99 protein-coding genes, 10 tRNA genes, 1 rRNA gene and 1 riboswitch (1 of these 111 running past the window's edge) are annotated in these 115,343 nt (G+C 71.1%); of the genes, 63 read left to right on the top strand and 47 right to left on the bottom strand.

The genetic code is table 11. The annotated features are described in order from the left end of the window. Positions 1 to 942, top strand: the 3' portion of a protein-coding gene (locus IE241_RS29325) for a M16 family metallopeptidase (RefSeq protein WP_190024868.1). Its footprint begins 354 nt before the window's first position; 942 of the gene's 1,296 nt are visible here — the last part of the coding sequence; its start codon lies beyond the left edge, outside the window; the stop codon is at positions 940 to 942. Beyond that, positions 939 to 1,925, top strand: coding sequence for a F420-dependent peptide dehydroalanine reductase LxmJ (lxmJ, locus tag IE241_RS29320; protein ID WP_190024867.1), 987 nt, complete (start codon positions 939 to 941; stop codon positions 1,923 to 1,925). The genes IE241_RS29325 and lxmJ overlap by 4 nt, the downstream gene beginning before the upstream one ends. Positions 1,926 to 2,000: 75 nt before the next feature. Here lxmJ and IE241_RS29315 read toward each other — a convergent pair whose 3' ends face one another. After that, positions 2,001 to 2,450 carry a hypothetical protein gene (locus IE241_RS29315; protein ID WP_190024866.1) on the bottom strand — a complete coding sequence of 150 codons (450 nt, stop codon included), beginning with the start codon at positions 2,448 to 2,450 and terminating at the stop codon, positions 2,001 to 2,003. Between the two features lie 176 nt (positions 2,451 to 2,626). Further along, the gene (locus IE241_RS29310) at positions 2,627 to 3,073 is read right to left on the bottom strand and encodes an ATP-binding protein (RefSeq protein ID WP_229899979.1); all 447 of its coding nucleotides are present in this window, start codon (positions 3,071 to 3,073) and stop codon (positions 2,627 to 2,629) included. Between the two features lie 151 nt (positions 3,074 to 3,224). Here IE241_RS29310 and IE241_RS29305 point away from each other — a divergent pair, with 151 nt between their 5' ends. From IE241_RS29305 to IE241_RS29295, 3 genes are read left to right on the top strand one after another with little or no spacing between them, the layout of a single operon-like run. Further along, positions 3,225 to 4,076 carry a helix-turn-helix domain-containing protein gene (locus IE241_RS29305; protein WP_190024865.1) on the top strand — a complete coding sequence of 284 codons (852 nt, stop codon included), beginning with the start codon at positions 3,225 to 3,227 and terminating at the stop codon, positions 4,074 to 4,076. Between the two features lie 3 nt (positions 4,077 to 4,079). Then, positions 4,080 to 4,277 (top strand): DUF397 domain-containing protein, encoded by a 198-nt coding sequence (locus tag IE241_RS29300; protein ID WP_308433760.1) that lies wholly within the window; start codon positions 4,080 to 4,082, stop codon positions 4,275 to 4,277. Continuing rightward, positions 4,274 to 4,504, top strand: coding sequence for a DUF397 domain-containing protein (locus IE241_RS29295; RefSeq protein ID WP_190024864.1), 231 nt, complete (start codon positions 4,274 to 4,276; stop codon positions 4,502 to 4,504). Before IE241_RS29300 ends, IE241_RS29295 begins: the two co-directional genes overlap by 4 nt. On the opposite strand, the gene IE241_RS29290 is transcribed toward IE241_RS29295, so the two are convergent. The 5 genes from IE241_RS29290 to IE241_RS29265 all read right to left on the bottom strand — a co-directional run bounded on the left by IE241_RS29290 (position 4,409) and on the right by IE241_RS29265 (position 7,183). Next, a complete protein-coding gene (locus IE241_RS29290; protein WP_190024863.1) occupies positions 4,409 to 4,789 on the bottom strand; it encodes a hypothetical protein in 381 nt (126 codons plus the stop codon). The genes IE241_RS29295 and IE241_RS29290 overlap by 96 nt on opposite strands. Continuing rightward, positions 4,786 to 5,310: a PH domain-containing protein gene (locus tag IE241_RS29285; protein ID WP_190024862.1), complete on the bottom strand. Its 525-nt coding sequence runs from the start codon at positions 5,308 to 5,310 to the stop codon at positions 4,786 to 4,788. Before IE241_RS29285 ends, IE241_RS29290 begins: the two co-directional genes overlap by 4 nt. 304 nt (positions 5,311 to 5,614) lie before the next feature. After that, positions 5,615 to 6,127 carry a DUF2505 family protein gene (locus tag IE241_RS29275; protein ID WP_190024861.1) on the bottom strand — a complete coding sequence of 171 codons (513 nt, stop codon included), beginning with the start codon at positions 6,125 to 6,127 and terminating at the stop codon, positions 5,615 to 5,617. 44 nt (positions 6,128 to 6,171) lie between these two features. Continuing rightward, positions 6,172 to 6,576, bottom strand: coding sequence for a pyridoxamine 5'-phosphate oxidase family protein (locus IE241_RS29270; RefSeq protein ID WP_190024860.1), 405 nt, complete (start codon positions 6,574 to 6,576; stop codon positions 6,172 to 6,174). A gap of 25 nt (positions 6,577 to 6,601) precedes the next feature. Beyond that, positions 6,602 to 7,183: a Uma2 family endonuclease gene (locus IE241_RS29265; protein WP_190024859.1), complete on the bottom strand. Its 582-nt coding sequence runs from the start codon at positions 7,181 to 7,183 to the stop codon at positions 6,602 to 6,604. A 373-nt stretch (positions 7,184 to 7,556) separates the two neighbouring features. Between IE241_RS29265 and clpB the strand changes: the two genes are divergently transcribed. Beyond that, complete coding sequence (clpB, locus tag IE241_RS29260; protein WP_190024858.1) at positions 7,557 to 10,217, top strand: ATP-dependent chaperone ClpB; 2,661 nt, start codon at positions 7,557 to 7,559, stop codon at positions 10,215 to 10,217. Positions 10,218 to 10,295: 78 nt separating this feature from the next. Then, entirely contained in the window at positions 10,296 to 10,829 is a 534-nt protein-coding gene (locus IE241_RS29255; protein ID WP_229899977.1) for a YbjN domain-containing protein, read from the top strand. A 207-nt stretch (positions 10,830 to 11,036) separates the two neighbouring features. On the opposite strand, the gene IE241_RS29250 is transcribed toward IE241_RS29255, so the two are convergent. After that, complete coding sequence (locus IE241_RS29250) at positions 11,037 to 12,251, bottom strand: putative hexosyltransferase (protein ID WP_190024856.1); 1,215 nt, start codon at positions 12,249 to 12,251, stop codon at positions 11,037 to 11,039. Between the two features lie 409 nt (positions 12,252 to 12,660). Here IE241_RS29250 and IE241_RS29245 point away from each other — a divergent pair, with 409 nt between their 5' ends. The 3 genes from IE241_RS29245 to IE241_RS29235 all read left to right on the top strand — a co-directional run bounded on the left by IE241_RS29245 (position 12,661) and on the right by IE241_RS29235 (position 16,457). Next, the gene (locus IE241_RS29245; protein ID WP_190024855.1) at positions 12,661 to 13,830 is read left to right on the top strand and encodes an aminotransferase class I/II-fold pyridoxal phosphate-dependent enzyme; all 1,170 of its coding nucleotides are present in this window, start codon (positions 12,661 to 12,663) and stop codon (positions 13,828 to 13,830) included. 393 nt (positions 13,831 to 14,223) lie between these two features. Beyond that, positions 14,224 to 14,802, top strand: a complete 579-nt coding sequence (locus IE241_RS29240) for a DUF2617 family protein (RefSeq protein ID WP_190024854.1) — start codon at positions 14,224 to 14,226, stop codon at positions 14,800 to 14,802. Positions 14,803 to 14,855: 53 nt separating this feature from the next. Continuing rightward, positions 14,856 to 16,457 carry a polyamine aminopropyltransferase gene (locus IE241_RS29235; RefSeq protein WP_190024853.1) on the top strand — a complete coding sequence of 534 codons (1,602 nt, stop codon included), beginning with the start codon at positions 14,856 to 14,858 and terminating at the stop codon, positions 16,455 to 16,457. Positions 16,458 to 16,506: 49 nt separating this feature from the next. Here IE241_RS29235 and IE241_RS29230 read toward each other — a convergent pair whose 3' ends face one another. Beyond that, the gene (locus tag IE241_RS29230) at positions 16,507 to 17,418 is read right to left on the bottom strand and encodes a helix-turn-helix domain-containing protein (protein ID WP_190024852.1); all 912 of its coding nucleotides are present in this window, start codon (positions 17,416 to 17,418) and stop codon (positions 16,507 to 16,509) included. A 115-nt stretch (positions 17,419 to 17,533) separates the two neighbouring features. Between IE241_RS29230 and IE241_RS29225 the strand changes: the two genes are divergently transcribed. The 13 genes from IE241_RS29225 to IE241_RS29165 all read left to right on the top strand — a co-directional run bounded on the left by IE241_RS29225 (position 17,534) and on the right by IE241_RS29165 (position 30,013). Further along, positions 17,534 to 18,169: a DsbA family protein gene (locus tag IE241_RS29225; protein WP_190024851.1), complete on the top strand. Its 636-nt coding sequence runs from the start codon at positions 17,534 to 17,536 to the stop codon at positions 18,167 to 18,169. A 62-nt stretch (positions 18,170 to 18,231) separates the two neighbouring features. After that, the gene (locus IE241_RS29220) at positions 18,232 to 18,882 is read left to right on the top strand and encodes an NAD(P)-dependent oxidoreductase (protein WP_190024850.1); all 651 of its coding nucleotides are present in this window, start codon (positions 18,232 to 18,234) and stop codon (positions 18,880 to 18,882) included. Positions 18,883 to 19,018: 136 nt separating this feature from the next. Then, positions 19,019 to 19,822, top strand: a complete 804-nt coding sequence (locus IE241_RS29215) for an SRPBCC domain-containing protein (RefSeq protein WP_190024849.1) — start codon at positions 19,019 to 19,021, stop codon at positions 19,820 to 19,822. A 352-nt stretch (positions 19,823 to 20,174) separates the two neighbouring features. Next, positions 20,175 to 20,921, top strand: a complete 747-nt coding sequence (locus IE241_RS29210; protein ID WP_229899999.1) for an aldose epimerase family protein — start codon at positions 20,175 to 20,177, stop codon at positions 20,919 to 20,921. Between the two features lie 24 nt (positions 20,922 to 20,945). Next, complete coding sequence (gene pyrE, locus IE241_RS29205; RefSeq protein WP_190024847.1) at positions 20,946 to 21,488, top strand: orotate phosphoribosyltransferase; 543 nt, start codon at positions 20,946 to 20,948, stop codon at positions 21,486 to 21,488. 207 nt (positions 21,489 to 21,695) lie between these two features. Further along, complete coding sequence (fbaA, locus tag IE241_RS29200) at positions 21,696 to 22,718, top strand: class II fructose-bisphosphate aldolase (RefSeq protein WP_058047511.1); 1,023 nt, start codon at positions 21,696 to 21,698, stop codon at positions 22,716 to 22,718. Positions 22,719 to 22,853: 135 nt separating this feature from the next. Continuing rightward, complete coding sequence (locus IE241_RS29195; RefSeq protein ID WP_190024846.1) at positions 22,854 to 24,365, top strand: MFS transporter; 1,512 nt, start codon at positions 22,854 to 22,856, stop codon at positions 24,363 to 24,365. Between the two features lie 117 nt (positions 24,366 to 24,482). Continuing rightward, positions 24,483 to 24,896 carry a DUF3151 domain-containing protein gene (locus tag IE241_RS29190; RefSeq protein ID WP_058047513.1) on the top strand — a complete coding sequence of 138 codons (414 nt, stop codon included), beginning with the start codon at positions 24,483 to 24,485 and terminating at the stop codon, positions 24,894 to 24,896. A gap of 213 nt (positions 24,897 to 25,109) precedes the next feature. Then, the gene (locus tag IE241_RS29185; RefSeq protein WP_190024845.1) at positions 25,110 to 25,937 is read left to right on the top strand and encodes a tryptophan 2,3-dioxygenase family protein; all 828 of its coding nucleotides are present in this window, start codon (positions 25,110 to 25,112) and stop codon (positions 25,935 to 25,937) included. Beyond that, positions 25,930 to 27,147 (top strand): kynureninase, encoded by a 1,218-nt coding sequence (kynU, locus tag IE241_RS29180; protein WP_190024844.1) that lies wholly within the window; start codon positions 25,930 to 25,932, stop codon positions 27,145 to 27,147. Before IE241_RS29185 ends, kynU begins: the two co-directional genes overlap by 8 nt. Next, complete coding sequence (locus IE241_RS29175; protein WP_190024843.1) at positions 27,144 to 27,911, top strand: alpha/beta hydrolase; 768 nt, start codon at positions 27,144 to 27,146, stop codon at positions 27,909 to 27,911. Before kynU ends, IE241_RS29175 begins: the two co-directional genes overlap by 4 nt. 108 nt (positions 27,912 to 28,019) lie before the next feature. Then, the gene (locus IE241_RS29170; protein WP_373300800.1) at positions 28,020 to 29,357 is read left to right on the top strand and encodes a sensor histidine kinase; all 1,338 of its coding nucleotides are present in this window, start codon (positions 28,020 to 28,022) and stop codon (positions 29,355 to 29,357) included. Then, a complete protein-coding gene (locus IE241_RS29165; protein WP_190024841.1) occupies positions 29,354 to 30,013 on the top strand; it encodes a response regulator in 660 nt (219 codons plus the stop codon). Before IE241_RS29170 ends, IE241_RS29165 begins: the two co-directional genes overlap by 4 nt. A 59-nt stretch (positions 30,014 to 30,072) precedes the next feature. Here the strand turns inward: IE241_RS29165 and IE241_RS29160 are convergent, their stop codons facing one another. Beyond that, positions 30,073 to 31,074, bottom strand: a complete 1,002-nt coding sequence (locus IE241_RS29160) for a hypothetical protein (protein WP_229899975.1) — start codon at positions 31,072 to 31,074, stop codon at positions 30,073 to 30,075. Positions 31,075 to 31,339: 265 nt separating this feature from the next. On the opposite strand from IE241_RS29160, the gene IE241_RS29155 reads away from it, so the two are divergent. Further along, a complete protein-coding gene (locus IE241_RS29155; protein WP_058047519.1) occupies positions 31,340 to 32,626 on the top strand; it encodes an adenylosuccinate synthase in 1,287 nt (428 codons plus the stop codon). Positions 32,627 to 32,737: 111 nt separating this feature from the next. Here the strand turns inward: IE241_RS29155 and IE241_RS29150 are convergent, their stop codons facing one another. Together IE241_RS29150 and IE241_RS29145 are read right to left on the bottom strand one after the other, a co-directional pair. Continuing rightward, the gene (locus IE241_RS29150) at positions 32,738 to 34,567 is read right to left on the bottom strand and encodes a serine/threonine-protein kinase (RefSeq protein WP_190024840.1); all 1,830 of its coding nucleotides are present in this window, start codon (positions 34,565 to 34,567) and stop codon (positions 32,738 to 32,740) included. A 132-nt stretch (positions 34,568 to 34,699) separates the two neighbouring features. Next, positions 34,700 to 34,903 (bottom strand): cold-shock protein, encoded by a 204-nt coding sequence (locus tag IE241_RS29145; RefSeq protein ID WP_030367030.1) that lies wholly within the window; start codon positions 34,901 to 34,903, stop codon positions 34,700 to 34,702. A gap of 392 nt (positions 34,904 to 35,295) precedes the next feature. Here IE241_RS29145 and IE241_RS29140 point away from each other — a divergent pair, with 392 nt between their 5' ends. The 3 genes from IE241_RS29140 to IE241_RS29130 all read left to right on the top strand — a co-directional run bounded on the left by IE241_RS29140 (position 35,296) and on the right by IE241_RS29130 (position 38,364). Then, a complete protein-coding gene (locus IE241_RS29140; RefSeq protein WP_190024839.1) occupies positions 35,296 to 36,660 on the top strand; it encodes an aspartate aminotransferase family protein in 1,365 nt (454 codons plus the stop codon). 254 nt (positions 36,661 to 36,914) lie between these two features. Next, positions 36,915 to 37,589 (top strand): GntR family transcriptional regulator, encoded by a 675-nt coding sequence (locus IE241_RS29135; RefSeq protein ID WP_190024838.1) that lies wholly within the window; start codon positions 36,915 to 36,917, stop codon positions 37,587 to 37,589. A gap of 124 nt (positions 37,590 to 37,713) precedes the next feature. Then, on the top strand, positions 37,714 to 38,364 hold the full coding sequence (locus IE241_RS29130; protein ID WP_168093063.1) for a putative DNA-mimic protein: 651 nt from the start codon (positions 37,714 to 37,716) through the stop codon (positions 38,362 to 38,364). 86 nt (positions 38,365 to 38,450) lie between these two features. On the opposite strand, the gene IE241_RS29125 is transcribed toward IE241_RS29130, so the two are convergent. After that, on the bottom strand, positions 38,451 to 39,182 hold the full coding sequence (locus IE241_RS29125) for an SLATT domain-containing protein (protein ID WP_190024837.1): 732 nt from the start codon (positions 39,180 to 39,182) through the stop codon (positions 38,451 to 38,453). Positions 39,183 to 39,456: 274 nt separating this feature from the next. On the opposite strand from IE241_RS29125, the gene purD reads away from it, so the two are divergent. From purD to IE241_RS29095, 6 genes are all read left to right on the top strand, one after another. Then, positions 39,457 to 40,707, top strand: a complete 1,251-nt coding sequence (gene purD, locus IE241_RS29120) for a phosphoribosylamine--glycine ligase (protein WP_190024914.1) — start codon at positions 39,457 to 39,459, stop codon at positions 40,705 to 40,707. 381 nt (positions 40,708 to 41,088) lie between these two features. Next, the gene (locus tag IE241_RS29115; RefSeq protein WP_190024836.1) at positions 41,089 to 42,780 is read left to right on the top strand and encodes a hypothetical protein; all 1,692 of its coding nucleotides are present in this window, start codon (positions 41,089 to 41,091) and stop codon (positions 42,778 to 42,780) included. A gap of 190 nt (positions 42,781 to 42,970) precedes the next feature. Further along, the gene (locus IE241_RS29110) at positions 42,971 to 44,488 is read left to right on the top strand and encodes a N,N-dimethylformamidase beta subunit family domain-containing protein (RefSeq protein ID WP_190024835.1); all 1,518 of its coding nucleotides are present in this window, start codon (positions 42,971 to 42,973) and stop codon (positions 44,486 to 44,488) included. A gap of 69 nt (positions 44,489 to 44,557) precedes the next feature. Then, complete coding sequence (locus tag IE241_RS29105; protein WP_190024834.1) at positions 44,558 to 45,457, top strand: phosphoribosylaminoimidazolesuccinocarboxamide synthase; 900 nt, start codon at positions 44,558 to 44,560, stop codon at positions 45,455 to 45,457. Positions 45,458 to 45,980: 523 nt separating this feature from the next. Further along, positions 45,981 to 46,679 carry a response regulator transcription factor gene (locus IE241_RS29100; protein WP_190024833.1) on the top strand — a complete coding sequence of 233 codons (699 nt, stop codon included), beginning with the start codon at positions 45,981 to 45,983 and terminating at the stop codon, positions 46,677 to 46,679. A gap of 5 nt (positions 46,680 to 46,684) precedes the next feature. Further along, on the top strand, positions 46,685 to 48,109 hold the full coding sequence (locus tag IE241_RS29095; RefSeq protein WP_190024913.1) for a HAMP domain-containing sensor histidine kinase: 1,425 nt from the start codon (positions 46,685 to 46,687) through the stop codon (positions 48,107 to 48,109). Positions 48,110 to 48,150: 41 nt separating this feature from the next. On the opposite strand, the gene IE241_RS29090 is transcribed toward IE241_RS29095, so the two are convergent. The 10 genes from IE241_RS29090 to IE241_RS29045 form a co-directional block, all read right to left on the bottom strand. Then, positions 48,151 to 48,226: transfer RNA gene (locus tag IE241_RS29090), tRNA-Gly, on the bottom strand. 35 nt (positions 48,227 to 48,261) lie between these two features. Then, positions 48,262 to 48,885, bottom strand: coding sequence for a response regulator transcription factor (locus IE241_RS29085; RefSeq protein WP_190024832.1), 624 nt, complete (start codon positions 48,883 to 48,885; stop codon positions 48,262 to 48,264). After that, on the bottom strand, positions 48,882 to 50,213 hold the full coding sequence (locus tag IE241_RS29080) for a sensor histidine kinase (RefSeq protein WP_190024831.1): 1,332 nt from the start codon (positions 50,211 to 50,213) through the stop codon (positions 48,882 to 48,884). The genes IE241_RS29085 and IE241_RS29080 overlap by 4 nt, the downstream gene beginning before the upstream one ends. Positions 50,214 to 50,247: 34 nt before the next feature. Beyond that, a complete protein-coding gene (locus IE241_RS29075; protein ID WP_229899973.1) occupies positions 50,248 to 51,024 on the bottom strand; it encodes an ABC transporter permease in 777 nt (258 codons plus the stop codon). Then, positions 51,024 to 52,040, bottom strand: coding sequence for an ABC transporter ATP-binding protein (locus tag IE241_RS29070; protein ID WP_190024830.1), 1,017 nt, complete (start codon positions 52,038 to 52,040; stop codon positions 51,024 to 51,026). Before IE241_RS29070 ends, IE241_RS29075 begins: the two co-directional genes overlap by 1 nt. Positions 52,041 to 52,237: 197 nt before the next feature. Next, positions 52,238 to 52,310, bottom strand: a tRNA-Gly gene (locus tag IE241_RS29065). Positions 52,311 to 52,388: 78 nt separating this feature from the next. Then, positions 52,389 to 52,460: transfer RNA gene (locus IE241_RS29060), tRNA-Gly, on the bottom strand. A gap of 45 nt (positions 52,461 to 52,505) precedes the next feature. Next, a tRNA-Gly gene (locus IE241_RS29055) sits at positions 52,506 to 52,577 on the bottom strand. 45 nt (positions 52,578 to 52,622) lie between these two features. After that, positions 52,623 to 52,694 (bottom strand) — tRNA-Gly (locus IE241_RS29050). Between the two features lie 89 nt (positions 52,695 to 52,783). After that, complete coding sequence (locus IE241_RS29045) at positions 52,784 to 53,101, bottom strand: histone-like nucleoid-structuring protein Lsr2 (protein WP_190024829.1); 318 nt, start codon at positions 53,099 to 53,101, stop codon at positions 52,784 to 52,786. A 315-nt stretch (positions 53,102 to 53,416) separates the two neighbouring features. On the opposite strand from IE241_RS29045, the gene purS reads away from it, so the two are divergent. Genes purS through purL form a run of 3 tightly spaced genes read left to right on the top strand, consistent with a single transcriptional unit; the run spans position 53,417 to position 56,585 of the window. Continuing rightward, entirely contained in the window at positions 53,417 to 53,662 is a 246-nt protein-coding gene (gene purS / locus IE241_RS29040; protein ID WP_058047533.1) for a phosphoribosylformylglycinamidine synthase subunit PurS, read from the top strand. Continuing rightward, complete coding sequence (purQ, locus tag IE241_RS29035; protein WP_190024828.1) at positions 53,659 to 54,339, top strand: phosphoribosylformylglycinamidine synthase subunit PurQ; 681 nt, start codon at positions 53,659 to 53,661, stop codon at positions 54,337 to 54,339. The genes purS and purQ overlap by 4 nt, the downstream gene beginning before the upstream one ends. Further along, the gene (purL, locus tag IE241_RS29030) at positions 54,336 to 56,585 is read left to right on the top strand and encodes a phosphoribosylformylglycinamidine synthase subunit PurL (RefSeq protein WP_190024827.1); all 2,250 of its coding nucleotides are present in this window, start codon (positions 54,336 to 54,338) and stop codon (positions 56,583 to 56,585) included. Before purQ ends, purL begins: the two co-directional genes overlap by 4 nt. Before the next feature lie 69 nt (positions 56,586 to 56,654). Here the strand turns inward: purL and IE241_RS29025 are convergent, their stop codons facing one another. Next, positions 56,655 to 58,118, bottom strand: coding sequence for an MFS transporter (locus IE241_RS29025; protein WP_190024826.1), 1,464 nt, complete (start codon positions 58,116 to 58,118; stop codon positions 56,655 to 56,657). 257 nt (positions 58,119 to 58,375) lie between these two features. On the opposite strand from IE241_RS29025, the gene IE241_RS29020 reads away from it, so the two are divergent. The 4 genes from IE241_RS29020 (at position 58,376) to purM (ending at position 62,592) form a co-directional block, all read left to right on the top strand. After that, positions 58,376 to 59,032, top strand: a complete 657-nt coding sequence (locus IE241_RS29020) for a TetR/AcrR family transcriptional regulator (RefSeq protein WP_190024825.1) — start codon at positions 58,376 to 58,378, stop codon at positions 59,030 to 59,032. Positions 59,033 to 59,042: 10 nt separating this feature from the next. Then, the gene (locus tag IE241_RS29015) at positions 59,043 to 59,852 is read left to right on the top strand and encodes a sterol carrier family protein (protein WP_190024824.1); all 810 of its coding nucleotides are present in this window, start codon (positions 59,043 to 59,045) and stop codon (positions 59,850 to 59,852) included. A gap of 115 nt (positions 59,853 to 59,967) precedes the next feature. Next, the gene (gene purF, locus IE241_RS29010) at positions 59,968 to 61,485 is read left to right on the top strand and encodes an amidophosphoribosyltransferase (RefSeq protein WP_058047539.1); all 1,518 of its coding nucleotides are present in this window, start codon (positions 59,968 to 59,970) and stop codon (positions 61,483 to 61,485) included. A gap of 39 nt (positions 61,486 to 61,524) precedes the next feature. After that, positions 61,525 to 62,592 (top strand): phosphoribosylformylglycinamidine cyclo-ligase, encoded by a 1,068-nt coding sequence (purM, locus tag IE241_RS29005; RefSeq protein WP_190024823.1) that lies wholly within the window; start codon positions 61,525 to 61,527, stop codon positions 62,590 to 62,592. Between the two features lie 170 nt (positions 62,593 to 62,762). Here the strand turns inward: purM and IE241_RS29000 are convergent, their stop codons facing one another. Both IE241_RS29000 and IE241_RS28995 read right to left on the bottom strand, forming a co-directional pair. Continuing rightward, the gene (locus IE241_RS29000; RefSeq protein WP_058047541.1) at positions 62,763 to 63,020 is read right to left on the bottom strand and encodes a DUF3073 domain-containing protein; all 258 of its coding nucleotides are present in this window, start codon (positions 63,018 to 63,020) and stop codon (positions 62,763 to 62,765) included. Between the two features lie 380 nt (positions 63,021 to 63,400). Next, positions 63,401 to 64,543 (bottom strand): Leu/Phe/Val dehydrogenase, encoded by a 1,143-nt coding sequence (locus tag IE241_RS28995; RefSeq protein ID WP_373300799.1) that lies wholly within the window; start codon positions 64,541 to 64,543, stop codon positions 63,401 to 63,403. Positions 64,544 to 64,745: 202 nt separating this feature from the next. Here IE241_RS28995 and IE241_RS28990 point away from each other — a divergent pair, with 202 nt between their 5' ends. Further along, the gene (locus IE241_RS28990) at positions 64,746 to 65,612 is read left to right on the top strand and encodes a DUF8083 family protein (protein WP_190024822.1); all 867 of its coding nucleotides are present in this window, start codon (positions 64,746 to 64,748) and stop codon (positions 65,610 to 65,612) included. A 468-nt stretch (positions 65,613 to 66,080) separates the two neighbouring features. Further along, complete coding sequence (bldC, locus tag IE241_RS28985) at positions 66,081 to 66,287, top strand: developmental transcriptional regulator BldC (protein WP_003949541.1); 207 nt, start codon at positions 66,081 to 66,083, stop codon at positions 66,285 to 66,287. 473 nt (positions 66,288 to 66,760) lie between these two features. Here bldC and IE241_RS28980 read toward each other — a convergent pair whose 3' ends face one another. From IE241_RS28980 to IE241_RS28955, 6 genes are all read right to left on the bottom strand, one after another. Next, entirely contained in the window at positions 66,761 to 66,991 is a 231-nt protein-coding gene (locus tag IE241_RS28980) for a DUF6274 family protein (protein WP_190024821.1), read from the bottom strand. 104 nt (positions 66,992 to 67,095) lie between these two features. Beyond that, a tRNA-Asp gene (locus IE241_RS28975) sits at positions 67,096 to 67,170 on the bottom strand. Positions 67,171 to 67,306: 136 nt separating this feature from the next. Continuing rightward, positions 67,307 to 71,263 (bottom strand): ATP-dependent RNA helicase HrpA, encoded by a 3,957-nt coding sequence (gene hrpA / locus IE241_RS28970; protein WP_190024820.1) that lies wholly within the window; start codon positions 71,261 to 71,263, stop codon positions 67,307 to 67,309. A 159-nt stretch (positions 71,264 to 71,422) separates the two neighbouring features. Further along, positions 71,423 to 71,496 (bottom strand) — tRNA-Phe (locus IE241_RS28965). Positions 71,497 to 71,520: 24 nt separating this feature from the next. Further along, positions 71,521 to 71,595, bottom strand: a tRNA-Asp gene (locus IE241_RS28960). A gap of 39 nt (positions 71,596 to 71,634) precedes the next feature. Further along, positions 71,635 to 71,707, bottom strand: a tRNA-Glu gene (locus IE241_RS28955). A 179-nt stretch (positions 71,708 to 71,886) separates the two neighbouring features. On the opposite strand from IE241_RS28955, the gene IE241_RS28950 reads away from it, so the two are divergent. The 10 genes from IE241_RS28950 to IE241_RS28905 all read left to right on the top strand — a co-directional run bounded on the left by IE241_RS28950 (position 71,887) and on the right by IE241_RS28905 (position 83,630). Continuing rightward, complete coding sequence (locus IE241_RS28950) at positions 71,887 to 72,237, top strand: metallopeptidase family protein (RefSeq protein WP_058047578.1); 351 nt, start codon at positions 71,887 to 71,889, stop codon at positions 72,235 to 72,237. Between the two features lie 218 nt (positions 72,238 to 72,455). Further along, a complete protein-coding gene (locus IE241_RS28945; RefSeq protein ID WP_190024819.1) occupies positions 72,456 to 72,965 on the top strand; it encodes a hypothetical protein in 510 nt (169 codons plus the stop codon). A 214-nt stretch (positions 72,966 to 73,179) separates the two neighbouring features. Further along, positions 73,180 to 75,480, top strand: a complete 2,301-nt coding sequence (locus IE241_RS28940; RefSeq protein ID WP_190024818.1) for a DEAD/DEAH box helicase — start codon at positions 73,180 to 73,182, stop codon at positions 75,478 to 75,480. Between the two features lie 132 nt (positions 75,481 to 75,612). Beyond that, positions 75,613 to 75,685: transfer RNA gene (locus tag IE241_RS28935), tRNA-Lys, on the top strand. A 568-nt stretch (positions 75,686 to 76,253) separates the two neighbouring features. Next, a complete protein-coding gene (locus tag IE241_RS28930; RefSeq protein WP_229899971.1) occupies positions 76,254 to 77,153 on the top strand; it encodes a DUF6227 family protein in 900 nt (299 codons plus the stop codon). A 283-nt stretch (positions 77,154 to 77,436) separates the two neighbouring features. Further along, the gene (locus IE241_RS28925; RefSeq protein ID WP_030367061.1) at positions 77,437 to 77,640 is read left to right on the top strand and encodes a cold-shock protein; all 204 of its coding nucleotides are present in this window, start codon (positions 77,437 to 77,439) and stop codon (positions 77,638 to 77,640) included. Positions 77,641 to 77,937: 297 nt separating this feature from the next. After that, positions 77,938 to 79,692, top strand: a complete 1,755-nt coding sequence (locus IE241_RS28920) for a DEAD/DEAH box helicase (protein ID WP_190024817.1) — start codon at positions 77,938 to 77,940, stop codon at positions 79,690 to 79,692. A 153-nt stretch (positions 79,693 to 79,845) separates the two neighbouring features. Continuing rightward, on the top strand, positions 79,846 to 81,150 hold the full coding sequence (locus IE241_RS28915; protein WP_190024816.1) for a PP2C family protein-serine/threonine phosphatase: 1,305 nt from the start codon (positions 79,846 to 79,848) through the stop codon (positions 81,148 to 81,150). A gap of 78 nt (positions 81,151 to 81,228) precedes the next feature. Beyond that, positions 81,229 to 81,359, top strand: a riboswitch (cyclic di-AMP (ydaO/yuaA leader). A 9-nt stretch (positions 81,360 to 81,368) separates the two neighbouring features. After that, a complete protein-coding gene (locus tag IE241_RS28910) occupies positions 81,369 to 82,640 on the top strand; it encodes a M23 family metallopeptidase (protein ID WP_229899969.1) in 1,272 nt (423 codons plus the stop codon). 45 nt (positions 82,641 to 82,685) lie between these two features. Beyond that, positions 82,686 to 83,630, top strand: a complete 945-nt coding sequence (locus IE241_RS28905; protein ID WP_190024815.1) for an aldo/keto reductase — start codon at positions 82,686 to 82,688, stop codon at positions 83,628 to 83,630. A 103-nt stretch (positions 83,631 to 83,733) separates the two neighbouring features. Here IE241_RS28905 and IE241_RS28900 read toward each other — a convergent pair whose 3' ends face one another. The 6 genes from IE241_RS28900 to IE241_RS28875 form a co-directional block, all read right to left on the bottom strand. Beyond that, on the bottom strand, positions 83,734 to 84,033 hold the full coding sequence (locus IE241_RS28900; protein WP_190024814.1) for a hypothetical protein: 300 nt from the start codon (positions 84,031 to 84,033) through the stop codon (positions 83,734 to 83,736). 89 nt (positions 84,034 to 84,122) lie between these two features. Then, on the bottom strand, positions 84,123 to 84,353 hold the full coding sequence (locus tag IE241_RS28895; RefSeq protein ID WP_190024813.1) for a hypothetical protein: 231 nt from the start codon (positions 84,351 to 84,353) through the stop codon (positions 84,123 to 84,125). Positions 84,354 to 84,500: 147 nt separating this feature from the next. Further along, positions 84,501 to 84,989 (bottom strand): hypothetical protein, encoded by a 489-nt coding sequence (locus IE241_RS28890; protein ID WP_190024812.1) that lies wholly within the window; start codon positions 84,987 to 84,989, stop codon positions 84,501 to 84,503. A 116-nt stretch (positions 84,990 to 85,105) separates the two neighbouring features. Next, positions 85,106 to 85,966 carry a hypothetical protein gene (locus IE241_RS28885; RefSeq protein ID WP_190024811.1) on the bottom strand — a complete coding sequence of 287 codons (861 nt, stop codon included), beginning with the start codon at positions 85,964 to 85,966 and terminating at the stop codon, positions 85,106 to 85,108. Between the two features lie 346 nt (positions 85,967 to 86,312). Next, positions 86,313 to 86,522 carry a DUF397 domain-containing protein gene (locus IE241_RS28880; RefSeq protein WP_190024810.1) on the bottom strand — a complete coding sequence of 70 codons (210 nt, stop codon included), beginning with the start codon at positions 86,520 to 86,522 and terminating at the stop codon, positions 86,313 to 86,315. Then, on the bottom strand, positions 86,522 to 87,367 hold the full coding sequence (locus tag IE241_RS28875; RefSeq protein ID WP_190024809.1) for a helix-turn-helix domain-containing protein: 846 nt from the start codon (positions 87,365 to 87,367) through the stop codon (positions 86,522 to 86,524). Before IE241_RS28875 ends, IE241_RS28880 begins: the two co-directional genes overlap by 1 nt. Positions 87,368 to 87,586: 219 nt before the next feature. Here IE241_RS28875 and IE241_RS28870 point away from each other — a divergent pair, with 219 nt between their 5' ends. Then, entirely contained in the window at positions 87,587 to 88,225 is a 639-nt protein-coding gene (locus IE241_RS28870) for an ATP-binding protein (protein WP_373300798.1), read from the top strand. A gap of 39 nt (positions 88,226 to 88,264) precedes the next feature. On the opposite strand, the gene IE241_RS28865 is transcribed toward IE241_RS28870, so the two are convergent. Next, positions 88,265 to 89,041, bottom strand: coding sequence for a hypothetical protein (locus tag IE241_RS28865; RefSeq protein ID WP_190024807.1), 777 nt, complete (start codon positions 89,039 to 89,041; stop codon positions 88,265 to 88,267). Positions 89,042 to 89,246: 205 nt separating this feature from the next. Between IE241_RS28865 and IE241_RS28860 the strand changes: the two genes are divergently transcribed. From IE241_RS28860 to IE241_RS28845, 4 genes are all read left to right on the top strand, one after another. Further along, positions 89,247 to 89,948, top strand: a complete 702-nt coding sequence (locus tag IE241_RS28860; protein ID WP_229899965.1) for a KpnI family restriction enzyme N-terminal domain-containing protein — start codon at positions 89,247 to 89,249, stop codon at positions 89,946 to 89,948. Positions 89,949 to 89,965: 17 nt separating this feature from the next. After that, positions 89,966 to 91,396, top strand: a complete 1,431-nt coding sequence (locus tag IE241_RS28855) for a ParB N-terminal domain-containing protein (RefSeq protein ID WP_190024806.1) — start codon at positions 89,966 to 89,968, stop codon at positions 91,394 to 91,396. Continuing rightward, positions 91,396 to 93,210, top strand: coding sequence for a DEAD/DEAH box helicase (locus IE241_RS28850; protein WP_190024805.1), 1,815 nt, complete (start codon positions 91,396 to 91,398; stop codon positions 93,208 to 93,210). Before IE241_RS28855 ends, IE241_RS28850 begins: the two co-directional genes overlap by 1 nt. 140 nt (positions 93,211 to 93,350) lie before the next feature. Then, positions 93,351 to 94,520 (top strand): DNA cytosine methyltransferase, encoded by a 1,170-nt coding sequence (locus IE241_RS28845; RefSeq protein WP_190024804.1) that lies wholly within the window; start codon positions 93,351 to 93,353, stop codon positions 94,518 to 94,520. On the opposite strand, the gene IE241_RS28840 is transcribed toward IE241_RS28845, so the two are convergent. Then, positions 94,437 to 94,913, bottom strand: coding sequence for a very short patch repair endonuclease (locus IE241_RS28840; protein ID WP_190024803.1), 477 nt, complete (start codon positions 94,911 to 94,913; stop codon positions 94,437 to 94,439). The genes IE241_RS28845 and IE241_RS28840 overlap by 84 nt on opposite strands. Positions 94,914 to 95,734: 821 nt before the next feature. Between IE241_RS28840 and IE241_RS28835 the strand changes: the two genes are divergently transcribed. Further along, complete coding sequence (locus IE241_RS28835) at positions 95,735 to 96,694, top strand: hypothetical protein (protein ID WP_190024802.1); 960 nt, start codon at positions 95,735 to 95,737, stop codon at positions 96,692 to 96,694. A 471-nt stretch (positions 96,695 to 97,165) separates the two neighbouring features. Here the strand turns inward: IE241_RS28835 and IE241_RS28830 are convergent, their stop codons facing one another. The 4 genes from IE241_RS28830 to IE241_RS28815 form a co-directional block, all read right to left on the bottom strand. Then, complete coding sequence (locus IE241_RS28830) at positions 97,166 to 98,518, bottom strand: PrsW family intramembrane metalloprotease (protein ID WP_373300797.1); 1,353 nt, start codon at positions 98,516 to 98,518, stop codon at positions 97,166 to 97,168. A 126-nt stretch (positions 98,519 to 98,644) separates the two neighbouring features. After that, a complete protein-coding gene (gene trmB / locus IE241_RS28825) occupies positions 98,645 to 99,481 on the bottom strand; it encodes a tRNA (guanosine(46)-N7)-methyltransferase TrmB (RefSeq protein ID WP_373300796.1) in 837 nt (278 codons plus the stop codon). 93 nt (positions 99,482 to 99,574) lie between these two features. Then, entirely contained in the window at positions 99,575 to 100,789 is a 1,215-nt protein-coding gene (lhgD, locus tag IE241_RS28820) for an L-2-hydroxyglutarate dehydrogenase (RefSeq protein ID WP_190024905.1), read from the bottom strand. 209 nt (positions 100,790 to 100,998) lie between these two features. Further along, the gene (locus IE241_RS28815) at positions 100,999 to 102,447 is read right to left on the bottom strand and encodes an NsdA family TPR-like regulatory protein (RefSeq protein ID WP_190024801.1); all 1,449 of its coding nucleotides are present in this window, start codon (positions 102,445 to 102,447) and stop codon (positions 100,999 to 101,001) included. A 748-nt stretch (positions 102,448 to 103,195) separates the two neighbouring features. Between IE241_RS28815 and IE241_RS28810 the strand changes: the two genes are divergently transcribed. Continuing rightward, positions 103,196 to 105,397 (top strand): asparagine synthase-related protein, encoded by a 2,202-nt coding sequence (locus IE241_RS28810; protein ID WP_190024800.1) that lies wholly within the window; start codon positions 103,196 to 103,198, stop codon positions 105,395 to 105,397. Between the two features lie 123 nt (positions 105,398 to 105,520). Here IE241_RS28810 and IE241_RS28805 read toward each other — a convergent pair whose 3' ends face one another. Both IE241_RS28805 and IE241_RS28800 read right to left on the bottom strand, forming a co-directional pair. Then, the gene (locus IE241_RS28805; protein ID WP_190024799.1) at positions 105,521 to 107,611 is read right to left on the bottom strand and encodes a sigma-70 family RNA polymerase sigma factor; all 2,091 of its coding nucleotides are present in this window, start codon (positions 107,609 to 107,611) and stop codon (positions 105,521 to 105,523) included. A gap of 286 nt (positions 107,612 to 107,897) precedes the next feature. Continuing rightward, positions 107,898 to 108,632, bottom strand: coding sequence for a TetR/AcrR family transcriptional regulator (locus IE241_RS28800; RefSeq protein ID WP_190024798.1), 735 nt, complete (start codon positions 108,630 to 108,632; stop codon positions 107,898 to 107,900). A gap of 358 nt (positions 108,633 to 108,990) precedes the next feature. Here IE241_RS28800 and IE241_RS28795 point away from each other — a divergent pair, with 358 nt between their 5' ends. Further along, on the top strand, positions 108,991 to 110,337 hold the full coding sequence (locus IE241_RS28795; RefSeq protein WP_268254437.1) for an NAD(P)/FAD-dependent oxidoreductase: 1,347 nt from the start codon (positions 108,991 to 108,993) through the stop codon (positions 110,335 to 110,337). A 266-nt stretch (positions 110,338 to 110,603) separates the two neighbouring features. Beyond that, complete coding sequence (locus IE241_RS28790) at positions 110,604 to 112,424, top strand: ATP-binding SpoIIE family protein phosphatase (RefSeq protein ID WP_190024796.1); 1,821 nt, start codon at positions 110,604 to 110,606, stop codon at positions 112,422 to 112,424. A gap of 81 nt (positions 112,425 to 112,505) precedes the next feature. On the opposite strand, the gene IE241_RS28785 is transcribed toward IE241_RS28790, so the two are convergent. Then, the gene (locus IE241_RS28785; RefSeq protein ID WP_190024795.1) at positions 112,506 to 113,795 is read right to left on the bottom strand and encodes an MFS transporter; all 1,290 of its coding nucleotides are present in this window, start codon (positions 113,793 to 113,795) and stop codon (positions 112,506 to 112,508) included. A 130-nt stretch (positions 113,796 to 113,925) separates the two neighbouring features. Here IE241_RS28785 and IE241_RS28780 point away from each other — a divergent pair, with 130 nt between their 5' ends. Together IE241_RS28780 and IE241_RS28775 are read left to right on the top strand one after the other, a co-directional pair. Continuing rightward, positions 113,926 to 114,474: a MarR family winged helix-turn-helix transcriptional regulator gene (locus IE241_RS28780; protein ID WP_190024794.1), complete on the top strand. Its 549-nt coding sequence runs from the start codon at positions 113,926 to 113,928 to the stop codon at positions 114,472 to 114,474. 631 nt (positions 114,475 to 115,105) lie between these two features. Beyond that, positions 115,106 to 115,343, top strand: a 16S ribosomal RNA gene (locus tag IE241_RS28775); the annotation flags it as partial.

Raw genomic sequence — 115,343 nt, 5'->3', positions numbered from 1 at the left:
TCGCCCGTACGGAGATCAGTGGCCGGCCATGTACCTGCGGCCGGTCCCCGGACCGTCCTGCGCCGCGCCGTCCTGACCCACGCCTTCGGCCCGCACCCGCTGGCGGCGGAGCCCGCGCCCGCGCCGCCGTCACCGGTGACGGCGGACGAGCTGTACGCCCTGCACCGCCGTGCCGTGGTCCCCGCGGGATCGGTGCTCCTGGTGATGACGGGCGCGGCCCCTGACCACGTCCTGCAGCTGGTCACCGAGCACCTCGGCCCGTGGACAGGCGGGCCGTCCGGCCTGGTCCTGCCGCCCTTCCGGCGCGCGGAGCCCACGCCCGGCCGGCTGGCCCTGCAGCACCCGGGCGCCGGACAGGCCCTCCTCCTGACGGCGGGCCCGGCCGCACCGTCCACCGACCCCGGTCACGCCGCGCTCCACCTCGCCCGGCTCGTCCTCGGCGGCCACTCCTCGTCCCGGCTCACCCGGCGGCTGCGGGAGCGGCACGCGCTGGCCTACGCGGTCTCCGCCGACCTCCGCGAGAACGCCGCGGGCAGCTGGCTGGAGATCGAGTGCGCGGGCGCCCCGGGCACGGCGGACCGTATGGCGGCGGAGGTCGGGGACGTCCTGCGTGAACTCGCCGACGACGGCCCCACGCCCCGCGAGACCGAGCGCGTCCGCCGCTACGCCGCCGGGTTCACCCGCTTCGCCCTCGCGACGCGGGCGGAGGAGGCGAGCGCGCTCGCCGGGTTCGTGGCGAGGGGCCTGGACGTGGACTGGCTGCCGGAGTACGCGGAGGCGCTGGGCGCCGTGACCCACTCCCAGGTGGCCGAAGCGGCGGCGGGCTTCCTGCAGCCGGCGCGCACGCTGACGGCGACGATCGACGACACGGCCACGATCGACGACACGGCCACGGCCGACGACACGGCCACGGCCGACGACCAGGAAGGAACGGCCCGGTGAGCGTGAACACGGGCAAGAGCACGACCCCTGCGGTCCTCTACCCCCTCCAGCCGGACCACCCGGACCTGGTGACCCCCTTCGCCGCGCTCGTGCAGCGCTCCGGCGCCCGGCGCCTGTGGCTGTGCCAGTCCTTCAAGGCCGAGCCGCACCAGGTGCTGGCGTACCTCGCCGGAGCCGGGTACGGCGACGTGTCCGTCGGTACGAGCGTGGGTGTCATGCCGCTGCGCCATCCGTACGAGGCGGCGCACCAGGCCCGTTCGCTGGCGCTGCTCACGGGGCGGCCGGTGGTGGCCGGATTCGGCATCGGCACCCCCGACTTCGTGGCCGCCCTGACCGGCAGCCCGTACAAGAGTCCCCGCACGGCCGTCCGCGACTACCTGACCTCCGTACGGGCCCTGCTGGACGGCGAGGCCGTCGACCACGACGGCCCGTACCACCGCCTCGACGCGAGGCTGCTGCCGCTGGACCACGAGCCGGTGGAGGTCGGGGCGGGCGTGCTGCGGGCGGGCATGGCCCGTACGGCCGGTGAGGTCGCCGATGTCGCGATCACCTGGATGACGCCGCCCGCGTACCTCCGCGACGTCCTCGTCCCGGCGCTGCAGGAGGGCGCCGACGCCGCGGGCCGCCCGGCGCGCCCGCGCGTCGCGACGGCCGTGCACGTCGCGGTCGCCCGCCCGGGCCGCGACCTGCGCCGCACGGCCCTCGCCGGGGCCGGGGAACACCTCAAGGGCCCGCACTACGCCGACATGCTCCGCCGCGCGGGCGTCCCCCTCGACCCGGCGGACCCGTCCGCGACGGCGACGGCCCTCCTGGACCACTCCGTGGTCGTCACGGGCACTCCGGAGGAGATCGCGGAGCGCCTGGCCGAGTACCGCGGCAGCGGCGTCGACGAGGTCATGCTGAACCCGGCGGGCGTGATGCTCACGGAGGGGGTCCACGCGGCGGTGGAGGACATGGAGGAGATCATCGCGGCGTGCGGGTGAACTGGTGAAGTAAAGACGGCGGTGGGGCGGGCGGGCCGAAACGGCCCTCCCGCCCCACGCTTGCTCGTCCCGGTCCTACTCCTGGTTGAGCGGGCTCACGAACTCCAGGGTGAAGGTCTCCTGGAACTCGGGCTTCGGCTCGACGAGCGTGATCTGCGCACCACGGTGGCCGGCACGCCAGGCGTGCTGCTGCTTCTCCGACAGGATCTTGATCCCGCCGATGACGCGCTCGAAGACGAACTTCTCCCATTCGCCGCGCGGAACGGAGTTGACGAAGAGCTTCCCCTCCGGGACCACGAGGCCCGCCGCCTCGTGATGGGCGAGGTGGATCACGTACGGCGATCCCGGGATGGGCTCGACGGGCTCGATGATCCAGTCCTGCTCGATCGGGAGCGGGTTCATGCGGTCGGTGATGACGGGCGCGCCGTACTTGACGGCGTGCTCGGTGGCCGTCACCAGGGAGGTCGGGCCGATGATGTGGGCGTGGATCTTGTAGATGCCAGGACGTACCGGGATCAGAGGCATGTGCGGAACTTCCTCTCTCTCGCGGTGTGGCAATGCGCCTGACGCGACGTCAGAGCGAACGGGTCCCACCCTCGCGGCACGGCCGACGGGCGTACAGGTCCAGATAGAGCCAAGTCGGCGACGGCGCGGATCGCTCGATCGCGCTTGCGGGTGCGGCGCGACGACGGGGCGCGGCGTCAGGCGGGCGCCGCGCGGGTGAGCTCGCACCAGACGGCCTTGGCCTCGTCGCCGGAGAGCCCTCGGGGCGAGGAGAAGTAGTTCCAGCGGTCGGCGAGCGTCTGCAGGAGTTTGAGCCCGCGCCCGTTGTCGGCGTAGGGATGGCCGGCGCGCGGGCACGGCGGCTCGGCGCACGTGTCCCAGACGGTCATCCGCAGCACCTCCCACTCCGACCAGCGCATCCGGAGCTCGGCGTCACCGGCGGTGTGCACGATGGCGTTGGTGAGCATCTCCCCGGCCAGCAGTTCGGCCCGCCCGGCCAGTTCGCCCAGCCCGTGGGCGGAGAGCGCGGCGCGGAGCGTTGTGCGGGCGACGGGAACGGCGCGCGCGTCGTTCGGGACGCGCAGGCAGTACTCGAAGGGTTCGATCGAGGGAATGGCGACGCCCTTGGGCGCAGGCAGAAGCATGGCACCTCCGGTGGGGTTGGCCGGTGTGACCGGCGCCACTCAACGTAGGGGCAAAAGTTTTGCCCTCGCAACCTGTTAGGCAGAGTTCGCCCGTGAGGGTGGCGCCGTGGCAAAGTGCGCAGCACGCTGACCCGCGGGAGGAAGAGGAGCCATGCCGCCCAGGACGAACCCCACTGCCCGGCAGGTGCGGTTGGGCGCGGAGCTCAAGAGGCTGCGTGAGCGCGCCGACATCACGGCAGCTGCTGCTGCCCGGGCGGTCGGCGTGGATTCATCGAAGATGTCGCTCATCGAGTCGGGTCGCTCGGCGGTGAGCGAGGAGCGGTTGCGCGGGTTGGCCGTTCATTACGGGGTGGACGATGCGCAGCTTGTGGATGCCCTTGCGGCGATGGCCGTAGAACGCAGGCGCGGCTGGTGGGAGGCGTACCGCGGTGTACTGCCCGCGATCCTCCTGGACTTGGCTGAGCTTGAACATCACGCGGCACGGTTGCGGGCGCTGCAAGTGGTCCACATTCCAGGGCTTTTGCAGACCGAGGGATATGTACGCTCCCTGTACAGAAATACCATGCCCGAACTGTCGGAGCAGGATCTCGATGTGATCGTCGAGTTCCGTGTAAGGCGTCGGCAGATCCTCGATCGCACGGTGCCGACGAGGCTGAATGCCATCATCCATGAAGCCGCCCTCCGCATTAGGGTGGGGGACAGTGCGGTCTCACGCGAGCAGCTGCGATTCATCCTGGAGGCGGCTGACCGGCCGGGCGTGACTGTGCGCGTCGTTCCCTTCGAGCGGGACGCGTTCACCGGTGCGTCGTTCTCGATGCTTTACGCAGAAGCGGCCGTGCGGCGACTTGACACGGTGCAGTTCGACACGGTGCACGGGAGTGTCTTCGTGGACGAAGAGGACGAGGTGCTCGGCTACCGCCGAGTGCTTGACTCGGTGGAGGATGCCGCACTGTCCCAGTCGGAGTCCCGGGACATCATTCATCACATTGCAAAGCAGCTGTAAGAGGTGGGGACGCTGCAGATCGCTTGGCAGAAGAGCACTTATTCGGCCGGAACAACGGGGAACGAGTGTGTGGAAGTGGCTGCGGCGCAAGGCACGATACTGCTCCGCGAAAGTGATGCACCCCGCGTCGTCATATCGTCCACGCCGGGGTCACTCGGCACGCTGATACGCACGCTGAAGGCGAGAGAGGGGCTCAGGTGACCGCCTGGCAGAAGTCGTCGTTCTCCGGGTCCGGGCCGGACAACAGCTGCGTGGAAGTCGCCGCGATCGGCGGGCTCGTCCGGGTGCGTGAGAGCGACGAGCCCGGAACGGTCATAACCGTCCCCCCGGCGTCACTCCGTACCCTCGCAATACTCCCGCTGCGTGCGGGTGCGTTCGATGCGTCGGGCGATGTCCCGCTTCGCGGCCGGGGTCAGGGACTCCGGTAGGGCCTGGAACGAATCAGGCCGGACGTCGAGCATGCTCCGGATCTCCTCACCGGTCACGACCGTGAGAAGCAACTCGCACCGCCACTGGGGCGACACCTCGGGCCGGTGCCGCAGTTCGTGAACGAACAGGGGGAACAGGTAGTGCGTTGCCGCGGGCGCGGCGTGTTCGCGGACCCACTCGACGGGCAGCCGCTGGCTGAAGTCGAGTGTCGCGGCCTCCTGCTCCAGGAGCAGGAGCCGCTCCGTGCTGACGGCACGGATGGTGCGGGGGACCGTATCGGTCATGAAGCCTCCTGCCATTCGGCGGCGACGTGGGCGGATTTCCAGCGGTTGACGATCTCGGTGCGAGGGCCCGCGAGGTTGCCCTCGAAGCGGTCCTGGAGGCCGGGCAGGCACAGCTGCCTGCCACTGTGGAGCCGCACCTGCAGGTGGTAGTAGGGGTGCAGGCTGTACCCGCCGTGCTTCCTGATGTCGACGGAGGCGATGTCCTGCCAGCGGATGAAGCGGCGACGGAAGATGCCGCGGGTGCGGACGCCGTCGGGCGTGGTCCAGGTGCGCCAGATGAAGGCGACGGCGGAGAAGGGGGTGAGGCTGAGCACCATGATCCCGAAGGCGAGCATGAGGTCGGGGCTCGGGTAGTTGGCGACACTGCCCTGCCGGACGCTGCCGTCCCAGTGGTCGAGGTAGTCCGACCAACCGAGGCCGAAGGTCACCCAGAGCAGGCAGAGGATGCCGCAGAGGGTCATGAGGGCCATCCCCACCCACTCACCCTTGCTGACGACGATCCGGTATTCGTTGACGTCCACGTCTGTGAGCGTATGCGGCGATCATGACGGGATCGCCCGGGGGATGCGGTCAGTTGTGCCGCCGGACTCCCGCCCGCCCCTTTGACCTCTCCTGACCTCCCCTGACCTCCCCGGCCGAATCCCGCCGGCACGGGCGCCGCGCCCGGGGCCTACGACGAGGCGGGGCCGGTGTTCATCCACGCCGGGGAGTGCGGCGGGCCGCAGGGCGGCCGGGTCCGTCACCCCGAGCGGGCGGGGGCGGGGCGAGGGCGGGGGCGGCACCGCCGGGGCCTCCCGTGCTCGCGGAGCACGGGAGGCCCTGCGCTCAGCTCGTGCCCTTGCCCTTGTCCAGGCGCTGGTTGAGCGCTTCGCCGAGCTTCTGCCAGTCATTGCGGCTGTGCTTCTCGGCCGTCGACTCCATGAGGCCGCCGACGCCGAAGACCTTGCACTCGATGGTCGTCTCCGCGACGACGCGGCTGCCGCCGTCCGGCGCTTCCTCGACCCGTACCTGCCCCTCCTCCTTGATCTTGTCGGCCAGGGTCGACGGGATCCGGCGCCACGTCCAGATGAGCCGCTGCCGGTCGTAGCGGCTGCTCTCGGTCTCCGAGAAGCCCGAGCCGAGGAGCTTCTGCACCGGAGCGGGGGCGTTCATGGGCGGGATCAGGGTGACCGTGCGTATCAGGTCCCCTTCGGGGGCGTCGTGCCGTTCGGCGACGGCCCATTTCACGTAGTTCAGCCGGTTCCGGTACAGGTCTTCGAGGAATGCGTCGTCCGTGAGCAGAGCCCAGACCTCGGACGCCGCGCCGTTGACGCTCAACTGCACGGTGAACTGAGACATGTTGACACGGTATGCACGTTCTGCGGACGGCGTGGGCGGTTCCGTCAGACCAGCCCCAGCGCCTTCGTGACGGTGATCTCGACCAGGACGCGGTCGGGGTTGGGGGCGGGCATCCGCCCGTACCGCTCGGCGTAGCGGTTGACGGCGTCGGCGATGGCGTCGGCCTCCGTGCGGACGACCGCGCGCCCCTCCAGCGTGGCCCACTTCCGCTCGCCGATCTGGCACACGGCGACCCGCGCACCGTCCGGCCCGGCGGCGAGGATGTTGGCGACCTTGCGGCTGTTCTTGTTGGTGATCACCCGCGCGATCCCGGTCTCGTGGTCGAAGGTGACCCCGACGGGCACGAGGTGCGGGCTGCCGTCGGGGCGGGTGGTGGTGAGGGTGCAGATGTGCCGCTCCCGCCAGAAGTCGACATAGGCGGCGTCGAGATTGCGCAGATCGTGAGCCATGCGGGAAGCGTAGCCGCGGCGGCCTTCAGCTGAGCTCGGACGTTTCAAGGTCGAAAGAGAAGGGGGCGGGGAGGGGGAGCGGCTTGCCGAAGGCGGTCCTGTGCGCGTCCCCGTAGTCCTCGCCTGCGGGCTCGCTGAACAGCGTGACCGTTTCGCACTCGCGGTCCACGAGGAGATAGAGCGGGATACCGGCCCGGGCGTAGCAGTGCCGCTTGGTGATGCGGTCGATGTCCGCCCTGCTGCTGGTCACCTCGACGACCATGGCGATGTCGTTGCACGGCATCCATGGAGGAGCGGAACGGAAGATCCGCAGCTCGCGAGGGGCGAACGTGATGTCGGGGATGATGTGGTTCTTGGGGCAGCGCCCACCCCGGGGCAGGACCAGGCCGGAGTTGGCCGACTGCTGCATGCGGACCGCGGAGTTCGCGTACATCTGCTCGGTGATGATGTCGATGGCGTCCTGATGATCACCTACCGGTGTCGGTGACACGACGATCTCCCCCTCGATGAGCTCGGCCTTGAAGCCTTCAGGGGTCTCCAGGGCCAGAAAGCTCTCCAGGAGGAGCTCTTCCTGTGTAGGCATCGGCTCGTGCGCCATAGCCGTCATGCTGCACCCCCTTGTGGTCGGAAGGCCAGCATTGCCCGGCACCCACCGTGGCGACAGGTAATCCGCAGATCTTCGCGCGAGAGGGTGTACGTCGTACGCCTGTATGACCCGCACCTCCGGTCGGCGCCGCGAGGCGGCCGGAAGAGCGGCTCTGCGCCTCGCGGCGGACCATGGGTACAGGTCCCCGGGAGGGGCGTACGGGGTGGGCGGCCGGCCCGGATTCGGCCCGTCCGTGCCCGGTGGCGCTGGCGCGGGCAAGGTTGAGTGGAATAGGCTCAACTTATCGCATGTTGCCCTAGGCAGGACGGGTCACCGGGACCCCCGGGCAGGATGGCCGCCGAGGCAAGGCCGAGAGAAGGAGGAGCGCACCGTCGTGGATGCCGAGCTGACCAACAGGAGCCGGGAGGCGCTGAGCGGGGCCAGTGAGCGGGCCGTGTCGGCCGGGCATGCCGATATGACGCCCGCGCACCTGCTGCTGGCGCTGCTCGCCGGCCAGGACAACGAGAACATCATGGACCTGCTGGCCGCCGTCGAGGCCGATGCCGCCGCGCTGCGGTCGGGCGTCGAGCGGCTGCTGGCGGCGGAGCCGAGCGCGCAGGGCGCGACCGTGGCGCCCCCGCAGCCCAACCGCGAGCTGCTCGCCGTCATCGCCGACGCGTCGCAGCGCGCCCGCGAGCTGGGCGACACCTACATTTCCACCGAGCACCTGCTGATCGGCCTCGCCGCCAAGGGCGGCCGCACCGGGGAGCTGCTGGACCAGCAGGGCGCCTCCGCACGGCGCCTGCTGGATGCGTTCGAGACCGCGAGGGGCGGGCAGCGAGTGACCAACGCCGATCCGGAGGGCACGTACAAGGCCCTGGAGAAGTTCGGTGCGGATCTGACCGCTGCCGCCCGCGAGGGCCGGCTCGACCCCGTCATCGGGCGGGACACCGAGATCCGCCGCGTCGTGCAGGTCCTCTCGCGCCGTACGAAGAACAATCCCGTCCTCATCGGCGAGCCGGGCGTCGGCAAGACCGCCGTGGTCGAGGGCCTCGCGCAGCGGATAGTGAAGGGCGACGTCCCCGAGTCGCTGCGCAACAAGCGCCTGGTCTCCCTCGACCTGGGCGCGATGGTCGCCGGCGCGAAGTACCGCGGCGAGTTCGAGGAGCGGCTGAAGACCGTCCTGGCCGAGATCAAGGCCAGCGAGGGCCAGATCATCACCTTCATCGACGAGCTGCACACCGTCGTGGGCGCGGGCGCCGGCGGCGACTCCGCCATGGACGCGGGCAACATGCTCAAGCCCATGCTGGCCCGCGGCGAGCTGCGCATGGTCGGCGCCACGACGCTGGACGAGTACCGCGAGCGGATCGAGAAGGACCCCGCGCTGGAGCGCCGCTTCCAGCAGGTGCTGGTGGCCGAGCCCTCCGTCGAGGACTCGATCGCGATCCTGCGCGGGCTCAAGGGCCGCTACGAGGCGCACCACAAGGTCCAGATCGCCGACAGCGCGCTCGTCGCCGCCGCCACCCTCTCCGACCGCTACATCACCTCCCGCTTCCTGCCCGACAAGGCCATCGACCTCGTCGACGAGGCGGCCTCCCGGCTGCGCATGGAGATCGACTCCTCGCCCGTGGAGATCGACGAGCTGCAGCGCGCCGTGGACCGGCTGAAGATGGAGGAGCTCGCCCTGTCCAAGGAGTCGGATGAGGCCAGCAAGCAGCGCCTGGAGAAGCTGCGCCGCGACCTCGCCGACAAGGAGGAGGAGCTGCGCGGCCTGACCGCCCGCTGGGAGCGCGAGAAGCAGTCCCTCAACCGGGTGGGTGAGCTCAAGGAGCGCCTGGACGAGCTGCGCGGGCAGGCCGAGCGCGCCCAGCGCGACGGCGACTTCGACACCGCGTCCAAGCTGCTCTACGGGGAGATCCCCGGCCTGGAGCGGGAGCTGGAGGCGGCGGCGAAGGCCGAGGCGGAAGCCGAGCAGGAGGCCGCCGCGAAGGACCTCATGGTCAAGGAGGAGGTCGGCCCGGACGACATCGCCGACGTCGTCGCCTCCTGGACCGGCATCCCCGCCGGCCGCCTGCTGGAGGGCGAGACGCAGAAGCTGCTGCGCATGGAGCAGGAGCTGGGCAAGCGGCTCATCGGCCAGGCCGAGGCCGTGCAGGCCGTCTCCGACGCGGTGCGCCGCTCGCGGGCCGGCATCTCCGATCCCGACCGGCCGACCGGCTCGTTCCTCTTCCTCGGCCCGACCGGCGTCGGCAAGACCGAGCTGGCCAAGGCGCTCGCCGACTTCCTCTTCGACGACGAGCGCGCCATGGTCCGCATCGACATGAGCGAGTACGGCGAGAAGCACTCGGTGGCCCGCCTGGTCGGCGCGCCCCCCGGCTACGTCGGCTACGAGGAGGGCGGCCAGCTGACCGAGGCCGTGCGCCGGCGCCCGTACAGCGTCGTCCTGCTGGACGAGGTGGAGAAGGCCCACCACGAGGTCTTCGACATCCTGCTGCAGGTGCTGGACGACGGCCGCCTCACCGACGGCCAGGGCCGCACGGTCGACTTCCGCAACACCATCCTCATCCTCACCTCCAACCTGGGATCCGCCTATCTGATGGATCCGCTGCTCAAGGAGGACCAGAAGCGGGAGAAGGTCCTGGAGACGGTGCGGGCCTCCTTCCGGCCCGAGTTCCTCAACCGGCTCGACGACCTGGTGGTCTTCCACCCCCTCGGCGTGGACCAGCTGGAGCGCATCGCCGCCCTCCAGATCGGCCACCTCCAGCGCCGCCTCGCCGACCGCCGCCTCACCCTCGACGTCACGCCCGAGGCCATGCGCTGGCTGGCCACCCTCGGCCACGACCCGAACGCCCCGGACGGGGCCGCACCGGACCTCGCCTACGGCGCCCGGCCGCTGCGCCGCCTGGTCCAGACGGCCATCGGCGACCGGCTCGCCAAGGCCATCCTCGGCGGGGAGATCCACGACGGGGACACGGTGCGGGTAGGCATCGCCGCGGACGGTGACGGCCTGACCGTGGCCCCCGCGCGCGAGGAGGAGCTCGCGAAGACGCCGTGACATCCGCCGGGCGGGGGTTGCCAGCCCCCGCCCGGGATGGGGGAGGATGGCGTGAGACCGTACGAAGGGAATAACACGGTGAGCATCGACCCGTCCTCGATCCCCAATTTCGGGGGACAGCCCGAACCGCAGCCTGGGGCGGGCCCGACCGGCCCCGTCATCCCCGACCAGGACCTGGTAAAGCAGCTCCTGGAGCAGATGGAGCTGAAGTACGTCGTGGACGACGAGGGTGACCTCGCCGCCCCGTGGGAGCAGTTCCGTACGTACTTCATGTTCCGCGGCGAGGAGGAGCAGCAGGTCTTCTCCGTGCGGACGTTCTACGACCGCCCGCACGCCCTCGACGAGAAGGCCCGCCTGCTGGAGGCCGTCGACGACTGGAACCGCCGCACGCTGTGGCCGAAGGTCTACACCCACACCAACGACGACGGCACGGTCCGCCTGATCGGCGAGGCGCAGATGCTGATCGGCGTCGGCGTCGCCCTGGAGCACTTCGTCTCCAGCACGGTCAGCTGGGTCCGGGCGTCGATCGAGTTCGACAAGTGGCTCGTCGAGCAGCTGGGCCTTGAGGCGGACGCGGAGTCCGGCGACGACAAGCCGGACCAGGAGGCGTAGGGCCTCCCGCTCGTGCGGGGTGCGTCGGCCGGGGCCGACGGGCCCGCCGGGCTGCGCCGCGGTGGCTGAACGCCGTTGCGGCGGGATTTGTCTTGCCCGGCATTCGTCTGATGCCGCCAGGCAAAGAGATCCCGCCGCAACGGCGCGCAACCCCCACCGGGGTATCCGGCGGTGCCGAACCGGCCGCAGCCCACGACACCGGCGCCCCTACATCGGCATACGGGCCACCGTCAGCAGATACGTCCCGTAGAAGAACGACAGCCCCGCCATGGCCACGAGTGTCGTCAGGAGGGTGCGGCGCCGCGCGCGCGTCAGGGCCAGTGCCGCCGGGAGCAGCAAGGGGAACGCCGGCAGCAGGAACCGCGGCTTGGACGCGAAGTAGCTCGACCCGCCGACCGCGATGACGACGAGCACGACGGCGTACACCAGCAGCGCTGCGTGCGGCCGCGGCCGCTCCAGGGCCAGCAGGGCCAGCAGGACCATCGCGACGGCGATGACCGCCACGGTCATGTAGTACGCCATGGAGTCCCGCCCGGTGATCAGGTGCCGTACGAACCGCAGCGCGTCCCACCCGAAGTCGAACCGCGAGCCCCACAGCCGCTGCACCTCGAAGTAGCCGAACAGGCCGCCGCCGGAGTGGAATCCGGCCCAGACGACGTAGCCGGTCCAGCCCAGCGGCGCGAGGGCCGCGCCCGCCCACACCCGCCGGTTGCGGCGCGCCTCGGGGTGCCGCCACAGCGTGAGCGCGGTGGCGCAGACGACGGCCGCGGCCACCGCGATCCCGTTCGGCCGGGAGAGCCCGGCGAGCAGGGAGAGCGACCCCGCCCACAGCGGCCGCCCGGTGACCAGGGCGTACAGCGCCCACGCCGCGAGCGCGGTCATCAACGGCTCGGTGTAGGCCATCGACTGCACGATCGCGTGCGGCAGCAGCCCCCACAGCACCACGAGCAGCGTCGCCGCCCTGCGCCCGTACAGGCGCTCGCCGAGCGCGTAGATGCCCCAGGCGGCGGCCGCGGCCGACAGCCAGGCGACGAACAGGCCCGCGCCGACGACGGTGAGCGGGGTGACGGTGGCGACGGCCCGCACCAGGCCGGGGAAGAGCGGGAAGAACGCCAGGTCGTTGAAGACGACGCCGCGGGTGGTGGGCGAGGGCTGGATCAGGCCGTAGCCGTGCCGGGCGATGCCGGCGTACCAGATGCCGTCCCAGGAGTGGCCGAGCAGCGTGCGCGGGTGGCGGCCGATCCACCAGGCCCAGGCGGCCATCGTCGCCATGCCGGTCAGCCGGGCCGCCGCGTAGAACGCGAGGGCGGGCGTGGCCCTGCGCAGGGCGTCCCGCGCCCGCTCGGCGCGGCGGACGCGGGTGTTGCCTGACGCGGGGCGCGGCTCCGGCGCCCGGACGGGCACGGCGGTGTCGGCTGACACGGGGGGACCTCCGGCATCCTCGGCCTCTCGGCCTTGGCCTCTGGGCCTTCTCGGCGCCTGTGACCGGGCCTTGGCGGCACCTGTGACTGGGCCTTGTCGGCACCTCGACCTTGCGGCGCCCGCCTCGCGCGCGCGAGCGGGAGCGCCCGTAAGCGGTGCGCCTTCCACCCGCTCGGCGGGCATCGCGGAGTGTCGGCGCGGTGCGGGCGGCGCCGTGTGCTGTGCCCGTGCACAGCACCGTGGCTGTGACCTTGTGCCCGCGCGCACCCGCCTGCATATCGTGAGGCCGGCTCAGGAACGGCCGGCTCAGGAACGGCCGGCTCAGGAACGGACAGCTCATGGACCGACAGCTCATGGACCGACAGCTCAGGAACCGACAGCTCATGAACCGACAGGGAAGCGGGATCGCATGAACAAGGACTGGAGCCCGGCCGCCCGGGTGCAGGGCCTCGGCACCTCGGTCTTCACGGAGATGACGGAGCTCGCGCGCCGGACGGGGGCGGTCAATCTCGGCCAGGGCGTGCCGGAGCTGCCGTCCCCGCCCGGGTTGCTGAAGGACGTCTCGGCGGCGGTCCTCGCGGGCAGCAACCAGTACCCGCCGGCCGTCGGGTTCCCCGCGCTGCGCGAGGCGGTCGCGGCGCACCAAGCCCGGCGCTACGGCCTGGAGTACGACCCGCAGGGCGAGGTGCTGGTGACGACGGGGGCGACGGAGGCCCTCGCCTCGGCGCTGCTCGCGCTGTGCGACCCGGGCGACGAGGTGCTGGCCTTCGACCCCTGCTACGACGCCTATCCGGCGGGCGCCCGCTTCGCCGGCGCGAAAGTCGTCGGGGTCCCGCTCGCCGAACACGGCGACACCTTCGTGCTGGACGCGGACGCGCTGCGGTCCGCCGTCACCCCGCGCACCCGGGTGCTGCTGCTCAACTCCCCGCACAATCCGACGGGCAAGGTCTTCACCGCCGAGGAGCTCGGCGTCATCGCGGCGCTGTGCCGCGAGCACGGGCTGACGGTGGTGACGGACGAGGTGTACGAGCACCTCGTCTACGACGGCGCGCAGCACGCGACGATCGCCGCGCTGGAGGGGATGCGCGAGCGTACGCTGACCATCTCGTCGGCAGGCAAGACGTTCAACGTGACCGGCTGGAAGGTCGGCTGGGTGTGCGGCCCGGCGGAGCTCGTCCGGGCGGTCGGTGCCGCCAAGCAGTTCCTGACGTACGCATCGGGCACGCCCTACCAGGAGGCGCTCGCGCGGATGCTGGACGGCGTGGAGGAGTGGGCGGCGGAGCTACGGCGCACACTGCAGCACCATCGCGATCTGCTGAGCCGGGGGCTTGCGAGCGCCGGATTGCGCCCCTATCGCGCGGAGGCGGGGTATTTCCTCCAGGCGGACATCCGCGCGTGGGGGTACTCGGACGGCGTGCGATTCTGCCGTGAACTCCCGACGCGCGCCGGGGTGGTGGCCATTCCCACGGCCGCCTTCAATCTGCGCCCCGATGCGCCGTCCTATCTCGTGCGCTTCTCGTTCTGCAAGCGTGAGGATTCGGTGATTTCGGCCGTGGAGAAGCTGGTGAACGCCGCCTGAGCCCGGCCGGTCCGCGGATTTGCGGCCGGCCCATGCTTGATCGCATATGCATCCGGCGGGTTCTCCCGGGCCCGCCGGACCGCAAAGATTCTGAACAGTTGAACTGCTCGGCCCTCGCGTGGATGGAAAGCACGATGAGATGGGTAAAAACGCTGTGGGCGCTGCTCATTTCATGATTCCCTCTCATTCAGGGACACGTGTCGGGACGACAACTCCCCGGCAGGCTCCGTCGGAGGCTGCGGGGAATCCCGTATTCACCGTCCCCGGACCCACGGAAACAGCTCATATGTGGGCATGAGCCGGCGCACTCGAAGACTCTGGTCCTCGTCCGAAGACTCTGGTCCTCCCCGGCGGGCCGGCCCACCCTCCACTGCGTGCTTGCGGAGCCGACCCATGCTCACCACCCTCAAGACCACCTACACCGACACCCGCGCCGCCGACCTCGCCTGGTGCCTGGGCAAGGACCCCCTGCCGGCGCTGGCCGTGCTCGATCTGCAGCTCGCCGACTCCCAGGTCCAGCTGCGCCTGCTGGGCGCCTCCCACCAGGTCCTGCTGGAGGAGGGCGGCGGCGTCTGCTCGGAGACGGTCGCCTGTCTGCCGGGCAGCGCCACCCCGCTGCCGCTGGGGGTCGCCAAACGCATCGGCGCCTGGGAGTACGAGTTCGCGGCCCGGATAGAAACGCTCTCGCACGGCTCCTTCGCGGGCCGCGCGCAGGAGCTCCTCGCCCTGGTCGCGGAGCACCCCTACGGCCTGGCGGGCACCTTCCCGGGCAGCCCGCACGCCTTCACGGCGCTGCTCGCGCAGCGGTGCGACGGTCAGGTCAGCTGGCGCACCTGGCACGCCTATCCCCAGGAGGGGCGGCTGGTCGCGACGCGCACGAGAGTGGGCGCGCGGACGTCGGCCGGGACCGCGGCGGAGGCGGCGGAGGCGGCGGCGGAGACGGCGGCTGAGACGGCGGCGGCTCTCTCGTAATAGACCCTTGTGGGTGACAAAGGGTTGCCGTTTCGTAACGTAGCGTTCGCGACATGATCTACCGCCCGGTACCGGCGCGGCTGCCCGTACCGGCCGGGCTCGGCCGCTTCGTGGTGCTGACCACCGTCTTCATCTGCGCCGCCTGCGGGCTGGTGTACGAGCTGGAGCTGGTCGCGCTGGCCTCGTATCTCATCGGCGACTCCGTCACCCAGGCGTCCGTCGTGCTGTCCGTCATGGTCTTCGCGATGGGCATCGGCTCGCTGCTCGCCAAGCGGCTGCGCAGGCGCGCCGCCCTGGGCTTCGCCGCGGTCGAGGCCGTGCTGGCGCTCATAGGCGGGCTGTCGGCCATGGCGCTCTACGCCTGCTTCGCCTGGTTCGGTCAGGCGCGGCCGGCCCTGGTCGGCTTCTCCCTCGCCATCGGCGTGCTGATCGGCGCCGAAGTGCCCCTGCTGATGACGCTCATCCAGCGCATCCGCCGCCAGGACGCAGGCGGCGCCGTCGCCGACCTCTTCGCCGCCGACTACGTGGGCGCCCTCGTCGGCGGCCTGGCCTTCCCCTTCCTCCTGCTGCCCGTGCTCGGGCAGTTGACGGGCGCGCTGCTGACCGGCGGCGTCAACGCCGTCGCCGGCGGCGCCCTCGTCCTCTGGCTCTTCCGCGGCGACCTCAGCGTCCGCACCCGCTGGGCGCTTGTCGCCGCCAACGGCCTCGTCCTCGCCCTCCTCGCCACCTGCTCGGCCCTCAGCGGCCCCTTCGAGCGGGCCGCGCGCCACGCCGTCTACGGCGGCGACGTCCGCGTGGCCGTCCAGTCCGGGGTCCAGGAGGTCGTCCTCACGGGCGGCGGCGAGAGCGGCAAGCCGCTCTCCCTCTTCCTCGACGGCCGCCTGAGAGTCAACAGCGACGACGAATTCCGCTACCACGAAGCCCTCGTCCACCCCGCGATGCACGGCCCGCACCGCAGGGTCCTCATCCTCGGCGGCGGTGACGGCCTCGCCGTCCGCGAGGTGCTGCGCTACGGGGATGTCGCCTCGGTGACCGTCGTGGAAGTGGATGCGGCCGTGCTGCGCCTGGCCCGTACCGACCCCGATCTCGCCGCCCTCAACCACGGGGCCTACGGCGATCCGCGCGTGCGGTTCGTCACGGGCGATGCCTTCGAGTGGCTGCGCTCGCTCCCGCCCGGCGAGGCCCCCTTCGACGTGATCGTCTCCGACCTCCCCGACCCCGGCATCACCCCCAGCACCAAGCTGTACTCGCAGGAGTTCTACGGCCTGGTGGAGCGGCGGCTGGCCCCCGGCGGGCGGCTCGCCGTCCACGCCGGGGCGCTCGGCGCCCGCCCCCACGTCTTCTGGACGGTCGATGCCACGATCCGCTCGCTCGGGCTCTACAGCAGGCCCTACCGCGTCGGCGGCAGCGGCTTCTCCGGCGGCGGCGTCTCCGGCAGCGGCCCGGACCGCGCCCCGGCGCGCAGCGGGCAGGGCGAGGACTGGAGCTTCCTCCTGGCCGCCCGGGAGCCGCTGCCGCTGCAGCTGCCTGCCGTGCGGCCGCCCTTGCTCTCGCTCGATCGCGACGGCCTGGCGGCGGCGGGGCGGGCGGCCGAGCGCAGCCGCGAGCCGGGGCTGCTGCCGTCGACGCTGATGCATCCGCGGTATGCGGAGTGAGGGACGGCGGTTTACGCGGAGGCCCCGGCCGCCGCTCAGGTGGGAGGGTTCACCCCGTAGCCGCCGGGCCGCGCATGCGGCTGCGGAAGGCGCCCGGTGAACACCCCTCCCGGTGCTGGAAGAACTTGGAGAAGTTCGCCGCGTCGTCGAAGCCGATCCGGCCCGCGATCCGCGCCGCGGGCAGCCCGCTGTGCGCAAGCAGCCGCTTGGCCTCCAGCATCACCCGCCGGTCGATGAACTCCTTGGCGCCCACCCCGGCCGCGGCCGTCGTCGCGCGCGACAGCGTCCGGGAGGAGTAGCCGAGCGCCCGGGCGTAGTCGGCGACCCGGTGGCTCGTGGCGAACTCCCGCTCGACCGCGGCCCGGAAGCGCAGGAAGGCGTCGCCCGGGGCGGGCACCCGGCTGCCGACGGGGGCGGTGAGGTGAGCGAGCCTCAGCACCAGCACGGACAGCAGGTGGCGCAGGACGTCGGTGTGCACGTCGGCGGGCAGGCCGGCGCCCGTACGGAAATCCGCTTCGAGGTGGCCCACGGCGCAGAAGACGGCCTCGCGGTCCTGGCCGGCCGGCTGCCACACCACCGGCCGGAAGGGGTCGTCCGCCACCGCCGCGACGGGGCTGCCGGGCGGCAGGAAACCGGGCTGGACGAGAACGACCGTGCCCTCGATCAGCTCCGGGTCGCCGAACTGCTGCACCTGCCCCGGACGCACCCACAGCACCGAGCCCTCCTCCAGCCAGTGGCCGGTGAAGTCGACGGTGTGCGCGGTCGCGCCGGAGCGGACGGCGACGATCTGGTGGAAGTCCAGCCGCTGCGGGGTGCCCAGGAGGCCCTCGGGGGCGCGGGTGCGCAGCTCGGCCACCGACATCACCTCGACGCCGGCGGGCGTGCCGGGCGGGGCCTGATAGGCGAGCTCGACGATGTCGCCGGGCGGAGGCCGTTTTTCATCGTGTCGCTTTTTCACCATGGCGAGACGCGAGCTTACCTGTTTATGGGTGAAAAACGCCTTTAGCGTGGTCGTAACGCACAAGACAGTGCGAGAGAGAAACGCAAAAACGCAGGGAAAGACGCAGGGACACGACATGGCAGACACCGGACGGCGGCATCGGCTCACCTACGCCTTCGACGCCTACTGCGGCTGGTGCTACGGCTTCGGCCCCACCATCCGGGAATTCGCTGAGGCGAATGCCGATCGCATCGAGCTGACGGTGCTCAGCGGCGGGCTCTTCACCGGCCCGCGCGTGCAGCCGGTGTCCGCCTACTCCTACATCCCCCAGGCGGACGCCAGGATCGGCGAGCTGACCGGCGCGGTCTTCGGCCCCGGCTACGCCGAGGCGTTCGCCGACGGCACGGCCGTCCTCGACTCGGCCGCCGCCGCGACGGCCCTCGCCGCGCTGCGCAAGCAGGCCCCCGAGCGGACACTGGAGTTCGCGGGTGCACTGCAGCGTGCCTGGTACGTGGACGGGCGGAGCCTGTCCGACCCGGAGACGGTGCGGGCGGTCGCGTCCGGGCTCGGCGGCGTGGACGCCGGTGCGGCCGTCGCCGCCTTCGCCGACCCGGCCACGCGGCGCACGGCGGAGGCGGAGTTCCGGGAGGTCCGGCGGCTGGGCGTCGACCAGTTCCCGACGCTGCTGCTGCACACGCCCGGCGGGCTGCGGCGGCTCGGCGGCCCGACGACCAGCGCACGCGGGCTCACCCGCGCTCTCGACCAGCACTGATCACTTTAGTGATCACCCCACTTCAGCAGGCTTTGCACCACATTTCTGAGGAGAAGAACCCCATGGCGAAGATCGCCCTCTTCGGCGCCACCGGCACCATCGGCAGCCGCGTCCTGCGCGAGGCCCTGGACCGCGGCCACCAGGTCACGGCCGTCGTCCGCGACCCCGCGAAGCTCACCGAGAAGCACGAGAACCTGACGGTCGCCACCGGTGACGTCCTCGACCCCGAGTCCGTCGAGGCCGTGGCCCAGGGCCAGGACGTCGTCGTCAGCGCGGTCGGCGGCGGCGACGGCCCCGGGCACGTCGCGACCATCGAGCCCGCGGCGAAGTCGCTGGTGGCCGGGGTGCGCGCGCTCGGCGAGAAGGCGCCGCGGCTGATCACGGTCGGCGGTGCGGGCTCGCTGCGCACGCCCGACGGCAAGCAGGTCTGGGACGCCGAGGGACTGCCCGAGTTCCTGCTGCAGATCATGCACGCGCACGGTGACGCCCTGGACTACTACCGCACGGTCACCGACGTGCGCTGGACCAACCTCAGCCCCGCGGGCCTCATCGAGCCGGGCGAGCGCACGGGCACGTACCGCACGGCCCTGGACGACCTCGTCGTGGACGGGAACGGCAAGTCGCGTATCTCCGCCGAGGACTACGCGGTGGCCCTCGTCGACGAGATCGAGGAGGCGAACCACATCGGCGAGCGCTTCACGGTCGGCGACTGAGGCCGGCTTCGTGATCTCCGGACGGCGGTCTCCACGATCTCCGGACGGCGGTCTCCACGATCTCCGGAGGGCGGTCTCCACGAAAATCCGTCCGGAGAGGCCCTGGTGAGGGGCCCGGTGGGTAGGCTCGCTTGATATGGAGCATGAGGTGTTCGTTCCGTTTCCCGTCGAGGCGGTGCGCCGGGTCCTCGCCGACCCGGCGCGGGTGGCCCGGTGCGTCCCCGGCCTGCACCAGGACAGCGCCGACGCTTCCGGTGAGACCGTCGCCGGGCGGCTGCGGCTGCGCATAGGCGGCTCGACCATCACCTACCGGGGCCACCTGCGGCTGACCGAGCGCGAGGGCGCGTACGAGCTCTCCGGCGAGGGCGCCGAGGTACGGGGCACCGGCACGGTGACGCTGACGCTGCGCGGCCTGCTGGCGGAGGCACCCGGTGGCGCGCGGCTGACGTGCGCCGGGACGGTGGCCACCGGCGGCCGGCTGGCGGAGTTCGACGAGAAGACCACGGAGGCGACCGCACGCCGCCTGCTGGACCGTTTCGCCGCGGCGCTCGTGGAGGAGCTGCGCGAGGACGCCGAGGAGGCGGCCGGGGGCGGCCCCCGGCTGGAGGGCGGCAGCGTCTTCGACACGGCCGTCCCGCCGCCGTCCCTCGACCCTTCGGCGGACGACGACCTCGCGGACGACCTCGCCGACGACGACCTCGACGAGGACGACGTGGATGACGACGAGCCGCCGGCCGAGGCCGCGCACGCCCGCCGCACGATGATCGGCCGCAGCGCCGAGGAGGTCGACCACGCGCCGCCCCGCGGCCGCTACGCCCCCGTCCCGGCGCCGGAGGCGGCCTCGGCGACGGCGACGGCCCTGCGGTGGGCGGCTCCGGCCGCGGCCGTGGCGCTGGCGTCGGCGGTCGTGGTGGGACGCGTGCTGCGCCGCCGCCGCTGACGGCTGCCCTGCGGGCTGCTGACGGTCGGTCGGTCTCACCCGCTGACGGGCCGCGGCCGGGCTGCTGACGGTCGGTCGGTCTCGCCCGCTGACGGGCCGCGGCCGGGCTGCTGACGGCTGGTCGGCTCCCACCGGCAGACGGTCGGCCGGGCCCCACCCGTACGCGGTCGGTCCGTTCGTCCCGGCCCCGGGCCGGATGCTCGCGGCGGCGGATGCCCATAGGGTCGGAACCGTGACGAATGACGTACGCACAGACGACGCCGGCGACCAGCCCGCACGCTTCAGCGAGTCCGCACAGCCGGGGCAGCAGGGGCAGCCGGTCCGCCTCAAGGCCGGGGACGCCGAACTCACCGTGGACCCCGCACACGGCTGCCGGCTGACCGGCCTCCGCATCGGCGGGACCGAACTCCTGCGCCAGGGCGACAAGTACGGCTGCTTCCCCATGGTCCCCTGGTGCGGCCGGATCGAGCTCGGGCAGTTCCGCAACGGCGGCGAGCGGCACCAGATGCCCGTCAACCACCCGCCGCACGCCATCCACGGCACCGGCCGCGACACGGCCTGGCGTACGGTCCGGGCGGACGACTCCTCCGCCGCGTTCACCTACGACCTCGCCGCCCCCTGGCCGTACCCCGGCCGGGTCACGCAGCTGGTCGAGCTGGCCCCCGACGCCGTCACCCTCACCATGGGCGTGGAGGCGGCGAGCGACTCCTTCCCGGCGCAGGCCGGCTGGCACCCCTGGTTCCTGCGGAACCTCGGCACCGGCGAGGACGTGCAGATCGACTTCACCCCCGGCTGGCAGGAGGAGCGCGGCGACGACCACATCCCCACCGGCCGCCGCATCGACCCCCTCCCCGGCCCCTGGGACGACTGCTTCGGGATGCCCGACGGCGTCGACGTCACCCTGACCTGGCCCGGCGCCCTGGAGCTGAAGGTGGCGAGCCGCGCCGAGTGGGTCGTGATCTACGACGAGCAGGAGGCGGCCGTCTGCGTCGAGCCGCAGTCCGGCCCGCCCAACGGCCTGAACACCCTGCCGCGCCTGGTCACGCCGATCGACCCGCTGGAGATCTCCACGACGTGGACCTGGCGGACGCTCGCGTGAGCGCGCGGACGCTGGCCTAAGCTCATGGGCATGAGCACGCGTGACGCCCTGCTGCAGCAGATCAAGGACAAGGCCGTGGTCCACGGCAAGGTGACCCTTTCCTCCGGCAAGGAGGCCGACTACTACATCGACCTGCGCCGGATCACCCTGGACGCCGAGGCCGCGCCGCTGGTCGGCCAGGTCATGCTGGACGCCACGGCCGACCTGGAGTTCGACGCCGTGGGTGGGCTCACCCTGGGCGCCGACCCGGTCGCCACCTCGATGCTGCACGCCGCCGCCGCGCGCGGCCGCAAGCTGGACGCCTTCGTCGTCCGCAAGGCGCAGAAGACCCACGGCATGCAGCGCCGTATCGAGGGCCCGGACATCAAGGGCCGCCGCGTCCTGGTGGTCGAGGACACCTCGACCACCGGCGGCTCCCCGCTGACGGCCGTCGAGGCGGCGCGCGAGGCGGGCGCGGAGGTCGTCGCGGTGGCGACGATCGTCGACCGCGGGGCCGCCTCCGCGATCGAGGGCGCCGGCCTGCGCTATGTGACGGGGTACTCGCTGGGGGACCTGGATCTCTCCTGACCTGCTGTTTCCTTACGGCGTTCAGGCCCGGGGGTGTGGTTTCACGTGAAACCACACCCCCTGTGCATGCCCGGGCTCATATGAGCGTGGTGAGCCTCATGTGGAGTAATTCGGGGAGTCTGGAAGTATGGGGGCGACGATGACCGTCGCCCCCTAGGTCAGGGCCCCGTATTACGCCCGTACCCGCACATCACAAGGAGCGGACAGATGCCCATCGCAACCCCCGAGGTCTACAACGAGATGCTCGACCGGGCGAAGGCAGGCAAGTTCGCCTACCCGGCCATCAACGTCACCTCGACGCAGACCCTCCACGCCGCGCTGCGCGGTTTCGCCGAGGCGGAGAGCGACGGCATCATCCAGATCTCCACCGGTGGTGCGGAGTTCCTGGGCGGCCAGTACAGCAAGGACATGGTCTCGGGCGCCGTCGCGCTCGCCGAGTTCGCGCACGTCGTCGCCAAGAAGTACCCGGTGAACATCGCGCTGCACACCGACCACTGCCCGAAGGACAAGCTGGACGGCTACGTCCGCCCGCTGCTCGCGATCTCCCAGGAGCGCGTCGCCGCCGGTCAGAACCCGCTCTTCCAGTCCCACATGTGGGACGGCTCCGCCGAGAAGCTCGACGAGAACCTCGCCATCGCGAAGGAGCTCCTCGCCGAGGCCGTGAAGGCGAAGATCATCCTCGAGGTCGAGATCACCCCGACCGGCGGCGAGGAGGACGGCGTCTCCCACGAGATCAACGACGACCTCTACACCACCGTCTCGGACGTGGAGCGCACCGCCGAGGCGCTCGGCCTGGGCGAGAAGGGCCGCTACCTGCTGGCCGCCTCCTTCGGCAACGTCCACGGCGTCTACAAGCCGGGCAACGTCGTGCTGCGCCCCGAGCTGCTCCGCGACCTGCAGGACGGCATCGCCGCCAAGCACGGCAAGGCCGACCCGTTCGACTTCGTCTTCCACGGCGGCTCCGGCTCCACGGAGGAGGAGATCCGCACCGCGCTGGAGAACGGCGTCGTGAAGATGAACCTCGACACCGACACCCAGTACGCCTTCACCCGTCCGGTGGCGGCCCACATGTTCAAGAACTACGACGGCGTCCTGAAGGTCGACGGCGAGGTCGGCGACAAGAAGACCTACGACCCGCGCACCTGGGGCAAGCTGGCCGAGGCGAGCATGGCCGAGCGCGTCACCAAGGCGTGCGCGGACCTGCGCTCCACGGGCACGAAGCTGAAGTAAGGCCTGTAGGCGGTTCGTACGCGCGGTTCGTACGCGCAGCCCATACGGCCGGCCAGGGGCCCGGTCCCGCTCACCGCGAGCGGGACCGGGCCCTTTCGCGTGGCCGCGCGGGCCCGTCCGGGGGATGATCGCGCCATGAGCGACTCCGCACCGGAACCCGGGCGCGGGCCCGCGGTGCACATGGGGACGGCCACGGGGCGCGCGGTGCTGCTGACGGCCGTCCTCGGCTCGGGCATGGCCATGCTCGACAGCACCGTCGTCAACGTCGCCCTGCCGCATATCGGCCGGGACCTCGGCGCGGACCTGGGCGGTCTGCAGTGGACCGTCAACGCCTACATGCTCACCCTCGCCGCCCTGATCCTGCTGGGCGGTGCGCTGGGGGACCGCTTCGGCCGGCGCCGGGTCTTCGTCATCGGGGTGGTGTGGTTCGCGCTGGCCTCGCTCCTGTGCGGGATCGCCCCGAACGCCGGGGTGCTGATCGGGGCACGCGCCCTGCAGGGCGTCGGCGGTGCGCTGCTCACCCCCGGCTCGCTCGCCCTCATCCAGGCCGTCTTCCGCGAGGAGGACCGGGCCGCGGCCGTCGGCGCCTGGTCCGGCCTGGGCGGGGTGGCCACGGCGATCGGCCCGTTCGTCGGCGGCTGGCTGGTGGACGGCCCGGGCTGGCGCTGGGTGTTCCTGATCAACCTGCCGCTGGCGGCGGTGTGCGTACCCGTGGCCGTGAAGTACGTGCCGGAGACGCGCGACCCGAACGCGGGCGGCCGCTTCGACGTGCTCGGCGCGGCGCTGGGCGCGCTCGCCCTCGGCGCGGTGACGTACGCGCTGATCGCCGCCCCCGACAAGGGCGCCTCGCCCTGGGTGATCGGGCCCGCGGTCGCGGGCGTCCTCCTGGGCGTCGCCTTCTGCTGGGTGGAGGCCCACAGGCCCGACCCCATGCTGCCACTGGAGATCTTCTCCATCCGCATGTTCTCGGCGATCAACGCGGTGACGGTGTGCGTCTACGCGGCCTTCAGCGGCTTCTTCTTCCTCTCGGTGCTGCAGCTGCAGGTCGTCCTGGGCTGGTCGGCGCTGGCCGCGGGGACGGCACTGCTGCCCACGACGATCCTGATGCTGCTGTTGTCCGCCCGCTCGGGGGAGATCTCCCAGCGGATCGGCCCCCGCCTCCCCCTCACGATTGGGCCCTTGCTGTGCGCCGCGGGCATGGTGCTCATGGTCCGCGTGGACCGCGGCGCCTCGTACTGGGCGGACGTCCTGCCTCCGCTTGTGGTCCTCGGCCTGGGCATGACGGCGCTGGTCGCCCCGCTCACGGCGACGGTCCTGGCCTCCGTGGACGTGGCCCGCGCGGGCCTGGCCAGCGGCATCAACAACGCGGCCGCCCGCGCGGCGGGCCTGATCGCCGTGGCCGCGCTGCCCCTGCTGGTGGGCATGGGGCCGGATGCGTACCGCGACCCCGAGGCGTTCGGGGACACCTTCCGCAAGGCGATGTACTGGTGCGCGGGCTCCCTGGTGGTGGGCGCGGTGCTGGCCTGGTTCACGGTCCGCGCGACGGCCCTGCGGGCCCCCAAGCCCACCGGCGAGCGGCCCTGCCACCCGGAGGCCACGTACCACTGCGGCATGGCGTCGCCGCCGCTGGACCCGGGGGACGCGTAAAAGGCCCCCGGCGTGAAGAGCGCCCGGCGGGGAAAGCCTCCGACGGGAAAGCCTCCGGCGTGAAAAGCCCCCGGCGCCCGGTAACGCAAAGCGCAGCGGAAGGGCAGACTGGAGCGCATGTCCATTCACGAGAACCTGCTCGGGGGACCGCCCCCGACCCACCTGCCCGACGACCCGGAGCCGCGCGAGCTGCTCGCCTCCGGGGCGGCTCCCGCCGAGGTCGCCGCGAAGTACCCGGCGTCCTCGCTCGCGTGGGCGCAGCTCGCCGACGAGGCGTTCGAGGCCGGCCGGGTCGTCGAGTCCTATGCGTACGCCCGCACCGGCTACCACCGCGGCCTCGACGCACTGCGCCGCAGCGGCTGGAAGGGCCACGGCCCGGTCCCCTTCGAGCACGAGCCGAACCGCGGCTTCCTGCGCGCGCTGCACGCCCTCGCGCGGGCCGCGCAGGCGATCGGCGAGCAGGAGGAGTACGAGCGCTGCTCCACCTTCCTCCGCGACAGCTCCCCCACGGCCGCCAACACCCTGGGCTGAGCCGGGCCGGGCTGAGCCGGGCTGAGCCGGGCTGAGCCGAGCCGGGCTGAGCCGAGCTGAGCTGAGCTGAACGACCGGCCGGAGCGCCCCGCCTCGTGCGGGGCGCTCCGGCTGTCCGCCGGGTTATCCACAGCCCTTGCCGGGACCGCTCCCCGGACCGCATGATCGCCGCAGTGGCCCGGCGAACCCGGGAGCGACGGCAGGGGAGACGAGATGACTTCCGACTCACAGGACACCGCACCCAACCTGCACTTCACCGGCACCACCCCGTACGAGGACTATGTGCGGGCCTCGGTGCTCAGCAATCTTCAGGTGCCGCTCTCCGAGGATCCCGGGGAGATGGCTTTCCTCGTCACCACCCAGGTGATGGAGCTCTGGTTCACGGTCATCGTGCACGAGTGGGAGACCGCGGCGCGGGCCCTTCGTGAGGACGACCTGCCGGTGGCGATGGCCGCCCTCAAGCGGTCCACGTACGAGCTGATGTCGCTCAACGCCTCCTGGGAGCCGCTGGCCCACCTCACCCCGGCCCAGTTCAACGCCTTCCGGTCCGCTCTGGGCGACGCCTCCGGTTTCCAGTCGGCCATGCACCGGCGTCTGGAGTTCCTCCTCGGCGACAAGTCCGCGGCCATGCTCGTGCCGCACCAGGGCGCGCCGCAGATCCATGCCGAGCTGGAGAAGGCGCTCTACGCACCGAGCCTGTACGACGAGGTGCTGCGCCATCTCGCGCGCCGCGGCCATGAGATCCCCGCGGCCGTCCTCGACCGCGATGTCTCCGAGCGGTACGCCGCCGACCCGGCGGTCGAGGCGGTCTGGGAGCGGATATACGCCGGGGATCAGGGCAGCCCGGAGTGCCGCCTGGGGGAGTCGCTGACGGAGGTCGCGGAGCTCGTCTGGCGCTGGCGCAACGACCACTTGGTCGCCACGCGCAGAGCCATGGGCGCGAAGGTGGGCACCGGAGGCTCGCCGGGCGTCGCCTGGCTGGAGAAGCGGGCGACGAAGAACGTGTTCCCAGAGCTGTGGACAGCGCGTAGCCGTGTCTGAGGCGGCGTTGGCCGAGGAGGCCGCGGCGCTCGACGCCGCCGACGGACTGGCCGCCAAGCGCGCCGAGTTCGACTTGGATGATGGCTGCGTCTATCTGGACGGGAACTCGCTCGGCGCCTTGCCGCGCGGTGTTGCCGACCGTATCGCCGACGTGGTCGGGCGCGAGTGGGGACGGCTGCGCATCCGGTCCTGGGAGGAATCCGGCTGGTGGACGGCGCCCGAGCGCGTCGGTGACCGCATCGGCCGCTTGGTCGGAGCCGCCCCCGGCCAGGTCGTCGCGGGTGACTCCACAAGCGTCAACGTCTTCAAGGCCGTGGTGGCGGCGATCCGCCTGACGGACACCGCGTCGCGGGACGAAGTGCTCGTCGACGCTGCCACCTTCCCCACCGACGGCTACATCGCCCAGTCCGCCGCCCGTATGACCGGCTGCCGTGTCCGTGCCGTCGACGCCGCGGACCTGGCCCGCGAGGCCGGGCCCCGTACCGCCGTCGTCCTCGTCAACCATGTCGACTACCGCACCGGTCGCCTCCACGACCTCCCCGGCATCACCGCGGCCGTCCGCGCGGCAGGCGCCCGCACCGTGTGGGACCTTTGCCACAGCGCAGGCGCGCTCCCCGTCCATCTCGACGCCGACGGGGCGGACTTCGCGATCGGTTGCACGTACAAGTACCTGAACGGCGGCCCCGGCGCGCCCGCCTTCCTCTACGTGCGCCGCGCCCTGCAGGACCGCTTCGACTCCCCGCTCCCCGGCTGGAACTCCCACGCCGACCCCTTCGCCATGGCTCCCGCCTACACCCCCGCCGACGGTGCCGTCCGCGGCCGCGTGGGCACGCCGGAGATCCTCGCCCTCCTCGCCCTCGACGCCGCCCTCGACGTCTGGGACGGCGTGGATCTCGCGGCCGTCCGCGCCAAGAGCCTCGCCCTCACGGACTTCTTCCTGCGCTGCGTCGAGGCGTACGTGCCGCAGGGCCGCGTCGAATCGGTGACGCCGGAGGCGCACGGGGAGCGCGGCAGCCAGGTCTCGCTGCGCTGCGCCGCGGGCCCCCCAGGGGGTGACGTCATGACGGAGCTCATCCGCCGCGGCGTCGTCGGCGACTTCCGCCGCCCGGACATCCTCCGGTTCGGCTTCACGCCGCTGTACACGCGCTTCGCGGACGCGGAACGCGCGGCGCGGGTGCTGGCGGACGTCCTGGAGGGGGTTCGGGGATGACGGCCGAAGAGGACGCCCTGTTCGGCCTGCCGTACGTCCCGCCCGACGAGACCGTCTCCTACGGCGCTCACCCCAGCCAGGTCGTCGATTTCCACCTGCCGGCCGCTCCCACCGGCCTGCGAGTGACCTTGCTGCACGGCGGGTTCTGGCGCGAGGCGTACGACCGCCGTCACCTCGCGCCCCTCGCGGCGGCCCTGGCCGCGCGCGGTGTGGAGGTCGCCCTGGCCGAGTACCGCCGGGTGGGCGGCGACGGGGGCGGCGGGTGGCCGCAGACCCTGGACGACGTCATCCGGGCCGTGGGCGTCCGCGTGCGCCCCGGCAGGCCTTCCCGGCACGTGCTCGTCGGCCACTCGGCGGGCGGGCACCTCGCGCTGTGCGCGGCGGCCGGCGGGCACGCCGCACCGCCGGGCGTGGATGCCGTCGTCGCCGTGGCCCCGGTCGCCGATCTCGCCCGCGCCCGGGAGCTGCGGCTGAGCGGGGGAGCGGTGGACGAGTTCCTGGGCGGCGCCCGGAACGACGCCCCGGAGGCGGATCCCGTCCTCCGGGGCCCTGTGCATATCCCGGTCACCGTCCTCCACGGCACCGCCGACCCGGACGTCCCCATCGCCCTGTCCCGGTCCTACGCCGCGGCCGCGATGCGCCACCCCGGCAGCGCGGATGTCACCCTGCGGATCCTCCCGGGAGTGGGCCACTACGCCCCTGTGACGCCTGGCACTGTGGCGTACGGCACGCTGCTCACGGCGTTGGGGGCGGAAGCGCTGTAGTTCCCCTTCGTAGTCCCTCTCCGGGGCGGCGTCCGTCTTAAGGAGGACCCCCGGAGATCCCCATTCATGGGGACGTCCTACGAATCGCCGTTGCCTACGGTTGATGGTGTGACCGACACCTATGAGCCCCGCCTGCGCAGTGAGATGCGGATAGTGAGAGGCGCCCTCGACCGGCTCCGCGAGGACCTCTTCCACGACGCCTTCGCCTTCCGCCCGCTGCCGCCGCTCGCCGTGGACCACCGGCTGGTCCGGCTGCTGCCCCGCCGGGCCGCCCGGTACACCCGGTGGTTCCCGCACGCCGCGCTCGTCGTCTTCACCGGCATGGTCATGCTCGCGACGCTCGCCCACGAGGGCGGGCTGTTCGGCATCTTCGCGGCGGTGCTCGTGGGCGCGCCGATGCTGACGACGCTCTTCCGGCCGGTCGGCGCCTGGTGGCTGTCCGCCGGGGTGATCCTCTTCGCCAGCACGCTGGGCGGCTACGCGCTCGGCCAGTGGCTCCCGGCGATGCTCTTCTCCCACCTCTTCGTCATGCTGGTCGTCACGCTGCGGACCCGCCCCCGCGTGGCGGCCGAGATGTGGCTGCTGACCGGGGCGATGGGGATATTCATCGGGGTGTTCTTCCGGACCGTCAGCCGGTACGGCTCCTTCGGCGGTGAGCTGTTCCAGATGATGCTGTTCTCCGGTGTCCTGCTCTTCGCCGTGGCCGCCGTCCGCGGCCTGCGCGAGACCAAGGAGCAGGTCGCCGCCCAGGTGGCCGTCACCGAGGTCGAGCGCTCGCGCCGCACCGTGCTGGAGGAGCGCACGAACATCGCCCGTGAGCTGCACGACGTCGTGGCGCACCACATGTCGGTCGTCGCCATCCAGGCCGAGGCGGCCCCGTACCGGGTCGAGGACACCCCGCCCGAGCTCGCGGCCGCGTTCCAGACGATCCGGGAGAACGCCGTGGCGGCGCTGACCGAGCTGCGCCGGGTCCTCGGCGTCGTGCGGTCGGAGAACCCCGACGCGTTCGCCGACCCCGAGGCCCCGCAGCCCACGCTCGACGCGCTGCCCGCCCTGATCGACAACGTCCGCTCCGCCGGCCTGGCCGTCGAGCATGTGACGACGGGCGCCGTGCGGCCGCTGCCGCAGGGCGTGGAGCTCTCGGCGTACCGGATCGTCCAGGAGGCGCTCAGCAACGTCCTGCGGCACGCGCCGGGCGCCCAGGCACGGGTCGAGGTCAGCTACGTCCTCGGCGGGCTGGGCCTGCGCGTGGTCAACGGCGCGCCGAACCGGCTGGCCAAGCCGTCCCCCGGCGCCGGCCACGGCGTCCTCGGGATGCGCGAGCGCGTCGCGATGCTCAGCGGCGAGATGACCGCCGAGGCGACGGACGAGGGCGGCTACGAGATCGCGGTCTTCCTTCCGGTCGCTCCGGGCGAGGGCGCCGCTTCGGGCGAGGCCGCCGCATGACCATCCGCGTGATGATCGTGGACGATCAGATGATGGTCCGCGAGGGCTTCTCCGTCCTCCTGAACGCCATGCCGGACATCGAGGTCGTCGGCGAGGCCGTCGACGGCAGGCAGGCTGTGGAAAAAGTCGCCACTCTGCGCCCTGACGTCGTGCTGATGGACATCCGTATGCCCGTCCTCAACGGCCTGGAGGCCACCCGGGAGATCATCGCCGCCGACGCGGACGCGAAGGTGCTGGTCCTGACCACCTTCGATCTGGACGAGTACGTCTACCAGGCGCTGCGGGCCGGAGCGAGCGGCTTCCTGCTCAAGGACGCCTCGGCGCGGCAGCTCGCGGACGGGGTGCGGGTGGTGGCCGCGGGGGAGGCGCTGCTGGCGCCCACGGTCACCAAGCGCCTCATCCAGGAGTTCTCCCGGCTGGGCGCGCCGAAGCAGCCCACACAGGAGCGTGTCGGGGAGCTGACCGAGCGGGAGACGGAGGTGCTCGTGCTGGTCGCGCAGGGGCGCTCCAACTCGGAGATCGCCACGCACCTCGTCGTCGCCGAGTCCACGGTCAAGACGCACGTCAGCCGCATCCTGGTGAAGCTCGGTCTGCGCGACCGCACCCAGGCGGCGGTCTTCGCCTACGAGGCGGGCCTGGTCACGCCGGGCGGCTGACCGCCACCCGGGCCGCCGGGCCCGCCCCCCGCCGACCTGCCCGCTATCCCTGAGGCCCGCTACCCCCGCGGCACCACCAGCCGCCACCCCTCCGCATGCGCCGTCCACGTCCGCCTGCGGACCGGGCCCGTGAGGGCGTTGTCCGCCCGGTAGCGGAAGGCCGGGCCGGAGATCGTGATGCGGCGGGCGCGGGAGCGCTGGGGGCGGTCCGCGTCGTGGGTGTGGACGGTGAGTTCCGCGAGGCCGCCGTCCGCGGCGGCCAGGGACACGCGGGTGACCGGCCGGTCGAGGTCGGTGACGAGAACCCCGTCGGCCTCGATGCGCAGGCGGGTGCAGCCGGGCACCGGGACGCGGCCCTCTGCCGCCGGACCGGGACCGGTCAGCAGGGTGAGCGCGGAGCGGGCCGTGCGCGCGGCGGGGGACCACCACGGCTGGTGACCTTCGCCACCTCTGCCGCCCATGCCTTCCGCCGCGCCGCAACCCGGGCCGGAGCCCGCGTCCATCGTTTCCACGGCCTCCGCACCGGCCTCGCCGGCCTCCGCAGACCCGTTCGGCCCAGCCGTCCCCGCCGGTCCTGCGGGCCCGGCCGGCACATCCGTCTCGCCGCCCGGTCCGTAGCCGCCGGGAACCCACAGTCCGCCGAGAACCACACCCCCGCCGTCGTCCACCAAGACGTCCAGACGCCGCTCAGTGCCGTCCAGAACGGCCCGGGCGGCGGCGACGGGCCCCAGGGGCACCCCGAGCGTCTGAGCCAGCGAGACGGCCGGCAGGGGCCCCACAGGGACGGCGGACACAGGTATGTCCCCCAGCTCGCGGCGGCGCTGCAGGACGTTCACCACGTGCAGCAGGGCGCGGTCGTCGCCGATGACGACCGGCCGCCGCCGGCCGCGCCGGGCCAGGGCGCGCTCGACCTCCTCGGGCCCGTCCGGCAGACAGATCTTGGTCGCTGCGCCGCCGCGGAGCACGTCCCTCGCGATCCGTACGGACTCGCCGTCCACACGGCGGGCGACCGGGTCGATGACCACGAGCAGAGCCTGCTCGATGGGGTCTGGAGCCGACACCTCGGTCCTTCCTCAGGTGCTGTTTTTCCCGGGGCACGACCCCCGGACCCCCGGTCGCGACCCGGGGCCCTGGGTCTTTCTGTTCGTCCCCCGAGCGAAATATTCGGTAATCTCTCGGTGCAAGAGCCCCTGTCGCTGTTGCGCCAGGGGCTTCGTCTATCCGGGGCACCGGTTCGACGGCTCTAGCGGTGGTGTACGCCCTGAGCAAGCGGGGTGACACCACCACGCACGTTGGACATGCCCCGCCCGGAAGGGGTGTACGCCTGTGCCCGCACTTGTGCTGCTCGGTGCTCAGTGGGGTGACGAGGGCAAGGGAAAGGCCACCGACCTCCTCGGTGGATCCGTGGACTATGTGGTGCGCTACCAAGGTGGCAACAACGCCGGCCACACGGTGGTCGTCGGCGACCAGAAATACGCGCTGCATCTCCTCCCTTCCGGGATCCTCTCGCCGGGGTGTACCCCGGTCATCGGCAACGGTGTGGTCGTCGACCCGGCGGTCCTGCTCTCCGAGCTGAGCGGGCTGAACGAGCGCGGCGTCGACACGTCGAAGCTGCTGCTCAGCGGTAACGCACACCTGATCACGCCGTACCACACGACGGTCGACAAGGTGACGGAACGCTTCCTCGGCAAGCGGAAGATCGGCACCACCGGCCGCGGTATCGGCCCGACCTACGCGGACAAGATCAACCGCGTGGGCATCCGCGTCCAGGACCTCTACGACGAGTCGATCCTGGAGCAGAAGGTCGAGGCTGCCCTCGACTTCAAGAACCAGATCCTGGCGAAGCTCTACAACCGCCGCGCGATCGACGCCGCCAAGATCGTCGACGAGCTGCTGGGCTACGCCGAGCAGATCAAGCCGTTCGTGGCCGACACGACGCTGATCCTGAACAACGCCATCGACGAGGGCAAGGTCGTCCTCTTCGAGGGCGGCCAGGGCACGCTGCTCGACGTCGACCACGGCACGTACCCCTTCGTCACCTCCTCGAACCCGACCGCGGGCGGCGCCTGCACGGGTGCGGGCGTGGGCCCGACGAAGATCAACCGCGTGATCGGCATCCTGAAGGCCTACACCACGCGCGTCGGCGCCGGTCCGTTCCCGACCGAGCTGTTCGACAAGGACGGCGAGGCGCTGCGCACCATCGGCGGCGAGCGCGGTGTCACCACCGGCCGTGACCGCCGCTGCGGCTGGTTCGACGCCGTCATCGCCCGCTACGCCACCCGCGTCAACGGCCTGACGGACTTCTTCCTCACCAAGCTCGACGTGCTCACCGGCTGGGAGCAGATCCCGGTCTGTGTCGCCTACGAGATCGACGGCAAGCGCGTCGAGGAGCTCCCCTACAGCCAGAGCGACTTCCACCACGCGAAGCCGATCTACGAGATGCTGCCGGGCTGGACCGAGGACATCTCCAAGGCCAAGACCTTCTCGGAGCTGCCGAAGAACGCGCAGGCGTACGTGAAGGCGCTGGAGGAGATGTCGGGCGCGCCGATCTCCGCGATCGGCGTCGGCCCGGGCCGCGACGAGACGATCGAGATCAACTCGTTCCTTTCGTAGCTCGTCCGCTTCTCAGGAAGCAGCACGCGCGCGTGCACGGCGCCCCGGTGGCTCACGGCCACCGGGGCGCCGGCTTTTCAGCCTGCGCCGCGTTCAGGCGATCTTCGGGTATCAGCCGGTCTTCCGGTAGACCAGCGACGCATCTTTCGTGCCGCTGTCGACGAAGTCGCGCCGCATCCTGCCGTCCGGCAGCAGCACCAGGTCCGAGGCGGAGCCGGGCTGGCAGGCCGAGGTGGGGTTGGCCTGGGTGACGCTGGACGGGCCGATGCGCAGAGGGGCTCCGCCGGTTCCGCCGCCGGTCGCGGTCGCGCTCCACTGGCAGCTGTAGGAGGTGCCGTCGTCGAGGACGCCGCTGCCCTGGATGGTGACGGAGACGGCGGTGCCCCGCGAGATGGTGATGGTCCGGTTGTTGGTGCGCGTGCCGCTGCCGAACGTGGACTGCCAGGTGCCCGCGAACGCCTGGGGCCCCGTTCCGGTGCCGGTGCCGGTGTCGTCGCCCGGTCCGGGGCTGGTGGCCGGTGCGGGTGCGGGGGTGGAGCCTGCCGTGGAGGGGGCGGACGGCGCACTCGTGCCGGGACCGGCGGACTGTGCGGGGCCGCTGCTGCTGTGGGCGTCGTTCTTCGCGGATTCCTGCTGCTTGACGAGGAAGACCGCGCCTCCTCCGGCGATCAGGCCGGCGGCCACCACGGCGGCGAGGATGACGGGTGTGCGCGAGCGGCGCGGCGCGGGCGGTCCGTAGGGGACGGGCCCGGTGACGTAGGTGCCCGAGTCGTAGGGGTTCGGGGCGCGGCCGGGGGCGTTGCCGTGGCCGTACGGGTTCGCCTGCGGATAGCCGTAGGGCGCCGGGGCGGGCACGGGCGCGGCCGGCGGCAGGGGCTGGGCGTGCGGTGACGGCGGGGGCGGCGGGCTGCCGGCCGTGACGGTCGGCGGGTCCTGCCGTGCGGGCGGCAGGGCCGGTGCCCCCGCCGGGGATATCGCCGTGGGCGCGTGCCCGGGCTCCTCGCGCCCGGGGGCCGGGGCGGGCTCCTCCACGTCCAGCAACTGGACGGCGTGCCGCCCGAGCTGGGCGACCAGCCCGCCGGGCAGCCACGGTTCGGCGGACCGCAGGTCGCCGAGCAGCTCCTCGACGCCGGTGACCTCCAGGACCTGCGCGGGCGTCGGCCGGTCCTGCGGATCCTTCGCGAGGAACGACGTGATCAGCGGGCGCAGCCCGGCCGGCACCTCGGCGAGGTCCGGCTGCTCCTCCGCGATCCGGTACATGAGGGCGTGGACGCCGCTGTCCGCCGTGCCGAACGGCATCCGGCCGGTGGCCGCGTAGGCCAGCACGGAGCCGAGGCAGAAGACGTCGCTGGCGGGCGTGATCCGGCCGCCGCGCACCTGCTCGGGCGACATGAAGCCGGGGGAGCCGACGGTCGCGCCGGTGCGGGTGAGGCCGCCGCCGTCGGTGACGGTCTCCAGGGCGCGGGCGATGCCGAAGTCGATGACGCGCGGGCCGTCGAGGGTGATCAGCACGTTGGACGGCTTGAGGTCGCGGTGGACGATGCCCGCGGCGTGGACGGCCTGCAGGGCGCGCGCGAGGCCGGCGCCGAGGATGCGCACGGAGCGCTCGGGCAGCAGCCCGAAGTCCCGGTCGACGACCTGCCGCAGGGACGGACCGGCGATGTAGCCGGTGGCGACCCAGGGGGTCTCCGCCTCGGTGTCGGCGTCGAGGACGGATGCGGTCCACTCCCCGCCGACCTGGCGTGCGCTGTGCACCTCTTGGCGGAAGCGCCGCCTGAACTCCTCCTGGCCGGCCAGCTCGGGGTGGACGAGCTTGACCGCGACCGTCCGGCCGCGGTCGGAGCGGGCCAGGTAGACCCGTCCCATTCCACCCGCGCCGAGCCGCCCGAGCAGCCGGTACGCGCCGAGTGTGCGTGGGTCCTCTGCCCTCAGGCTGTCCATGCGCAGGTCCTCCGTGTCCCCCGTGTTTCCTTGCGGAGAATAGCGGGAGCACAAAGAACCGGGACCCCGCACTCGGAAAGTACGTGGCCCCGGTCCGCACTGCCCGGCGTCCGGGCGGTGGCTGGGGGAGGGTCAGGCCGGAATGATGTTCTCCGCCTGGGGGCCCTTCTGGCCCTGGGTCACGTCGAAGGTGACCTTCTGGCCCTCCTGCAGTTCCCGGAAGCCCTGAGTTGCGATGTTCGAGTAGTGCGCGAAGACGTCGGCGCCGCCCCCGTCCTGGGCGATGAACCCGAATCCCTTCTCCGAGTTGAACCACTTCACGATGCCGGTAGCCAAGATGATCTCCTCGATGGCGGCGGTGCCGGAATTCCGGGCACCACGGAATTACGCGTCGCGGTACGGCCCTTCGGACCGCCGGCCCGTAAAACACAACGGCGCCTGAAGGTCGCAGACCTTCAGGCGCGCATATGACTGGGTCCATAACTGCAACGGAAAATGACCGTAGCATGCGGCTCGTACCATTCGCGGAATTTGCGCATTTCCCTGGTCGTTGCGGCGTGGCGCACCACCGGCGCTGACGCTGTGATGGTGCCGCGGGCCGCCCGGCAGTGTGTCGCCGGGCGTGGCAAGAGCCATACACAGTGCCGGTGTCGGGCCGGACCGGGCCTGCCTACGCTGGCGGTTGTCCACCGCAGGGGCACCTCCCGGACCGATCCGAGGTAACGACCGTGAGCACGCAGCACCCCACCGCCGACCCCGCAGCCGGCGCCGCAGTCAAGGCCGCCGACCGCGCGCACGTCTTCCACTCCTGGTCCGCGCAGGGCCTCATCGACCCGCTGGCCGTGGCGGGCGCCGAAGGCTCCTACTTCTGGGACTACGACGGCAACCGCTACCTGGACTTCTCCTGCCAGCTGGTCAACACCAACATCGGCCACCAGCACCCCAAGGTCGTCGCCGCGATCCAGGAGCAGGCGGCACGGATGTGCACGATCGCCCCGGGCTTCGCGGTGGACGTGCGCTCCGAGGCCGCACGCCTCGTCGCCGAGCGCACCCCCGGCGACCTCGACAAGATCTTCTTCACCAACGGCGGCGCCGAGGCCGTCGAGAACGCCGTCCGCATGGCACGCCTGCACACCGGCCGGCCCAAGGTGCTGAGCGCCTACCGCTCGTACCACGGCGCGACCGCCACGGCGATCAACCTCACCGGCGACCCGCGCCGCTGGCCCTCCGACACCGCCTCGGCCGGCGTGGTGCACTTCTGGGCGCCGTTCCTCTACCGCTCGCCGTTCCACTCCGGCAGCGAGCAGCAGGAGTGCGAGCGCGCCCTGGCCCACCTCGAGGACACGATCGTCTTCGAAGGCCCGGCCACCGTCGCCGCGATCATCCTGGAGACCGTCCCCGGCACCGCCGGGATCATGGTCCCGCCGCCCGGCTACCTCGCGGGCGTCCGCGAGATCTGCGACCGCTACGGGATCGTGTTCGTCCTCGACGAGGTCATGGCGGGCTTCGGGCGCACGGGCCGCTGGTTCGCCGCCGACCACTTCGGCGTCACCCCCGACCTGCTGACCTTCGCCAAGGGCGTCAACTCCGGCTATGTGCCGCTCGGCGGCGTCGCGATCTCCGCGGAGATCGCCGCCACCTTCGACGAGCGCCCCTACCCCGGCGGGCTCACCTACTCCGGGCACCCGCTCGCCTGCGCCTCCGCCGTGGCGACGATCAACGCGATGGCCGAGGAGGGCATCGTGGAGAACGCCGCCCGGATCGGCGAGCAGGTCCTCGGCCCGGGCCTGCGGGAGCTCGCCGAGCGCCACCCGAGCGTCGGCGAGGTGCGCGGCCTGGGCGTCTTCTGGGCCGTGGAACTGGTCAAGGACCGGGCCACGCGCGAGCCGCTGGTGCCGTACAACGCGGCGGGCGAGGCCAACGCGCCCATGGGGGCCTTCGCTGCGGCCTGCAAGAAGTCGGGCCTGTGGCCGTTCGTGAACATGAACCGCACCCATGTGGTGCCGCCGTGCACCGTCACCGAGGAGGAGGCCAAGGAGGGCCTCGCGATCCTGGACGAGGCGCTGACGGTGGCGGACGGCTTCACGGTCTGAGGCTGAACTGCTTGTCGTTGCCGCAGGCAACAAGAAGCCGCTGCAAGACGAGCAACCGCTGCAACGACGATCAACCACCGTGCTGTGCCCCGGAGGTGCCGCATCGCCCCAGCCCACTCGTAACGGCACAAACCCCATGAGGTACCGTTCCCCGTTCCTGTGCGCACGGCCATATTGCCCGGGACGGCCCTCGCATATCGTTTGCGAGGCCGTCCGCACATGGCGCGCGGTCGGGAAAGGGGAGACGGAGAACGATGCCGGGCAGCGAGGCTGTCAGACGCACGACGCTGCGCGAGCAGATCGCCGACGCCTTGCGTGACGAGGTCATCGCGGGGCGTCTCCCTGCGGGCCGCCAGTTCACGGTCAAGGAGATCGCCGAGCAGTACGGCGTCTCGGCCACACCCGTGCGCGAGGCGCTGCTCGACCTGTGTGCACAGGGCCTGCTCGATGTGGAACTGCACAAGGGCTACCGCGTGCGCGAATTCACCTACGCCGACTTCCGGGACATGGTCGAGGCCCGCTCCCTGATCGTCGAGGGCATCTTCCGCCGCTCGCCCGACCGCGCGCTGCGCAGCGTCACCCCCGCCGCCCTGGCCTCCGTGCGGCGCCGGGCCGAGGAGGCGTCGAGGGCCGCCGTCGCGGGCGACCTGGACATCCTCATCGGCTACGACCTCCGCTTCTGGCGTGAGCTCGCCGCAATAGTGGGCAACCCGTATATATCCGACTTCCTGAATACGGTCCGGGTGCAGGGCTGGGTCTTCACCGTCCCGCTGCTGCGCCGGATGCCCTCGCTCCGCGGGCGCCTGTGGCACGGCCACAGCGAACTGGTCGAGGCCGTGGCCCAGCAGAACGCCGCGGAGGCCGAGCGCATCATCACTGCATACAACCAGCACTCCCTGGCGCTCATCGAGGCTTCCCGCCCGGTATGACAACCGGCCCGGCGGCACTACGCTGGCTCGACCATCGCAGCAACGGCCGGTGTGCGAGCGGGCAGGGCCCGGGGCCCGTGCGTACGGGAAGCCGTTGCGTCGTCGCGAACGAGAGTGAGTTCACGTGGCCTGTGACCTCTGGCTGGTCCCCCTCGTCGACGTGCTGTGCCACAGCCCCGACAACCCCTTCGCCGAGGAGATAGCCGCGTACGACAAGGCGCTCGGCGAGGCCGGACTGCCGCCCGTCCCCGTCTTCGGCTATATGCCGGGGCTCTCGGGGGACGTGGCGCCCGTCGCGGGCTTCGACTACGACGCCCTGCACTTCCTGCGCCGCGCCCATCTGCTGAACCTGTGCGGCCTCGCGGTCACGCCCGTGGACGAACTGGGCGGGGACTACGAGCAGTTGCTGGAGATGTTCGAGACGACGGCGCAGCAGTCGCACCTGGTGTGGCACTACGACCACGCAGGAGCGTACGTCCCGGTGGACTTCGCGCACCCGCTGACGAATGACGAACTGCTGGAGGGGGGCGGCCCCTTGGGCTCCAGTCAGGGCCTGCTGCGTGAACTGCACGCCGTGGCACCCGCGCTGGGCATCGATCCCGCCAACCCGCCTGCCGCACCGGCCGCTCCGGAACGGCCCACGGGGCTGGAGGAGCGGGCGGCGCCCGGGCCGCAGGACGACAGCCCCTTCGCCCGGGAGCGGCACGTCTGGCTGGGGCTGCACGCCGCGGCGACGCGCAGCCTGGGCCAGGGGTCGATGATCGTCTTCAGCTGAGGCGGATCCGGCTCGGGGTCCGATACCGCTCGGGCCACGAGCCGTACCAGACCCCGAGCCGGATCCGCGCGGGGACTCGGACCCGGTCAGCGCGGGGACTCCGGCGGCCGCTGCCGCGGCATGTTCGGCCGGGTCCCCGGGGGCATCGGGAAGCGCGGCAGCGGGCCGCCGCCCTCGCCCCGCGGGCCCCAGGACACCAGCGACTGCGTGAGCAGCGGCGTCGGCCCCGCCCGGAACTCCACCATCCAGTCGGCCGTCTCCGCCCGGACGAGCTCGGAGACGTCCTCGGAGAAGCGCCGCAGCACGCTCAGACAGCGCTCGGCCGCCTCGCTGGCCGTGCCCTCGGTGGGGCCGAGGACCTCGCGGACGCACTCCGACGCCCAGTCGAACTGCAGCGCCTCCAGCCGCCGCTGCACGGCCTGCGCCGTGGCCACGGCCCGCATCCAGCCGGACGTCAGGCCGAAGTAGCGGTCGCAGGCGACGCAGGCCGCCGACCCGAGCAGCACCAGGAAGCCCCAGGCGCAGCCGGTGCGGACGACGTTCGTCAGCTGCAGCAGCGGCAGGGCGGAGCCCACCACCGCGCAGGCCGCGGCGCCGATGCGCAGCGCCCGCGCCCACCGGCGTTTCCAGGCCCGGTCCGCCAGATACCAGTCGACCAAATACAGGGCACCGTTCTCCACCCAGCGGTACAGCTCATCGAGACGCTCCGCCGGTTCCCCCCAGTCGCCGAGCGGGAAGGTACGGCCGCGCAGGTCGCCGCGGTCCCTCCCGCTCTGCTCGCGGGGGAGCCCTTCGGGCTGCATCTCCGGCTGGCTCACCCGTGCACTCCCTCTGCCGCATGCGGATCGCGAGCCCCCTTCCTACCGCCGAACGGTCGGTCTTGGAGACAAGATCGCTGCTTTTCCGCCCGTAAGCGCAGACGAATCCGGTATAAGCCGCGGTTCGGCATCACCCGAAAGAGTGGGTGGCGGGGACGTGCACGCTGTCCTCCGCCTGTCCTGCGGCCGTACGGGGCCGCTGCAGTGACGTTTCCGTGAGTCGTCATACCGACCCTGGAAAGCGATCAGTCGACGAGGCAATAGGGTGACCGGTGTGAAGGTCCTCGTCATCGGCGGCGGCGCCCGCGAACACGCCCTGTGCCGCTCACTCTCCCTCGATCCCGACGTCACCGCGCTGCACTGCGCCCCCGGCAATGCCGGGATCGCCGAGGTCGCCGAGGTGCACCAGGTGGACGCCCTCGACGGCACGGCCGTCGCCGGCCTCGCCGCGTCCCTGGGCGCGGACCTGGTGGTCGTCGGCCCCGAGGCCCCGCTGGTCGCAGGCGTCGCAGACGCCCTGCGCGAGCGGGGCTTTCCTGTCTTCGGGCCCTCGGCGCAGGCCGCGGAGCTGGAGGGCTCCAAGGCGTTCGCCAAGGACGTCATGGCCGCGGCCGGCGTTCCCACGGCCCGCGCCTACGTCTGCACCACGCCCGAAGAGATCGACGCCGCGCTCGACGCCTTCGGTGCGCCGTACGTCGTCAAGGACGACGGCCTGGCCGCCGGCAAGGGCGTCGTCGTCACCGGCGACCTCGCGGCCGCCCGCGAGCACGCGCTGGCCTGCGGCCGCGTCGTGATCGAGGAGTTCCTGGACGGCCCCGAGGTCTCCCTCTTCGCCGTCACCGACGGCGAGACGGTCGTCCCCCTCCAGCCCGCCCAGGACTTCAAGCGCGCCCTCGACGGCGACGAGGGGCCGAACACGGGCGGCATGGGCGCGTACTCCCCGCTGCCCTGGGCCGACCCCAAGCTGGTGGACGAGGTCCTGCAGACGGTCCTGCAGCCCACCGTGGACGAGCTGCGCCGCCGCGGCACGCCCTTCTCCGGCCTGCTCTACGCGGGGCTCGCGATCACCTCGCGCGGCATCCGCGTGATCGAGTTCAACGCCCGCTTCGGCGACCCCGAGACGCAGGTCGTCCTCGCCCGCCTGAAGACGCCCCTGGCGGGGCTGCTGCACGCCGCCGCCACGGGCACGCTCGCGTCCGTGCCGCCGCTGCGCTGGAGCGACGGCGCCGCCGTCACGGTCGTCGTCGCCTCGCACAACTACCCGGGCACCCCGCGCACGGGTGACGTCATCGAGGGCCTCGCGGAGGCCGCGGAGCTCGACGACGCGTACGTCCTGCACGCGGGCACGGCCCACGACGCGGAGGGCCGCGTGGTCAGCGCAGGCGGCCGCGTCCTGTCGGTGACGGCCACGGGACCGGACCTCGAAACGGCCCGCACGCGCGCGTACGAGGCGGTCTCCCGCGTCCACCTGCCGGGCGGCCACCACCGCACGGACATCGCTGCGCGAGCGGCGGAGGGTTCGTAAGACCACCGAGCGCGGTACGCCCTTTGCCTGCGGCAGGGGGCGTACCGCGTGCTGGCAAGTAGGCCAGTACTGGCAAGTAGGCCCCGCCCCCTATACGTCGAGCCTGCCCGGCAAGGGCCCCGGCTTTGACCAAAGCCATTCCATCGGGTGACCGGTTGGCCAACTAGCTGACGCGCGCCCCACCCCCAACTAGGGTGCGGCGCAAGCGAAGTGCCGGGCGGAAGTGCCGGGCATCAGGCGAGCATCAGGCGACTGGCCCACCGGCATTGCGATGTCAGAGGCCGGTGCCACAGTGGGGGGAGAGCAACGCCCCCCGGCGTTGCGTCCGCTGTCGCACTCCTCGGTCCGAGGTTCCGACGGAGCACAAACTGGCAACAGGGGGTGATCGGTCTCGTGGCAGGTCCGGAAGCAGGCGTGCTGGTCGCACGCGCCCAAGCCCTCGCGGTGCTGCGCATCCGCAGCGCCGCGCTGGCCGTCGCCCTGCTGCCCGCGGCAGCCGCCGTCGTGCTGGCGGCCGGCATCGCCATGGGCCGTATCCCGGACGGCGGCGCCTGGTCCACCGCCCGCTGGGCGGTTCTCGGCGTCGCGGTCCTCACCCTGGCCCTGACGGCGGGCGTGGCCGCCGTGGTCGCCCGCGCCAGACCGGCCCTGAGCCCCACCGTCGCCATCCCGGAGGAGAAGGCGCCCGATCTCTACCGGCTGGTCCGTGATCTCGCGGAGCGCCTGGAGGTCCCGGCCCCGTCGGCCATGGCCCTCACCCCCGACTGCGACAGCTGGCTGGAGGACCGCACCCACCCGGCGCACTGCGCGGGCCAAGGCGCGGCGAACGGCCCGCGCCCCCGCCGCGCCCTGGCCCGCCCCAGGCGGCGCTCCACGGCCGCGCCGGTGCTGGTGATCGGCTCGCCGTTCCTGTGGTGGATGCGCGTCGCCGAGCTGCGCGCCCTGCTGGCGCCGGTCGTCGCGGGCACGGGCCCCGCGGCCCATCCCGACATAGCCGCGGCCCGCCGCTTCGTCCGCGGGCTGGACGCCGCCGTGGCCGTCGCGGCGGGCCGGCCCGCCCTGGCATTCGTCGGCGGTGCGGCCCGGCTGCTGCTGAGCTCCTGCCGGGCGCACGCGGCCGAGATGGAGCGGGGGGTCGCGGCGGCCGCCTCGGAGCGCGCCCAGAGCGTGGACTACGGCCTGAGGATCGTCGCCCAGGAGCAGGTGGGCCTCGCCTACGCCGGCTGGGACCGGCTGCTGAACAGGGTCGCGCTGCCCGCCTGGCGGATGGGCCGCTGGCCCTCCCGGCTCGATGCCGGCGTCGTCTCCGCGCTCACCGAGCTCTCCCGCCGCGACCGCCTCGCGGAGGGCTTCGCCTCCCGCCTGGGCGAGCGCCCGGCCTGCGATCTGCTGGAGGAGCCCGGCGCGATCGACGAGGCCGCCTCCCTGCTGGCGGCCCGGCTCTTCCACGGCGGCCCGGCAGAGTCCGGCCCGGACTGGTCGCCCGTGGCCTGGAGCCAGTATCCGGAGGAGGTCGTGGACCGCAAGTGGCGGCTGGAGGCCGCCCGCCTCCACCGCGTCCTCGACGTCCTGGACGCCCTTCCGGCCCTCACCCCCGCCCCCGCGCCCCCGGCGGGCATGGCCGCCGCGCCCACCGTGGCCCGGGTCCTGGAGCGGCTGGTAGGCCCCGCGGCCGGGGGCGTCGCGGAGGAGCTGGGGGCCCGGCTCGGCGCCGAGGTGGCCCGGGAAGCCGCCCAGGAGGAGCTCGCGGCGAAGCGGAGCGCCTACGGCACTGGGGCCGACCCCTGGGTCGACGGCCTCTCGCCCCTCTTCCCGCTGCAGCCGCCCCGCAGCGGCCGTGAGCTGCTCGCCGACCACGTCACGGCCATGGTCTGCTGCGCCGCCGTGGACACCGCCGGAGCCGCCCCGGGCCTGGACTGGCTCGACGGCCCCGCCCTGCTGGTCGGCGGCGCCCGCCGCCCCGGCCTGGCTCCCACGGTCCTCAGCCTGATCGAGGAGGGGGACGACGCCCCGCTGCGCGCCTGGCTCGGCGAGGTCGGGGTCCGCCCCGAGAAGCCCGTCCGTCTGGTGTGAGCGTGTGAGCCCTGTGACGTTCGGTGATCCTTCGCCCTGTCACTTACCGGGGAATTTCGCGACGAGCAGTGACGAGACGGGCGCTTTATGTGATGTGCTGGGGTCCGCCGTGCGCCAGTGACCGCAGTGAGCCACGCCCGGACAGACGGAAATCGGCAGGCGTCGGGGGACGTAGGGGAGGGAGCACGCCATGGGGATGGACCAGATCCGCCGCTGGGAGTCGGGGGCACTCGCGCACGCCGTGTCCGACCCCTTCGGCCAGGGCCCGCTGCCCTGGCTGCGCGGCAGCGAGCACTACTTCGACGACACGGGCCAGATCATCCCCTGGTACGTGCACCCCGTCCCGGAGCGGGGCGGCGGCGGGGGCGGGGCGGGTGGCAGAGGCAGAGCCGGCGGTGCCCGTATCCCCGCCCCCCGCAGCGGCGGCCCGCGCACCGCCGACGACGTCCACCTCCAGATCAAGGGCTTCGCCTCGAACAGCGCGGTCGCCCCGGGCGAGGCCATAGATTTCCGCATCACCGTGGATCCGCCGCAGCAGTTCGGCGTGGACGTCTACCGCATCGGCCACTACGCGGGCGACGGCGCCTCCAAGATCACCACCAGCCCGCGGCTGTCCGGCATCGTCCAGCCGGCCCCCCTCACCGTCGACCGCACGGTCTCCTGCCACCACTGGTGGCTCTCCTGGCGGCTGCAGATCCCCAGCTACTGGAGCCTCGGCGCCTACGTGGCCGTCCTGACCACCGCCGACGGCTACCGCAGCCACATCCCCTTCCTCGTCCGCGACACCCACCCCGCGGACCTCCTCCTCGTCCTGCCCGACATCACCTGGCAGGCCTACAACCTCTACCCCGAGGACGGCCGCACGGGCGCGAGCCTCTACCACGCCTGGGACGAGCACGGCCGGCTGCTGGGCGAGGAGGGCGCGGCGACCACCGTCTCCTTCGACCGCCCCTTCGCGGGCGCGGGCCTGCCGCTGCACGTGGGCCACGCCTACGACTTCATCCGCTGGGCCGAGCGCTACGGCTACGACCTCGCCTACGCCGACACCCGCGATCTCCACGCGGGCCGCGTCGACCCCTCCCGCTACCGCGGCCTGGTCTTCCCCGGCCACGACGAGTACTGGTCCCCGGCCATGCGCCGCTCCGCCGAGCTGGCCCGCGACTCCGGCACGTCGCTGGTCTTCCTCTCCGCCAACACCATGTACTGGCAGGTGGAGCTCGCCCCCTCGCCCGCCGGCCCCGACCACCTCCTGACCTGCCGAAAACGCCGCGGGCCCGGCCGCTCCGCGCTCTGGCGCGACGTCTCGCCCGCCGAGCAGCAGGTGCTGGGCATCCAGTACGCGGGCCGGGTGCCCGAGCCCGCCCCCATGGTCGTCCGCAACGCCGACCACTGGCTGTGGGACGCCACCGGCGCCGGCGAGGGCGACGAGCTGCCCGGCCTCGTCGCCGGCGAGGCCGACCGCTACTACCCCCGAACGGCCCTGCCCGAGCACACCCGCCGCATCCTGCTGGCCCACTCCCCGTACCTGGACGGCGAGGGCAACAAGCGCCACCAGGAGACGTCCCTCTACCGCGCCCCGAGCGGCGCCCTGGTCTTCGCCGCGGGCACCTTCGCCTGGTCACCCGCCCTGGACCGGCCGGGCCACACCGACGCCCGGATCCAGCGGGCCACGGCCAACCTCCTCGACCGGATCTGCAAGCGCTGCTGACCCTCGCCGGGGCGCGCGCACGGACGTACGGCAGAATCGTGGTGCTTGGACAAACCACCAGGAGGACGCGTGTCCGGATTCGTAGAGAAGCCCGAGCCGATCGAGGTGCCCGGGCTGGTGCATCTGCACACCGGCAAGGTCCGCGACCTCTACCGCGACCCGGACGGCAACCTGGTCATGGTCGCCACCGACCGCATCTCGGCCTACGACTGGGTGCTGCCGACCCTCATCCCCGACAAGGGGCGGGTCCTCACCCAGCTGTCCCTGTGGTGGTTCGACCGCCTCACCGACCTGGTCCCGAACCACGTCATCTCCACGGAGCTGCCCGCCGGCGCCCCCGCCGACTGGGAGGGCCGCACGATGATCTGCCGTGCGCTCGACATGGTGCCGGTGGAGTGTGTGGCCCGCGGTTACCTGACCGGCTCAGGCCTCGCCGAGTACAAGCAGACGCGCACCGTGTGCGGGCTCGCCCTCCCCGAGGGCCTCACCGACGGCTCCGAGCTGCCCTCCCCGATCTTCACCCCCGCCACGAAGGCTGCGGTCGGCGAGCACGACGAGAACGTGTCGTACGAGGAAGTGGCCCGGCAGGTGGGCGCGGAGACCGCCGCCCTGCTCCGGCAGACGACCCTCGCCGTCTACGGCCGCGCCCGCGACATCGCCCGCGACCGGGGCATCATCCTCGCCGACACCAAGTTCGAGTTCGGGTTCGCGGGCGGCGACCTCGTCCTCGCGGACGAGGTGCTCACCCCGGACTCCTCCCGCTTCTGGCCCGCCGAGACATGGCAGCCGGGGCGGCCGCAGCCGTCCTTCGACAAGCAGTACGTCCGCGACTGGCTCACGTCCCCGTCCGCCGCCTGGGACCGCAACGGCGAGCTGCCCCCGCCGGAACTCCCGCAGGACGTGGTGGAACGCACCCGCGCGAAGTACGTGGAGGCGTACGAGCGGCTCACCGGCACGACGTGGGCGTGACGGCCCTGAGGGACTGACGTCCCCGGGCGGTCGGGAGGAGCGCCCTGGCCGAGGCGGTCCTGGCACCGCCGGACACCCCGGCGGGGGCTGATGGCCGTCGCGGCGGAGGAGTACGTCCGCGGACCCGGACCCGGTGAAGGGGCGGACCGCCGGCCCCTTCAACCGCCGCCACGGCGACCGGCCACGGTCTGTGCCTCCAGCGGTGCCGAACCGCCGGGGGCACTCGCCGGGGCAGCGGGCAGAGCCCGGCACATTCCTCCGCCGCAGCGGCGAGAAGCCACATACGGCGCATCCGGCGGTGCCGAACCGCCGGAGACCCTCGCGGGGGCAGCCGGGCAGAGCCCGGCACACTCTTCCGCCGCAGCGGTGACCAGCCGCATATGGCGCATCCGGCGGTGCCGATCTAAGAGCCCTCTAAGAGAGCCCTGTCAAGCTGGGGGCACCCCAAGCCGCTGGGGGCACCCCCACGGGCGCCCCCGGCCCGCGGGGGCACCCCACCCGTGCCGACCCCGCCGGAGGCGCCATGGCCGAGACGGCCGTTCTCGTCGTCGACGACGACCCCGACGTACGGGCAGCCGTAGTCGACGCCCTGAGCATGGAGGGCTACGAAGTGCGTTCCGCGGCCGACGGCCTGGAGGCACTCTCCTCCGTCGCCGCCACGCCGCCAGGCGCCATCGTGCTGGACCTGGCCATGCCCGTCCTCGACGGCCTCGCGGTCTGCCGCCGCCTGCGCGCCCTCGGCGACCGCACCCCCGTCCTCGTGCTCACCGCCCGCGACGCCGTCTCCGACCGCGTCGCCGGCCTCGACGCGGGCGCGGACGACTACCTCGTCAAACCCTTCGCCCTGGACGAGCTCCTGGCCCGCCTCCGGGCCCTCCTGCGGCGCGCGGCCCCGGCGGAGCCGGCCGAGCGGGGCGACGACGCCGCGCTGTCCTTCGCCGACCTCACCGTCGACCCGGCCACCCGCAGCGGCGACCGCGGCGGCGTCCCCCTCGAATTCACCCGCACCGAATTCGCCCTGCTCGACGTGCTGCTGCGGCACCCGGGCCAGGTGCTGCCCCGCGAGGTGATCCAGGAGCGCGTCTGGGGCACGGACTTCGGCCCGGACTCGAACTCCCTCGCCGTCTACATCGGTTACCTGCGGCGCAAGCTGGAGGCGGGCGGCGCCCCCCGGCTCGTCCACACCGTGCACGGCATCGGCTACCGGCTGGCGGAGCAGTGAGGGCCCTGAGCCTGCGCAGACGCCTCCTGGGCCGCAGGCCCCTGCGTGCCCGGCTGGCCCTCGTGACGTCCGTGGCCGTGGCCGTCGTCGCCCTCGGCGTCCTGGCCGCCGCCTACGTCGTGATCCGCTACGAACTGGTCCGCCAGCTCGACCTGCAGCTCAAGCAGCAGGCCACCCTCATCGCCCAGCAGAGCCGTACCGAGCCCGCCGGCGTCCTGTACGGCGAGTGCACCTGGCTCGCCGCACCCGCCTGCGCGCAGACCGTCCGCGCCGACCCGGCCGCCCCGCGCCAGGACGGCCTCGTGCTGCCCGTGACCGGGGCCACCCGCCGCGTCGCGGCCGGCACCCTCGGGGAGCACTACAGCAACATCACGCTCGACGGCCACGCCATGCGGATGCTCACCACTCCGGTCAAGGGCGACCGAGCCCTGCAGGTCGCCGTCCGCTCCGACACCGTCGACAAGGGCGTGCGGCAGGCGGGCCTGCTCCTGGCAGCCGTCGGCGGCGGCGGTGTCCTCCTCGCCGCGGGCCTCGGCTACTTCGCTTCCCGGACGTCCCTGCGCCCCGTGACCCGGCTCACGGCGACCGCCGAGCACATCGCCGCCACCCGCGACCCCGCCCACCGCATCGAGCTCGCCCCCTACGAGGCCCGCCGCGACGACGAGATCACCAGCCTCGCCACGAGCTTCAACACCATGCTCGGCGAGCTGGAGGAGGCCGTCGCGGCCCAGCGCCGCCTCGTCGCCGACGCCTCCCATGAACTGCGCACCCCGCTGACCGCGCTGCGCACCAACGCCGAGCTCCTCGCCCGCGCCGAACGGCTCACCCCGGCCCAGCGCGAGCGGGCCGCCGGCGCGCTGGGACGCCAGCTCCGCGAGGTCACCGGCCTGGTCAACGACCTCATCGAGCTGGCCCGCGACGAGGAGCCGCAGCAGTTCGTCGAGGAAGTCCGCCTCGACCGGCTGGCGGAGCGCTGTACGGCCGACGCCCGCGGGCACTGGCCGGGCACGGTCTTCACCGCGGACCTGGCCGGACCGGAGGGCGTCACCGTCCCCGGCGTCCCGGCCCGCCTCGCCCGGCTGCTGTCCAACCTGCTCGACAACGCGGCCAAGTTCAGCCCCCCGGGCGGCCGGGTCGAGGTGCACCTGGCCCGTACGGGCAGCGGACTCGACCTCACGGTGCGCGACCACGGCCCGGGGATCGCCGCCGAGGACCTGCCCTACGTCTTCGACCGCTTCTACCGCTCGCGTCAGGCCCGCGCCCTCCCCGGCTCCGGGCTGGGCCTGGCCATGGCCCGCCAGATCGCCCGCGCCCACGGCGCCGAGCTGACCGCGGAGCAGGCCCCGGCAGGCGGTGCCCTCTTCCGGCTGCGCTTCCCGCTGCCCGGGCCCCTGCCCGGCGAGCCGCCGGCCCGGACACCCGCCCGGTGAAACGCCGAAGGCCCCGGTCGTGATGACCGGGGCCTTCGTGCTGGAGCGGACGACGAGACTCGAACTCGCGACATCCACCTTGGCAAGGTGGTGCTCTACCAACTGAGCTACGTCCGCCTGCGCCGCGCGTTTCCCGTGCGGTGCGAGAACCACTATAGCCAACCCTGAGCGCGTGCGATGCGCGCTGCCGCGTGACGGTTCTCCGCGCCCAGCTTCGCGACGGCCGCCGAGAGGTAATTGCGGACCGTCCCGGCCGTCAGTGAAGCGCGCTCCGCGATCTCCGCGATGGGCGCCCCGTCCTCCGCCAGTTCGAGCAGCTCGGCCTCCCGGCCGCTCAGAGGGGAGTCGCCCGCGCTGATCGCATCAGCCGCCAACTCGGGGTCCACGTAACGGCTTCCGCCGTGCACCGTCCGGATGATCTCGGCGAGCTTCTGCGCCGAGACGGTCTTCGGTACGAACGCCCGCACGCCCACTTCCAGCGCCCGCTTCAGATGCCCGGGGCGGCCGTGACCAGTCACGATCATGGTCCGGCACGCGGGCAGCTCGGTCCGCAGAGATGTGGCGACCGCCACACCGTCGGCCCCCGGCATCTGCAGGTCGAGCACCGCGACATCCGGCCGGTGCACCCGGGCCATCGCGAGCGCCTCCGGACCCGATGCGGCCTCGGCGACGACCTGGAGATCGTCCTCCAGGCCGAGTAGCGCGGCCACCGCTCCACGGATCAAATGCTCGTCATCCGCGAGCATGACCCGTATCGGCGTGATGTTGACGCTCATGCCGTCCCCCCGTTCACCGGAACCCCGTTCCGGACCCGATCCGAAACCTCAGCCGGAGCCTCAGCCGGGGCCTGACCGGGAACCGCGGCATCCGCCGCTTCCCCCGCCCCGGTCAGCGGCACCTCCGCCGTCAGCCGGAACGTCGCATTGGCCCGGTGTTCGTACGTCAGCGTGCCGCCCAGCACCGTGAGCCGCTCCCGCAGGCCCGCCAGCCCGGAGCCGCTGCCCGATCCGGGATCCCCGCCCGGCTCCCGCACCCCGTCGTTCTCCATGACCAGGACGGCCGCCGTTTCCGCCGTGGCCCGCAGCCGCACGGCACACCGCCGGGCGTCGGCGTGGCGCAGCACATTGGTGGTGCCCTCCCGGATCACCCACGCCAGGACCGACTGCACCGGAGGCGGCAGCGTCTTGCCCACGGCGTCATCGATGCGGCAGTCGATATCGGCGGCGGAGAGCACGCCCCGGGCGCCCAGCAGCTCGGTCTGCAGATCGGCCTCGCGGTAGCCCCGGACGACCTCGCGGACCTCGCGCTGGGACTCCTGGGCGATGCGCTGGACCTCGGTCATCTGCGTCAGGGCGTCGGCCGAGCCCCGCCGGGCCAACTGGCAGGCGAGCTCGCTCTTGAGCGCGATCACCGCGAGGTTCCGGCCGAGGACGTCGTGCAGATCCCGGCCGAAGCGCAGCCGCTCCTCCGCCACCGCCAGCTGTGCCCGCGCCTCCCGCGCGGTCTCCAGCTCCCACATGACGTGCAGCATCCAGCCCGACAACCGCACGACGTACACGCACCAGAGGGTGAGGCCGAGCACCGCCCCCGCCAGAGCGGCCGCGGCCTTCCAGTCGCCGCCGAGCGCCAGAATGCCGAGACCGAGCAGCAGTGCCAGGGCGACGCACGCGCCCACGAACCTGCGGACCTTGCGGACCAGCAGCGTGAACGGGCCGAAGACCGAAAGGCTGCCGTTCCACAGGAACAGGCCGACCGTGGAGCCGTACTGATTGCCGTAGGCCCCGAACGAGACCACCATGCAGGCCATCGCCGCGACGAACAGCAGCCCTTGCACGGTCAGCGGCCACCAGGGGGCGGGCTTCTTCCACAGGTAGTGGTCGAGGGAGCGGCGGAAGATGGAGATTCCCAGGACGCCCTGGAGGGTAAAGATCCCGCCCAGTGTCAGGATCCACGGCCGGCCGAGACCGGAGTCCGCGAGCACATTGACCAGGCCGATCGCGGGGAGGACGACGGGCAGCGCGTAGAGCGTCCACCGCATATAGCTGTCGACCTTGGCGACCCTGCTGCGGCCCCGCCACTCCCGTACTCGCGTCCACAGGCCCATGAGCCCCGCGCCCCCCTTGCCTTGCTTGCTGCGCTCAGCGCCGCGGCTCCCACCGGAACCACCGACGGGTGCTGTACCCCGCGATTATCGTCCAGGCGATGCCTGTGATGATCGCCCCCACGGCGTCGTGGGCGTCCATCCCGCCCAGCCATCCGCCGCGCACCAGCTGGACCACCGGGGTCAGCGGCAGGAGCTTGCAGACATCCGCCATGGTGTCCGGCATGACCTCCAGCGGCACCATGAGCCCCGAGCCGAGCACGGAGATCAGCATCAGCGGGGAGGTCACCAGCTGGGCGCTCTCCACCGTCTTCGCCCAGGACGTGGTCACCGCGGCCAGGGCTATGGACATCGCCAGACCGAGCAGGAGCCCGGCCGCCATCAGATCGGGCCGCTCGACCGCCCGCAGATCCAGCCAGGACACGCCCGCCACGACCAGCAGCACGCACTGTGCGAGCGCCACGGCCACCGACGGCAGTGCGGTGCCGGTGAGTATCTCCGCATCCGAGGTCTCGCCGGTGCGGAGCCGCTTGAGGACGAGCTCCTCGCGGCGCGTCACATAGGCACTGACCAGGTTCTGATAGACGGCGAAGAGCAGGATGTAGCCGAACGCTCCGGTCAGGGCGACCTCGTTGACCGACATCCCGGCCTTGCCGAGGTCGAACTGGCCGATCGCGCGCCGCATCGCCCAGACCATGAACACCGGCATCAGCAGCGACACATAGAGCGCCATCTTGTTCCGCCCGAGCAGGGTGAGCTCGGCCCGGCCCAGCGACAGCATCCGCGGCACCGACATCGACATGGACATCGCCATCAGGCGTTCCTCCCTGCAACAGAATCCACACCAAGGCCGGCACCGAGACCTGCGCCGAGACCCGCACCGACGGGCTCCCCGGACCCGCCCGCGCCGGCTATCGCCAGGAACGCTTCCTCCAGCGAGGCGGCCCGCGCATCCAGCCCTTCGAGCTCGACGTCCTTGTCCCGGGCCCAGAGCAGCAGCCCCGTCAGGGTCCGCTGCAGCTCCTGGGTCTGCAGCTCTATGTGGCCGCGCTCCTCCTCGTGCCGGATGACGCCCAGTTCGGCGAGCGGCGGCAGATCGCCCACGAACCAGCCCACGGGCATCGCGAAGCGGATCCGCGCGGGATAGGAGCCGATCACCGACTCCGGCGTCCCGGAGGTGACGATCCGCCCCTCGCGCATGATCGCCAGGCGGTCCGCGAGAGCCTCCGCCTCCTCCAGATAGTGCGTGGTGAGCAGCACGGTCGTGCCTTCGGCACGCAGCCGGCGCACCAGCTCCCAGGTGGTGTGCCGGGCCTCGGGGTCCAGGCCGGTCGTCGGCTCGTCGAGGAAGAGGACCTCGGGGCGGCCGAGGAGGGCGAGCGCCAGATCGAGGCGGCGCCGCTCGCCGCCGGAGAGCTGCTTGATGCGCACGTCCCGGCGCCCGGTGAGGCCGACGAGCTCCAGGGCTTCGGCCGCGGGCCGGGCCCCGGTGGTGCAGCCGGCCCACATCCGGACCGTCTCGGTGACGGTCAGGTCGGAGGGGAATCCGCCTTCCTGGAGCATCACCCCGATCCGCGGACGCACGACGCGCCGCTCCGTGAAGGGGTCGTGACCGAGCACGCGCACCTTGCCCGCGGTGGGCTTCGCGAGGCCCTCCAGCAGCTCGACCGTGGAGGTCTTGCCCGCACCGTTCGTGCCGAGCAGGGCGAACAACTCGCCGCGCCCCACGGTGAAGGAGACGTCCCGCACCGCTTCGAAGCCCTTGTCCCCGGCCGGGCCGTAGCGGCGGCGCAGCCCCGAGACGTCGATCACACTGTCCCCGATATCCATGCTTCAAGGCTCCCGCCGGATCCGGGCCGGGGGCAGTGCGGCCTGTCATGACTTCGGATGACGAATGTCATCAGCGCCGCTGCGGCACGAAGTACGGCGGGAAGTACGGCGGGAAGCACGGCAGGGAGTGCGGCAGAGTGCACGGCAGGAAGTACGACGAAGGCCCCGGTCGTGATGACCGGGGCCTTCGTTCACTGAGCGGACGACGAGACTCGAACTCGCGACATCCACCTTGGCAAGGTGGTGCTCTACCAACTGAGCTACGTCCGCATGCCTCCGACCGGCTCTCACCGGGCGGCGCGAGACATCACTCTACCTGATCCACCGGAGTGGTCGGTACGTGATGAGAGCGGGTGACAGGAATCGCACACTGCGCCTCCCCCTTGGAAAGGGGGCGCTCTACTACTGAGCTACACCCGCATGGATCGCCGGTCCGGCCCACGAGGTGGACCGGTAAGCGATCAGAGCGGGTGACAGGAATCGCACACTGCGCCTCCCTCTTGGAAAGAGGGCGCTCTACTACTGAGCTACACCCGCATGATCCGTCCCGCCGGACCACATGCGTGGCCGGAGGACGTTCAGAGCGGGTGACAGGAATCGCACACTGCGCCTCCCCCTTGGAAAGGGGGCGCTCTACTACTGAGCTACACCCGCGTGACCTGGGGGTTTGCCCGGTTTCCCGGCCTCGCCCCTCGGCGTGATCCAGACTCTAGCTGATCATCCGGGGTGGTTGGCAAATCGGCTCAGTCGGCGGAGTTGAAGGCCTCGTACACGCGCTTGGGGATGCGGCCCCGCGGCGGGACGTCCATGCCGTGCGAGCGCGCCCACGCGCGGACCGCCGCCGGGTCGGGTGCGACGGAGGTGCGGCGGTAGACCTTGCCGGAGCGGGACTGCTTGCGGCCGGCCTCCAGGTAAGGCGTGAGGATCGCCCGCAGTTTCTTCGCATTGGCAGTGTTGAGGTCGATCTCGTACGACTTGCCGTCGAGGCCGAAGGTAACCGTCTCCGCGGCTTCCCCGCCGTCGATGTCGTCGGAGAGTGTGACCACTACGCGCTGTGCCACGAATATCGGTCCTTTCAGCGGGCACCTCCGCGTTGAACTGCGGAGATGCACTGGTTCCGGATGTTCCGGATCCGTTCCGGGTCAATGGTTATTCATTTGTACAACGAAGAGCATTGCAAAGTGAAGCCCAGTTAATTCGGTCCGAGTGCCGCTTCGCAATCAGGACCGTACGTTTTTCCCGGGATTTTTCCAGGGCGTCCCGGGTGTCGATGCGTAAACGTGACAGGACGCCCACCATATCTATGCGCGTAGATTTTTCGGGACTGTACTCTGGCCGTACCGCTTCAGCTCACGCACCACACACCGGGAGTGCCAGTGGCACGCGTCGTAGTCGACGTCATGCTCAAGCCGGAGATCCTCGACCCGCAGGGCCAGGCGGTGCAGCGCGCGCTGCCTCGCCTGGGTTACGAGGGGATCGCCGACGTCCGTCAGGGCAAGCGCTTTGAACTCGAGGTGGAGGGCCCGGTCGACGACGCCGCCCTCGCCCGAATCCACGAGATGGCGGAAACGTTTCTCGCCAACACCGTGATCGAGAACTTCACCGTGCGGGTCGACTCGTGACTGCACGCGTAGGAGTCATCACCTTCCCCGGCACCCTCGACGACCGCGACACCCAGCGCGCCGTCCGGATCGCCGGGCTTGACCCCGTGCCGCTCTGGCACCGCGACAAGGACCTCAAGCAGGTGGACGCCGTGGTCCTGCCCGGCGGTTTCTCCTACGGCGACTATCTGCGGGCGGGTGCCATCTCCCGCTTCTCGCCGGTCATGGAGACCGTCATCGAGCAGGCCAAGGGCGGCATGCCCGTCCTCGGTATCTGCAACGGCTTCCAGGTGCTCACCGAGACCCACCTGCTGCCCGGCGCGATGCTGCGCAACAACCACCTGCACTTCATCTGCCGCGAGCAGAAGCTGCGGGTGGAGAACGCGAACACGGCCTGGACGTCCGACTACGAGGCGGGCCAGGAGATCTCCATCCCGCTGAAGAACATCGACGGCCGCTACGTCGCCGACGAGCACACCCTGGACGAGCTCGAGGCGGAGGGCCGCGTCGTCTTCCGCTACCTCGGCGGGAACCCCAACGGCTCGCTCCGCGACATCGCCGGCATCACCAACGCCGCCGGCAACGTCGTCGGCCTGATGCCGCACCCCGAGCACGCCGTCGAGCCCCTCGTCGGCACCGGCCGCACGGACGGGCTCGGATTCTTCACCTCGCTCCTGAAGAAGCTGGTCAACGCATGACTCTCGACACCGTCAAGCACGCAGGCGAGACGCCGGACACCGAGCAGCCCTGGGCCGAGCTGGGCCTGAAGCAGGACGAGTACGAGCGCATCCGTACGATCCTGGGCCGCCGTCCCACCGGTGCCGAGCTCGCCATGTACTCCGTGATGTGGTCCGAGCACTGCTCCTACAAGAGCAGCAAGGTGCACCTGCGCCAGTTCGGCGAGAAGGCTCCCGAGAACGACGCCCTGCTGGTCGGCATCGGCGAGAACGCCGGCGTCGTCGACGTCGGCCAGGGTTACGCGGTCACCTTCAAGGTCGAGTCGCACAACCACCCGTCGTACATCGAGCCCTACCAGGGCGCGGCCACCGGCGTGGGCGGCATCGTCCGCGACATCCTCGCGATGGGCGCCCGCCCGGTCGCCGTGATGGACCCGCTGCGCTTCGGCGCCGCCGACCACCCCGACACCAAGCGCGTCCTGCCGGGCGTCGTCGCGGGCATCGGCGGCTACGGCAACTGCCTGGGTCTGCCGAACATCGGCGGCGAGGTCGTCTTCGACGCCTGCTACCAGGGCAACCCGCTGGTCAACGCCCTGTGCGTCGGCGTGATGAAGCACGAGGACATCCACCTCGCCAAGGCCTCCGGCACCGGCAACAAGGTCATCCTCTACGGTGCCCGCACCGGCGGCGACGGCATCGGCGGCGTCTCGGTCCTCGCGTCCGAGACCTTCGACGACAGCAAGCCCACCAAGCGCCCCGCCGTCCAGGTCGGCGACCCCTTCCAGGAGAAGCTCCTCATCGAGTGCACCCTGGAGATCTTCCGCGAGGACCTGGTCGACGGCATCCAGGACCTCGGCGGCGCCGGCCTGTCCTGCGCCACCAGCGAGCTGGCCAGCGCCGGCTCCGGCGGCATGCGCGTCGAGCTGGACCGCGTGCCCCTGCGCGATGCGACGCTCTCGCCCGAGGAGATCCTCATGAGCGAGTCGCAGGAGCGCATGTGCGCGATCGTCGAGCCCGGCAAGGTCGACCGCTTCCTGGAGATCTGCGAGAAGTGGGACGTCATCGCCACCGTCATCGGTGAGGTGACCGACGGCGAGCGGCTGGAGATCTTCTGGCACGGCGAGCAGATCGTGGACGTGCCGCCGCGCACCGTCGCCCACGAGGGCCCGGTCTACGAGCGGCCCTTCGCCCGCCCGGACTGGCAGGACGCCCTCCAGGCCGACGACGCGAACAAGCTGGCCCGCCCGGAGACCGCCGAGGAGCTGCGCGAGCAGGTCCTGAAGGTGATCTCCTCGCCGAACCAGGCCTCCAAGTCCTGGATTACCGACCAGTACGACCGGTTCGTGCAGGGCAACACCGTCCTCGCACAGCCGGAGGACTCCGGCATGGTCCGCGTCGACGAGGACACCAACCTCGGTGTCGCCGTCGCCACGGACGGCAACGGCCGCTACGCCAAGCTCGACCCGTACGCGGGCGCGCAGCTGGCGCTCGCGGAGTCCTACCGCAACGTGGCCGCCTCCGGCGCCCGCCCGCTGGCCATCTCCAACTGCCTGAACTTCGGTTCCCCCGAGGACCCGGCGGTCATGTGGCAGTTCGCGGAGGCCACGCGCGGTCTGGCCGACGGCTGCCTGGAGCTGGGCACCCCCGTCACCGGCGGCAACGTCTCGCTCTACAACCAGACCGGCGAGACCGCCATCCACCCGACCCCCGTGGTCGCGGTGCTCGGCGTCATCGACGACGTCAACCGCCGTACGCCGATCGCCTTCTCCGACGAGGGCCACCTGCTCTACCTGCTGGGTGACACCAAGGAGGAGCTGGGCGGTTCGGCCTGGTCCCAGGTGGTGCACGACCACCTCGGCGGTCTGCCGCCGGCCGTGGACCTGGGCCGGGAGAAGCTCCTGGCGGAGATCCTCATCTCGGCCTCCCGCGACGGCATGGTCGACGCGGCGCACGACCTCTCCGACGGTGGCCTGATCCAGGCCGTCGCCGAGTCGTGCCTGCGGGGCGGCAAGGGTGCCCGGATCGTCACCCCTGATGACACGGACCCCTTCGTCTTCCTCTTCTCCGAGTCCGCCGGCCGTGCGGTCGTCGCGGTCCCGCGCAGCGAGGAGCTCCGCTTCACCGACATGTGCGGAGCGCGGGGCCTGCCCGCGACCCGTATCGGCGTCGTCGACGGCGAAGAGATCGACATCCAGGGCCAGTTCAGCATTCCGCTGGCCGAGCTGCGCGAGGCCCACGAGGCCACGATCCCGGCGCTGCTCGCGTAATCGCCGCACCCGCACCCGTCCCCGGTGGCCAGGCCGCCGGGGACGGGGCGCCGTGCGGAGCTGCGGGCATCACCGGATCCGCAGGCGCGCCGCCAGCACCAGGGCCACCGCCATCGCTCCGGCCGCACACAGGAACACCGTGTCGACGGAGGAGACGAAGGCCTGTATCGCCTGGGCGTGGGCCTCGCCACCGAGCGAGGCTATGCGGCCTGCCGAGCCGCCGGGGCCCTTCGCCTCGTACACCCGGGCCAGCACCGTGCCGAACAGGGAGGCGCCCAGCGCGCCGCCCAGGGACTGGAAGAAGCGGATTCCCGTGGTCGCCACGCCCAGTTGGCGGGGCGGTGCGTGCTCTTGCGTGAGCTGGATCAGCTGACCGAGCAGCTGGCCGAAGCCGACGCCGAGGAGCAGCAGCGCCGTGCCGACAACCCACAGGCCGGTGCCGGCGCCGAGGGTTGCGAGCAGCCCCATCGCCGCGGCCGAGACGGCCGTTCCGGTGACAACGAACGTCTTCTGCGCCCAGCCGCGTGCCGTCAGCTTGGCGACGACGATGCCCGTAACGGAGATCCCTGCAGCCATGGGAAGCAGGAACAGGCTCGCGTCCGTGGCGGCGATGCCGCGCACCAGCTGCAGGTAGACGATCACGTAGACGAGTGACCCCATCAGCGCCATCCCGATGAGCGCCTGCAGCGCGAACGAGATGCGCAGCACGGGGATCTTGAACAGGGACAGGGGCAGGACGGGTTCGGCCGCCGTGGCCTGCCGCCAGAGGAACAGGCCGAGCAGCAGCGCGCTCGCCGCGATCAGCCCGAGGATGGTGGGGGAGCCCCACGCGTACTCCTTGCCGCCCCATTCGGTGACGAGGAGCAGGGCCGTGGAGAAGGCCGCTGCCAGGCCGGCGCCGAGGAAGTCGATCCGGTGGCGCGAGCTGTGGCGGGGGAGCTTGAGGACGACGGCCGCGGCGGCGAGCACGGCGATGCCGATGGGCAGGTTCACGTAGAACACCCAGCGCCAGTCGGCGTGATCGGCGAGGAAGCCGCCCAGCACGGGCCCGAGCGCCATGCCCGCACCCGCCACGATGCCGCCTATTCCGGCGCCGCCCCCTCCGCCCCGGCCGCCACGGCCGTCGGCGTCCCCGCCCGGGTCCGCTCCCGCCTTCAGCTGGGCGATCACGACCATGGTGACGCTCATCAGCCCTCCGCCGCCGATGCCTTGGACGGCACGGAAGGCGATGAGCTGCTCCATGGACTGCGCGGCCCCGCACAGCGCCGAGCCCACGAGGAACGCGGTGACGGCGCCTAGGAACACCCGCCGTGCGCCGTGGGTGTCGCACAGCTTGCCGTAGAGCGGCAGGGCCGCGGTCGAGGCGAGAGCGAAGGCGCTGATCAGCCACGGGACGCGGTCGATGCCGTGCGCGGGGTCGAGGTCGCGGACGATCGGGACGGTGACGGCCGAGACGATGTTCTGGTCGAGCACGGCCAGGAGCATCGTCGCCATGCAGACGATGAAGGCGACCTTCCGCTGCCCTGCCGTCATACGGGGGCCGGCCGCCTGATCGCCCGGCGCCGAGGCGCCCGCAGCCCTCGCCGCAGGCCCTCCCGCGGACCCTTGCTCCGCGGTCAACTGCCGCGTCGCTGTGGATGAACGCACCCTTCTTCCCCCTCCGGAGTCGGTCGTGAACGCCGACGGAAGCGGCGTGCCCTCACCATGCCCCAGGAATCTGTACCGAGTCAATTCTTCTATCGGGTAAGTTTGTCGGCCAAGTCAAAGTTTCATCCTGGTACAGTCATGACATGACCGAAGGCATGAGCCTGCGCGAGCGAAAGAAGATCCAGACCCGGCGCCTCCTCTGGAAGACCGCCGTGGAGCTGTTCCTGGAGCGCGGTTACGACCAGGTGTCGGTCGCCGAGGTCGCCCTGGCCGCCGAGGTCTCGAAGATGACGGTCTTCAACTACATGTCCTCCAAGGAGGATCTGGTCCTCGGCCCCATGCAGGAGCACACCGGCGACGCCGCCCGCGCTGTGCGCGACAGGCGCCCCGGCGAGTCCGCCGTCGCCGCCTTCCGCAGGGACTTCATGGCCGCGCTCAACGCCCACGACGCCTCCGTCGGCATGAGCGACGATCCCTACGTGCTCCAGGTGCGCCGGCTGATCCAGGAGACCCCGGCCCTTCTCGTCCGCGCCCACGAGTACGTCCGCCGTGCCCAGACGCTCCTGTGCGAGGAGCTGGCCGCCGCGGCGGAAGGGGCCGACGCCGAGCTCGCTCCCGTGGTCGCGGCCCAGCTGATGAGCGTTCGCTACGCCGTCCACGAGTACAGCCACCGGCGCCTGTTCGCGGGCGAGTCGGCGGAGGACGTCCTTCCCGGCGCCGTCGCCCTCGCGGAGCGCGCCTTCGCCCTGGTCGAGCACGGTCTCGGGAACTACGGGTCGCTCCCGGCCGCCGCCGAATAGGGTCGGGCCCATGCCTCCCGCCCAGCGCAAGCCCCGCCCCCGCAGCTACGCCCCCGCCAAGGTGCGGGCCGCCTTCGCCGCGCAGCTCGCCCACGTACGGGAAGCGGCCGCCGGCCTGGACGAGGCGCAACTGGCGCTGCCGACGCGCCTGGGGGAGTGGACGGTCCGCGAGCTGCTCGCCCACATCGCCCTGGGCGCAGGCCTCGTGGCCCGGCTGGCCGGGGAACCGGCCCCGCCCGCGCGGGAGATCACCGCCGTGGAGTGGCCCGCGGCGACCGCAGCCCTCGCCGGCCGTGTCGACATCGCGACCCGCGAGGCCGCGGCCGCCGAGACCGCGGCGGGAACAGGCCCCGTCGCCCTGCTGGACGCCGCGGCGGAGCGTTTCGCCGCCCTCTCCGACGTACCGCCGGACCGCCTGCTCGCGGCCCACGTCGGCGCCATGCGGCTTGACGACTTCCTGGTCACCCGCTGTGTGGAGCTGGTCGTCCACACGGACGATCTCGCGGCGGCTCTCGGCACCGAGATCCGTTACGACCGCCAGGCTTTGGCCAATGCCACCCGCCTGCTTGCCGACGCCCTCGCGGCCAAGGCCCCGGGCGGCTCCGTGGAGGTCCGCATCCCGCCCTTCGCGGTCGTCCAGTGCGTGGCAGGGCCCCGCCACACCCGCGGCACCCCGCCCAACGTGGTCGAGACCGATCCGCTCACCTGGCTGCGCCTGGCCACCGGCCGTACGGACTGGGCGGCCGCCCTCGACGCCGCGGAGATCAGCGCAAGCGGCGAACGCGCGGACATCTCCGCGCAACTCCCTTTGGTGGAATGAACAAAAGACCCCCGAAAGGTGATTCGCTGTGCGCGCCGAGTGGCTGTGCGTGGTGTGAGGCATCACCGGTCGTCCCCGGTTCGGATGAACCTCCTCCCTGCCATAGACTCAAGGTGTGCCTCGTGGTGACGGACGACTCAGCCACGACCTGCTCCCCGGTGAGAAGGGCCCCCAGGACGCATGTGGCGTCTTCGGTGTCTGGGCTCCGGGTGAAGAGGTCGCCAAACTCACCTATTTCGGGCTGTATGCGCTGCAGCACCGTGGACAGGAGTCCGCGGGCATCGCAGTGAGCAACGGCTCCCAGATCCTCGTCTTCAAGGACATGGGACTGGTTTCCCAGGTCTTCGACGAAACCTCCCTCGGCTCTCTCCAGGGCCACATCGCGGTCGGTCACGCCCGCTACTCCACCACCGGAGCCTCGGTGTGGGAGAACGCCCAGCCGACCTTCCGGGCGACCGCCCACGGCTCGATCGCGCTGGGTCACAACGGCAATCTGGTCAACACCGCCGAGCTGGCCGAGATGGTCGCGGCCCTCCCCCGGGAGAACGGCCGTGCCACCCAGGTCGCGGCGACCAACGACACCGACCTGGTCACGGCCCTCCTCGCGGGCCAGACCGACGCCGAGGGCAAGCCGCTGACCATCGAGGAGGCGGCCGCCAAGGTCCTCCCCGACGTCAAGGGCGCCTTCTGTCTCGTCTTCATGAACGAGCACACGCTCTACGCCGCCCGTGACCCGCAGGGCATCCGCCCGCTGGTCCTCGGCCGCCTGGAGCGCGGCTGGGTGGTGGCCTCCGAGACGGCCGCCCTGGACATCTGCGGTGCGACGTTCGTCCGCGAGATCGAGCCCGGCGAGCTCATCGCCATCGACGAGCACGGCGTGCGCACCAGCCGCTTCGCCGAGGCCCGTCCCAAGGGCTGCGTCTTCGAGTACGTGTACCTGGCCCGCCCGGACACCGATATCGCGGGCCGGAATGTCTATCTCTCCCGGGTGGAAATGGGCCGTCGGCTCGCCGCCGAGGCCCCGGTCGACGCCGATCTGGTGATACCGACGCCGGAATCCGGCACCCCGGCCGCCGTCGGCTACGCGGAGGCCAGCGGCATTCCGTACGGCACCGGCCTGGTCAAGAATTCCTACGTCGGCCGGACCTTCATCCAGCCGAGCCAGACCATCCGCCAGCTCGGCATCCGGCTCAAGCTCAATCCGCTCAAGGAAGTCATCAAGGGCAAGCGCCTGGTCGTCGTCGACGATTCCATCGTCCGCGGCAATACCCAGCGCGCTCTCGTCCGGATGCTCCGCGAGGCCGGCGCCGCCGAGGTCCATGTGCGGATCTCCTCCCCGCCGGTGAAGTGGCCGTGCTTCTTCGGCATCGACTTCGCCACCCGCGCGGAGCTGATAGCCAATGGCATGAGCGTCGAGGAGATCGGCCGCTCGCTGGGCGCGGACTCCCTCGCGTACATCTCCCTCGACGGCATGATCGAGGCGACCACCATCGCCAAGCCGAACCTCTGCCGCGCCTGCTTCGACGGCGAGTACCCCATGGCGCTCCCCGACCCCGAACTGCTCGGCAAGCAGCTTCTGGAGACCGAGCTGGCCGGTGGCACGGATGCCGCCGATGCGCTCCGTCGTCCGTAAACGCCCTCGTAGTACCGAACGACACGAAAGTTCCCAGCAATGTCTGAGACCACTGGTGCCAGCTACGCAGCCGCGGGCGTCGACATCGAAGCGGGCGATCACGCCGTCGAGCTGATGAAGAAGTGGGTGAAGAAGGCCACCCGCCCGGAGGTCGTCGGGGGCCTCGGCGGCTTCGCCGGGCTCTTCGACGCCAGCGCGCTCAAGCGGTACGAGCGCCCCCTCCTGGCCTCCGCGACCGACGGCGTCGGCACGAAGGTCGACATCGCCCGCCGCATGGGCGTCTACGACACCATCGGCCACGACCTGGTCGGCATGGTCGTGGACGACCTGGTCGTCTGCGGCGCCGAGCCGCTGTTCATGACCGACTACATCTGTGTCGGCAAGGTCGTCCCCGAGCGGGTCGCCGCCATCGTCAAGGGCATCGCCGAGGGCTGTGTGCTCGCGGGCTGCGCGCTCGTCGGTGGCGAGACCGCCGAGCACCCCGGGCTGCTCGGGCCGGACGAGTTCGACGTGGCCGGTGCGGGCACCGGCGTCGTCGAGGCCGACCGCGTGCTGGGCGCCGATCGCATCCGTACGGGTGACGTCGTCATCGCGATGGCGTCGTCCGGACTTCACTCGAACGGGTACTCACTGGTCCGCCATGTGCTCTTCGACCGGGCCGGCTGGGAGCTGGACCGCGAGGTTCCGGAGTTCGGCAGGACCCTCGGCGAGGAGCTGCTGGAGCCCACGAGGATCTACTCGCTGGACTGCCTGGCGCTCACCCGTACGGCCGAGGTGCACGCCTTCTCGCACATCACCGGCGGCGGTCTCGCCAACAACCTGGCCCGGGTCGTCCCGGACCACCTCCACGCCACCGTCGACAGGGCGACCTGGACGCCGGGCGCGGTGTTCGACACCGTGGGCCGGCTCGGCGGGGTCGAGCGGCTGGAGCTGGAGAAGACGCTGAACATGGGCGTCGGCATGATCGCGGTCGTGCCGCAGGAGTCCGTGGACGTGGCTCTTTCGGTCCTCGCCGACCGGGGCGTGGACGCCTGGGTCGCGGGTGCGATCACCGAGCGCGGCGACCACGCCGAGGCCGTGGCCCTGACCGGTGACTACGCGAGCTGAAGTGAACGGCCGCTTGTGGGCAGCCGTGCCGCGGGATCGGCACGGCTGGGCACAAGCGGCCCGCACCGGGGCGACGGCGCAGCCTTGCACCGGCGCAGCGCACGGCGTCCAGGCAGCACAGAACCCGGTCCGAGGTCAGGCCTCGAACCGGGTCAGTGGGAGTTACAGCGTCAAGCGCGGCGACGGTAAGGAGAGTCGGACGGAGCCTGCTCGTCCTCATCCTCATCGTCGTTGTAACGACTCGCGTACTGAGCGTACGGGTCGTCATCCAGCTCATCGTCCTTTTCGAGCGGCTCGCTGTTCGGCGGCTGCTTCGTCGGCGATGCGCCCAGCTCATTGGCCAGACGTGAGAGGTCGGTCCCGCCGCTGTTGTACTTCAGCTGGCGGGCGACCTTTGTCTGCTTGGCCTTGGCCCGGCCGCGCCCCATGGCTCGACCCCCTCAATGACGGGGCTCGACGGCCCCAGAGTCTTGACACGCGTTCACGTTCATGAGTCAGAGCGGACCCCCGTGGAGGGATCCGGCCTGTAGGGCTTCAACGGTACCTGCTTCCGCGGCCATACGGTACGTCGCCCGCATGACGTGCCACGCAGCACAACCCTAGGGGAGCCCCGTCCCCGCTGGTCAGCTGCGATTTTAACGTGTCTTGTGCGCCGACCCGCCGATGGGTGGTGAGAGATGTCTCGCTCACCACCTCATCGGACGGGCCTGTAGGGACCGCTAGGGGCGCTCGGCCGGCCCGCACCGCCACGGACTGTCCGCCGACCGGTCACCCGTCGTGCGCAAAGCGCCCTTACCGGACGGTTCTACTAAGCGGTAGCTCCGCTCGTGGCGGCCGCCCGGGCCTCCGCCATGCGCTGCTCGGCCAGCCGGTCGGCGGCAGCGGCGGGCGGGATGCCGTCGGCCTTCGCCCGATCGAATATGGCCAGAGTCGTATCGAAGATCTGGTTCGCCTTGGCCTTCGCGCGGTCGAAGTCGAAACCGTGCAGTTCGTCCGCGACCTGGATCACTCCGCCGGCGTTCACCACATAGTCGGGCGCGTAGAGGATGCCGCGGTCCGCGAGGTCCTTCTCGACGCCGGGGTGGGCGAGCTGGTTGTTGGCCGCGCCGCAGACCACGCTCGCGGTGAGGGCGGCCACGGTGTCGTCGTCCAGGGCGCCGCCGAGGGCGCAGGGGGCGTAGACGTCGAGCGGGGTGCGGACCAGGACGCCGGCGTCCGTCACCGCGGTGACCTGCGGGTGGCGGGCCAGGATGCGCTCCACGGCCTCCGTCCGGACGTCGGTGATCACGACCTCCGCGCCGTCCTCGACCAAGTGCTCCACGAGGTGGTGGCCGACCTTCCCGACGCCCGCGACGCCGACCCTGCGGCCGCGCAGCGTCGGCTCGCCCCACTGGGTCTGTGCGGCGGCGCGCATGCCCTGGAAGACACCGAAGGCGGTGAGCACGGAGGAGTCGCCGGCGCCGCCGTTCTCGGGGGAGCGGCCGGTGGTCCAGCGGCACTCGCGGGCGACCACGTCCATGTCCTGGACGTAGGTGCCGACGTCGCAGGCGGTGACGTAGCGGCCGCCGAGGGAGGCCACGAAGCGACCGTAGGCAAGCAGGAGCTGTTCGGTCTTGATCTGGTTCGGATCGCCGATGATCACGGCCTTTCCGCCGCCGTGATCGAGGCCCGCCAGCGCGTTCTTGTAGGACATGCCGCGGGAGAGGTTGAGGGCGTCCAGCACCGCGGCCTCCTCGGAGGCGTACGGATAGAACCGGGTGCCGCCGAGGGCGTTGCCCAGGGCGGTGGAGTGGATGGCGATCACTGCCTTGAGGCCGCTCTCGCGGTCCTGGCAGAGGACGACCTGCTCGTGGCCGCCCTGATCCGATCGGAACAATGTGTGCAGCACGCCGGCAGCTTCTGGGGGTCCCCCCTGCACGGAGTGCTTGGGGGAGGGACGTACGTCAGTCACTGTGGTGACTCCATATGTCGCGGAGGTTGCCCTCCGGGGGTGGTGGAGGGCCGGTTGGCAAGAGGGTAAGACCTGTCGGTGCGGCGGGCCGGTCCCGTGCGGAGGATCACTCTCCCGGGGAGCGGTGCCATGGGACGATTTGCACGGTACGGGGAGGGTTCGGCAACTCCCCGGAGTGTCCTGCGGTTTGAGGGGAGCACGTGTGGGCTCGGCTTCATCGGTGACTGTCCCGTACGCGGCATACCTGCGGGTCTATGAGCCGCTGGGCGCATTCCCGGAGCCGGAGCGCACGCACTGGGAGCGCTACGCCCGGCGCGAGGTGCTCCCGTGCGCCCAGGACGAGCTCCGGCGCTCGCTCGCCGACCTCCTGCCCACCCCGCCCGTGCCGGTGCCCGTGCACGAGAGCGGCGACGCCTTCGTGACCGTCCAGGACGGCGTGCTGTGCATCTGCCCGTGGCGGACCAGACTGCGCGGCTGGCTGGCGCTGGGGGAGCTGTCCGAGAGCCTGCCCGCGCCGGTCCTGGACGCGGCCCTGCCGCCGGTGGTGCGCCGGCAGGCGGAGGCCGACTACGAGCGCTGGCAGGAGCGCAACCCCGACTCCCGGCCGTGGATCCGCACCGCCACCTGGCAGGTGCCGCTGCGCTGGTTCGTGCTCTTCTCGGACGAGGAGCGCGAGTACGGCAAGAAGGGCGAGTACGCCAAGGAGGGGGAGTCCGGCCGGGACGGGCTCGTGCTGCGCTACCGCACGCCGATGGTGCAGGCCAGGCGGCGGGTGGCCCGGGGGCTGCGCACGCTCAAGGACGCCATCGACGAGGGTCCGCTGATCGACGGCCTGGTGGACGTCGGACGGTGGCTGGAGGAATTCCACCCGCGCTCCCTGGTGGAGCTGGACTACGGCGGTCTGGTGCATATGGTGCCCGAGGCGCAGCTCGCCGAGGATCATTCCGCCGGGGACACGGCGGAGGGGCTCGCGGCGTTGCGCGCGGGGGATGGAGTGCGCGCGGGGAGGGCGTACGAGCGCTTGACGGAGCGCTGGAGTGCCGTACGCAACCGGCAGTACGCCAATTGAAGTCTTGATGCGAGAAGTCCCGGGACCTAGGTCCTGATCCGGGCCATTGCGGCAACCGTGACCTAACGCACTTTCGTCAGGTCTTGCGCCCATCGCCCATCCACGTGGCAAAATAGGACAAGGAGTCCGGGAAGGGCTCCTTCCGTCCAACTACGGGCGGATTGATCGGTATTGCACTCCTTGGCGGGTCTGGTGACCCCTGATCCCGCTGTGACTGATCGTCACGGTGGCGTGACTGTCCGCTATGGCATGGTCCATCGGCTTCCGTCGAGGTTGAACACCTGAGAGGGCAATTCCATCGGTTTGGCCGACGTGGCTGGACAGATGGTGTAGTTGTAGTGCCGAGGACAAGCCGTTCGTCCTATAACCGACTCGGCCCGCGTCCGCCATTTCGGGCAACGCGGGTCAAGGTGCAGAATTTAGAGGAAAGAACCGACTCCACGTCAGGTTCTCCCGAGGAGGCCGCTCATGACCGCTCGCACCCCTGATGCCGAGCCGCTGCTGACCCCGGCTGAGGTTGCCACGATGTTCCGCGTGGACCCGAAGACGGTCACCCGTTGGGCCAAGGCTGGCAAGCTCACGTCCATCCGCACGCTCGGAGGACACCGCCGTTACCGCGAAGCGGAGGTCCGCGCCCTGCTGGCGGGCATTCCGCAGCAGCGCAGCGAGGCCTGAACAACCGCATCACCGGGCGTTTTCCGGGGCCCCCAACCCGGCCTGCGCCCAGCTAGCTCCATCTGAAGCACCATCTGGCTACAAGCGACCGGCACCTGCCCCAACAGGTCCGAAGCCCACCGACTTGGGCGAGTCGTCGATCGCGCTGGACTCCGCCGGGTCCAGCGCGATCTTTTTATTGCCCGGGCGCCCCTTGAGCGGCCCCCGGCGGCCGTGCCCGACTCTGGGCAGCGGGCGCCGGCGACACACCCGTACGGACCTCCGGGCCCACCCTTTCGGGTGGAGTGCAATTGCACATATTAAATTGACCCGTTGTAGGACAGGGGTAAGTTCCCTCAGTCGGGAAACTCTTTCGGTGACTCCCATCACAGTGCGACGTGCTTGTCACTCACCGTGCCGCTGCGGTAAAGAGCCCGGTGCGTTCCGCATGCATCCGCCCTGTGGCCGACTGCCGCCCGATCAGGCGCCGTTGGTCACCCGGAAGCCGCCCCGGCCTCCCCGGCGCCCTCCGGCTCCGGCACCGGCCCCGCCGCAGCCTCCTGGGCGAGCCGCAGCAGCCGGTGGCACACGGCGCAGTGGCGGGTCAGATGGCGATATCCCGAGGCGCCCGAGGCGGCGGACAGATGGGCGCGCAGCAGCGCCCTGGTCTCGTGCCTGATGCTCTCGGTCCGCTGGGCCCGTGCCCGGGTGGTGGTTGTCGTCATGGAGCGCAGCACCTCCACCCTCTGGGTACCCCTGGCACGTGTCCCAGTCAAGGTCGGATGCGAGAAGGCCCGGATCCCTGGGGGATCCGGGCCTTCAATCGATGCGGTCCTGACGGGATTTGAACCCGCGGCCTCCACCTTGACAGGGTGGCGAGCACTCCAAACTGCTCCACAGGACCTTGCTTGCTTCCCGCTCCGGCGGGCTTGCGAGTGAGACTCTACAGCAGGTCAGGGGGTGCGGTCGAACCCGATCACGGATGCGGCCCCCGAACGGGTCCCGCACCGCGGGCCGGGCCGCCCGCACCCCTGCGCCCCCTAGGGCGCCAGCTGATCGATGGCCTTCACGATCCGCTTGTCCGAGACCGGGTGCGCCGTCCCCAGGGCGTGGGCGAAGTAGCTCACGCGGAGCTCCTCGATCATCCAGCGGATGTCGAGTGCCTCCTGGGGCACCGGGCGCCCCTTGGGGAACTGCTCCAGCAGCCACGCGTACTCGTCCTGCATCTCCTTCACCTTCGCCATCCGGGCGCGGTCCCGGTCGGCGTTGGAGGGCAGCTGGGTGAGCCGGCGGTCGACCGCCACCAGATAACGCAGCAGGTCCGGCAGCCTGCGCACGCCGTGGGCGGTCACGAAGCCGGGCTTGATGAGCCCCGCCAGCTGCTCCTTGACGTCCGACAGGGAGGACATCAGCGACAGGCTCGTGGTGGCCTTCAGCCGGCGCTCGCACGCCTGCCAGGCGGCCAGCACCTCCTGCACCCTGCGGATGGCGTCCAGCGTGGCGTCCACGATGTCCGCCCGTACCGCGTCGAAGAGCTTGCGGAAGGATTCTTCGTCCCAGACGGGTCCGCCGTGCGCCGCCATCAGCTTGTCGGCCGCGCCCGAGACGCAGTCCTCGAAGAGCGCCTGGACGGAGCCGTGCGGATTGCGGGACAGAGCGAGCTTCTGCTGGTTGCCGAGCTTGTCCTGAGCGAATTTCGCGGGGTTGGACGGCAGGTTCAGCAGGATCAGCCGGCGGGTGCCCCGCCACATGGCCTCGCGCTGCTCCTGCTCGGTGTCGAAGAGCCGCACCGCGACCGAGGCGCCCTCGTCCACCAGCGCCGGGTACGCCTTGACCGGCTGGCCGGCCCGCCGCGTCTCGAAGGTGCGCGGCAGGGTGCCCACCGTCCAGGACGTGAGCCCCGAGCGCTGCTCCGGGGCGCCGCCGCCGGTGCCGCCGGCCTTGGCGGCCCCTGAGGCCTGCTCGAAGGCCTTGGAGATCGCCGCCTGCGTCTTCGGCTTGAGCCGCAGCCGCAGCGCCTCCAGGTCCTTGTCCTCGGCGATCTTGCGGCGCCGCTCGTCGACGACCCGGAAAGTGATCTTCAGGTGGTCGGGGACCTTGCCCAGGTCGAAGTCCTCCGGATCCAGCCGGACCGCCGTCATCCGGTGCAGCTCGCGCGCCAGCGTGACCGGCAGCGCCTCCTGCAGGGGGACCGCACGGTCCAGGAAGGCCTTGGCGAAATTCGGCGCCGGTACGTAATTCCTGCGGATCGGCTTGGGCAGCGAACGGATCAGCTCCGTCACCAGGTGCTCGCGCAGCCCCGGGATCTGCCAGTCGAAGCCCTCGGCCGAGACCTGGTTCAGCACCTGCAGCGGAATGTGGACGGTCACGCCGTCCGCATCCGCCCCCGGCTCGAACTGGTACGTCACCTTGAACTTCAGCCGGCCCTGCCGCCAGGAATCCGGATAGTCGTCCTTGGTGACGGCCTCGGCGTTCTCGTTGATGAGCATCGACTGCTCGAAGTTCAGCAACTCCGGCTCGTCGCGCCGCTTGTGCTTCCACCACGAGTCGAAGTGCGCACCCGAGACGATGTGTTCGGGCAGCCGCTGGTCGTAGAAGTCGAAGAGCGTCTCGTCGTCCACCAGGATGTCCCGGCGGCGGGCGCGGTGCTCCAGCTCCTCGACCTCGCCGAGCAGCTTGCGGTTGTCCTGGAAGAACTGATGGTGCGTCCGCCAGTCGCCCTCGACCAGGGCGTTGCGGATGAACAGCTCACGGCTGGTCTCGGGGTCGATGCGCCCGTAATTGACCTTCCGCTGGGCGACGATCGGCACGCCGTACAGCGTCACCCGCTCGTATGCCATGACGGCCGCCTGCTTCTGCTCCCAGTGCGGCTCGCTGTAATTGCGCTTCACCAGGTGCTGGGCGAGCGGCTCGATCCACTCCGGCTCGACCTTGGCATTGACCCGCGCCCACAGCCGCGAGGTCTCCACCAGCTCGGCCGACATCACCCAGCGCGGCTGCTTGCGGAACAGCGCCGAGCCCGGGAACACCGCGAACTTCGCGCTGCGGGCACCCAGGTATTCGTTCTTCTCGGTGTCCTTGAGGCCGATGTGCGAGAGCAGGCCGGCCAGCAGCGACTGGTGGATACGGTCCGGGGCCGCGTCCTCCTCCGCCAGGTGGACGCCCATCTGCTTGGCGACCGTCCGCAGCTGCGAGTAGATGTCCTGCCACTCGCGTATCCGCAGATAGTTCAGGAACTCCGACTTGCACATGCGCCGGAACGCCGACGACGACAGTGCCTTCTGCTGCTCGCGCACATAGCGCCACAGATTCAGGAAGGCGAGGAAGTCGCTCGTCTCGTCCTTGAAGCGGGCGTGCTGCTGATCGGCCTGCGCCTGCTTCTCCGACGGGCGCTCGCGCGGATCCTGGATGGACAGCGCGGCCGCGATCACCATGACCTCGCGGACACAGCCGTTGCGGTCGGCCTCCAGGACCATACGGGCCAGCCGCGGGTCCACAGGAAGCTGCGCCAGCTTCCGCCCCGACTGCGTGAGCCGTTTCTTCGGATCCTTCTGCGCCGGATCCAGCGCCCCCAGCTCGACCAGCAGGTCGACGCCGTCCTTGATGTTGCGCCGGTCCGGCGGGTCGATGAACGGGAACTTCTCGATGTCACCGAGCCCGGCCGCGGTCATCTGCAGGATGACGGAGGCGAGGTTCGTACGGAGGATCTCCGCGTCCGTGAACTCCGGGCGGGCGAGGAAATCGTCCTCCGAGTACAGCCGGATGCAGATGCCGTCCGACGTACGGCCGCAGCGGCCCTTGCGCTGGTTCGCACTGGCCTGGGAGACCGCCTCGATCGGCAGCCGCTGGACCTTGGTGCGGTGGCTGTAGCGCGAGATCCGGGCGAAACCGGGGTCGATCACATAGCGGATGCCCGGCACCGTCAGGGACGTCTCCGCGACGTTCGTCGCGAGCACGATCCGGCGGCCCGTATGGCGCTGGAAGACGCGGTGCTGCTCGGCGTGCGAGAGGCGGGCGTACAGCGGCAGGATCTCCGTGAACCGGAGCTTTTTCTTCTCCAGCGCGTCCGCGGTGTCGCGGATCTCCCGCTCGCCGGAGAGGAAGACCAATATGTCGCCGTCGCCCTCGCGCTGCAGCTCCTCCACCGCATCACAGATCGCCGTGATCTGATCGCGGTCGGAATCGCCGGAATTCTCTTCCAGCAGCGGCCGGTACCGCACCTCCACCGGATACGTGCGCCCGCTGACCTCGATGATCGGCGCGTCGCCGAAATGGCGCGAGAAACGCTCGGGGTCGATCGTGGCCGAGGTGATGACGACCTTGAGGTCGGGGCGGCGCGGCAGCAGCTGGGCGAGATAGCCCAGGATGAAGTCGATATTGAGACTGCGCTCGTGCGCCTCGTCGATGATGATCGTGTCGTACTGGCGCAGCTCGCGGTCCGTCTGGATCTCGGCCAGCAGGATGCCGTCCGTCATCAGCTTGACCAGCGTGTCCTCGCCGACCTGGTCGGTGAAGCGGACCTTCCAGCCGACCGCCTCGCCCAGCGGAGTGCGCAGCTCCTCCGCGACGCGCTCCGCGACCGTGCGGGCGGCGAGCCGGCGGGGCTGGGTGTGCCCGATCAGGCCCCGGACGCCACGGCCGAGCTCCATGCAGATCTTGGGGATCTGGGTGGTCTTGCCGGAGCCGGTCTCGCCCGCGACGATCACGACCTGGTGGTCGCGGATCGCCGCCAGGATCTCGTCCTTCTTCTGGCTGACGGGGAGCTGCTCGGGATAGGTGACGGCCGGCACGGCGGCACGCCGGCTCTCGACGCGCAGCTCGGCGGCGTCGACCTCGGTCGTGATCTCGGCCAGGACGGCCGAACGGGCCTCGGGCTTGCGGATGCGGCGGGCCCCGTCGAGCCGCCGCCCCAGGCGCTGCGCATCGCGCAGTGTCAGCTCGGGCAGGCGGGCGGCGAGGTCGGCGAATGCGGCGGGGGCGGCAGGCTGCGTAGACATACGAAGTCCAGGATCGCACCAGCCGCCGGGAAGCGGCGAACCCATTTAGGGGCGGGGTGGCGCCTTGGCGGGCGGCTCCGGAGCCTTTGCGGGCGGCCCGGAGCGCATCCGCGCGCCGGAAAGCACTGAGCCCCCCGTCCGAAGACGAGGGGCTCACTGTGGCTGGGGCCGGGGTCGAACCGGCGACCTTCCGCTTTTCAGGCGGACGCTCGTACCAACTGAGCTACCCAGCCACGCAAGCACCGAAATGCTTGCAGCGGTCCTGACGGGATTTGAACCCGCGGCCTCCACCTTGACAGGGTGGCGAGCACTCCAAACTGCTCCACAGGACCTTGCTATGTGCGAGCACTAGTCTCGCACACGGTACAGCGTGCCCCCAACGGGATTCGAACCCGTGCTACCGCCTTGAAAGGGCGGCGTCCTGGGCCACTAGACGATGAGGGCTGATGGCCCACCTGGGCGCTTCGCAGCGCCTCGGGGACGTGAGAAGCATATGGGATGGAGGGAGGTAACGCCAAAACGGTTTCCCGGGGGCGGCGCGACGGGGGTGCGGGCGCGGCGCGACGGGGCGCGCAGGGGCGGCGCAGGGGCCGTACGGAGGGACGTGCCGGACAATGGCGAGCGTGCTGGAGATGACGCGCGAGGAGTTCGAGGAACTGGTCGCCGAGGCCCTGGACCGGATCCCGCCGGAGCTGACGCGGCTGATGGACAACGTCGCGGTGTTCGTCGAGGACGAGCCCCCGGCGGAGGACCCGGAGCTGCTCGGCCTCTACGAGGGGACGCCGCTGACCGAGCGCGGCGAGTGGTACGCGGGCGTCCTGCCGGACCGGATCACCATCTACCGCGGGCCGACGCTGCGGCTGTGCTCCTCCCGGGAGGAAGTGGTGGAGGAGACCGAGGTGACGGTCGTTCACGAGGTGGCCCACCACTTCGGCATCGACGACGAGCGGCTGCACGCGCTCGGCTACGGGTAGGGACCGGTCACGGGGAAAGAGCGGTTACGGGTGAAGGCCGGCCGCGGGTAAAGGCCGGCCGCGGCTACGCGGGTAAAGAGCCGGTCAGGTGACCGCGTGCCGCGCGTGTCCTGGGCGGGGCGGTCTCAGTTGGGCAGGGCGCCTGTCCCATGCGTTGCCGATGCGGTCTGTACGCGTCGCCGATGCGACCCGTAGCCGTAGCCCGAAGGCGGTCCCCGATGCCCCCCACCTCACCCCGCGCAGCCGTCACCCGGATCGCGGCCGTCGCCGTCGCGGCCCTGGCCCTCGGGGGGTGCATGAGCGTGAGCGACCCGGAGCGGCCCGCTCCGTCGCCGGGTGCGGGCAAGCAGCGCGAGGCGGGGCCGGAGCCGGACGGCGGGGTGCGGCTTCCGGGCGGGCGGCCGGGACAGGCGGACGCGCGCTCGGCACGGGGCGCGAGCGGCAGCCCGTCGGCGAAGGGCGCCGCGTCGCCGTCCGCGTCGGCGACGCCCTCGGGCACGCCGGCCGGGGCTTCGCCGGACGCCCACGCAGGCAAGCCGGGCAAGAAGCCGAAGCAGCCGGGCGGCGGGGCCGGCGCGGTTCCCGCGCCCGGGCGCCCGCCCGCCCCCACCCAGCCGGCGCCCCAGTCGACCACCCCCACGCCGCAGCCGCCCGTCACCCAGCCGCCCGCGTCCTCGGCGCCCCCGTCGCCCCAGCCGGGCCCCCAGGCGGCGGGCCCTGTGGCGTAGGCCATGCCGCCGGACGGGGGCAGCGGGTTGCGCCCGGAGGTGGTGAGTGCGTATGGTGGTAGATCGTTTGATCCCATTTGCCCGGCGCCTAACAGAAGCGCGCCGTGTGGCGCGTTCCTTACCTTGCCGTGGCTGACCGCATCGAGGCGGTCATTTGTGAAGCCGACACGGAGCTTGGGCGCGTGCCGAAACTCCGGAAGGTTTCGCATTTCGCATGTCCATTTCCACTGAGCAGACCGTCATGCCCGCGAACGACGAGATCGTCGTCGAGGCGGACGCCGTCACCGCGGAGACCACCGCGGACCTCACCCCCGACACCGCCGCCGAGGCCGTCGACATCGACGCCGCCGACGCCGGCACCGACGCCGCCGACGAGCCCGCCGAGCCGACGATCACCTTCGGTGACCTCGGCCTGGACGACGCGATCGTCCGCAAGCTCGCGCAGAACGGTGTCACCACCCCCTTCCCGATCCAGGCGGCGACCATCCCGGACGCCCTGGCCGGCAAGGACATCCTCGGCCGTGGCCGCACCGGCTCCGGCAAGACCCTCTCCTTCGGTCTGCCGCTGCTGTCGACGCTGGCCGGCGGCCACACCGAGAAGAAGCGCCCCCGCGGCCTGATCCTCACCCCGACCCGCGAGCTCGCGATGCAGGTCGCGGACGCCCTCCAGCCGTACGGTGACGTGCTCGGCCTGAAGATGAAGGTCGTCTGCGGCGGTACGTCCATGGGCAACCAGATCTACGCCCTGGAGCGCGGCGTCGACATCCTCGTCGCCACCCCGGGCCGTCTGCGCGACATCATCAACCGCGGCGCCGCCTCGCTCGACAAGGTCCAGGTCGCCGTCCTCGACGAGGCCGACCAGATGGCCGACATGGGCTTCCTGCCCGAGGTCACCGAGATCCTCGACCTGGTGCCGGCCGGCGGCCAGCGCCTGCTGTTCTCCGCGACGCTGGAGAACGAGATCGACACCCTCGTCAAGCGCTACCTGGTCAACCCGATCACGCACGAGGTCGACCCCTCCGCCGGTGCCGTCACCACCATGACCCACCACGTCCTGGTCGTGAAGCCGAAGGACAAGGCGCCGGTCACCGCCGCCATCGCCGCCCGCAAGGGCCGCACCATCATCTTCGTCCGCACCCAGCTGGGCGCCGACCGCGTCGCCGAGCAGCTGCTGGACGCCGGCGTCCGCGCCGACGCCCTGCACGGCGGCATGACGCAGGGCGCGCGCAGCCGCGTCCTCGACGACTTCAAGGCCGGCTACGTGAACTGCCTGGTCGCCACCGACGTCGCCGCGCGCGGCATCCACGTCGACGGCATCGACCTGGTCCTCAATGTCGACCCCGCCGGTGACCACAAGGACTACCTGCACCGCTCCGGCCGTACGGCCCGCGCCGGCCAGTCCGGCACGGTCGTCTCCCTGGCCCTGCCGCACCAGCGCAAGCAGATCTTCCGCCTGATGGAGGACGCGGGCGTCGACGCCTCGCGCCACATCGTCGGTGGCTCCGGCGCCTTCGACGAGGAGGTCGCCAAGATCACCGGCGCCCGCTCCCTCACCGAGGTGCAGGCCGACTCCGCCGCCAACGCCGCCAAGCAGGCCGAGCGTGACCTGGCCGACCTGACCCGCCAGCTGGAGCGCGCGCAGCGCCGCGCCTCCGAGCTGCGCGACGAGGCCGACCGTCTCCTGGCGCGCGCCGCCCGCGAGCGCGGCGAGGACCCGGAGGCCGCGGTCGCCGCTGCCGCCGAGGCCGCCGCCACCGAGGCCAAGGCCGAGGAGGAGGCCGCTGCCGCCGCTTCCGTCCCGGCGCAGGCCGCGCCCGCGCACGAGCGCCGCGACGAGCGGGGCAACTTCGAGCGCCGTGACGACCGCGGTGGCTTCCGTCGTGACGACCGCCGCGATGACAACCGCTCCGGTGGTTTCCGTCGTGACGACCGTCGTGACGACAACCGCTCCGGTGGCTTCCGTCGCGATGACCGTCCGTCCGGTGGTTTCCGTCGTGACGAGCGCCGCGATGACAACCGCTCCGGTGGTTTCCGTCGTGACGACCGTCCGTCGGGTGGCTTCCGTCGTGACGACCGTCGCGATGACCGTCGTGACGACAACCGCTCCGGTGGCTTCCGTCGTGACGACCGTCCGTCCGGTGGTTTCCGTCGTGACGAGCGCCGCGATGACAACCGCTCCGGTGGCTTCCGCCGTGACGACCGTCCGTCGGGTGGCTTCCGTCGTGACGACCGTCGCGATGACCGTCGTGACGACAACCGCTCCGGTGGCTTCCGCCGCGATGACCGTCCGTCCGGTGGCTTCCGCCGCGACGACCGCCCCTCGCACGGTGGCGGCTTCCGCTCCGGCGGCAGCGACCGTCCGTTCAACCGCGACCGTCGTGACGACCGTCCGGCCGGCGGCGGCTTCCGCTCCGGCGGCCACGACCGCCCGAACGGCCGCCGCGACGACCACCGTGGCGGCGCCGGCTCCTTCGGCCGCCGCGACGACAAGCCGCGCTGGAAGCGCAACGGCTGATAACCGCAGGTGATTTGGGGCCCGTACGGCACTTCGGTGGCGTACGGGCCCCGCTGCGTCTGCACTCCCGTCCGACGCATCGGCCATAACGACTCGGGATAACGCGGTCGTCCGGGCTATGCTGCGGGGTGCGGGCCGTTAGCTCAATTGGCAGAGCAGTGGACTTTTAATCCATTGGTTGTGGGTTCGAGTCCCACACGGCCTACGCGATGCGGGCGAGGGAAACCCCCTCTGACCTGCGCACGAGCGCCTCGTCCGGTTCTTCCGGGCGGGGCGCTTCCGCATTCCCGGCCCGCTCCCGGCCCGGGGCGCGTCGACCACTTCGGCGGCCCCCGCGGCCTGTTCTGCGACGATGCCAAGGACGTCATCGCGCCCGGCCTGAAGGCGTACGCGCCCGAGGGCTTCCTGGAGCACTGCCGTCAGCGAGAACGTCTACGCGGGCCCTGTCCGTGAGTCGCCGCTCGGGCTTCATGCAGCAGAACATCCTTGAATTCCTCGCGAACCGGCGGGACATGCACGGCTGCCTCAACGACCGTGCGGGCGACGGGCGGTGCGGGGGACGTCGTACGGGCCTCCCGGCAGGCACTCCACAGCCCGCCGGGCCAGGGGGCGCACGGCACGCGCACGCCCCACCCCCCGAGCCACCGCTGGACGCCCCCCGCGTGCCCGGACCTCTGCGCACCCAGTTCCCCGAAACCCCGCCCCCGTCCCGTGTTCGCGCCGCTACGGTAAGTGCGCGGGGTGGGCGCGGCGAGGTCCGGGAGGTCGGAGGCATGGAGAACTCGCGAGCGGGTGAGAACGGCAGCGGAAGCGAGCGAGGAGAGTGGGGGAACCAGAGCCCGGCGTACAGGGCGCACAGGGGGCGCACGGAGCACGGCCAGGGACCGGGCGGCCCGGCGGGAGCGGCGGGAGTCGAGACCACGCCCGCCGAGCATGTGGGCGCGCTGCTGGGGCGGGCGCAGAACGGCTTCGAGATCGACGAGCGGATGCTCGTCCGGCTGCGGACGGCGCTGATGCATCAGGCCGAGCTCCGCTCGTACCGCCAGCGCAATGACGACCGGCGTCCCCTGCGCTGCAATTCGTACCGGCATGTGTTCCTGCTGGCGGACGGCAGCAGCCTGCTGCTGTTCGAGCTGGAGCACAACACGGGTCCGGAGGACGTCTTCCTCTACGAGCTCTACGCGGACGAGGACGCCCTCGACCGGGCCGAGCGGCGCGTGCACGACCGGATCGGGGGCGGCATCGGCCCCGGCAGCGAGACCGAGGAGCTGCCCGCCTGGCTGGCGGAGGAGCTGCTGCTGGCCATGGGGCCGGTGCAGCCCCGCCGGGAGTACGTCTCCGACGCCTCGCCCGATCACGCCCGGCGGCTGCTGCGGCGCGCGGAGAACGCGGACGGGCCCGGTGAGGTGGTGCGCGAGCTGCTCCAGGGGGCGCTCGGTCACCACATCGCGCTGATCACCAAGCCGAGGCGCCGGGGCCCCGGGCGCGACGCCACCTGGTGCCGCTTCTACGAGCACGCCTTCCTGCTGGAGGGCGGCGGCGAGCTCAGCCTGTGGGAGCTGGAGCACAACATGAACGCCGACGGCCGCCTGGTCTGCGAGGTCTATCTGGACGAGGCGGAGGCCGAGGTGGCGGCGGACCGCCACGCCCGCGCCCAGGGCGTGGAGCTGTAGGGGAGCTGAGGGGGCTGTAGGGGTGGCTGTAGTGGAGCTGTAGCGGCACCGGGCTGCCGCGGGGCTGCGCACCGTCGGCGGGCGGGTGAAACGGGGGCCGCCGACGTGTGCTACGGACGTGTGCTACGCTTAACTGACGTTTCAGTTGTGGTACCCATGAACTCGTGTGCGCCTGACGGTTATGTGAACCGAAGGCGCATTTTTGTTTTTGCCGGTCTATTCCGGTGTGGGGCCCGTTGCACCATCGGCATCCGTCGAGGGTGCATCCACTAAGGAGATAGACATGGCTACTGGCACCGTGAAGTGGTTCAACTCGGAAAAGGGCTTCGGCTTCATCGAGCAGGACGGCGGCGGCCCCGACGTCTTCGCCCACTACTCGAACATCGCCTCCAACGGCTTCCGTGAGCTGTTCGAGGGCCAGAAGGTTTCCTTCGACGTCACGCAGGGCCAGAAGGGCCTGCAGGCCGAGAACATCGTCGCTGCCTGACGATGATGCCCGCCCGGTCCGCCTGACGGCGGCACCGGGCTCTGCATGAAGCACCAGGCAATGGGGCCCGCACCTCGGGGTGCGGGCCCCATTGCTGCCCCTGCGATCGATGCCCAGCGATTGCTGCCCCTGCGCCTGCCGGCGCCCGCGTGCCGGCTGTCGTCCCGCACCAGCGCGCCCAGGCTTTTCCGCCGTCCGACCGTTCTCGTTCCGGAATTCCGGACGGTCCGGACGGTCTCGCGATGCGAAGTCTCCTTTTCGGGCGTGCCACCCCCATTGAGGGAAGGTCCCACCCGTATGACTCGCTCCGCCCGCCCCACTCGTTCCCGCGGCCCCCAGCAGAGCCGCGGTGCTCAGCAGAACCGCGGCTCCCAGCAGGGCGGCCGTGCCGGCGCCCAGCCGTCGCGCCGCCGCCCCGCCGCCCCCCAGGGTGACTTCGAGACCCCGGTCAGCACGACCCCGGCGCTGCCGCCGGTGGAGACCTTCGCCGAGCTGGACATGCCCGCCGGCCTGCTCTCCACGCTGACCCGCGAGGGCGTCACCGAGCCGTTCCCGATCCAGGCCGCGACGCTGCCCAACTCGCTCACCGGCCGTGACGTCCTCGGCCGCGGCCGCACCGGCTCCGGCAAGACCCTCGCGTTCGGCCTGGCCATGCTGGCCCGTACGGCCGGCCGCCGCGCCGAGCCCGGCCGCCCGCTCGCCCTCGTGCTGGTCCCCACCCGCGAGCTCGCGCAGCAGGTCACCGACTCGCTCGCCCCGTACGCCACCGCCGTGAACCTGCGGACGGCCACGGTCGTCGGCGGCATGTCCATCGGCCGGCAGGCGCAGACGCTCGCGCGCGGCGCCGAGGTGCTCGTCGCCACCCCGGGCCGTCTCGCGGACCTCATCCAGCGCGGTGACTGCAAGCTCGGCGACGTGCGGATCACGGTCCTGGACGAGGCCGACCAGATGGCCGACATGGGCTTCCTGCCGCAGGTCACCAAGCTGCTGGACCAGGTCGACCCCGAGGGGCAGCGGATGCTGTTCTCCGCGACCCTCGACCGCAACGTCGACCGGCTCGTCCGCCGCTTCCTCTCCGACCCGGTGACGCACTCCGTCGACGCGTCGGTGGGCGCGGTCGTCACGATGGACCACCACCTGCTGCACGTCAGCGAGCTGGACAAGAAGGACACGGTCACCCGGATCGCCGCCCGCGACGGCCGCGTGATCATGTTCGTGGACACCAAGCGCGGCGCCGACCGCCTGGTGAAGAAGCTGCTGTCCGAGGGTGTGCGCGCCGCCGCGCTGCACGGCGGCAAGAGCCAGCCGCAGCGCAACCGCACCCTGGACCTCTTCCGTACGCAGGAGGTCACCGCGCTGATCGCCACGAACGTGGCCGCGCGCGGCATCCACATCGACGGCCTCGACCTCGTCGTGAACGTCGACCCGCCCATGGACCACAAGGACTACCTGCACCGCGGCGGCCGTACGGCCCGCGCGGGCGAGTCCGGCACGGTCGTCACGCTGGTGCTGCCCGAGCAGCGGCGCGAGATGAGCCGGATGATGGTCACGGCCAAGATCAGCCCGAATGTGGTGACGGTCGGCCCGAAGGACGAGGAGCTCGTCCGCATCACGGGCGCCCAGGAGCCCAGCGGCGTGCCGGTGGTCATCGCTCCGCCGGTCCCGGCCCAGTCGACGCCGCGCAAGCGGTCGGGCGGGGGCGGCGCGAGTGCCGGGTCCGCCGGTGGGGCTGCGGCTGCTGCGGGTTCGCGTGGCTCGCGGGGCACGCGTGGTTCGCGTGGCGGTCGCGGGCGGGTGCGTCCGGGGACGTCTTCCGGGGCGTCGTCTTCCTCGTCCTCCTCGTCTTCCTCGGCTTCGTCGTCCTCCGGGTCTTACGGTGCGGGTGGTGCCGGTGGTTCGGGCCGGGGCGCGGGTGGCTCGGGCCGGGGTGCCGGCCGGGCGTCCGGTGGCGCTTCCGGTGCGGCTTCCGGCCGCGGGTCCGGCCGGGGTGGCGCCGGCCGGGGTGGCGCCGGCCGGGGCACCGGGGGCGCACGGGAGCGTCGCTCCTCGTAGCCCTTTCTGCAGCCCGTTCTGCAGCCCGTTCTGCAGGTCCCTCTCCTAGGGCCTCCCTCCCCGGTTGGCCCAGTTCCGTTCGCCTGCCGACCTCCCGCCCGGAAGGGTGGGAGGTCGTGACGTGCGGGACTGCCGATCAGGAGAGAGAGCGCGGTGGGCAAGCGAGAGAGCCGTTCTGCCCGCCGTGCGGTCGGCGGCCTCAGTGACCGTCGCGTCGACCGTCGCGTCGGCGGTCGCCGCACCTTTCGCCGTACGGCCCGCCGAGCCGCCCGCAGGCTCCCGGCCGCTCTGATCGTCGGCGGCGTGCTCTTCGCCCTCGGGGCTCCCGCGAACTACACGTGCGCCCCTTTTCTCTCCGCCGCGCCCCTCGTGGCGGCACCGCTGCACACCCTCCGCGTCACCGCCACGGCCGCCCTGGCCGCAGTGGCGGTCGCTGTCGGCCTCGTCTTCTACCACCGGCCAGCCGACACCGGTGAGGCGCTGGCCGAGATCGCCGCCATCGGTGCGGTCTCCCTGGTCGCGCTCGGCATCAACCGCATCGCTCGTCGCAGCCATCAGCAGCTCGCCTCCGCCCGCGGCATCGCGGAAGCGGCCCAGCGCGCCGTCCTGCCCGCGCCCCCGTCCCGGATCGGCGGCCTCCGCGTGGCCGCGCGCTATGTGGCCGCCCAGGCCGACGCCCGGATCGGGGGCGATCTCTACGCGGTCCAGGACACCCCGCACGGCGTACGGGTCATCGTCGGTGACGTCCGCGGCAAGGGTCTGGGCGCGGTCGAGGCGGTCGCCGTGGTGATCGGCGCGTTCCGGGAGGCGGCCGAGCAGGAGCCCACGCTGGAGGGGCTCGCGGGGCGGCTGGAGCACGCGCTCCAGCGGGAGGGCGCGCGGCGGGCGAACCTCCGTGCCGACGCCGTGGATCAGGCCGAGGGCTTCACCACGGCCGTACTGGCGGAGCTGCCGCCGGGCGAACCCGTGTTCCGGCTGCTGAACCGCGGCCACCCCTCACCGCTCCTGCTGCACGCGGACGGCCGCATCGGCGTGGCCGACCCCGCCGTCCCCGCGCTGCCGCTCGGCCTGGGCGAGCTGGGGGTGTGGCCGGACCGGGCGGAGGAGCGGGAGTTTCCCGCGGGGGCGATGCTGCTGCTGATGACGGACGGGGTGACCGAGGCGAGGGATGCCGGCGGCACGTTCTACGACCCCCGGGCGGGGCTGACGGGCTGTCGGTTCAAGAACCCGGAAGCGCTGCTGGACGCCCTGGTCGCGGACGTCGCGCGCCATTCGGGGGGTCAGGCCGACGACGACATGGCGCTGTTGGCGATTCGGCGCGGCGAGCGGATCGAACAGCATTTCGTGGAAAGCATCGACAGGTTCCGTGGGCGCACGTCCTGTGAAGATGTGCGCGAGGGCATCGGTCGATTCGGGCGTTCGGCTTGGAATCCACCCGGCATGTCTATTAACGTTTGATAACGGAGCGCGGTTGTCGCAACGCCGCAAGAGGCGCTGCGCCGTGCGCCTTCGCCGAATCCCGCGGGCACAGCACCACCTGATACACCGGCAAGTTCTGGGAACCGGGGAACCACCACCCTGGGGTGAATCGGGCCGCGTGCGGCCCGTAGGAGACCTTCCTGCTCCGAACCCGTCAGCTAACCCGGTAGGCGAGAAGGAAGGAAAGGAGTGCCTTCGTGGCATCCAATGAGCCTGCCGCGTACGAGCCTGGCGCGTACGAGCGTGGCGCCTACGAGCCTGCTGCGTACGAGAGTGCTGCTTACGACCCGCCGCTGGTCCCGGCGTACGTACCGCCGTACGAGCCTGAGCGGGAACGAGAGCCCGAGCCGGAGCTGCGGTACGAGTCGCAGGCCGCCGGGTACGGCCCCGGGTCGTCGTACGTCCCCGCTGCCGACCGGTCGTCCGTCTACAACTTCTTCGGCACGGGCCGCGGTCGCCACCGCGTCGTGAAGCAGCGCGGCGGCACGATGGCCCGCAGCGGCGCCGTGCTCGGCGTGGGCGTCATCGCGGCGGTCGGCGCGGGCGGCATGGCGCACGCCCAGGAGCGCCCGGCCGCCTCCATATCCATGCCCGACCTGGCGCAGCTGCCGGGAGTGGGCTCGTTCTTCACGGGGAGCGCGGCGGGCTCGGTCGATTCGGCCGCCGCTGATGTCACTGCAGGGGCCACCGCCGATGCCACTGAGATGGCCGAGAGCGCGGCGGCGGCGGGTGAGGTGCTCCGGGCGAGAATCCTGGAGCAGGCCGACCACCAGCAGGGTGTGGCAGAGGCCGAGGCCCAGGCGGCCCAGGTGAAGCAGGCTGCGGAGACGCAGAAGAAGGCGGCGGAGGCGGCGGCGCGGTCCGCGGAGGCGGCGGAGAAGGAACGGGAGGGGGAGCGGGCGCAGGCGACGGCACCGGAGCAGCAGACGGCGAAGCAGCAGGCCCCGAAGAAGCAGCGATCCGCTCCGGCTGCCCGTCACTCCGGATCCGGCACCGGAGCCGGATCCAGCACCGGCACGGGCACCGGCACCGGCATGGGTACCGGTACGGGCACGGGCACCGGCATCAGCACGGGCGGGTTCAGGCTCCCCCTCGCCTCGTACACCCTGACGGCCGGTTTCGGCCAGGCGGGGAACATGTGGTCCGCGAACCACACGGGGGAGGATTTCGCCGCCCCGACCGGCACGCCGGTGAAGGCGGTGGGCGGCGGCACGATCGTGCAGGCCGGCTGGGCCGGGGCGTACGGCTACCGCATCGTCCTGAGGCTCGACAACGGCACGGAGCTGTGGTTCTGCCACCTGTCGTCGATGGTCGTCACGTCGGGGAAGGTCGCGCCGGGCCAGCTCATAGGCCGTGTCGGCGCGACGGGCAACGTCACGGGCCCGCACCTGCACCTGGAGGTCCGCCCGGGCGGGGGCGCGCCGATCGACCCGCTGGGGTGGCTGCGGGGCAAGGGCCTGCAGCCGTAGCGGAGTAGCGGAATATCAAGCCCCGCAAGGGCGCTGAACAAGCACATGGCTGACATTCACAAGAAGATCGGCAATCTCTCCGTCCACCCGCTGGCGCTCGGCGGCAATGTCTTCGGGTGGACGGCGGACGAGGCGGAGTCGTTCGCCGTCCTCGATGCGTACGCGGCGGCGGGCGGTAATTTCATCGACACCGCCGACGTCTACTCCGCCTGGGTCCCGGGCAATGCGGGCGGCGAGTCGGAGACCGTCATCGGCAACTGGTTCGCCGCGCGCGGCAACCGTGACGACATCGTCCTCGCCACGAAGGTCGGCGCGGGCGTGCCGCAGCCGCGGGGCCTGCGTGCGCCGGTGATCAAGGCGGGCGTGGAGGAATCGCTGCGCCGTCTGCGCACCGATTACATCGACCTCTACTACACGCACTACGACGACGAGTCGGTGCCGGTGGAGGAGTTCATCACGGCCCTCGACGCGCTGGTGAAGGAGGGCAAGGTCCGCGAGATCGCGGCCTCGAACATCACGCCGGAGCGTTTGACGGAGGCCCTGGAGTTCTCGGAGACGTCGGGCCTGGCGAAGTACGTGGCGATCCAGCCCCACTACAACCTGGTCTCCCGCGACACCTATGAGGGCGACCTGGCGGCCGTAGCGGCGAAGCACGACCTCGCGGCCGTCCCCTATTACGCCCTGGCCTCGGGCTTCCTCACCGGCAAGTACCGTCCGGGCACGACGGTGGAGAGCGCACGCGCGCAGGGTGCCGGAAAGTACCTGGAGACGGAGCGCGGCCGCCGCGTCCTGACGGCCCTGGACGAGGTGGCGGCGGCCCACGACGCCGAGCTCGCCACGGTCGCCCTGGCCTGGCTCGCGGCCCAGCCCACCGTGGCGACCCCCTTGGCCAGCGCCCGCACGGTGCAGCAGCTCGCGCCGCTGCTGGCGGTGGCGGACCTGAAGCTGACGGAGGCGGAGCTGAAGCGCTTGACGGAGGCGTCGGCGTAGCACGCAGGCGTCGGCGTAGCACGGAGGCATCGGCGTAGCACGGAGGCATCGGGCGGCGGGAAACCGCCCGATGCCTGCTCCTCCGGATTCAGTCCCGGTGGATTCAGTCCCGGCTTTCCGTGATCCAGGAGGCCAAGGCGACGACCCCGGCCACCCCGAACACAGCCGGCCAGGCCCCGACCTTCTTGGCGAGCGGATGCGACCCGGCGAACGCGGCAACGTACAGGCCGGTCAGCGCGGCAGCCTTGGGCGCCCCGACCTTCCCGGCCCACTGCCGGGCCGCCACCCCACCGGCCACGGCAAGCGCCGCACCCCCCAGGGGCCGCTTCTTGGTCCACCGAGCAACGCCGTACCCACCGACAAGCCCACCCGCGGCAACAACAGCCGTAGGAACCTGACCCATCCCACACCTCCGCATCAAAGGACAACGACCTCGCCCAAAGCTAACTTCATGGGACGACGCCGACCGAGAGCGGGGGCAGGGCGGCCGGATTACCGATCGGGCGTGGCCATGAGCAGGGTCGGCACCATGAGGGGCGCCGCGGCAGAGGCGGTCTGAGGCAGGGGCACCCAGGCGAGCCCGGTCATCCGCGGACAGCCGCAGTCCAGATCACCGTCGACCCCCAGCCGGGGCTCTCCCTCGGCGACCCGGACGCTGTAACAGGCGGTCCAGCCCGACGGATACGGCACCTCGTAGAGGAATTCCGCCGACAGGGGCTGCAACCCTCGATCATGCCGGTCGGCTTCCCTGCTGCCAGCCTGGCATGCCGCCTGCGACGACGAGAGGAATGGGGCGACGGGAGGCATGGGCGGCACACCGCTCGCCACGCAGCGTTGTGCAGGGAGGCGCACGATCCTCCCAGGCCCGAACTACGCGGCGGGGCTCGCCCAGCGTTTGGTGATCTGAGGCTGGGAGTACGACGTCGGCCAGGCTTGCAGGCGAACCTGCTCGGTGGTTTCAGGTGCATTGTCGGAGTCGATGTCCGCGTGGACGGCGGCGGCCAGATTCCGTCGCGAGGCCCGGATGCGGATCCACCCGGCGGGCATGTCGAACCGTGCTGCATCAGGGAAGTAGTCCGTGCAGCCCAGGACGACGAGGCGCCCCGACGCCAGGTTGAGGCTGGCCTCGACTACGTGGTCGAAGTCGTCACTGTCGTCGTCCGGCTGTGCCGCGAGGACGTGGACGCTGACTGCCACGTAGACATTGACGGCAGTGCCAATGGCCAGGGCCTCCTCGGTGACGCCGAGCCCGTCCGAGACGGTCTGTTCATTCCACACGTCACTGAGATCGCCATCGGACTCGTCGTCCAGAAGGTGGATCTGGAAGTAGTCCGCGAAAAGCCTGAGATTTGTCTCCACAGGGACATCATCGACACTGCATTCGACAGGCTCGGCGGTGGGGTGGGATCACCACCGGAGGGACCAGTCTCCTCGCGCTGCTGCATCCGTCATGGCCGAGCGGGGAGTGGAGCCACTCAGCGACTCGTGCGGGCCAGCGCGCGCAACTGGTCGACGCGGTCGTGGACGGCGGCTGCCCGCGCCTCGTCGAGCGGCTCCAGGGCCGGTACGTCGCCACGGCAGGAACGGCACAGGCCGCCGGGGAGGGCTTCGGGGCGGCCGATAACGGCGCAGCCGGTGCACTCCATGAGGCAGGTGGGTTCCACTGTCTCCGCATGTACGGGACGGGGGAGCTCGGGCGGCATCCTGTCGTGGAGCCTCGTACGGGTGAAAGCCCCCGGGCAGTGGATGACGTCGGGAAGCCCGGCTGTGAGGATCCGCGCGAAATCCAGTGGTGTCACGCCGCGCGCAAACCACTCAGCAGCGAGACCTTCGAGGGCGGCGCACTCGGCGGCGGAGAGTGTCAGGCGGGGGTCGGAGCAGCCGAGGGTGGCCAGGGCGATGTACGCGGGAGAGCACTCGTTTTGCGCCCGGTTCCGGGGTTCTTCCTGGGGTGCTTCCTGGGTCGAGGGTGCGGCCGACGGGGGCGCGGACTGCCGGGAGTCGCGGTCGAGGAAGGCCGCCCACCATGCGTCGTCCCGCGCGGTCCGGGAGAAGTACGAGCGGGACACCCACTGCGTACGGCCTTCGCCGACGACTTCCCTGAAACGGCGCAGGTGGCCGGCCTCGGACAGGGCATTGAGGGCGGAGGCGACGGCCTGCTGTCCGTAGGCGGGGAGCTCCTTGGCGAGGGTCTTGATGTCGACGGCGGCGCCGTCGGGAAGCCGGTCGATGTGAGCGGCGATGTACGCCTCGCGGGTGGGGAGGTGAGCGAAGTCGTCCCGGCCACGCGGGGCTTGATCGGGTGCGGTCCGCTTGCCGTATCCGGACGCGGCCATGGGGGGAACGGTAGGGTTGGCGACAGCCACGAGATCAGTGCCCTTTGATCTAGGTGGTCAGACCCCGGCCTGGTGTTGGTAGCACCGTGCCGGGGTTGTTTGTTGTGGCGCACGCTACACGCCGACAGCGAGGCGTGGCGACCCGGTTGCGCAAAGTCATGGTCGTGTGCTTACGCGTGCGTACGCGCGAGCTGGGAGGGAGGGTGGGATAACACCCACCACCCATTCCACGTATGGATCGCTCGGGTCCCGACTCCCGAGTCTCGGGGGTTCAAATCTCCTGGTGCCGTCGGCTGATGGGCCTGGAACGCCACCGAATCCCGAGCTTCGGGCTGCAGGGTCGGTGTCAGCGGGGGCTACGGCGTCTCGCGTCGGCCACGAAGGCCATCCATCCGTCGTGTGAGACGGCGAGCGTAGGGCCGTCTGGATCCTTGGAGTCTCGGACGAACGTGCGCTGAGTGGCGTGGGCGACCTCGACGCACTCGGTGTGTCCGGCGCCGCTGTACGAGGACTTGAACCATCCTTCCCTCGGTATGTCTGAGGGCGCTTCCTGCATCACAACTCCCTGAGTACGCGTTCGATAAGGGCGGACGTGGCCGCCATATCCAACGCTTGGGCGCGCAGGTAGTCGAACGCAAGTCTGTATCGCTCCAACTCCGCTTCCTTCTCCATGAAGAGCGAGCCAAGGTGGAGGTCGACGTACACGACATCGAGCGACGGTTCTGCACCGCCAATGATCACGAAGCTGCCCATGGCTGCTGAGTGGGCGCCCTTCGCAAACGGGAGAACCTGCAGCGTGATGTTGGGGGAGTCGATGGCTTGAAGCAGGTGGCCGAGCTGTTCGCTCATGACCTCTCGCGACCCGACCACACGCCGGATCACTGACTCGTCGAGGATTGCCCACAGGTGGGGTGGGTCGGTGCGGCTGAGCACTTCCTGCCGCTTCATGCGGATGTCGACGAGCTGCTTGATCTCTTCGGGCGCCAGGCGCATCTCGGAGGCGTGCTGTACGGCCTCGGTGTACCTGCGCGTCTGGAGGAGCCCGGGAACGTAGAGGCACGCGAAGTGGTCCTCGCGTGCCGCCTCGTCCTCCAGGGTGAGGAGCAGGTTCATGCTCTCCGGGATGGAGTCGGCGAAGGAGTTCCACCAGCCTTGCTGCTTGGCGTCCTTGGCCAGGGCGACAACGGCTTTGCGCTCCTTGTCGGAGGCTCCGTATTCACGGCACAGAGCGTCGATGATGGGCCACTTCACGGGGCCGGCTTGGGTCTCGTACCTGCTTACGGTGGCCTTGGAGACGCCGACGAGCAGCCCCGCTTCCTCCAGTGTCATGCCCTTGCGTGCTCGCAGCTTGCGCAGGGTCGCGCCGAGCTGACGGCGACGGGTCGTGGTTCGCACCGGCATGACGTACGGCTCTCCCTTCGGGCAGGGCCCCCGGCCCTGACGTGCCAACGAGGCTATGCCGCAGTGGAGTTGCCGACGCAGGATTCACCCTTTCGAGGTTCGTGAGAAGTTACATGGCGGGATTTCTCGCTGCCATACTCGTCTGCGCGATGCCTACGCAGTGCAGTCGTACGGACGCGGCTGGGCGCAGCACTGTCCTGGCGGAGGGGACTGATCCACATGAACATGTGCCAGCGCGTTGCACCGCCTAGGAAGCAGGAACTTCCGTTCCTGGCCGTCCCTGAACGAGTCGCGCACTTGCGGCGGTGGGTCTCCGGGCCCCTTGCCCTCTGGGGAGTCCCGGACCTTGCGGGCGCCGTGCAGCTGTGCGTGACCGAGCTCATCACCGACGTCATCACCCACGTAGGCGCGGAGACACCGACGTGGGTGACGGTGTCGCTGGACGGCCCCCACCTGCGCATCGAGGTCCGGGACCCCGACCCGCGGCGATTCCCGGCTCAGGGAGAGGACCGCCCTGGCCGGCGCCTGGCCAGCCGCCGGGGCGTGACCATGCACGACCACGGCAAGACGTCCTGGTACGAGCTGACCACGGGCCTTCCCGTAGGGGAAGGACTCCCGATGGACCCCCGGATGGCCGACGCCGAGGCCGTCCTCACTCTCTACGGCCGAGGTTCCGCGCCCGGAGCCGCCTCTCTGCTCGGCCGTGTGGCGTCCGAGGAGGCGGCGACAAACCTCATCGCCGACCTCCTCCACTGGTTCCAGGCCCACGGCACCGACCCGGACACGGCCCTGGATCGTGCCCAGATCCGCTTCGAAGCGGGATTGCCGAAGGCTGGGTGGCCCCATACGGTCGGCTGAAGCGCACGCCATCGCCGATGCTGGCTCTATGCCGACGGATTACTTCATAGCGGCTCGCAGTAGCGCCCCGGCGTCATCTGGCAGGCCGTAGTCGTGCAGTTTCACGGCTGTCCGGATCACCGCATCGTGTGGTTGATCCCGCCCGTAGGTCAGAATCAAGGTCTCGGCGAGCTGTTTGTGCTGTTGCCTGCGGAGCAGAACGAGTGCTGCTGCACTCTCAGCCGGTGTGAGGATCCTCGTTGTTTCCCGCAGCAGGGCAAGCGCCGCGCTCCGTTTGCCCTTGCGGTGCAGGTCGCCGGTTCGCTGTGCCACATGGTTTGCGGCTGCCACATCCCGGGCTAGCTCCTGCCGGTCCCCCTCCGGCGAGGGGACCGGCAGGAAACTTGCCCGCTCCCTCGCAGCGGCGAGAGCGGCTTCTAGGCCGGCTTCGCGATCGCTGACTTGCTTGAGACTCCGCCGTAGTTCGTTGTTCTCCCGCTTGAGACGGGGGCACGTACTGCACAGCCTCGGCTCAGCTGCGGCGTGGATCGCATGCAGCTGCTGCCTGGTCATGCCGACCGCTGCCGTCCCTGCCCGCGCCACCGCGGCCTCGTACAGCCGCAAGACGAAGGCCTCTGTCGGCAGGCGTACACCATTCAGGTAGCGGGATATCTCGCTGGGGTCCTTCTTGTAGCCGCGGGACTCCAGCTCCTTGGCTGCGGTCCCCAGCGAGGCCGGGTTCATGTGCCTGTATAGGGCTACGAGGGTCTCTGCCAGCCGTCGTCGTCCTGGTGGCAGATCCTTGCTGATTCTGGTGCCGACGCGTCCTGCCTGCATCTGAGTCCCCACCCTTCATGCTGTCTGGCACACCCGATTGTGCATCAGGTCATATTGACGATCTTCTGCGCAACTCTGGTTTTTGCTGGACCTCTGTTCGGCGACGGTGCGTAATGGATGAACCGCCGGAGACCCGGGGGGACACGGTGTCGCAGTGCGTCAGCTGTTGCCTGCGGCGAGGTGCGAGACACCTCAAGAGAGGGAAGTGGGGCTGCAGATGGTGCTGCCGTCGTGGCAGGACAAGGGGTTCGGGGGCAGGGTTCGGGCCGCTCTCTGGCTGGAAACGGTCGTAGGGGAAGGGGAGATCTTCACCAAGACCGAGCTGCGTAAGGCTTTCCCCGATGTGGCACAGATCGACCGCCGCGTCCGTGAGCTGCGCGATTACGGCTGGAAGATTGACACCAACCGTGATGACCCGTCTTTGAACCTGGACGAGCAGCGGTACGTGAGCAGGGGGGCCGAAGTATGGATTTCCGGCCAGGCCAAGCTGGCCAAGCACAAGACCAGCCTCTCCGGCGCGGAGCGGGACAAGATCTTCCTGGCCGATAACTACCAGTGCCGGACCTGTGGGATCGGCGCTGGTGAGGCATACGACGGTGGAGTCATGCTGGCCAAGCTGGACGTTGCCCGGCGCACGGTTTGCTCTGCCGATGGCACGAGCGTCATCCAGTTCGTCACCGAATGCAACCGGTGCCGCGTGGGTGGCGGTGTCCGTGAGGTGGATCTCGTTGGCTTCCTCGCCGTGGTGAAGGCCCTCGCGCCGCTGGAGCGGCAGGTCCTCGCGGAGTGGATGGAAGCTGACCGCCGGGAGCAGGGCCACCTTGAGAAGTTGTGGGGTGTCTACCGGACTCTGCCGGAGGAGTCCCGTGCGGCTGTTAAGCAGGCCGTATCCAGCGATGAAGAGTGAGCGAGGGAAGGGGAACCATGCTGCGTGAATTTGCGCCGCCGCCGCGGGCGCACGAGTTCAGTGAGTTGATCAAGAAGAGGCTGGAGGAGGTGCAAAGCTCGGGTGCTACCCGGGAGTCGGTCACGATCGATCTGAACAGCCAGCCGCTGCATGTTGAGGTCATCGATCTGCCGCTCAGCGGCCTTTTCTTCAACCCCGGCACTCATCGCATCCGCGCTCAGCGCAGCCACAAGCCTGACCTTGACGAGGCGCTCGACAAGGATCCGTGGAGCGCTGAGAGTCAGGACTACCTGAAGTTCCTGCTGCAGGCCGAGCCTGCTAACCCGGACCGGCGGGACGCTGACTTCGACAAGTTGAAGGAAAGCTTGAAGGAGTTTGGCCAGAACGACCCGGGACTGGTCACCCACCACGGTGTTCTGGTTAACGGCAACACCCGCGCTGCCGCCTTGAGGGAGATCGGTGCCCAGTCCATGCGGGTGGGCGTTTTGCCGGAATCCTTCACCTGGGCAGACATCAATGCGGTCGAGCTGTCGCTGCAGCTGCGTAAGGACCACCGGCGCGACTACTCGTACATCAACCGTCTGCTGGCCATGGAGGAGCAGGCGTCGTTGGGGCGTACCCCGGATGCGATCGCCAAGGACTTCCGGATCCGTCCTGCTACGTATCACCAGGAGCGCTGGATCCTGAGCACGATCCGCGAGTTGATCGAGCGCAGCAAGAGCGGAGGAGGCGTAGCGCTGCGGCTCGTTGACTTCGAGGACGACCAGGAAAAGCTGAAGGAGCTTCACCGCATACACGAGAAGCTGGCGGCGGTCGACCGGGATCAGGCAGAGGTGCTCAAGGAGATGCGGCTAGCCGCGATTCTCCTGGGATTCTCTAAGACGGACGTCCGGCACATCGATGAGGATTTCCTCAAGAAGGACTACCTGGGGAAGACGCTGCCGGCGGATCTGAAGGCTGCAGCGGGCAGCGACGAGCCTGAGACGGTAATGGTCCCGGGCCTGGGCGTATCGGTTCCCGGGGCCACGAAGGCCGTCTCGGCCGCCCGGGCCCTCAATGACCAGATTCTGCGCGCAAAAGCCTCTGCCCGCACCGCTGTGGGCAACCTGCTGGGCTCGCAGAATGGCACCGCACAGGACCTCTTCAACCAAGCGAAGGATGCCTTCGACAGCGCGATTGACTCTGCGGGCAGGGACGCACGGGTGAGGAAGCGGAAGCAGCTTGCCCCCGCCCGGCTTGCCGACGCCTGCGCAGACATTGACCAGTGTGTAGTCGATCTCGTTCAGGCACGTGCTTCCCGGTCCCTTGACGAGGAGGCCTTCGATGAAGCGGTGGTGAAGTTCAGAGAGAGCATCCGCAAGCTCGCCCAGCAGGCAGGCCGCGGCATCGCCCACCCGGGTGACGGGGTCTCGTGGTTGCTTGAGGCCGCAGCGGTGGAGGGCTCCTGATGACGGAGGCGACCGCTCGGACCTCTCTGCGTCTTTCGTTTGATGCGACGCGCACCAAGGTCGTCCTCAGGACGACTGATGAGTATCGCGAAGACCTGGTTCAGCTGGCGGCCCGTTTCCCTACGGGCGGCCAGCTCGGCCCCCTGTCCGTTTCAGTAGGCCTGGATGACCTGCTGGCCGACCTCAATGCAGTCAGCACCTGGCCTCATCACACCGGAGTGGAGTGGGATCCCGAGCTCCGGGATCTGGTGCTTGGTGTCCTCCAGGACGCTGAGGCAGTGCAAAGGCGGCTGGTCGCTCCTGAGCAGGCACCGGAGGTCTCGCCGGACGACGTGCCTGAAATCCTGGGGCACGACTGGCAGGCTGAACTGAATGCCTTCCAGCGGCGTGATATCGCCAAACTGCTGTCACTCCAGCACGGTGCGAACTTCAGTGTCCCTGGTGCCGGCAAGACCCGCGTGGCGCTTGCGGTGTATGCCGCACAGAAGGCTCAGGGGAAGGCGCGCAGACTGCTCGTCGTCTGCCCGAAGTCAGCCTATGAGTCCTGGGAGTACGAGACTGGAGCCTGCTTCGTAAATGCGCTGCGCCCGTGGTTTCCCGATCGGTCGCTTGACCCGTTCGCCGAAGTCCTGATCGTTAACTACGAGCGCCTGGACCGCTCGCTGGGCATGCTTGCTGCCTGGCTCCAGGCTGCCCCGTCCATGATTATTTTGGATGAGGCGCACCGTATGAAGCTGGGTGCCCGTGGAACTTATGGAGCGGCCTGTATGGCGCTCGGCCCCCTCGCTAAGCGAAGACTGATCCTGACGGGTACGCCTGCTCCCAACGGCTCCAAGGACCTGGAGAACCTGCTGGGCTTTGTCTGGCCTGGCCACGGTCAGCGGTCCGTGGTTCAGGCCGTGGCGGGAGGCGACCTCCGTCATGCCAGCACCGTCCTGCGGCCGCTCTTCACCAGGACCACTAAGCAGGAACTCGGACTGCCTCCCATGGACGTCCGTGTGCGGTATGTGGACATGCCGGATCTCCACGCCGAGATCTATAACTCGGTGAAAAACGGGATGAGTGACGGGGCGCGTGATGACCTCAGCACGCTCGGCAAGACCGCGCTCCGTCTGCTCATGGCTGCGACGAGTCCGGCACTCCTCCTTGAGGGAGCTACCCGCTACGAGCCCCTGGCCTACCAGCTGCCCCCGCTGGAGATTCCGCAGAGTGACTCATTGTTCACATTGTTGCAGGATCTCCCTGACTATGAGCTGTCCCCTAAGTACAAAGAGGCCATTGCCATCGTCGCCGCAAACGCGGCGCAGGGACGCAAGACTCTGGTCTGGACGACGTTCGTGCGGAGCCTGACGACGCTGGCGAAGCTTCTGGAGAAGTACGCCCCGGCCATGGTGTACGGAGGGACCCCCGATCGCGACGAGGAGCTCCGGCGCTTCCGGGAAGACCCGAGCTGCATGGTCCTGATCTCCAACCCGGCGACGCTGGGTGAGGGCATCAGCCTGCATCACGTGTGCCACGACGCTGTCTACGTGGACAGGGACTTCATGGCTGGCCGTTTCTTGCAAAGCCTGGACCGCATCCACCGACTTGGCCTGCGTCCTGATACGGAAACGAGGGTCACCGTCCTCGCCGCCCGTAACACGATCGATGGGGTAGTCGAAGCGAGGCTTGACCAGAAGCTTGAGTTCATGGGCAAGATCCTCGACGACCCTTCCGTCCAGCAGCTCTCTGACCTGCAGGAAGAGCCGTCGGTGGCCGCTGGGCTTGCCTCGGACGACATCGCAGCTCTGCTGCAGCACATGGGCATGAGTTAGCCGCAAGGTACAAGTTCTGGACCTGCTGGAGGTGGCGAACGTCTGAGCTGGGAGACTCCTGGGTGGGAGATAGCTGTTGCTTGGCGCTGTCTCTGCGAAACTTGAGCAACTGCTTACATCGCACTCAGGAGGAGCCAGCCGTGACCGCCGGCACAGAACATACCCAGCCGTTGACCTCGATCGAGATCTGCGCTGGTGCCGGCGGACAGGCTGTCGGCCTGCACAACGCCGGTTTCCGCCACCTTGCGCTCCTGGAGATCGACAAGTTTGCGTGCAAGACGCTGCGCACGAATGTGCGTGATCACCCGGATTGGACGGGCTGTGAGGTTGTTGAGGGTGACGTTGTTGACGTCAACCCTTTCACCCACGAGCAGCTCTCGAAGTTTGCTCTGAAGCCTGGAGAGCTGGACCTTCTTGCCGGTGGAGTGCCCTGCCCGCCGTTCTCTGTCGCTGGTCGGCAGCTGGGGGAGGACGACGAGCGTGACCTTTTCCCCAGGATGCTGCAGCTGGTGAATCAGCTCCGCCCGAAGGCGGTGATGATCGAGAACGTCAAGGGGATCCTGGAGGCGAAGTTCGAGGACTACCGCAGCCGGATCGTCGCAGAGCTGGAAGGGTACGGCTACGACTTCTGCGGCTGGGAGCTGATTGAAGCCTGCCGTTATGGGGTTCCGCAGCTCAGGCCTCGGGCCATCCTTGTCATGATCGCCAAGGAGTTCACCGCTGATGTGAAGTTTGAGTGGCCTGTAGGCGATGACAACGTCTTCACTGTGGCGGAGGCTCTCGACCAAACTATGAGCGAGCGGTGCCAGCCCTACGGGGCCAGGGGGCAGGCCGTGCTCGACAAGTGGCGGGATGACGTCAAGGGACGCGGCGTGGCCCCGACTCTCGTTGGTGGGTCCAAGAAGCATGGCGGAGCTGATCTTGGGCCTAGCCGGGCAAAGGCTGCGTGGGGTGAGCTGGGTATCGATGGCATGGGCGTAGCCAACGACCCTGATAGGTGTGATCCTGACCGGGATCTCTTCAGGGAGAACGGTCCGATGCTCACGGTTGAGCAGGCTGCCATCATCCAGGGATTCCCGCGGGACTGGCACTTTGAAGGCGGGAAGACGGCCCGGTACCGCCAGGTGGGCAACGCTTTCCCGCCGCCGGTTGCCGAAGCGGTAGGAAGGGCTATCGCCGCTGTCCTCCGTCCTGAGGGCAGCCAGGCCGCGGCCGTCGCGCAGGATCTAGTCCCCGTTGCCCGGCAAGAGGCCGAGTTCAGCCCGGCGTCGGCGGACCGTGTCAGCGATCTTGAGGCTGCAGGCGTCTGAGGATTCGTGCTCCCAGAAGCGGAGCACGAGCCAGCCCGCCTCAACGAGGCGCTCGTCCGTGTCCCGGTCGCGGGCCATGTTGCGGGCGACCTTGTCGGACCAGTAGCCGGCGTTGACCCGGGGCGCCAGGTAGTGCTCCGGGCAGCCGTGCCAGTAGCAGCCGTCGATGAAGACGGCGACCTTCGCCGGGCGGAAGACGAGGTCTGCCGTGCGGCGAAGGTCTGGCAAGGGCCGCGCGTGAAGGCGATAGCGGAGGCCCTGGGCATGGACGAGGCGGCGGATCAGCTGCTCGGGCTTGGTGTCCTTGTTGCGGATCGCCTGCATGTTGCGGCGCCGGGCCGCCGATGAGGCCCAGGAGCCTTCCGGGGGCGTCCACTCGGTGTCTTCGGGCACGTTTCAGAGGGTAGTGCCCATCTGGAGGCTGGCGATCCGGTGTGCCCTTGTGGCGGCGATGCCGCCGAGGGCCAAACGACCTCTGCCAGGACAGCGAATGTGCTGGTCAGAAGGGGATTAGCCCCGGTCTGAGGGGCCCTGCGGACAGGAGAGCTGCCGCCGAGGCTCCTGGCGCCCGCGACAGCCCACGGGCAGCTTCGGGCGGCGGCCGCGCACAGCGGCATACGTGGCGGGGTAAGCCGCCAGCCGCGCTTTCGTCGTTGCGCGCGTCAGTGAGGCTGGTAGCGAGGGGACAGGCAGGGGCTTGGCCCGGTGGGGGCGCTCCGCTCAGCTCGCCGCCATCGTGGCACCGCGTCCGGCCGCCCGTTCCCCGGCGAGCGGGCCCTGCCGGTTGACATATCGCTCCGTCACTCACATTCCTAGGCGATTGTCCGCCTCATTCGCTCTTGAGTCGTAGGAGCCGATTGTGCCCCGGATTCCGGTCAAGGGTTGAGGGGGTTGTTTCCTCCCGATGCTCCGGGCGCAGTCGAGAGGCCTTGGCGGCCCGGGGTGGCTGGATGACCCGTCAAGTGCACTAAGTGGCACCGCAGTTACGCCAGGCAAAGCCGTGGCGGTGGCGTAGCGCTTCTCACTGGGCGGCCGACCGTTCTGGGTGCGAATGTTCGTTTTAGGTGTGCGTCAGAAATATGACGTGGATCTATTTGTGAGCCTTTGCATTCGCATGTGTGCTGCATCTAGTTTCTAGATCGCTAACGCTCAGCCATCATCCGTCACGGAACGGATTGTCAATGGCTTGCGACGTCGAGAGCTTGGAGTAGCTTGTGCGTACCGCCCGGAGATCTCCTGTCCGCTCCGTCATATCCGGCCTGTCGCTTGCGACAGCCCTTGCCCTGCTCGGTGCTGCGGCGCCCGCCTACGCGGATGGTTCCTCGACCGGCAAGGCTGTGCACGCGGCCTCGGTCGTTGAGAAGGCCACCGGCACCGGGGACGTTGCTCCCTCGGTGAGCTCGCCTGAGGCGGCCGCGAAGGCCACGACCGGTACTGCGGCGGGTAGCGTCACTGTCGTCGCTCCGCGCGCCTCCACGGGAGACGTCAAGGCTACTGCCTCTGACGGCAGTTCCCTTGGCCTGAAGCTCACGGGAACCAAGGACGTGACGGGCGTCAAGGCTGGTTCGGGCACCGTTGTGTACTCCGAGGTGGCCAAGTCCACCGACCTGGCGGTCCAGCCCACCACCGACGGCGGCGCTCGCACCCTGGTCACGCTCAAGGACGGCTCGGCTTCCACCGAGCAGCGATTCGCCGTCAACCTGCCCGAGGGCGCCCGGCTCATCCCCGATGGCAACGGCGGATACGGAGTCATCAAGTCCGCCGACGGCGGCGCCACCATGACGGTGGGGGCCATCGAGGCTCCGTGGGCCAAGGATGCTCATGGCAAGCCGGTGGCGACCAGCTACAAGCTCGACGGAAACCAGCTCGTCCAGCATGTTGAGATCAACAAGGGCACCGCGTTCCCGGTCGTGGCCGACCCCAAGATCACCTGGGGTAACGTCACCGGCACGGCTTACTTCACGAAGTCCGAGACGAAGAACATCGCCATTTACGGCGCAACTGCCGCCCTGTCCGTGGGCCTTCTGCCGCCGCCTCTGAATGTTCTGTACCAGGTCAACGCCGCCCTCGTCACCGCAAAGGCAGCTGAGGCGCGGTCCGACGACTACTGCCTGAAGATCAAGTTCGCGGCCGGAATCTTTGTGCCCGGCGTCTACAGCAACGGCTGCAACTGACTATGTCTGTGCCGCCATGCCACCATGGCGGAAGGCGGTAGCGGGAGGGACATCCAGTGAACTGGTGGCTGTGGGCATCGATCGCAGCGTTCTGCATGACGATCCTGGGTACGGATGTGTACCTGACCCGTCACGGAGTACCTAGCCGCTCAGCGCGGCTAGGAGCGTATGCGGACACACCTGCGCTCTTCGTAGGCGTCCTAACAGTGGTACTCGCCCAGTTGGCCGCCAGCCGTTCGGAGTCCGCAGATATCTGGGTATGGACCTCAGCTGTGTTCTGGGGACTGAGCACCGCCGGAATCGTGCACCTTGTGCGGATCGGTCGGCGACCGACAGCGCATTCGTCCAATCGGTGACGGAAGTTGCGCACCTGACAATGGCCAGGGGCCTGATCCTTTCTCGGATCAGGCCCCTGGCCTCTGTGCCGGGACTCTCATCGCCTGCATCGTCCAGGCGAGTCCAGGAAGTTCGTCAGCGGTACTGACCCGGCCCCTGGGGCCAGCCGGGGTTATGCCCTGGCCACGGCCCCTGCGGCATCGGTATGAACGGCCGGGGCAGTGTCGCCGAGGCCTGGGTGAGGGCCGGTTGGGCTATGTGTTTGCGGGTCCAGAGGTGGTGGAGGAGTTCTTGTTCGCGGGCTGTGAAGTCCGGGCCCGCCGTGCCTCGGTGGGCGCGTTGGCGGAGGAAGGCCAGGGACGTGGCGAACGAGATGTACTCGGCCACGGTGCGGGCCGCCGTCGGGCCGCCGGTGCGGCGGGCCACGTCGCGGGCTATGCCGCGGGCGCGCATCGAGGAGAGGGCGAGGGGCTCGGGCGGGGTGAGCCAGCCGGCGGCCTGGTAGGCCGGGAGGAAGGTGCGTATGGTGCGCAGCTCGTTCTGGCGGGACCAGATGGCGAGCCAGGTCAGGACGCCGAAGACGGGCACCATGAACAGGGCGTAGACCGCGAGGAAGGCCAGGGGAGACAGGCTGGCCGAGCCGTTCCAGACCGCGTGCAGGACCATCGCCGTGAGCAGGCCCGCGAAGGGTATGAGGATGCGGGTGACCTTGCGGCGCGGGGCCAGGGTGGCTGCGATGCCGAAGCCCAGGCCCGTCATCGTGGTGAAGAGCGGGTGGGCGAACGGCGACATCAGGACCCGCATGAAGAACGTCGCCGCCGTGGCCGCAGGCACTCCCTCGTGGCCGAAGCTCTGGTCGGTGGCGAAGGCGTTGCCCAGGTAGAGGATGTTCTCGGTGAACGCGAAACCCGTGGCCGTGATGCCCGCGACCACCACGCCGTCGACGGTGTTGTTGAAGTCCCGGCGGCGGAAGAGGTAGAGCAGCAGGACCGCGGCCGCCTTGCCGGTCTCCTCCACCACGGGCGCGACGAACGTCGCCCCCCACTTGTCGGCCTCCGGGCGCTTCGCGAGGTCGACGGAGCTGACCAGCCACTCCGTGGCGTAGCCGTTCGCGATGATGGCCATCAGGGTGGCCGCGCACGCGCCCCAAGCGAAGGCGAAGACGAGGTTGCGCCAGGGCTTGGGCTCGACCCGGTCCATCCAGCGGAACGCCGCCACCAGCAGCGGCACGGGCAGTACGGCGAGGCCGAGCCCCACCAGGAACCCCTCGGTGCCCGTCTGCTCCCGCACCAGGGCGAGGATGACCAGGCCGCACAGGGCCAGGAGCAGGATCAGCGCGCCGGCGCGCACCGCCTTGTTGTCCCACAGGGCGCGGCGCGGCTTGTAGCGCCAGCCCGCGGGGGCGGGCATCGCGGAGAAGTTCGGCTGCTGCCCGGAGGCGGGCACCGGCCCGGCCGTCGGCTGCTGGTGGGGTGGGGACTCATGCACCCGATGACCCTAACCAAGGGATGACCGGGCGACCCCGCTATTCCGGGGGTCGGTTTCCCCGGCGGCAGGCCGGCACGTTCCCCGGTCCGGCGGGCCGGCGCGGGGCCGGTACGGAACCGGGACGCGTCAGTGTGCCCTGCGGCGGAACAGCAGGTCGTGGACCACGTGCCCCTTGTCCAGGCCCTGACCCTCGAAGCGCGTCAGCGGACGGAACTCCGGCCGCGGTGCGAAGCCGCCGTCCGCCTGGGTGTTCTCGAAGTCCGGCGCCGCGGAGAGCACCTCCAGCATCTGCTCCGCATACGGCTCCCAGTCCGTGGCGCAGTGCAGGAGGGCGCCCGGGGCCAGGCGCGTGGCCGCCAGCTCCAGGAACTCCGGCTGGATCAGCCGGCGCTTGTGGTGCCGCTTCTTGGGCCACGGGTCCGGGAAGTAGACGCGCAGGCCGGCCAGCGAGTCCGGGGTGAGCATCTCGCGCAGCAGGATGATCGCGTCGCCGTTGGCGACCCGGACGTTGTTCAGGCCGTTCCGCTCGGCGAGGCCGAGGAGATTGCCCTGCCCGGGGGTGTGCACGTCGCAGGCGAGGATGCCGGTGCCGGGGTCGGCCGCCGCCATCTCGGCCGTGGCCTCGCCCATGCCGAAGCCGATCTCCAGCACGACGGGCAGCTCGGGGTCGCCGAAGAGCTCGCCGAGATCCAGCTTGCTCAGGCCGTCGATGTCGAGGCCCCACTTGGGCCACAGACGGCGCAGGGCCTCGCCCTGGCCGGTCGTGACCCGGCTGCGGCGCGGCTGGAACGAGCGGATGCGCCGCTCGTGGTGCGAGCCCGCCGGGTCCGGCGCCGGACCGTCGGGGAACATCGGCTCACGGCGGCCGCGGGTCTGCTGCGCAGGGGCCGGCACGGTGGCCGCTTCGGCGGCCGGAGCGGCGGCCGAAGCGGGGGCTGAGGGGGAGGCGTGGTTCTCGGACACAGTCCCTCAATTCTACGGGCGTGCCGAAACTGACCGCGGGGTTGCGGTTTCTGCAGGTCAGAGGGGATTGCCGGCTCTGAGGGCTTCCCCGGGTCAGAGAGCTTCCATCGCCCGCAGCGCCCTCCGGGCCACCTCCCGCCCGATCGGCAGCGCCGCCGTCGCCGCCGGGGACGGCGCATTCAGCACGTGCACCATCCGCGGGGACTCCGCGAACAGGAAGTCGTCCACGAGGGTCCCGTCCCGCAGCACCGCCTGCGCCCGCACGCCCGACGGGGCCGGTATCAGATCCTCCGCCGTCACCTCCGGCAGCAGCCTGCGGGCCGCCTCCGTGAAGACGCGCTTGGACAGCGAGCGCCGCACCTCCCCCGCCCCGTACCGCCAGTGGCGGCGGGCGAGCTGCCAGGAGCCGGGCCAGGCGACCGTCCCGGCCAGCTCGCCGGGGCGCAGCGTCAGCCGGCCGTAGCCCTCGCGGGCAAGGGCCGGGACCGCGTTCGGCCCCAGGTGGACCGAGCCGTCGATGCCGCGCGTGAGATGGACGCCCAGGAACGGGAAGGCCGGGTCCGGCACCGGATAGACGAGGCCGCGCACCAGATCCGTACGCCCCGGGGCCAGCTCGAAGTACTCCCCGCGGAACGGCACGATCCGTACGCCCGGATCATCGCCCGCCAGCCGCGCCACGCGGTCGCTGTGCAACCCCGCGCAATTGACCAGCGCACGGGCGCGCAGCACCTCGCCCAGCCCCGTGCGCACCGCGACCGCCGCACCGCGCCGCCCGATCGCCTGCACCTGCGCCCCGTACCGCACGGAGGCTCCCGCGTCCTCCGCCAGGCCGGCCAGGCAGCGCGCCACCGCGCTGTAGTCGCACACGCCCGTCGAACCGACGTGGATGGCCCCCGTGCCGCGGACATGCGGCTCGTACTCGGCTATCTGGGCGGGGCCGAGCTCGCGCACCGGCACGCCGTTCTCCCGGCCGCGCTGAACCAGGGAGTGCAGGCGCGGCAGCTCCGCATGATCCGTGGCCACGATCAGCTTGCCGGTGATCTCGTGCGGCAGGCCGTGCTCGGCGCAGAACTTCACCATCTCCGCCGCGCCCTGCACCGCGAACCGCGCCTTGAACGAACCCGGCCGGTAATAGATCCCGCTGTGGATCACTCCGCTGTTGCGCCCGGTCTGGTGGAGCGCGGGGCCCGGCTCCTTCTCCAGCACCACGACGCGCACACCCGGCCGGGCGCGCGTGATCGCAAAGGCCGTCGACATGCCCACGATGCCGCCGCCGACCACCAGCACATCGCAGTCGTACGCCCTCACCACGTCACCTCCCCGCGCCCGCCGGCACACCCGCGACCGGGCCTCCGGCTCCCCTCGGCGCCTCACCCACGCTCCCCATCATGACCTGCGCCACTGACAACCGGTCGAAACCCAGGTCAGGGAGGGGACCCCAGGGAAGTGATCACAGGGGCCTCAGGAAAGTGATCACACGCTCACGCCGTAGGCCACACTCACGCCGACGACCCCGCTCACGCCAGCGACACCAGCAGCGGCCGCGCCCGCTCCCGCAGCTCCATCACCCGCGGCTCGTCCCCGTACGGCTCCAGCCGGTGCAGCAGATCGCGGACGTACTCCGTCGTGCGCGCCGAGGAGATCCGGCCCGCCACCTCCACGGCCCGCGTGCCGGCCGCGCACGCCGCGTCCAGGTTGCCCGACTCCAGCTCGGCGACCGCGGAGACCACGAGCCGCAGCCCGTGCGAGCGGACGAACTCCTCCGTCGGCCGGGCCAGCGCCTGCTCGGTGAAGCGCTGCACCTGCCGCGGCATGCGCAGGTCGCGGTAGCACTCGGCGGCATCCGCCGCGAACCGCTCGTGGCTGTAGAAGTCCAGCCACGACGGGTCGGGATCGCCCGTGCGCGCCCGCTCCAGCCAGCCCTCGGCGGCCTTCAGCGCGGCACCGCACGCCGGTGCGTCCCCGGCCTTCGCCTGGGCGCGCGCCTCGACCAGGCGGAAGAAGCTCATGGTGCGGGCGGTGGCCAGGCCGCGGTTGCGCTCGAGGGCGGCCTGCGCCAGGTCGACGCCCTCGTCGGCGAAGCCCCGGTAGGTGGCCTGCAGGCTCATCGAGGCCAGCACATAGCCGCCCAGCGGTACGTCGGCGGCCGCGCGGGCGAGCCGCAGGGCCTGGATGTAGTAGCGCTGCGCGGCCTCCTGCTGGCCCGTGTCGAAGGCCATCCAGCCGGCCAGCCGGGTCAGTTCGGCGGTGGCGCCGAACAGCGAACGGCCCACCTCGTCGCTGTACGAACCGAGCAGCAGGGGCGCCGCATCGACCCGCAGGCACTCGGGGACCATCGACGAACGCCAGTCGCCCCCGCCGTATTTGGAGTCCCAGCGGCGGGCGTCCTCCGCGGCCTCCCGCAGCTTGCTGACGTCACTGTGGCCCACGCGCTGCGGTATGGCCCCGTCCGGGCCGCCCGAGCCCTCGGCCTCCCTGGCCGCCGTGTGGGCCTCGCGCGCGACCGAGCTGTCGGCGGGGGTTATCAGCCATCGGGACGCGGGCGTGGCGTAGGCGCTGACGGAGAAGGATCCGGCCAGGCTCTGCCAGATGCCGCCGCCTCCTCGCCGACCGGCGAGATCCAGCCTGTACAGCTCCGTCGCGGATCGCACGGCCTGGCCGACATCGCGCGGAAAGGAGAGCCCCACCTCCGGGGCCGGATCCGCATCCGCGAGGCCGATCTCGTGCAGCGGGACGGGCCGGCCGAGCTTGCCGGCGATCGCCGCGGCGATCAGATGGGGCGCCGCTCCCTGGGGCACCATGCCCTTGGAGACCCAGCGCGCGACGGACGTCTTGTCATAGCGAAGCGTCAATCCGCGCTGCGCACCGAGGTCGTTGACCCTGCGCGCGAGACCGGCGTTGCTGATCCCGGCGAGGGCGAGGACGGTGCCGAGCTTCTCGTTCGGCCCGCGTGGCTCCCTGGACATGCGCACCCCTCGACGACGCGACGCCCGCCCCGGCATAGGCGCGGGGCATTCGTAAACCCAGCGTAGTTCCCCGCATCCCGACCGTTAAGAGGTGGTGTCCCGGATGGCGAGATTCTGGTCCGTGCGGACGTGCACCGAGGGGCACGTGCTCCGGTTGTGTGTGGCTGTGCGCCCGCCGTGCGCTCTGTCCACGCCATCCGGCGAGCGCTTCCATGGGAGTTGCGTGGGTTGGCCCGCTGCCTGGATCCAGTGGGCTGGGGGAAGCCGCCGCCTCATTCCCCGCGGGCGGCGGACCGGTCCGGGAGGCGGCTGACCGCCTCCCGGACCGTGACACGCGGGTCGAAGCACTGGGTGAGTGCGCCCCCATGAACCCGCTGTGCCGAGTTTGGCCGGATACTGCCGCCCGGAAGCGGGCCTGTGGCCGTCCGGAAGCACGCTCTTGGCGCGCCGCACGCGCGCGTGGAGGTCTCATGCCTCCCTACGTGACAGCATGGCGGTTGCGCGCATCCGGCTTGGCGGCGCGCCATTTCGCCCCGCAATCCAGCGAGTTGGGGTGAAAGGCGCGACCGATGTGTTGCCTCTTTCGTGGTGGTCTCGTTGTGGCAACCGGTGGCCTCCTGTGCATGATGACTGCGGATGGCGGCGCTTGATGGCCGCCCAGCCTGTATTCGCGGTGCTCGGTCGGTTGTTCACGGCGGTCGTTTGCGTCGGTTGTCCACGTCGGTTGTCCACAGCCTGTGGAGGCGTCATGCGCTGGGTGGTGGGGTGGAGCAGCACCCCCTCGGGGAACGTGCGACAGCGTGCCGAACCCCCCGGCAGCTACGGCGGTTACGGCGGACACGGTGATCACGACCGATACGGTGATCACGGCGGTTACGACGACCTCGACGCCCCGACCGTCCACCCCGTAGGCGCCCGGCTCCTGTGGGGCGACCCGGCGCCCCTGTGGGCCGTGGGCGACTGGCGCCCCGACGAGGTCCGCGTCGTCCAGCTGGACCCCCTCACCCGCCTCGCCGTCCTCGGCCGCTGCGGTGCCGGCGACGAGCAACTGCGCGCCGGGCTCGTCGCCGCCCGCGGAGGCGCCCTGCGGCACCTGACGGCCTGGCCCGGCAGCTACACCGCCGTCGCCCAGGTGGGTCGCCGCACCACGGTCGTCGGCGACCTCGCGGGCGCCCGGCCCGTCTTCCACACCGCCTGGGCCGGCGGCACCGCCTACGCCACCGCCGCCCTGCCCCTCGCCGACCTCATCGAGGCCCAGCTCGACATCGGCCACCTCGCCGCCCTCCTCGCCTGCCCCGACTCCCCGGAGGCCCTCGGCGACGGCACGCCCTACAGGGGCGTACGGCGCGTGCCGCCCGGACACGCCCTCGTGCTGCGCGACGGCAGCCGCGACATCATCGGCTACGAACCCACGGCGTCGCTGGCCGTCTCCGCCCCCCAGCTCCAGCCCGAAAAGGCCGTCGACGGCATAAGAAGCGCCCTCGTCGAGGCCGTACGGACGCGGCTCGCCGCCCCCCGGCACGCCCCCGACCACGGCTTCGGCGGGCTCGACCCCGGGCCCGTGCCCGGCATGGGCCCCGCCCACCGCCGCGCCGCACGCGGCGGCCCCGCCCCCGGCATCGGCGCCGACCTCTCCGGCGGCAGCGCCTCCGCCACCCTGGCCCTCCTCGCCGCAGGCCTGCCCGGGATGCCCGGCACACCCCTGGGCCACGGCACCGGCGGCGGCGAGCGGCTGCTCGCCGTCACCTTCAACGACCTCGTCACCGACGACAACCGCGTCCGCGAGGCCGAGCTCGAACGGGCCCACGCCATCGCGGCCAACCCCCGGCTGCGGCACATCGTCGTCGCCGCGGGCGAGGAGGCCCTGCCCTACGCGGACCTCGCCGGCGGCCCCCTGACCGACGAACCGGGCCCCGCGCTCGTCACCGCCGAACGCCACCGGCACCGGCTGGCCGTGGGCGGCGCGGACCACCTCGTCGGGCACGGCGCCCGCCAGGTGCTCGACGCCCACCCGGCGCGCCTGGCCGACCTCCTGATGGACCGCCGGCGGCGCCACCTGCTGCGGCCCGTCTCCGCGCTCGCCCGCGCCGACAGAACCGCCGCGCAGGCCCTCTTCATCCCCTTCACCGTCTACCGGGCGGCCCGCCGACTGGCCCGTACGTCCTACCGGGAGGGCATGGAGGCGGCCGCCGGGCAGCTACGGGCCACGGCCTTCCCCGTCGTCGACGACACGCCGGGCCCGGCCCTCCCCGCCGACGTGGGCGGGGCCGTCGACGCCTCCCTCGCCGCCCTCACCTGGTGCCGGCCCGGCCCCGCCGCCCGCTGGCTCACGGGTGAAGCTCTGGCCGAAGTATCGGTTCGGCTGCAGGCCGCGGCCGTCCGGCCCCAAGGCCTCGCCCAGCGCCCCGGCGAACGCCGCGCGGCCGCCGCCCTGGCCCGGCACGCCGCCGACCACCGCGTCTTCGAACAGGCCGCCGAGGTCCGCAGCCAGCGCCTCCACGCCCCCTTCCTCGACAATGAGGTCGTACGGGCCTGCCGCGCCCTCCCCGAGGCGCTCCGGGTGCAACCGGGGGCGCGCGCCTCGGTACTGCGCGCGGTCCTCGCCGGGGCCGGCGTCCGCGAACTCCCGCCCGGCTGGGGCGCCACCTCGCACGCGGCCCACGCCGCGGCCGTACGCGCAGGGCTGCGCGCCTCCGCCGGCCCCCTGCTGGAGCTCTTCGACGCACCGCTCCTCGCCGACGCAGGCCTCGTCGAGGCCCGGGTCGTCAGAGCCGCCCTGCACGGGGCCGCGAACGGCCGTGCGCTGCCCCTGGACGGCCTCGCGGAGCTGGTCTCCACCGAGGTGTGGCTACGGCGGCTGCTGGCCCGCCGCGGCACCTGCTGGACGGGCTCGGCGGCACCGCGCCAGCGGGCGGTGGCGGGAGGGGTGGCACCAGGCCCGGTCCTGTGACGGATACAGGGGTATGGGGGTACGGAGCTACCGGGACACGGGGATCCGGAGCCGCAGGGATACAGCGCCGTCTCTGGCGTACGGGGGCCGGTTAGTCGCTTACCTGCTTACCTGCTTACCTGCTTACCCGCAGGAGATCCGTGACTGTGCCCAGTCCGACACCGCCACCCACCCCATGCCGCGCCGCGGATGCACCACCAGCCGGACGCTGCGGTATCCCGAGAGCGGCACATGCACCGGCACCGCCGCCTCCCCGCCCTGCACCACGCCGGACCGCCACAAGGGCACCCCGTCGCCGTAGACGGAGAACCCCGCGGCGCCCAGGCCCGCGGACATGTCGTCGACCCCCACGAGTGCGTCGAAGGCCGTACAGGCCCGGTTCAGGTCGATGGTCACGGCCGAGGGCGCGTGCACGCTCACGCCGTGCCCGTACGTGACCCCGCCGACCCGCAGGCCGTACCGCTGCCACAGCCAGCTGTGCACGCCCAGCCGAACCTCCGGCCCGGTGCCGTCGCCCACGCCCACGTAGGCCAGCTGGTTCAGCCGGTACACGGCGGGCGGCAGGGGAGGAGGCGAAGGGGTGGGAGAGGGGGAGGGCGACGGGGACGGCGAGGGTGACGGCCTGCGAACGGGAGGCGCGGAAGCCAGCGGCGAAGGCTTCGGCCGCGGCTTCGGCGCAGAGACGCGGACCGGGGGAGCGGGCGCCGGAGTGGTGCGAACGTCCTGTGGCGATACGGAGGCCTTCACCCTGGGCGTCGGTGCCGGCTTCACCGCCGAGGGTGAGGTCGAGGGCGAAGCCGAGGGTGAAGGAGTCGGCGTCGGCGCAGGGCCGGGGGCGTGACGCGGCGACGGCGAAGGCGCCACGGGGGCGGCGCTGACCTTGGCCTGCGGTGGCCGGGCCGGCGCGGGGGAGTGCCCCATCAGGGCGTACGCGACGGCGGCACCCGCCGCGGCCACGACGCCGCCGATGATGCCCAGCTTCGCGGGCGCCCCCAGCCCCTCGCTCGCAGCGGCCCCTCCGGAGCCGCCGCCCGACGCACCGCCCGACGCGCCACCGGAGGCACCGCCCGCACCGGCACCCGCACTGGAACCGGCCCCGGATCCCGCACTCGCCCCGGCCCCCGAGCTCGCCCCGGCGCCGGCCCCCGCCGAACCCCCGCTCGCGGCAGCCACTCCCGCCCCCGCGGCCGTCCCCGCCCCGGCCGCACCGGCAGCGAGACCCGCGGCGGCCTTGGCCGAGAACCCGGCGGCGAACCAGCCGATGACCGCCACCGGCAGCAGCGCCCGCAGCCGCTCATTGACATCGGCGACCTCCATGGCCGCCGTACGGCACCGGGCGCAGGCCTCCAGGTGCTTGCGCAGCCCCCGCTCGGCCCGCATCCGCAGCCCGCCCCGGGCATACGCCCCGAGCCGGTCGGCAAAGCGCGCGCAGTCGCCGCCCGCCGTCAGCGAAGTGCTCACATGCGCCTGGAGGTACGCCTGCTTCAGGCCTTCGCGTGCCCGGTGCGCCAGCACCGCCGTCGCGTTGGCCGTCAGCCCCAGCAGCGGCGCGACCTCGCTCGGCGACTCCTCCTCGACCGTGGTGTGCCACAGCACCGTCTGCCACCGCGGCGGCAGACTGCGGAACGCCTGCACGGCCAGCGAATGCTCGGCTTCCTGCATGGCCAGCACATCCGCGCCCGGTCCGAGCCCCTCCCCGCCCCCTGCGGCAGGCAGCCGCGCGGCCGCCGAGGCGAAGTCCGCGAAGTCCTCCACCAGCTGCTCGCGCTTGGCGGTCTTCCCCCAGGTGGCCGCGACCCGCCGCACCGTGGTCAGCAGATAGGCGCGCACCGACGACTCCGGCCCCGCCCCGCCCCGCACGGCCTGCAGGGTGCAGGCGAAGACCTCATTGGTGAGGTCTTCGGCGGTGTGGTTGTCGCGGCAGCACGTACGGGCATAGCGGCGCACCGCGGGGGCGTGGCGGCGGTAGAGCTCCTCGTAGGCATCGCTCTCGCCGGCCCGCATCCGGGCCACCAGCTGGGTGTCGGTCAGGGGCGCATCGGCGTCGGCGTCCGTCCGGCGGTGCTTGCGCCTGCGCTGCCGGGGCACGCTCGGACCGGCGCCGCCGGCCGGCTGCCCGGCTGGTGCGGAACGGCCCTCCTCGGAGGCCCGGGGCAAGGACGGTCTGTCCGCCTTCTCGCTCCCGCTCGGTTCTTCCTGCCCGTCAACACCCATAGCGCAGGCCCCTGTACATGCCGGCACACCCGAACACCGGGACAGCGTGGCACAGTGGCGCCCGTCACCAGCACGGCATGGGCATCAACCACTCGTCCGGGGCGACTTCGGTTGCATGAAGCACTGGATGTCACCCGAACGGGGAAGGAATTCCGGATGCGCCCGATCCGCATGGAGAGCCGAACCGGGCGCGCCCGTCACACAAAGACCTGCTCTGCAGGCAACGGCCTACTCCGTAGGGCAACGGCCCACTCGGTAGGCGACGACCTGCTCTGCAGGTGACGGCCTACTCGGAGGGCCGGGACCGCAGCCCCTCCAGCAGGATGTCCAGCAGCCGCGAGGACGCCGCCGCCTGCTGCACCGCATCCGGCAGCGACGGCGCGGCCGTCGCTATCACCAGCAGCACATCGGCCACGGTCACGTCCGGACGCAGCTGTCCTGCCGCCCGCGCCCGCTCCACGAGCCGCCCGACGACCTCGAGCAGCGCCGCCGCACCGGCGTCGTGCCGCTCCGCGGAGGCGGCCGGCCGCTGCTCGACCAGCCGCAGCTCATGCAGCTGGCCGCCGGTGGCGCCCGGCTGCCGCTGCTGCGGCACGCGCGCCTCGATCTCCTCGGATTCCCCGTCGACGCCGACCCGCAGGACCTGCGGCGGCAGCAGCCGACCCGCGCCCGAGGCCACCGACGTGCGCAGGAAGCGCGACAGCGCCGACCACGGCTCGTCCTCCTGGCCCAGCGCCGTGCGGGCCTGCTCGGTCAGCCGTGCGGTCTCCTCCTCGGCTATCCGCCGGACGAGGACGTCCTTGCTGGGGAAGCGGCGGTAGACCGTCCCCACGCCGACGCGGGCGCGGCGCGCCACATCCTCCATCGGCGCCCCGTAGCCCAGCTCGCCGAAGACCTCGCGGGCCGCACGCAGCACGTGCTCGAGATTGCGCTGGGCGTCCACGCGCAGAGGCGTGCTGCGGCCACCGCCCGCTTCCGACGGCGCGACAGCGGTCGACCAATGAGAGCCCTGAATATGCATATGTGTTCCCCCGGTTATGACGTCTCCCCCCGGAGACTCCCCGCCCTGACTGCCGGGGCACGTCTCTGACACCCCGACGGAGTACGAACATAGTTGAGCCCAGGTCAAGAAAGAAGGGGTAGTTCCGCACCGGCCACCCCCGATTGGAGTACAGGCCCCCTCCGCACTGATTCTGCACCACCCCGCAACCCCACCGCAGCCACCCTGACCTGCGCACCTGTCTCTCGAACCGGTGCACCCCCTCGGAGGGATCAGCTCCGCCGCCCGGTCATACATTTCGCACGGCCTGTGGACAAACTCCTGCCGGGGGTGCGTCATGGGGAGGGAGCTGTGCTCGAGGACTGAAGGAGTGGCCTTGGTGAAGGAACCGGCGCGCATTCTGGTGGTCGGCGGCGGCTACGTCGGGATGTACACCGCGCTGCGGCTGCAGCGGAAGCTCAGGCGTGGCGAGGCGACCGTCATCGTGGTCGACCCCGAGCCCTACATGACGTACCAGCCCTTCCTCCCCGAGGCCGCGGCCGGCTCCATCTCGCCCCGCCACGTCGTCGTCCCGCTGCGCCGCACCCTCGACAAGTGCCAGGTCGTCATCGGCGAGGTGAAGTCCGTCGACCACGCCAAGCGCACCGCCGCCATCACCACCCTCGCCTCCCACGAGGAGGGCACCGGCGCCGTGCAGATCCGCTACGACGAGCTGATCCTCGCGCCGGGCTCCGTCTCCCGCACGCTGCCCGTCCCCGGCCTCGCCGACTACGGCATCGGCTTCAAGACCGTCGAGGAGGCCATCGGCCTGCGCAACCACGTCCTCGAACAGATGGACATCGCCTCCTCCACCCGCGACCCCGCCGTCCGCGATGCGGCCCTCACCTTCGTCTTCGTCGGCGGCGGCTACGCGGGCGTGGAAGCCCTCGCCGAACTGGAGGACATGGCCCGCTACGCCGCCCGGTACTACCACAACCTCGAACCCGACGACCTGAAGTTCGTCCTGGTCGAGGCCACCGGGCGCATCCTCCCCGAGGTCGGCGAGGAGATGGGCGCCTACGCCCTGCGCGAGCTGCGCGGCCGCAACATCGACGTTCGCCTCGACACCCGACTGGACTCCTGCGCGGACCGCATCGCCGTCCTCAGCGACGGCTCCCGCTTCCCCACTCGAACGCTCGTCTGGACCGCGGGAGTCAAGGCCCACCCCGTCCTCGCGGCCACCGACCTCCCCCTCAACGGCCGCGGCCGCCTCAAGTGCACCCCCACCCTCGGCGTGGACGGCGTCGAACACGCCTGGGGCGCCGGCGACGCGGCGGCCGTCCCCGACCTCACCGCCGACGACCCCGAGACCACCGTCTGCGCCCCCAACGCCCAGCACGCCGTCCGCCAGGCCAAGGTCCTCGCCCACAACGTCCTCGCCTCCCTGCGCGGCAAGCCGCTCAAGGACTACCGGCACAAGTACGTCGGCTCCGTGGCCTCCCTGGGCCTCCACAAGGGCGTCGCGCACGTCTACGGCAGGAAGCTCAAGGGCTACCCCGCCTGGTTCATGCACCGCGCCTACCACCTCAGCAGGATCCCCACCTTCAACCGCAAGGCCCGCGTCCTCGCCGAGTGGACCCTCACCGGGCTCTTCAAGCGCGAGATCGTCTCCCTCGGCTCGCTCGAAAACCCCCGGGCCGAATTCGAACTCGCCGCCGACACCGGACGTCACCCGGAAGCGAGTTGAAGCAGGTCATGGGCCCTGTGGCGGAGCCGGGAACTCCCCCGAAGAGGCCGACGTCTGACGGATGTCAGTCCGGTCGGCCACACTGGTCGTGTGACCATGGGTGGGCTCGTACCTGCGAAGAGTAACAATTACGAGGATTCGGACGTTTGCTGCATTCCCCCGGGGGCAGTCCCCCGCACCGACGACCGCGGCCCCGCGCCGGGCACGCGGACCGGCCACACCACGTCGCCGAGCTGCTCCGGAACGACTCCGCGAGGTAATCCTCTGTGAACTTCACCCGCTGGAGCGCCCGGCTCCCCGGCACACAGCGCCGAGCCGCGGCGCGCGCCGACCGCAAGGACCGCACCGCCGCCCCCGCACAGCCCGCGCCCACGGCGGGCGGCTCCGTGCCCGCCGCCCGCGCCGAGGCCACCCCGGCCCCCGCCCCCGCACCGGACGGCCCCGTCCCCACCCTCGACGGGCTCTCCGTCCACGACACGCTCGGCAAGGTCCCGGCCCTCGTCGCCGTCGTCTACGGCCCCGAGCACCGCATCGCCTACGTCAACGACGCCTACGCCGCCCTCTTCGGCGCCCGCAGCCCCGGAGCGCCCGCCCGCGAAGCCCTCCCCGAGCTCACCGAGCTCGGCCTGCTCCCCCTCATGGACCAGGTCCTGCGCAGCGGCAGGCCCCGCACGGTCAAGTCCCGCCGCGTCACGGCCGACGTCAACGCCGCGATGAACCTCGCCACCGGCCCGTCCGCCACCACCCCCGCCGTGAGCGACACCACCCCCGCGGCCGACGTCCCCCACCAGGCCGCAGCCCCCGCCGCCGACCCCGACAGCCGCCCCCGCAGCGGCTACTACACCTTCACCTGCTCCCCGATCGAAGTCGGCGCCACCGAAGCCAAACAGCCCGGCGTCCTCGTCTTCGCCGCGGACGTCACCGACCAGATCGAAGCCGCCGAGCGGCTGCGCGCCAGCGAGCGCCGCCAGCGCGAGGCCGCCGTCACCCTCCAGCGCAGCCTCCTCCCGCAAGAGCTCGAACAGCCCGACGACCTGCGCGTCGCCGCCACCTACCAGCCCGGCGGCAAGGACACCGCCGTAGGCGGCGACTGGTACGACGTCATCACCCTCGGCGCCGGCCGCACCGCCCTCGTCATCGGCGACGTCATGGGCCGCGGAGTGCGCGCCGCCGCCGTCATGGGCCAGCTCCGCACCGCCGTCCGCGCCTACGCCCGCCTCGACCTGCCGCCCCACGAGGTCCTCCAGCTCCTCGACGGCCTCGCCAGCGAAATCGACGCCACCCAGATCGCCACCTGCATCTACGCCGTCCACGACCCCAACGAGGGCCGCCTGGTCTACGCCTCCGCAGGCCACCTCCCGATCCTCGTCCGCGACCCCGACGGCACGGTCCGCCGCGCCGCCGAACCCACCGGCCCGCCGCTGGGCACCGGCGGCTGGATGCACACCTCCGGCACCATGCCGCTGGGCCCCGGCTCCAGCGCCGTCCTCTACACGGACGGCCTCGTCGAGCGCCGCACCGAGGACATCGACGAGGGCGTCGCCGCCCTGGAGCGCGCCTTCGCCGGCGCCACCGGCTCACCCCAGGTCATGTGCGACCGCCTGATCCGCGCCCTCGGCGTGACCGCCGACCACGACGACGACGTCGCCGTCCTCGTCCTCCAGCACCCCGCCCGCACCGGCCATGACGCAGAGCTCTTCCACAACGCCGCCCTGGAGCTCCTCGGCGGAATCGAAGCAGCACCCCGCGCCCGCGCCTTCGCCTCCGGCGTCCTCGTCAGCTGGCGCTTCCCGACCGAGCTGCGCGACCTGGGCGTCCTGGCCGCCAGCGAGCTCGTGGCCAACTCCCTCCAGCACGGCACACCCCCCATGCGGCTGCGCCTGCGCCGCACCGACCGCCGGCTGATCATCGAGGTCACCGACGGCGACGACCACCTGCCGCGACGCCGCCGCGCCGAGCCGGCCGACGAGGCGGGGCGCGGCATCTCGATCATCGCCACCATCGCCTCCTCCTGGGGATCCCGGCGCACACCGGGCGGCGGGAAGGCCGTGTGGTGCGAGTTCGCCTTGCCGGCGGGGCACGGGTGACGCAAGAGAGGGAGGGCGCCTGGGGCGCCCTCCCTCTCCTCTTACCTCTTTATATGCACCTCTTATAAGGAGGCGCGTGCGTCAGGCGTGGACCGCCGTGCGCTCCTCCGCCGCCTGGACGCGGCGCTGTGCCTTCGCCAGCAGCGGGTTGTCCTGCGCCGGGGTGAGCCGGCGGCCCAGGCGCAGCGCCAGGGCGGTGATCGCCAGGGAGCATGCGATCACCATGACGATGTACGCCACGTACAGACCGCCACCGGCCATCAGACCGCCCACGGACGGGCCGATCGCCAGAGCAAGCTGCTTCACGAGCGCGAAGGCCGAGTTGTACTGACCGACCAGCCGGGCCGGCGCCAGATCCGCCACCAGCGGGGCGACCGTCGGCGACAGCATCGACTCACCGATACCGAAGAGGGCGTACGTGGAGATCAGCAGCGCGGTCGCCACCCCGTGCGCCCCCGGAACGAGACCCGAGACCCCCGCGGCCACCCACGCAACGGTCCAGATGAGACCCACGAGCGCGATGACCCGGCTGCGCCGGTGCCCCTCGACCAGCTTCAGCACGACGAACTGCGCCAGCACGATGGCCGCGGTGTTCGCAGCGAGTGCGATGCCGAGCGTCGCAGGCGAGATCCGGGTGACCTCGACCGCGAAGGCCGCCAGGCCCGACTCGAACTGTCCGTAGCAGGCAAAGAACATCACGAAGCCCAGAACACACAGCTGCACCATGGCCCGGTCGCCCAGCAGCGTCCGCCAGCCGCCCTTGGCGCCCTCGTCCGTCGGCACCGCGTCCTCGACCTTGGGCGCCTTCGGCAGCCGCACCGTCGCCACGGCGGCACCCAGCACCAGGAACATCACCGACTCGATCGCGAAGAGCCGCACGAAGCTCGACGGGTCCGAGGTGTCCACGATCTGCCCGCCGAGCAGACCACCGAGGCCGAGACCCAGGTTGTTCAGGAAGAACTGCATCGCGAAGGCACGAGAGCGGGTCGCCGGCGTCGAGCACCACACGATCATCGTGGCCAGCGTGGGCTGGATCACCGCGATACCCGCACCCAGCGCGGCGGCCGCGGCGAAGACCAGCGCCGCGCTGTCCGCCAGCCCCAGCCCCATCGACCCGACGGCGGCGGAGACCGTACCAGCGACGGCAACAGGCAGCGGACCCCGCCGGTCGATCACACGGCCGACGAAGGGCAGCACGACGAGCGCGGATACGGCGAACGTCATGAGCACCATGCCTGCGGTGCCTGCTCCGAGGCCCCGTACCTGAGACACATAGATGAACAGGAACGGGACGGTGAAGCCGCTGCCGAACGCACTCAGGGCGTTCCCCAGCTGGATCCGGCGCAGAGCTGCGCCCATCGCGGTGGTCACACTCACCTTCCTAGGTCGAGGTTGAGAGGCGGGACTGTCCAGGTCTGAAGACTTCAACAGTAAAGTTCGAAGCTAAAGAGTACATGGCGAAGGGCTTTAGTGCGAATCAGTTCGTGTCATACTGCCGGGCATGGCTGACACCCCCGGCGCCTCCGAGCCGAGCCTCGACGAACAGATCGCCGCCTACCAGCGCGAGTTTCAGGACCTCGACCCCCAGGTGGAGAAGGTCGTCTCGGCGCTCAGCCGCCTCAACCGGCGGATGCACGTCGCCTACGGACGCCAGACCGCCGAGCTCGGCATCAGCAACGCCGAGTGGGAGGTCCTCAAGGCCCTCGTGCTGGCCGGCGCCCCCTACCACCTGGGCCCCGGCGACCTCGCGAAGCGACTGGGCCTCACCCCCGCCGCCATGACCCACCGCATCGACCGCATGGTCGCGGAGGGCCTCGTGACCCGGGAGCGCGACGAGAGCAACCGCGTCCGCGTCATCGTCGGCATTACGGAAGAAGGCCGCGGCAAGTGGCTGGAGGCCATGCGCATGGCCACGGTCTTCGAGGAGGAGCTCCTCCAGGACCTCTCCGGCGAGGAGCGCGGCCGACTCGGCGAGATGCTGACCCGGCTGCTGCGCCGGGTGGAGGACGCCCAGCCGGACGCCGGCGGGCGGCTCAGCGACCTCGACTGAGGGGCCCGACGGGGGTGGGTGAGGGGCCGGGCGAGGGGCCGGGCAGGGGCTGGTCCAGACCGTTTGACACGCCCCTGGGGCATGAGTAGTGTTCTCCGAGTTGTCACGGAGCCATGACGGTTCTGAGACGGCCACTCGAGCCGCACCGGCGGCAATCACCACTGCACGGCCCCTGAACGGGATGGATTTCGGCCTGCCGAAATTCGGACTGTGAAGGCCTCGGACTCCGATTAGGAGTCACCGGGGAAATCCGCTAAAGTAGTGATCACGCCGGAAGGCGCGAAACACCCCGCTCCAACAGGGGGCCGGAAACGGAATTCGGACCGGAAACGGAACGGAAAACGGATCTGGTAAGGTTGGAAACAACGAAGGGAAGCGCCCGGAGGAAAGCCCGAGAGGGTGAGTACAAAGGAAGCGTCCGTTCCTTGAGAACTCAACAGCGTGCCAAAAGTCAACGCCAGACTATAAAATACCCCGTCCTCGGCCTTCTGGCTGGGACGCGGTTCCTTTGAAAGTCCTGCCGGTCCTTCGGGATCGTCAGGCAACACACAGCGAGGACGCTGTGAACGACCGGGATTATTCCTCCTGGTCGTTCCGCTCAACGCGAGTGTCACCCGATTACGGGTAAACATTCACGGAGAGTTTGATCCTGGCTCAGGACGAACGCTGGCGGCGTGCTTAACACATGCAAGTCGAACGATGAAGCCCTTCGGGGTGGATTAGTGGCGAACGGGTGAGTAACACGTGGGCAATCTGCCCTGCACTCTGGGACAAGCCCTGGAAACGGGGTCTAATACCGGATACGACCGCTGACCGCATGGTTGGTGGTGGAAAGCTCCGGCGGTGCAGGATGAGCCCGCGGCCTATCA

Source organism: Streptomyces hiroshimensis, from assembly GCF_014650335.1.
GTDB classification, from domain to species: domain Bacteria; phylum Actinomycetota; class Actinomycetes; order Streptomycetales; family Streptomycetaceae; genus Streptomyces; species Streptomyces hiroshimensis.
Note: the sequence above shows the minus strand (reverse complement) of the source record. Positions and strands in the feature narration are given on the sequence as shown.

Coding starts and splice junctions, on each gene's coding strand:
- IE241_RS29315 (WP_190024866.1), bottom strand. CDS start 2,450: ATGCCTCTGATCCCGGTACGTCCTGGCATCTACAAGATCCACGCCCAC.
- IE241_RS29310 (WP_229899979.1), bottom strand. CDS start 3,073: ATGCTTCTGCCTGCGCCCAAGGGCGTCGCCATTCCCTCGATCGAACCC.
- IE241_RS29305 (WP_190024865.1), top strand. CDS start 3,225: ATGCCGCCCAGGACGAACCCCACTGCCCGGCAGGTGCGGTTGGGCGCG.
- IE241_RS29290 (WP_190024863.1), bottom strand. CDS start 4,789: ATGACCGATACGGTCCCCCGCACCATCCGTGCCGTCAGCACGGAGCGG.
- IE241_RS29275 (WP_190024861.1), bottom strand. CDS start 6,127: ATGTCTCAGTTCACCGTGCAGTTGAGCGTCAACGGCGCGGCGTCCGAG.
- IE241_RS29270 (WP_190024860.1), bottom strand. CDS start 6,576: ATGGCTCACGATCTGCGCAATCTCGACGCCGCCTATGTCGACTTCTGG.
- IE241_RS29265 (WP_190024859.1), bottom strand. CDS start 7,183: ATGACGGCTATGGCGCACGAGCCGATGCCTACACAGGAAGAGCTCCTC.
- IE241_RS29245 (WP_190024855.1), top strand. CDS start 12,661: ATGAACAAGGACTGGAGCCCGGCCGCCCGGGTGCAGGGCCTCGGCACC.
- IE241_RS29240 (WP_190024854.1), top strand. CDS start 14,224: ATGCTCACCACCCTCAAGACCACCTACACCGACACCCGCGCCGCCGAC.
- IE241_RS29235 (WP_190024853.1), top strand. CDS start 14,856: ATGATCTACCGCCCGGTACCGGCGCGGCTGCCCGTACCGGCCGGGCTC.
- IE241_RS29230 (WP_190024852.1), bottom strand. CDS start 17,418: ATGGTGAAAAAGCGACACGATGAAAAACGGCCTCCGCCCGGCGACATC.
- IE241_RS29225 (WP_190024851.1), top strand. CDS start 17,534: ATGGCAGACACCGGACGGCGGCATCGGCTCACCTACGCCTTCGACGCC.
- IE241_RS29220 (WP_190024850.1), top strand. CDS start 18,232: ATGGCGAAGATCGCCCTCTTCGGCGCCACCGGCACCATCGGCAGCCGC.
- IE241_RS29215 (WP_190024849.1), top strand. CDS start 19,019: ATGGAGCATGAGGTGTTCGTTCCGTTTCCCGTCGAGGCGGTGCGCCGG.
- pyrE (WP_190024847.1), top strand. CDS start 20,946: ATGGGCATGAGCACGCGTGACGCCCTGCTGCAGCAGATCAAGGACAAG.
- fbaA (WP_058047511.1), top strand. CDS start 21,696: ATGCCCATCGCAACCCCCGAGGTCTACAACGAGATGCTCGACCGGGCG.
- IE241_RS29195 (WP_190024846.1), top strand. CDS start 22,854: ATGAGCGACTCCGCACCGGAACCCGGGCGCGGGCCCGCGGTGCACATG.
- IE241_RS29190 (WP_058047513.1), top strand. CDS start 24,483: ATGTCCATTCACGAGAACCTGCTCGGGGGACCGCCCCCGACCCACCTG.
- IE241_RS29185 (WP_190024845.1), top strand. CDS start 25,110: ATGACTTCCGACTCACAGGACACCGCACCCAACCTGCACTTCACCGGC.
- IE241_RS29175 (WP_190024843.1), top strand. CDS start 27,144: ATGACGGCCGAAGAGGACGCCCTGTTCGGCCTGCCGTACGTCCCGCCC.
- IE241_RS29165 (WP_190024841.1), top strand. CDS start 29,354: ATGACCATCCGCGTGATGATCGTGGACGATCAGATGATGGTCCGCGAG.
- IE241_RS29150 (WP_190024840.1), bottom strand. CDS start 34,567: ATGGACAGCCTGAGGGCAGAGGACCCACGCACACTCGGCGCGTACCGG.
- IE241_RS29135 (WP_190024838.1), top strand. CDS start 36,915: ATGCCGGGCAGCGAGGCTGTCAGACGCACGACGCTGCGCGAGCAGATC.
- IE241_RS29110 (WP_190024835.1), top strand. CDS start 42,971: ATGGGGATGGACCAGATCCGCCGCTGGGAGTCGGGGGCACTCGCGCAC.
- IE241_RS29100 (WP_190024833.1), top strand. CDS start 45,981: ATGGCCGAGACGGCCGTTCTCGTCGTCGACGACGACCCCGACGTACGG.
- IE241_RS29085 (WP_190024832.1), bottom strand. CDS start 48,885: ATGAGCGTCAACATCACGCCGATACGGGTCATGCTCGCGGATGACGAG.
- IE241_RS29080 (WP_190024831.1), bottom strand. CDS start 50,213: ATGGGCCTGTGGACGCGAGTACGGGAGTGGCGGGGCCGCAGCAGGGTC.
- IE241_RS29075 (WP_229899973.1), bottom strand. CDS start 51,024: ATGGCGATGTCCATGTCGATGTCGGTGCCGCGGATGCTGTCGCTGGGC.
- IE241_RS29070 (WP_190024830.1), bottom strand. CDS start 52,040: ATGGATATCGGGGACAGTGTGATCGACGTCTCGGGGCTGCGCCGCCGC.
- purL (WP_190024827.1), top strand. CDS start 54,336: ATGACTCTCGACACCGTCAAGCACGCAGGCGAGACGCCGGACACCGAG.
- IE241_RS29025 (WP_190024826.1), bottom strand. CDS start 58,118: ATGACGGCAGGGCAGCGGAAGGTCGCCTTCATCGTCTGCATGGCGACG.
- IE241_RS29020 (WP_190024825.1), top strand. CDS start 58,376: ATGACCGAAGGCATGAGCCTGCGCGAGCGAAAGAAGATCCAGACCCGG.
- IE241_RS29015 (WP_190024824.1), top strand. CDS start 59,043: ATGCCTCCCGCCCAGCGCAAGCCCCGCCCCCGCAGCTACGCCCCCGCC.
- purM (WP_190024823.1), top strand. CDS start 61,525: ATGTCTGAGACCACTGGTGCCAGCTACGCAGCCGCGGGCGTCGACATC.
- IE241_RS29000 (WP_058047541.1), bottom strand. CDS start 63,020: ATGGGGCGCGGCCGGGCCAAGGCCAAGCAGACAAAGGTCGCCCGCCAG.
- bldC (WP_003949541.1), top strand. CDS start 66,081: ATGACCGCTCGCACCCCTGATGCCGAGCCGCTGCTGACCCCGGCTGAG.
- IE241_RS28980 (WP_190024821.1), bottom strand. CDS start 66,991: ATGACGACAACCACCACCCGGGCACGGGCCCAGCGGACCGAGAGCATC.
- hrpA (WP_190024820.1), bottom strand. CDS start 71,263: ATGTCTACGCAGCCTGCCGCCCCCGCCGCATTCGCCGACCTCGCCGCC.
- IE241_RS28945 (WP_190024819.1), top strand. CDS start 72,456: ATGCCCCCCACCTCACCCCGCGCAGCCGTCACCCGGATCGCGGCCGTC.
- IE241_RS28940 (WP_190024818.1), top strand. CDS start 73,180: ATGTCCATTTCCACTGAGCAGACCGTCATGCCCGCGAACGACGAGATC.
- IE241_RS28930 (WP_229899971.1), top strand. CDS start 76,254: ATGGAGAACTCGCGAGCGGGTGAGAACGGCAGCGGAAGCGAGCGAGGA.
- IE241_RS28925 (WP_030367061.1), top strand. CDS start 77,437: ATGGCTACTGGCACCGTGAAGTGGTTCAACTCGGAAAAGGGCTTCGGC.
- IE241_RS28920 (WP_190024817.1), top strand. CDS start 77,938: ATGACTCGCTCCGCCCGCCCCACTCGTTCCCGCGGCCCCCAGCAGAGC.
- IE241_RS28905 (WP_190024815.1), top strand. CDS start 82,686: ATGGCTGACATTCACAAGAAGATCGGCAATCTCTCCGTCCACCCGCTG.
- IE241_RS28900 (WP_190024814.1), bottom strand. CDS start 84,033: ATGGGTCAGGTTCCTACGGCTGTTGTTGCCGCGGGTGGGCTTGTCGGT.
- IE241_RS28885 (WP_190024811.1), bottom strand. CDS start 85,966: ATGGCCGCGTCCGGATACGGCAAGCGGACCGCACCCGATCAAGCCCCG.
- IE241_RS28880 (WP_190024810.1), bottom strand. CDS start 86,522: ATGCAGGAAGCGCCCTCAGACATACCGAGGGAAGGATGGTTCAAGTCC.
- IE241_RS28875 (WP_190024809.1), bottom strand. CDS start 87,367: ATGCCGGTGCGAACCACGACCCGTCGCCGTCAGCTCGGCGCGACCCTG.
- IE241_RS28870 (WP_373300798.1), top strand. CDS start 87,587: ATGAACATGTGCCAGCGCGTTGCACCGCCTAGGAAGCAGGAACTTCCG.
- IE241_RS28865 (WP_190024807.1), bottom strand. CDS start 89,041: ATGCAGGCAGGACGCGTCGGCACCAGAATCAGCAAGGATCTGCCACCA.
- IE241_RS28855 (WP_190024806.1), top strand. CDS start 89,966: ATGCTGCGTGAATTTGCGCCGCCGCCGCGGGCGCACGAGTTCAGTGAG.
- IE241_RS28850 (WP_190024805.1), top strand. CDS start 91,396: ATGACGGAGGCGACCGCTCGGACCTCTCTGCGTCTTTCGTTTGATGCG.
- IE241_RS28815 (WP_190024801.1), bottom strand. CDS start 102,447: ATGTCCAGGGAGCCACGCGGGCCGAACGAGAAGCTCGGCACCGTCCTC.
- IE241_RS28810 (WP_190024800.1), top strand. CDS start 103,196: ATGCGCTGGGTGGTGGGGTGGAGCAGCACCCCCTCGGGGAACGTGCGA.
- IE241_RS28805 (WP_190024799.1), bottom strand. CDS start 107,611: ATGGGTGTTGACGGGCAGGAAGAACCGAGCGGGAGCGAGAAGGCGGAC.
- IE241_RS28800 (WP_190024798.1), bottom strand. CDS start 108,632: ATGCATATTCAGGGCTCTCATTGGTCGACCGCTGTCGCGCCGTCGGAA.
- IE241_RS28780 (WP_190024794.1), top strand. CDS start 113,926: ATGGCTGACACCCCCGGCGCCTCCGAGCCGAGCCTCGACGAACAGATC.